At 37.5% G+C, this 115,343-nt stretch carries 99 protein-coding genes and 2 tRNA genes (2 of these 101 only partly in view); 47 read left to right on the forward strand and 54 right to left on the reverse strand.

The window, feature by feature from the left end; genetic code table 11:
• The 4 genes from ACOXY8_RS00575 to ACOXY8_RS00590 form a co-directional block, all read left to right on the forward strand.
• A protein-coding gene (locus tag ACOXY8_RS00575) for an OmpH family outer membrane protein (RefSeq protein WP_458329607.1) crosses the window boundary here: on the forward strand, window positions 1–330 show its 3' portion. It extends 273 nt beyond the left edge of the window; only the last 330 of its 603 coding nucleotides appear in the window; its start codon lies off the left edge, out of view; the stop codon is at window positions 328–330.
• A 91-nt stretch (window positions 331–421) separates the two neighbouring features.
• The gene (locus ACOXY8_RS00580) at window positions 422–1,393 is read left to right on the forward strand and encodes a deoxyhypusine synthase family protein (RefSeq protein WP_458329608.1); all 972 of its coding nucleotides are present in this window, start codon (window positions 422–424) and stop codon (window positions 1,391–1,393) included.
• Window positions 1,394–1,570: 177 nt separating this feature from the next.
• Window positions 1,571–4,048, forward strand: a complete 2,478-nt coding sequence (locus ACOXY8_RS00585; RefSeq protein ID WP_458329609.1) for an OmpA family protein — start codon at window positions 1,571–1,573, stop codon at window positions 4,046–4,048.
• Window positions 4,049–4,080: 32 nt separating this feature from the next.
• On the forward strand, window positions 4,081–4,986 hold the full coding sequence (locus tag ACOXY8_RS00590; RefSeq protein WP_458329610.1) for a glycosyltransferase family 2 protein: 906 nt from the start codon (window positions 4,081–4,083) through the stop codon (window positions 4,984–4,986).
• A 2-nt stretch (window positions 4,987–4,988) separates the two neighbouring features.
• On the opposite strand, the gene ACOXY8_RS00595 is transcribed toward ACOXY8_RS00590, so the two are convergent.
• Window positions 4,989–5,951: a YheT family hydrolase gene (locus ACOXY8_RS00595; protein ID WP_458329611.1), complete on the reverse strand. Its 963-nt coding sequence runs from the start codon at window positions 5,949–5,951 to the stop codon at window positions 4,989–4,991.
• 126 nt (window positions 5,952–6,077) lie between these two features.
• Between ACOXY8_RS00595 and ACOXY8_RS00600 the strand changes: the two genes are divergently transcribed.
• The 4 genes from ACOXY8_RS00600 to ACOXY8_RS00615 all read left to right on the forward strand — a co-directional run bounded on the left by ACOXY8_RS00600 (window position 6,078) and on the right by ACOXY8_RS00615 (window position 9,258).
• Window positions 6,078–7,769, forward strand: coding sequence for a pyruvate dehydrogenase complex dihydrolipoamide acetyltransferase (locus tag ACOXY8_RS00600; RefSeq protein WP_458329612.1), 1,692 nt, complete (start codon window positions 6,078–6,080; stop codon window positions 7,767–7,769).
• A gap of 93 nt (window positions 7,770–7,862) precedes the next feature.
• On the forward strand, window positions 7,863–8,399 hold the full coding sequence (gene hslV, locus ACOXY8_RS00605) for an ATP-dependent protease subunit HslV (protein ID WP_458329613.1): 537 nt from the start codon (window positions 7,863–7,865) through the stop codon (window positions 8,397–8,399).
• Window positions 8,400–8,410: 11 nt separating this feature from the next.
• The gene (arsC, locus tag ACOXY8_RS00610; protein ID WP_458329614.1) at window positions 8,411–8,758 is read left to right on the forward strand and encodes an arsenate reductase (glutaredoxin); all 348 of its coding nucleotides are present in this window, start codon (window positions 8,411–8,413) and stop codon (window positions 8,756–8,758) included.
• Window positions 8,758–9,258, forward strand: coding sequence for a hypothetical protein (locus tag ACOXY8_RS00615; RefSeq protein WP_458329615.1), 501 nt, complete (start codon window positions 8,758–8,760; stop codon window positions 9,256–9,258). The genes arsC and ACOXY8_RS00615 overlap by 1 nt, the downstream gene beginning before the upstream one ends.
• A gap of 83 nt (window positions 9,259–9,341) precedes the next feature.
• Here the strand turns inward: ACOXY8_RS00615 and ACOXY8_RS00620 are convergent, their stop codons facing one another.
• Window positions 9,342–10,529 carry an aspartate aminotransferase family protein gene (locus ACOXY8_RS00620; RefSeq protein WP_458329616.1) on the reverse strand — a complete coding sequence of 396 codons (1,188 nt, stop codon included), beginning with the start codon at window positions 10,527–10,529 and terminating at the stop codon, window positions 9,342–9,344.
• A gap of 60 nt (window positions 10,530–10,589) precedes the next feature.
• Between ACOXY8_RS00620 and ACOXY8_RS00625 the strand changes: the two genes are divergently transcribed.
• On the forward strand, window positions 10,590–12,158 hold the full coding sequence (locus ACOXY8_RS00625; RefSeq protein ID WP_458329617.1) for an ArnT family glycosyltransferase: 1,569 nt from the start codon (window positions 10,590–10,592) through the stop codon (window positions 12,156–12,158).
• Here ACOXY8_RS00625 and ACOXY8_RS00630 read toward each other — a convergent pair whose 3' ends face one another.
• The 9 genes from ACOXY8_RS00630 to ACOXY8_RS00670 all read right to left on the reverse strand — a co-directional run bounded on the left by ACOXY8_RS00630 (window position 12,159) and on the right by ACOXY8_RS00670 (window position 29,518).
• Window positions 12,159–14,519 carry an OmpA family protein gene (locus ACOXY8_RS00630; protein WP_458329618.1) on the reverse strand — a complete coding sequence of 787 codons (2,361 nt, stop codon included), beginning with the start codon at window positions 14,517–14,519 and terminating at the stop codon, window positions 12,159–12,161.
• 245 nt (window positions 14,520–14,764) lie between these two features.
• Window positions 14,765–18,121 (reverse strand): OmpA family protein, encoded by a 3,357-nt coding sequence (locus ACOXY8_RS00635; RefSeq protein WP_458329619.1) that lies wholly within the window; start codon window positions 18,119–18,121, stop codon window positions 14,765–14,767.
• A gap of 214 nt (window positions 18,122–18,335) precedes the next feature.
• The gene (locus tag ACOXY8_RS00640) at window positions 18,336–21,158 is read right to left on the reverse strand and encodes an OmpA family protein (protein WP_458329620.1); all 2,823 of its coding nucleotides are present in this window, start codon (window positions 21,156–21,158) and stop codon (window positions 18,336–18,338) included.
• Between the two features lie 219 nt (window positions 21,159–21,377).
• Window positions 21,378–24,659, reverse strand: a complete 3,282-nt coding sequence (locus tag ACOXY8_RS00645) for an OmpA family protein (RefSeq protein WP_458329621.1) — start codon at window positions 24,657–24,659, stop codon at window positions 21,378–21,380.
• Between the two features lie 4 nt (window positions 24,660–24,663).
• On the reverse strand, window positions 24,664–25,620 hold the full coding sequence (locus ACOXY8_RS00650; protein WP_458329622.1) for a transketolase family protein: 957 nt from the start codon (window positions 25,618–25,620) through the stop codon (window positions 24,664–24,666).
• A 40-nt stretch (window positions 25,621–25,660) separates the two neighbouring features.
• Window positions 25,661–26,512 carry a transketolase gene (locus ACOXY8_RS00655; protein ID WP_458329623.1) on the reverse strand — a complete coding sequence of 284 codons (852 nt, stop codon included), beginning with the start codon at window positions 26,510–26,512 and terminating at the stop codon, window positions 25,661–25,663.
• 88 nt (window positions 26,513–26,600) lie between these two features.
• A complete protein-coding gene (gene bcp / locus ACOXY8_RS00660; protein WP_458329624.1) occupies window positions 26,601–27,050 on the reverse strand; it encodes a thioredoxin-dependent thiol peroxidase in 450 nt (149 codons plus the stop codon).
• Between the two features lie 4 nt (window positions 27,051–27,054).
• Window positions 27,055–28,920: a M23 family metallopeptidase gene (locus ACOXY8_RS00665; RefSeq protein ID WP_458329625.1), complete on the reverse strand. Its 1,866-nt coding sequence runs from the start codon at window positions 28,918–28,920 to the stop codon at window positions 27,055–27,057.
• Window positions 28,907–29,518 carry a fumarylacetoacetate hydrolase family protein gene (locus ACOXY8_RS00670; RefSeq protein WP_458329626.1) on the reverse strand — a complete coding sequence of 204 codons (612 nt, stop codon included), beginning with the start codon at window positions 29,516–29,518 and terminating at the stop codon, window positions 28,907–28,909. Before ACOXY8_RS00670 ends, ACOXY8_RS00665 begins: the two co-directional genes overlap by 14 nt.
• Before the next feature lie 208 nt (window positions 29,519–29,726).
• Between ACOXY8_RS00670 and ACOXY8_RS00675 the strand changes: the two genes are divergently transcribed.
• Entirely contained in the window at window positions 29,727–30,530 is an 804-nt protein-coding gene (locus ACOXY8_RS00675) for a M48 family metallopeptidase (RefSeq protein WP_458329627.1), read from the forward strand.
• Between the two features lie 162 nt (window positions 30,531–30,692).
• On the forward strand, window positions 30,693–31,178 hold the full coding sequence (locus ACOXY8_RS00680) for a hypothetical protein (RefSeq protein WP_458329628.1): 486 nt from the start codon (window positions 30,693–30,695) through the stop codon (window positions 31,176–31,178).
• Window positions 31,179–31,267: 89 nt separating this feature from the next.
• Here the strand turns inward: ACOXY8_RS00680 and ACOXY8_RS00685 are convergent, their stop codons facing one another.
• Window positions 31,268–32,071, reverse strand: coding sequence for an exonuclease domain-containing protein (locus tag ACOXY8_RS00685; protein ID WP_458329629.1), 804 nt, complete (start codon window positions 32,069–32,071; stop codon window positions 31,268–31,270).
• Window positions 32,072–32,080: 9 nt separating this feature from the next.
• On the reverse strand, window positions 32,081–33,451 hold the full coding sequence (locus tag ACOXY8_RS00690) for a UDP-N-acetylmuramate--L-alanine ligase (RefSeq protein WP_458329630.1): 1,371 nt from the start codon (window positions 33,449–33,451) through the stop codon (window positions 32,081–32,083).
• A 351-nt stretch (window positions 33,452–33,802) separates the two neighbouring features.
• Here ACOXY8_RS00690 and dnaB point away from each other — a divergent pair, with 351 nt between their 5' ends.
• Window positions 33,803–35,329, forward strand: a complete 1,527-nt coding sequence (gene dnaB, locus ACOXY8_RS00695; RefSeq protein ID WP_458329631.1) for a replicative DNA helicase — start codon at window positions 33,803–33,805, stop codon at window positions 35,327–35,329.
• Window positions 35,330–35,787: 458 nt separating this feature from the next.
• Here the strand turns inward: dnaB and ACOXY8_RS00700 are convergent, their stop codons facing one another.
• From ACOXY8_RS00700 to ACOXY8_RS00715, 4 genes are all read right to left on the reverse strand, one after another.
• Window positions 35,788–36,477: a potassium channel family protein gene (locus ACOXY8_RS00700; RefSeq protein WP_458329632.1), complete on the reverse strand. Its 690-nt coding sequence runs from the start codon at window positions 36,475–36,477 to the stop codon at window positions 35,788–35,790.
• A gap of 8 nt (window positions 36,478–36,485) precedes the next feature.
• On the reverse strand, window positions 36,486–38,234 hold the full coding sequence (locus ACOXY8_RS00705; protein WP_458329633.1) for a TrkH family potassium uptake protein: 1,749 nt from the start codon (window positions 38,232–38,234) through the stop codon (window positions 36,486–36,488).
• A gap of 265 nt (window positions 38,235–38,499) precedes the next feature.
• Window positions 38,500–39,198, reverse strand: coding sequence for an SOS response-associated peptidase (locus tag ACOXY8_RS00710; RefSeq protein WP_458330091.1), 699 nt, complete (start codon window positions 39,196–39,198; stop codon window positions 38,500–38,502).
• Window positions 39,199–39,441: 243 nt separating this feature from the next.
• Window positions 39,442–40,329, reverse strand: a complete 888-nt coding sequence (locus ACOXY8_RS00715; protein ID WP_458329634.1) for a DUF3078 domain-containing protein — start codon at window positions 40,327–40,329, stop codon at window positions 39,442–39,444.
• Between the two features lie 123 nt (window positions 40,330–40,452).
• Here ACOXY8_RS00715 and ACOXY8_RS00720 point away from each other — a divergent pair, with 123 nt between their 5' ends.
• The gene (locus ACOXY8_RS00720) at window positions 40,453–40,869 is read left to right on the forward strand and encodes an META domain-containing protein (RefSeq protein ID WP_458329635.1); all 417 of its coding nucleotides are present in this window, start codon (window positions 40,453–40,455) and stop codon (window positions 40,867–40,869) included.
• A gap of 50 nt (window positions 40,870–40,919) precedes the next feature.
• On the opposite strand, the gene ACOXY8_RS00725 is transcribed toward ACOXY8_RS00720, so the two are convergent.
• Window positions 40,920–42,152: a nucleoside recognition domain-containing protein gene (locus ACOXY8_RS00725; protein WP_458329636.1), complete on the reverse strand. Its 1,233-nt coding sequence runs from the start codon at window positions 42,150–42,152 to the stop codon at window positions 40,920–40,922.
• A 78-nt stretch (window positions 42,153–42,230) separates the two neighbouring features.
• On the opposite strand from ACOXY8_RS00725, the gene ACOXY8_RS00730 reads away from it, so the two are divergent.
• A complete protein-coding gene (locus ACOXY8_RS00730; RefSeq protein ID WP_458329637.1) occupies window positions 42,231–42,716 on the forward strand; it encodes a lipocalin family protein in 486 nt (161 codons plus the stop codon).
• Here ACOXY8_RS00730 and ACOXY8_RS00735 read toward each other — a convergent pair whose 3' ends face one another.
• Together ACOXY8_RS00735 and ACOXY8_RS00740 are read right to left on the reverse strand one after the other, a co-directional pair.
• Window positions 42,717–43,421: an RsmE family RNA methyltransferase gene (locus tag ACOXY8_RS00735; protein ID WP_458329638.1), complete on the reverse strand. Its 705-nt coding sequence runs from the start codon at window positions 43,419–43,421 to the stop codon at window positions 42,717–42,719. It abuts the gene before it with no gap.
• Between the two features lie 2 nt (window positions 43,422–43,423).
• Complete coding sequence (locus tag ACOXY8_RS00740; RefSeq protein ID WP_458329639.1) at window positions 43,424–43,687, reverse strand: acyl-CoA-binding protein; 264 nt, start codon at window positions 43,685–43,687, stop codon at window positions 43,424–43,426.
• 92 nt (window positions 43,688–43,779) lie between these two features.
• Between ACOXY8_RS00740 and ACOXY8_RS00745 the strand changes: the two genes are divergently transcribed.
• Window positions 43,780–45,096, forward strand: a complete 1,317-nt coding sequence (locus ACOXY8_RS00745) for a flavin-containing monooxygenase (RefSeq protein WP_458329640.1) — start codon at window positions 43,780–43,782, stop codon at window positions 45,094–45,096.
• The gene (locus ACOXY8_RS00750; protein ID WP_458329641.1) at window positions 45,093–45,896 is read left to right on the forward strand and encodes an SDR family NAD(P)-dependent oxidoreductase; all 804 of its coding nucleotides are present in this window, start codon (window positions 45,093–45,095) and stop codon (window positions 45,894–45,896) included. Before ACOXY8_RS00745 ends, ACOXY8_RS00750 begins: the two co-directional genes overlap by 4 nt.
• Before the next feature lie 63 nt (window positions 45,897–45,959).
• On the opposite strand, the gene ACOXY8_RS00755 is transcribed toward ACOXY8_RS00750, so the two are convergent.
• Window positions 45,960–47,171 carry an acyl-CoA dehydrogenase family protein gene (locus ACOXY8_RS00755; RefSeq protein ID WP_458329642.1) on the reverse strand — a complete coding sequence of 404 codons (1,212 nt, stop codon included), beginning with the start codon at window positions 47,169–47,171 and terminating at the stop codon, window positions 45,960–45,962.
• 61 nt (window positions 47,172–47,232) lie between these two features.
• On the opposite strand from ACOXY8_RS00755, the gene ACOXY8_RS00760 reads away from it, so the two are divergent.
• Both ACOXY8_RS00760 and ACOXY8_RS00765 read left to right on the forward strand, forming a co-directional pair.
• Window positions 47,233–48,204: a tryptophan 2,3-dioxygenase family protein gene (locus ACOXY8_RS00760; protein ID WP_458329643.1), complete on the forward strand. Its 972-nt coding sequence runs from the start codon at window positions 47,233–47,235 to the stop codon at window positions 48,202–48,204.
• An 81-nt stretch (window positions 48,205–48,285) separates the two neighbouring features.
• Complete coding sequence (locus ACOXY8_RS00765; RefSeq protein WP_458329644.1) at window positions 48,286–49,869, forward strand: NAD(P)/FAD-dependent oxidoreductase; 1,584 nt, start codon at window positions 48,286–48,288, stop codon at window positions 49,867–49,869.
• On the opposite strand, the gene ACOXY8_RS00770 is transcribed toward ACOXY8_RS00765, so the two are convergent.
• The 5 genes from ACOXY8_RS00770 to ACOXY8_RS00790 all read right to left on the reverse strand — a co-directional run bounded on the left by ACOXY8_RS00770 (window position 49,866) and on the right by ACOXY8_RS00790 (window position 54,868).
• Window positions 49,866–51,152 (reverse strand): metal ABC transporter permease, encoded by a 1,287-nt coding sequence (locus tag ACOXY8_RS00770; RefSeq protein ID WP_458329645.1) that lies wholly within the window; start codon window positions 51,150–51,152, stop codon window positions 49,866–49,868. The genes ACOXY8_RS00765 and ACOXY8_RS00770 overlap by 4 nt on opposite strands.
• Window positions 51,152–51,934, reverse strand: coding sequence for a metal ABC transporter ATP-binding protein (locus ACOXY8_RS00775; RefSeq protein WP_458329647.1), 783 nt, complete (start codon window positions 51,932–51,934; stop codon window positions 51,152–51,154). Before ACOXY8_RS00775 ends, ACOXY8_RS00770 begins: the two co-directional genes overlap by 1 nt.
• Entirely contained in the window at window positions 51,924–52,865 is a 942-nt protein-coding gene (locus ACOXY8_RS00780) for a metal ABC transporter solute-binding protein, Zn/Mn family (RefSeq protein WP_458329648.1), read from the reverse strand. Before ACOXY8_RS00780 ends, ACOXY8_RS00775 begins: the two co-directional genes overlap by 11 nt.
• Entirely contained in the window at window positions 52,862–53,530 is a 669-nt protein-coding gene (locus tag ACOXY8_RS00785; protein WP_458329649.1) for a metal-dependent transcriptional regulator, read from the reverse strand. Before ACOXY8_RS00785 ends, ACOXY8_RS00780 begins: the two co-directional genes overlap by 4 nt.
• 231 nt (window positions 53,531–53,761) lie before the next feature.
• Window positions 53,762–54,868: a hypothetical protein gene (locus ACOXY8_RS00790; protein WP_458329650.1), complete on the reverse strand. Its 1,107-nt coding sequence runs from the start codon at window positions 54,866–54,868 to the stop codon at window positions 53,762–53,764.
• 52 nt (window positions 54,869–54,920) lie between these two features.
• Here ACOXY8_RS00790 and ACOXY8_RS00795 point away from each other — a divergent pair, with 52 nt between their 5' ends.
• The 3 genes from ACOXY8_RS00795 to ACOXY8_RS00805 all read left to right on the forward strand — a co-directional run bounded on the left by ACOXY8_RS00795 (window position 54,921) and on the right by ACOXY8_RS00805 (window position 57,765).
• Window positions 54,921–55,751 carry a 2,3,4,5-tetrahydropyridine-2,6-dicarboxylate N-succinyltransferase gene (locus ACOXY8_RS00795; RefSeq protein ID WP_458329651.1) on the forward strand — a complete coding sequence of 277 codons (831 nt, stop codon included), beginning with the start codon at window positions 54,921–54,923 and terminating at the stop codon, window positions 55,749–55,751.
• 128 nt (window positions 55,752–55,879) lie between these two features.
• Window positions 55,880–56,473, forward strand: coding sequence for a tetratricopeptide repeat protein (locus tag ACOXY8_RS00800; RefSeq protein WP_458329652.1), 594 nt, complete (start codon window positions 55,880–55,882; stop codon window positions 56,471–56,473).
• 44 nt (window positions 56,474–56,517) lie between these two features.
• Window positions 56,518–57,765: an NAD(P)/FAD-dependent oxidoreductase gene (locus ACOXY8_RS00805; RefSeq protein WP_458329653.1), complete on the forward strand. Its 1,248-nt coding sequence runs from the start codon at window positions 56,518–56,520 to the stop codon at window positions 57,763–57,765.
• Between the two features lie 45 nt (window positions 57,766–57,810).
• Here the strand turns inward: ACOXY8_RS00805 and ACOXY8_RS00810 are convergent, their stop codons facing one another.
• From ACOXY8_RS00810 to ACOXY8_RS00820, 3 genes are all read right to left on the reverse strand, one after another.
• Window positions 57,811–58,704 (reverse strand): 3-hydroxyacyl-CoA dehydrogenase family protein, encoded by an 894-nt coding sequence (locus ACOXY8_RS00810; protein WP_458329654.1) that lies wholly within the window; start codon window positions 58,702–58,704, stop codon window positions 57,811–57,813.
• A gap of 183 nt (window positions 58,705–58,887) precedes the next feature.
• On the reverse strand, window positions 58,888–59,247 hold the full coding sequence (locus tag ACOXY8_RS00815) for an arsenate reductase family protein (RefSeq protein ID WP_458329655.1): 360 nt from the start codon (window positions 59,245–59,247) through the stop codon (window positions 58,888–58,890).
• A gap of 123 nt (window positions 59,248–59,370) precedes the next feature.
• On the reverse strand, window positions 59,371–59,742 hold the full coding sequence (locus ACOXY8_RS00820; RefSeq protein WP_458329656.1) for a hypothetical protein: 372 nt from the start codon (window positions 59,740–59,742) through the stop codon (window positions 59,371–59,373).
• 185 nt (window positions 59,743–59,927) lie between these two features.
• On the opposite strand from ACOXY8_RS00820, the gene ACOXY8_RS00825 reads away from it, so the two are divergent.
• The 9 genes from ACOXY8_RS00825 (at window position 59,928) to rplT (ending at window position 69,702) form a co-directional block, all read left to right on the forward strand.
• Complete coding sequence (locus ACOXY8_RS00825) at window positions 59,928–60,392, forward strand: hypothetical protein (protein WP_458329657.1); 465 nt, start codon at window positions 59,928–59,930, stop codon at window positions 60,390–60,392.
• Between the two features lie 97 nt (window positions 60,393–60,489).
• Complete coding sequence (locus ACOXY8_RS00830; RefSeq protein WP_458329658.1) at window positions 60,490–62,382, forward strand: DNA topoisomerase IV subunit B; 1,893 nt, start codon at window positions 60,490–60,492, stop codon at window positions 62,380–62,382.
• The gene (locus tag ACOXY8_RS00835) at window positions 62,379–65,003 is read left to right on the forward strand and encodes a DNA gyrase/topoisomerase IV subunit A (protein ID WP_458329659.1); all 2,625 of its coding nucleotides are present in this window, start codon (window positions 62,379–62,381) and stop codon (window positions 65,001–65,003) included. The genes ACOXY8_RS00830 and ACOXY8_RS00835 overlap by 4 nt, the downstream gene beginning before the upstream one ends.
• Before the next feature lie 2 nt (window positions 65,004–65,005).
• A complete protein-coding gene (locus tag ACOXY8_RS00840) occupies window positions 65,006–65,731 on the forward strand; it encodes a TrmH family RNA methyltransferase (protein ID WP_458329660.1) in 726 nt (241 codons plus the stop codon).
• Between the two features lie 31 nt (window positions 65,732–65,762).
• Window positions 65,763–66,350 carry a SanA/YdcF family protein gene (locus tag ACOXY8_RS00845; RefSeq protein ID WP_458329661.1) on the forward strand — a complete coding sequence of 196 codons (588 nt, stop codon included), beginning with the start codon at window positions 65,763–65,765 and terminating at the stop codon, window positions 66,348–66,350.
• A 111-nt stretch (window positions 66,351–66,461) separates the two neighbouring features.
• Window positions 66,462–68,411, forward strand: a complete 1,950-nt coding sequence (gene thrS / locus ACOXY8_RS00850) for a threonine--tRNA ligase (RefSeq protein ID WP_458329662.1) — start codon at window positions 66,462–66,464, stop codon at window positions 68,409–68,411.
• A gap of 81 nt (window positions 68,412–68,492) precedes the next feature.
• Window positions 68,493–69,047 carry a translation initiation factor IF-3 gene (gene infC, locus ACOXY8_RS00855; protein WP_458330092.1) on the forward strand — a complete coding sequence of 185 codons (555 nt, stop codon included), beginning with the start codon at window positions 68,493–68,495 and terminating at the stop codon, window positions 69,045–69,047.
• A 34-nt stretch (window positions 69,048–69,081) separates the two neighbouring features.
• On the forward strand, window positions 69,082–69,270 hold the full coding sequence (gene rpmI / locus ACOXY8_RS00860; RefSeq protein ID WP_458329663.1) for a 50S ribosomal protein L35: 189 nt from the start codon (window positions 69,082–69,084) through the stop codon (window positions 69,268–69,270).
• Window positions 69,271–69,357: 87 nt separating this feature from the next.
• Entirely contained in the window at window positions 69,358–69,702 is a 345-nt protein-coding gene (gene rplT, locus ACOXY8_RS00865; protein ID WP_458329664.1) for a 50S ribosomal protein L20, read from the forward strand.
• 155 nt (window positions 69,703–69,857) lie between these two features.
• Here the strand turns inward: rplT and ACOXY8_RS00870 are convergent.
• Window positions 69,858–69,931, reverse strand: a tRNA-Met gene (locus ACOXY8_RS00870).
• Between the two features lie 151 nt (window positions 69,932–70,082).
• On the opposite strand from ACOXY8_RS00870, the gene ACOXY8_RS00875 reads away from it, so the two are divergent.
• The 8 genes from ACOXY8_RS00875 (at window position 70,083) to bshB1 (ending at window position 78,770) form a co-directional block, all read left to right on the forward strand.
• Complete coding sequence (locus tag ACOXY8_RS00875) at window positions 70,083–70,481, forward strand: START-like domain-containing protein (RefSeq protein ID WP_458329665.1); 399 nt, start codon at window positions 70,083–70,085, stop codon at window positions 70,479–70,481.
• A gap of 57 nt (window positions 70,482–70,538) precedes the next feature.
• Window positions 70,539–72,350, forward strand: a complete 1,812-nt coding sequence (locus tag ACOXY8_RS00880; protein ID WP_458329666.1) for an LptF/LptG family permease — start codon at window positions 70,539–70,541, stop codon at window positions 72,348–72,350.
• Window positions 72,351–72,475: 125 nt separating this feature from the next.
• Window positions 72,476–72,751, forward strand: a complete 276-nt coding sequence (gene rpsO / locus ACOXY8_RS00885) for a 30S ribosomal protein S15 (protein ID WP_458329667.1) — start codon at window positions 72,476–72,478, stop codon at window positions 72,749–72,751.
• Between the two features lie 98 nt (window positions 72,752–72,849).
• Window positions 72,850–74,979: a polyribonucleotide nucleotidyltransferase gene (pnp, locus tag ACOXY8_RS00890; protein ID WP_458329668.1), complete on the forward strand. Its 2,130-nt coding sequence runs from the start codon at window positions 72,850–72,852 to the stop codon at window positions 74,977–74,979.
• Between the two features lie 74 nt (window positions 74,980–75,053).
• Window positions 75,054–75,917 (forward strand): sigma-70 family RNA polymerase sigma factor, encoded by an 864-nt coding sequence (locus tag ACOXY8_RS00895; RefSeq protein WP_458329669.1) that lies wholly within the window; start codon window positions 75,054–75,056, stop codon window positions 75,915–75,917.
• Between the two features lie 107 nt (window positions 75,918–76,024).
• A complete protein-coding gene (gene trxB / locus ACOXY8_RS00900) occupies window positions 76,025–76,963 on the forward strand; it encodes a thioredoxin-disulfide reductase (RefSeq protein ID WP_458329670.1) in 939 nt (312 codons plus the stop codon).
• 8 nt (window positions 76,964–76,971) lie between these two features.
• Window positions 76,972–78,018 (forward strand): peptidoglycan DD-metalloendopeptidase family protein, encoded by a 1,047-nt coding sequence (locus ACOXY8_RS00905; protein ID WP_458329671.1) that lies wholly within the window; start codon window positions 76,972–76,974, stop codon window positions 78,016–78,018.
• A gap of 35 nt (window positions 78,019–78,053) precedes the next feature.
• Complete coding sequence (gene bshB1, locus ACOXY8_RS00910) at window positions 78,054–78,770, forward strand: bacillithiol biosynthesis deacetylase BshB1 (RefSeq protein ID WP_458329672.1); 717 nt, start codon at window positions 78,054–78,056, stop codon at window positions 78,768–78,770.
• Here the strand turns inward: bshB1 and pdxH are convergent.
• A complete protein-coding gene (gene pdxH / locus ACOXY8_RS00915; RefSeq protein WP_458329673.1) occupies window positions 78,767–79,414 on the reverse strand; it encodes a pyridoxamine 5'-phosphate oxidase in 648 nt (215 codons plus the stop codon). The two genes, bshB1 and pdxH, sit on opposite strands and share 4 nt — an antisense overlap.
• 189 nt (window positions 79,415–79,603) lie before the next feature.
• Between pdxH and ACOXY8_RS00920 the strand changes: the two genes are divergently transcribed.
• The 3 genes from ACOXY8_RS00920 (at window position 79,604) to ACOXY8_RS00930 (ending at window position 82,490) form a co-directional block, all read left to right on the forward strand.
• Complete coding sequence (locus ACOXY8_RS00920; protein ID WP_458329674.1) at window positions 79,604–80,179, forward strand: YqgE/AlgH family protein; 576 nt, start codon at window positions 79,604–79,606, stop codon at window positions 80,177–80,179.
• 50 nt (window positions 80,180–80,229) lie between these two features.
• Complete coding sequence (locus ACOXY8_RS00925; RefSeq protein WP_458329675.1) at window positions 80,230–82,308, forward strand: DUF349 domain-containing protein; 2,079 nt, start codon at window positions 80,230–80,232, stop codon at window positions 82,306–82,308.
• Window positions 82,309–82,417: 109 nt separating this feature from the next.
• Window positions 82,418–82,490: transfer RNA gene (locus ACOXY8_RS00930), tRNA-Thr, on the forward strand.
• A 240-nt stretch (window positions 82,491–82,730) separates the two neighbouring features.
• Here the strand turns inward: ACOXY8_RS00930 and ACOXY8_RS00935 are convergent.
• On the reverse strand, window positions 82,731–83,621 hold the full coding sequence (locus tag ACOXY8_RS00935; RefSeq protein WP_458329676.1) for a dienelactone hydrolase family protein: 891 nt from the start codon (window positions 83,619–83,621) through the stop codon (window positions 82,731–82,733).
• A 545-nt stretch (window positions 83,622–84,166) separates the two neighbouring features.
• Window positions 84,167–84,382, reverse strand: coding sequence for a hypothetical protein (locus tag ACOXY8_RS00940; RefSeq protein ID WP_458329677.1), 216 nt, complete (start codon window positions 84,380–84,382; stop codon window positions 84,167–84,169).
• Between the two features lie 172 nt (window positions 84,383–84,554).
• On the opposite strand from ACOXY8_RS00940, the gene tnpA reads away from it, so the two are divergent.
• The gene (gene tnpA / locus ACOXY8_RS00945) at window positions 84,555–85,016 is read left to right on the forward strand and encodes an IS200/IS605 family transposase (protein WP_458329678.1); all 462 of its coding nucleotides are present in this window, start codon (window positions 84,555–84,557) and stop codon (window positions 85,014–85,016) included.
• Between the two features lie 415 nt (window positions 85,017–85,431).
• Here the strand turns inward: tnpA and groL are convergent, their stop codons facing one another.
• From groL to ACOXY8_RS00990, 9 genes are all read right to left on the reverse strand, one after another.
• Complete coding sequence (gene groL, locus ACOXY8_RS00950) at window positions 85,432–87,063, reverse strand: chaperonin GroEL (RefSeq protein ID WP_458329679.1); 1,632 nt, start codon at window positions 87,061–87,063, stop codon at window positions 85,432–85,434.
• Window positions 87,064–87,099: 36 nt separating this feature from the next.
• Window positions 87,100–87,378, reverse strand: coding sequence for a co-chaperone GroES (locus ACOXY8_RS00955; RefSeq protein ID WP_458329680.1), 279 nt, complete (start codon window positions 87,376–87,378; stop codon window positions 87,100–87,102).
• 249 nt (window positions 87,379–87,627) lie between these two features.
• Window positions 87,628–88,008, reverse strand: a complete 381-nt coding sequence (gene secG / locus ACOXY8_RS00960; protein WP_458329681.1) for a preprotein translocase subunit SecG — start codon at window positions 88,006–88,008, stop codon at window positions 87,628–87,630.
• Window positions 88,009–88,013: 5 nt separating this feature from the next.
• On the reverse strand, window positions 88,014–88,697 hold the full coding sequence (locus tag ACOXY8_RS00965; protein ID WP_458329682.1) for a tetratricopeptide repeat protein: 684 nt from the start codon (window positions 88,695–88,697) through the stop codon (window positions 88,014–88,016).
• A gap of 40 nt (window positions 88,698–88,737) precedes the next feature.
• Window positions 88,738–89,301 (reverse strand): LptE family protein, encoded by a 564-nt coding sequence (locus ACOXY8_RS00970; protein WP_458329683.1) that lies wholly within the window; start codon window positions 89,299–89,301, stop codon window positions 88,738–88,740.
• On the reverse strand, window positions 89,288–90,532 hold the full coding sequence (locus tag ACOXY8_RS00975) for a sigma-54 interaction domain-containing protein (protein ID WP_458329684.1): 1,245 nt from the start codon (window positions 90,530–90,532) through the stop codon (window positions 89,288–89,290). The genes ACOXY8_RS00970 and ACOXY8_RS00975 overlap by 14 nt, the downstream gene beginning before the upstream one ends.
• A gap of 18 nt (window positions 90,533–90,550) precedes the next feature.
• Window positions 90,551–92,020, reverse strand: a complete 1,470-nt coding sequence (miaB, locus tag ACOXY8_RS00980; protein WP_458329685.1) for a tRNA (N6-isopentenyl adenosine(37)-C2)-methylthiotransferase MiaB — start codon at window positions 92,018–92,020, stop codon at window positions 90,551–90,553.
• A 68-nt stretch (window positions 92,021–92,088) separates the two neighbouring features.
• Window positions 92,089–93,225: an anthranilate synthase component I family protein gene (locus tag ACOXY8_RS00985; RefSeq protein ID WP_458329686.1), complete on the reverse strand. Its 1,137-nt coding sequence runs from the start codon at window positions 93,223–93,225 to the stop codon at window positions 92,089–92,091.
• A 216-nt stretch (window positions 93,226–93,441) separates the two neighbouring features.
• On the reverse strand, window positions 93,442–94,170 hold the full coding sequence (locus ACOXY8_RS00990; RefSeq protein WP_458329687.1) for a YceI family protein: 729 nt from the start codon (window positions 94,168–94,170) through the stop codon (window positions 93,442–93,444).
• A gap of 109 nt (window positions 94,171–94,279) precedes the next feature.
• Here ACOXY8_RS00990 and ACOXY8_RS00995 point away from each other — a divergent pair, with 109 nt between their 5' ends.
• Entirely contained in the window at window positions 94,280–94,804 is a 525-nt protein-coding gene (locus tag ACOXY8_RS00995; protein WP_458329688.1) for a gamma carbonic anhydrase family protein, read from the forward strand.
• Here the strand turns inward: ACOXY8_RS00995 and tamL are convergent.
• Window positions 94,792–97,143 carry a translocation and assembly module lipoprotein TamL gene (gene tamL, locus ACOXY8_RS01000; protein ID WP_458329689.1) on the reverse strand — a complete coding sequence of 784 codons (2,352 nt, stop codon included), beginning with the start codon at window positions 97,141–97,143 and terminating at the stop codon, window positions 94,792–94,794. The two genes, ACOXY8_RS00995 and tamL, sit on opposite strands and share 13 nt — an antisense overlap.
• A gap of 67 nt (window positions 97,144–97,210) precedes the next feature.
• Here tamL and ACOXY8_RS01005 point away from each other — a divergent pair, with 67 nt between their 5' ends.
• Window positions 97,211–97,957, forward strand: a complete 747-nt coding sequence (locus tag ACOXY8_RS01005) for a TrmH family RNA methyltransferase (protein ID WP_458329690.1) — start codon at window positions 97,211–97,213, stop codon at window positions 97,955–97,957.
• A gap of 60 nt (window positions 97,958–98,017) precedes the next feature.
• On the opposite strand, the gene ACOXY8_RS01010 is transcribed toward ACOXY8_RS01005, so the two are convergent.
• The 3 genes from ACOXY8_RS01010 to ACOXY8_RS01020 all read right to left on the reverse strand — a co-directional run bounded on the left by ACOXY8_RS01010 (window position 98,018) and on the right by ACOXY8_RS01020 (window position 101,898).
• Window positions 98,018–100,195, reverse strand: coding sequence for an acylase (locus tag ACOXY8_RS01010; RefSeq protein WP_458329691.1), 2,178 nt, complete (start codon window positions 100,193–100,195; stop codon window positions 98,018–98,020).
• A 106-nt stretch (window positions 100,196–100,301) separates the two neighbouring features.
• Window positions 100,302–101,390 (reverse strand): PAS domain-containing sensor histidine kinase, encoded by a 1,089-nt coding sequence (locus ACOXY8_RS01015; protein ID WP_458329692.1) that lies wholly within the window; start codon window positions 101,388–101,390, stop codon window positions 100,302–100,304.
• Window positions 101,391–101,460: 70 nt separating this feature from the next.
• Complete coding sequence (locus ACOXY8_RS01020) at window positions 101,461–101,898, reverse strand: PH domain-containing protein (protein WP_458329693.1); 438 nt, start codon at window positions 101,896–101,898, stop codon at window positions 101,461–101,463.
• 177 nt (window positions 101,899–102,075) lie between these two features.
• On the opposite strand from ACOXY8_RS01020, the gene ACOXY8_RS01025 reads away from it, so the two are divergent.
• On the forward strand, window positions 102,076–102,570 hold the full coding sequence (locus ACOXY8_RS01025; RefSeq protein WP_458329694.1) for a hypothetical protein: 495 nt from the start codon (window positions 102,076–102,078) through the stop codon (window positions 102,568–102,570).
• An 89-nt stretch (window positions 102,571–102,659) separates the two neighbouring features.
• Here ACOXY8_RS01025 and ACOXY8_RS01030 read toward each other — a convergent pair whose 3' ends face one another.
• The 4 genes from ACOXY8_RS01030 to ACOXY8_RS01045 all read right to left on the reverse strand — a co-directional run bounded on the left by ACOXY8_RS01030 (window position 102,660) and on the right by ACOXY8_RS01045 (window position 107,508).
• The gene (locus tag ACOXY8_RS01030) at window positions 102,660–104,894 is read right to left on the reverse strand and encodes a sodium-translocating pyrophosphatase (RefSeq protein WP_458329695.1); all 2,235 of its coding nucleotides are present in this window, start codon (window positions 104,892–104,894) and stop codon (window positions 102,660–102,662) included.
• A 126-nt stretch (window positions 104,895–105,020) separates the two neighbouring features.
• A complete protein-coding gene (locus tag ACOXY8_RS01035) occupies window positions 105,021–105,320 on the reverse strand; it encodes a hypothetical protein (protein WP_458329696.1) in 300 nt (99 codons plus the stop codon).
• A 7-nt stretch (window positions 105,321–105,327) separates the two neighbouring features.
• Window positions 105,328–106,041 (reverse strand): ligase-associated DNA damage response exonuclease, encoded by a 714-nt coding sequence (locus tag ACOXY8_RS01040; RefSeq protein WP_458329697.1) that lies wholly within the window; start codon window positions 106,039–106,041, stop codon window positions 105,328–105,330.
• 33 nt (window positions 106,042–106,074) lie between these two features.
• Window positions 106,075–107,508 carry an SDR family oxidoreductase gene (locus tag ACOXY8_RS01045; protein WP_458329698.1) on the reverse strand — a complete coding sequence of 478 codons (1,434 nt, stop codon included), beginning with the start codon at window positions 107,506–107,508 and terminating at the stop codon, window positions 106,075–106,077.
• Window positions 107,509–107,665: 157 nt separating this feature from the next.
• Between ACOXY8_RS01045 and ACOXY8_RS01050 the strand changes: the two genes are divergently transcribed.
• Window positions 107,666–108,853 carry a hypothetical protein gene (locus tag ACOXY8_RS01050; protein ID WP_458329699.1) on the forward strand — a complete coding sequence of 396 codons (1,188 nt, stop codon included), beginning with the start codon at window positions 107,666–107,668 and terminating at the stop codon, window positions 108,851–108,853.
• Here ACOXY8_RS01050 and ACOXY8_RS01055 read toward each other — a convergent pair.
• Window positions 108,850–109,707, reverse strand: coding sequence for a hypothetical protein (locus ACOXY8_RS01055; RefSeq protein WP_458329700.1), 858 nt, complete (start codon window positions 109,705–109,707; stop codon window positions 108,850–108,852). The genes ACOXY8_RS01050 and ACOXY8_RS01055 overlap by 4 nt on opposite strands.
• 130 nt (window positions 109,708–109,837) lie before the next feature.
• Between ACOXY8_RS01055 and ACOXY8_RS01060 the strand changes: the two genes are divergently transcribed.
• Window positions 109,838–111,523, forward strand: coding sequence for an AMP-binding protein (locus ACOXY8_RS01060; RefSeq protein WP_458329701.1), 1,686 nt, complete (start codon window positions 109,838–109,840; stop codon window positions 111,521–111,523).
• A gap of 67 nt (window positions 111,524–111,590) precedes the next feature.
• Here ACOXY8_RS01060 and ACOXY8_RS01065 read toward each other — a convergent pair whose 3' ends face one another.
• The 3 genes from ACOXY8_RS01065 to ACOXY8_RS01075 all read right to left on the reverse strand — a co-directional run.
• Complete coding sequence (locus tag ACOXY8_RS01065; RefSeq protein ID WP_458329702.1) at window positions 111,591–113,048, reverse strand: TrkH family potassium uptake protein; 1,458 nt, start codon at window positions 113,046–113,048, stop codon at window positions 111,591–111,593.
• A gap of 1 nt (window position 113,049) precedes the next feature.
• Entirely contained in the window at window positions 113,050–114,390 is a 1,341-nt protein-coding gene (gene trkA, locus ACOXY8_RS01070) for a Trk system potassium transporter TrkA (protein WP_458329703.1), read from the reverse strand.
• A 77-nt stretch (window positions 114,391–114,467) separates the two neighbouring features.
• Window positions 114,468–115,343, reverse strand: the 3' portion of a protein-coding gene (locus tag ACOXY8_RS01075; protein WP_458329704.1) for a mechanosensitive ion channel family protein. 21 nt of this gene lie beyond the right edge of the window; only the last 876 of its 897 coding nucleotides appear in the window; its start codon lies beyond the right edge, outside the window; its stop codon occupies window positions 114,468–114,470.

Below are 115,343 nucleotides of genomic sequence, written 5' to 3' on the forward strand. Positions count from 1 at the left end.
CAGGAAATTGAGACTTTCCAGCGTACAGCTCAAGGAATGACTATGGCACAAGCTAGAGCAAAAGAAGAAGAGTTAGTTCAAAAGCAGCAAACGCTACAAGTGTATGAGCAAAACTTGAGTCAAGAATTGATGAATGAAGAAGCCAAATTAACTAACGCTCTTTACGATACCATTGCTGATTATTTAGCTACTTATGGTAAGTCTAAAAACTTGAATATAATCCTTACATATACAAAAGGAAGTGGTGTATTATATGCAAATGAAGGTCTAGATATTACAAATGAGGCAATCAAAGGCTTGAATGAAAGATATACTACAAATAAAAATTAAGTTTTTGTAGACAAAATCCGTTATTTTAAAGCCTGACTTTTTTGGTCGGGCTTTTACTTTTTAATTCATACGATTTTAGCAATATTTGATCATGGGTAACATTACTGAATTTTTAAAACATCATTACAGACATTTCAATGCGGCAGCATTAATTGATGCAGCAGAAGGATACAAAAAACACATTACGGGTGGTGATAAAATGATGATAACCTTAGCAGGTGCAATGTCCACTGCTGAGCTAGGTTTATCTTTAGCGGAGATGATTCGCCAAGATAAAGTTCATATAATCACTTGTACAGGAGCCAATCTCGAAGAAGATATTTTCAACTTGGTGGCACATGATTTCTACGAGCGCATTCCAAACTATCGTGACCTTACCCCAGAGCAAGAGCAAGATCTGCTTAATAGGCACATGAATAGAGTTACAGATACATGCATTCCCGAAATGGAAGCAATGCGCAGATTAGAAGGTGCAGTACTCAAGCAATGGGAAAAAGCAGACCAAGCAGGTGAATCGTATTTTCCACATGAGTTCTTCTACAAAGTTCTTTTGAGTGGCGATTTGGAAGAATACTATCAGATAGATCCGAAAAATTCTTGGTTGTTAGAAGCAGCAAAGAAAAACTTACCTATTATCGTTCCAGGTTGGGAAGATTCTACACTTGGAAACATGTATGCCGGCCACGTGATTGCTGGTGATATCAAAGATGTACACACCATGAAAGGTGGTATTCAGTATATGATGTATTTGGCAGACTGGTACACTAAGACAACTGAAGATTCAAGTGTTGGCTTCTTCCAAATTGGCGGTGGTATTGCCGGTGATTTCCCTATTTGTGTTGTGCCGATGTTGCATCAGGATTTGCAAAGAGATAGTGTGCCTTTATGGGGTTATTTCTGTCAAATAAGCGATTCCACTACAAGTTATGGTTCTTATTCTGGAGCAGTTCCGAACGAGAAAATTACTTGGGGTAAATTGGGTATTGATACTCCGAAGTATATTATCGAATCTGATGCTACTATTGTAGCTCCTTTAGTATTTGCAATTATATTAGATTTATAGAATTATCCATTGAAAATTGAAATCCTGCTTTTGGGCAGGATTTTTTCATTCTAACTATTTGTATCTTTAGAGTCCTTAATTAATTAAGGGCCATTTATTTACTATTTGGCTTGAATAGAACATTAAATTCAGATTTTGTTTCAAATCATATTTAATATCCTTGGGCGTTATAAAAACATGCCATCAGTTGCGATGTTCTTATCTTTATGTTTTTGCCTAATTGTTATATCACAAGCATTTGCTCAAGGAAACAAGTATATCCAACAAGAACCTATTTCTGAGAAAGTAAATAGTCAGTACGATGAGCTACATCCAGTTATTAGTCCAGATGGGCAATTACTCTTTTTTACCATTCGTTTTCAGCCCAAAAATATTGGTGGCGAGTTAGATCCAGGAGATATTTGGATAAGTGAATTGAAAGGAAATGACGAATGGTCAAAACCTGAGAATGCTGGAGAGCTTTGGAATAATAAAGGCTATAATATCCTGTATAAGTTTTTTGATAAAGGCCAAAAGGCACTTCTTTTAAATCAGAATGAAGCCAACAAATCAACTATTGCGGTAAGCAGCTTGCAAGAAGGAGAATGGTCGAAGCCTATTTCCCTAACGATAAAATCTTACTACAATCGCTCTGGTCACTTAAGCGCAAGCATTTCTGATAATGGAGAAGTTTTAATCTTATCAATGGAATCCTTTGGTTCAGTAGGTTATGAGGATCTGTATGTAAGTTTCCGCGAAAATGATAGTGTCTACAGCCAACCTGTAAATATAGGTGAGGGCATAAATACTAGTTTTCAAGAAATGACTCCACATTTATCGGATGATGGTCTTACTTTATATTTTGCTAGCAACGGTCATGGTGGCTTTGGAGGACGTGATATATTTGCCAGCAAACGATTAGATGAAACTTGGCTTAATTGGTCCGAACCAGTAAATCTTGGGCCAGGAGTGAATTCACAAGGTATTGAGCTTTCATTTTACGAAAGTGATAGATACCCACTGGCCTTTGTAAGTTCCACACAAAATAGTCGTGGTATGGGCGATATCTTTAAAATGACGATTACTGATTCTCCTTTTCAATTGGTAGCTAATAATACTAATGAATCAAAAATTGTACGCCCAATACAAACTGAGAAGAAGGAAGAAACTGTGGAATTGGTGAAAGCTGAAATCGAAACTAAAGAAATAAAAGTTGAGGTAAAAACTGGAGAAGTTGCCAAAACCGAGCAGGTGAAAGTCGAAGAAAAGCGGGAGGTATTTACTGGACAATCATTGTCTAATACCAAAGCCATAAAAGCGGACCGAGCCACCACTGTCCCAAGTATGGTCAATCGAAATTTAGCTGCTGTAACAATAAAGGAATCTACGGTCAGAATTGCAGGTAAAGTATTAAATATCAGTGAAAAAGAGCCACTAAAAGCAATAATCCAGTTTGATAATGAGGAAAAAATTACCACAGATGCTGAAGGGAATTTTGAATTATTGATTGCTGATAATGAGCTTCGCAAAGCTTGGGTTTTAGCTGAAGGAATGAAACCGCTTGCAATAGAATTAAACTCTAATGAAACTTTCCCTGAATTCTATCTCACCCAAGAAGGGAGTTTAAGTCGAGTTTCTAATATTACAAGCTTAGCAACAATCCCAATTGATGAAACTGGTATTTCTAGTTCTGCTCCAATAATGAAAATAAGAAGCATTCCTAAACTCAAATGGACTGTAAAAGATGCGGAAAGTAAGGAGGAAATTGAAGTTTCATGGCAATTGGTAGAGAATAACCAAACAGGAGAAAGCGGAAGAACTGAAGCTGATGGTGTCATCATTTTAGCAGGAGAGAATCTAACATCCTCCCGCCTCAATTTGGAAGCGCCAGGATATACAAGTCAAAATATAACTATTGAGAATGCACTACTCAATGAGCAGGATTTTTATCTTTCAAAAGGAATTTCTGGCAGTTCAATTCTTCAAAAGAAAGGTTTTATTGCAAAGATTTTTCAACCCAATTTTCAAGAAATTAAGGATGTAGATTTAGTCAGTATTGATTTACCAAAACAGCCTTTTACTATCAGTATTGCGGATGAAATTGGAGGTAGTATTTCTACTTTCAAAGTTAGCTTAACTGGAAACTGGAATGAAGTGCCCACTATAGATATTGAAAAGGGAATTGCTTCATTTGTGCTATCTGATTCACGAACCCCTAGAAAACTGAAAGTAATTTCATCCGGTTATTTTCCTCGAAATGTGGAAGACACTGAATGGCAAAATGGAAATCATATTGATATAAGTTTGGAGAAAATTGAAATAGGAGCGGAGTTCATTCTTTCGACTTTGGAGTTTGAGCAATCGACAATTAGCTTCACTGATTCTACAGTAATTGACGAGCTAGATCGACTTGCAGATATGCTTTTGAATACTGAAGGTCTTGAAATTCAATTGACTGGATATACAGATAATCAAGGTCTTGCTCGTGAAAATATGGAGCTAAGTACGGAACGGGCTACAGCAGTTAAAGAATATTTGGTAGCTAAAGGTGTTGATGCTTCTAGAATAGAAGCAAGAGGATTGGGAAGTGCTAATCCAATTGCGAGTAACCAAAGCCCGGAAACCCGCAAACTTAACCGTAGAGTAGAAGTAGCCATTGTAAAGGTGGGCGAATGATTGTTTTGTAATATTGTAGGCCAATTTATGATATGCCCAAAATCTCGCTAATTATCTGCTCCTACAATCGTGCTCGCTTTATCGAGCCTGCTTTAGAAAGTATTATTGCGCAGGAATATGAGGACTTTGAGGTAATTTTTGTCGAGAATAATAGTCCAGATAACACATTGGAGATATGTCACAATTTCCAAAAAGCGCATCCGAATTTCCCTTTAAAAATATTTACAGAGTATAACCAAGGCCATTCCTTTGCAAGGAATAGAGGTATCAAAGAAGCTAGTGGCAAAATCATTTCATTTATTGATGACGACATTATTCTAAAAGCAAATTTCTTAAAGAATCTCGCCGATTTTTTTGATCATCATCCCAATTTACAAGCTGCGGGCGGGAAGATAATTCCTCATTTTGAAGCTGGAAGGCCTATTTGGTTGAGCTCGTATTTAGAGCCACTTTATGCTTGTGTAGATCTTGGTAATGTGCCAAAGCAATTCAAAGGCAGGAAATATCCTTTTGGTGCTAATATGGCTTTTAAAGCTAAGATTTTCGATAAAATTGGCTTATTCAATACCGATCTGGGAAGAAAAGGAAGCAGTCTTATGGGAGCAGATGAAAAGGATATTTTCCAAAGGATTAAAGGAATTGATGAGGAAATATGGTACATTCCCAATGTTTCTCTTCTTCACATAATGCCAGCAGATAGAGGAGAAGTAGCCTATATCAAAAGGCAAGCGATTGCAGTGGGTCAGTCGGAGCGGGTTAGAGTAGGTGGGAGTTATGATGCCATACTAGGCAAGATTGGATCTGAGATTATAAAATGGGCCGGAAGTGTTGTACTTGGTCTTGGTTTTTTAATTCAAATGCAATCTCCAAAAGCCATAATGTTACTTAGATTCCGTTATTGGGTTTTATTAGGCTTGTTAGGTATTAGGAAAGCCTAAGCTCAAACATTGAAGTAATATTGAGCCAACCTTTCAGTCCAGTTTATCTCATTCAATTTCGAAGAAGAAAATCCCACATGACCTCCTTTTTCTGGGTAGAGCAAGTTTACATTTGGGTTGTTGATTTCTGTTTCTGTTGGAAAAGCCAATTCTGAAAGGAAAGGATCATTTTTGGCATTTACTACCAAAGTTGGAATGGCGATATTACTCAAGAAAAACAATGAGCTACATTGAGTATAGTAGTCGTTAGCATCTATAAACCCATGTAATGGAGCCGTTACATAATCATCGAAAGAAGTTAAGTCATTGATATATTTCAAATTTTTCGAATCAACCCTGTCTGGCATTAACTCAGCTTTTGAGCGCACTTTTTCTTTGAGGGTAACTAAGAATCGATGAGAATACATTTTATGCTGTGGTTTTGAAATTACCTCACAGCAAGACTTTAAATGCAGTGGAACAGATATAGCAATTGCTTTATCAAAAATGCCAATAGCTTTGCGTCCTTGTTCGCCGAGGTATTTCAGAATCAAATTTCCACCAAGACTAAACCCTATCAATGAAATAGAATCATAGTTTTTGGAATTTCTAGCATAGTCAATTACTCTTTGTAAATCGCTTGTTTCACCACTATGGTAAAATCTTGGTAATCTGTTGAGCTCACCACTACAGCCTCGAAAATTCCATGCAAGTACATCCATAGTTGGCGCAAGGGCTTTGGCCATGCCCATCATATAAGCTCGGTCAGTGCTACCTTCCATTCCATGGCAGATAATCACCAATCGTTTATGATCATCCTCCCGCTTCCAATCCAAATCGATAAAATCTCCATCGTCCAATTCCCATCTTTCACGCTCATATTGTAAGCCATCAATCCTTCGCCATAATGCCGGTACTACGGTTTCTATATGTCTACTAGGCATCCATAATGGCCTTTTATAACTTTCGAAATCTGTCAATTTCATTCTCTCTATATTAAGCCTTTCAAATTTATCAAATTTAAAGAAGCTCAATTTACTATTTGCTTTTTGAATAAGGCCATTTATAAGCTATTTTTGAATCTTTATATTTGAATACGAAAAACTAATAATATGGCTGAAGTAATACGCATGCCCAAAATGAGTGATACCATGGAAGAAGGTGTTATAGCGGCATGGTTGAAAAAAGAGGGAGATAAAGTTAGTGCAGGTGATATTCTTGCCGAAGTAGAAACGGATAAAGCTACTATGGAATTGGAGGCTTTTGAAGACGGCGTACTCTTGCATATTGGTATAAAAGATGGTGAATCTGTACCAGTGGATGGTGTAATTGCGATAATTGGTAAGAAAGGTGAGAATATAGATGATTTACTGAAAGACCTTGAAAATGGAAGTGATACCAAGGTTTCAGCTGAAGATAAGAAAGAAGATAAGTCTGAAAAGGAAGATAAGAAAAGTGAGGATAATGGAAGTGAAGAAGAAATTGATGTTTCAGCTATAAATGCAACTGTAATCACCATGCCTAAAATGAGCGATACTATGCAAGAGGGAACGATTGCAGCTTGGCTCAAGAAAAAAGGCGATAAAATAAGCTCAGGTGATGTAATTGCCGAAGTGGAAACAGACAAGGCAACCATGGAATTGGAAGCTTTTGAAGATGGTGAACTACTGTATATTGGTGTAGAAGAAGGTGATTCAGTTCCTGTGGATGCTGTAATTGCAATAGTAGGTGAAAAAGGAGCAGATGTTGAAACACTATTGAAAGCTCACAAGAATAAGAAAAGTGAATCAAGTGATTCTAAGGAGAAGGGAGAGAAATCTGAGAAATCAGAAGCAAAATCTAGCACACCAAAAGCGGAAGCTGTATCCGTAAGTAAAGAAGAAAAAGCGGGAGGAAGCGACGGAGAAAGAATATTTGTAAGTCCACTCGCTAGAAAAATGGCTGAAGAAAAAGGCTATGATCTTAACAAGATAAAAGGTAGCGGTGAAAATGGTCGAATTGTAAAGAAAGATATCGAAGAATACACTCCGCAAGCTGAAGCAAAAGCAAGTGAATCCAAAGCAGCTTCCAAAAAAGAAGAAAGTGCTCCAACTTGGGTGGCTAGTCCTATTGCACCGGGTGAAGAGAAGTACGAAGAAGTGAATGTATCGCAAATGCGTAAAGCAATTGCGAAGCGTTTGGCAGAAAGCAAGTACACTGCTCCACATTTCTACCTCACTATGGAGATAGATATGGACAAAGCTATAGCGGCTCGTCAGAGTATCAATGAGCTTTCGCCTGTCAAGGTGTCATTCAATGATATGGTGATAAAGGCAGCAGCAGCGGCATTACGTCAGCATCCAAAAGTAAATGCAAGCTGGAGAGGGGATAAAATTCGATTCAATCAGCATATCCATATTGGTGTGGCAGTAGCCGTGGAAGAAGGTTTACTAGTACCAGTAGTTCGTTTTGCAGATCAGAAATCCTTATCCTCAATAGCCTCAGAAGTGAAAGAGTTGGGTGGAAAAGCTAAAAATAAACAACTTCAACCAGCAGATTGGGAAGGTAACACTTTCACTATTTCAAATTTAGGAATGTTTGGTATTGAGGAGTTTACAGCGATTATCAATCCTCCAGATGCGTGTATTATGGCTGTAGGTGCTATCAAAAAAGTGCCGGTAGTTCGCAATGATGAATTGACAATTGGTAACGTGATGAAAGTAACACTTTCATGCGATCACCGTGCAGTGGATGGTGCAGTTGGCTCGGCGTTTTTACAAACGTTCAAGTATTTATTAGAAGACCCAGTTAGGATTTTGATTTAACAATCTTCAATATAGAATACAAAGTCCCGTTACATTGGCGGGACTTTTGTTTTTAGCTGGAAATTATAAACAAAGTATTTTAATTCGATTAATATGAAAATAAGATCAACAACCGTAGTGGCAGTGAGGCATAATGGCAAAGTAGCCATTGGTGCAGATGGACAAGCTACTATGGGCAATACAGTAGCAAAGAGCAATGTGCGAAAAATAAGAAAATTGGCGGGTGGAAAAATCCTAGCTGGTTTTGCAGGAAGTACTGCAGATGCCTTTACACTTTTGGAGCGATTTGATGAGAAGTTAAACGCTCATGGCGGCAATATGAAAAGAGCTGCTATTGAGCTTGCAAAAGACTGGAGAATGGATCGTTTTCTCCGCAGATTAGAAGCGATGATTATTGTGGCCAATGTGGATGAAATTCTTGTTATTTCTGGAACAGGCGATGTGCTTGAACCTGATAATGCAATTGCAGCAATTGGGTCGGGAAGTATGTACGCTCAGTCCGCAGCCACTGCATTGAAAAAACATGCAACAAATTTAAGTGCAAGGGAAATGGTAGAAGAAAGCTTAAATATTGCTGCTGATATCTGTATTTATACCAATCATAATTTAGTGATAGAAACCATAGATTAAAACTTCAGATTTTGAACAAAATTACCATCTATCATCACGCAAGATGTGGCAAAAGCAGGCAAACGCTTGCTCTTTTGAGAGAAAATGGAATTGAACCGGAGATCATTGAATATGTGAAAAATCCTCCCAGTTTCGATGAAATTGTGAACGTTTTAAAGCGATTAGATATACCAGCCGAAAAGTTGGTGCGAAAAAACGAAGCAATTTTCAAAGAGAACTATAGCGGGAAGGAGCTTAGCGAAAAGCAGTATATTCAAGCAATGGTTGATGATCCAATTTTGATCGAAAGACCCATCGTAATTAAAGACAACAAAGCGGTGATCGGAAGACCACCCGAAAACATTAATCTTTTATTGTGATGAAAAAAATTGGAAGCCTTTTATCTGTAGGTGTATTCTTGATCCTTTCGGCATTTTATATTGCTGATGATGCTAAGCCAATGCTTTTGCTTAATGGTACTTTTCATTTAGGTAATGGCGAAAACCTTCCCAATAGCGCAATAGCTTTTAATGAAGAGGAAATGCTTTTTATGGCTGATGCCACCACTGCAAAAATTGAAATAGAACGCTTCCAATTACTTTCAATTCCTCAAATGCACATCTATGCTATCGAGTTGATAGATGCTTCCGATTCTAAGATATTTTCTGAGGAATTTCCTAATCTTATTTCCCTGTATTCCTCAAGAGATTCTGTAGCCACTGCTAAGGTTTTTCATAAGCAATTGACGGCGTCTTATTTTGAAGAGAAGCGCAGTCCAAGTTTTATTGTGATCAATAAGGAATGGAACAATTCTTTGCCATTTAAGCTCCTCTATGTTTTTATAGACGGGAAAATGGTAAAAGGCCCGGCCAAGAAATAATTTCCTCCCGCTTTTCTGAAAATGTGATACGTTAACTTGCTTGGAGGTTTTGATAAATCCTCAATTTCTTGCTGACCATAAGGCTATTTGGTTAACTCAATAGCATTCAAAATTATTTCACAAGCTTCACGAATTTCAGCATCACTTATGGTAAGCGGTGGGGCTATTCGCATACTATTGTCACAGAATAGGAACCAATCTGTAATGACTCCCATTTCTATAGCTTTATCAATTATCTGTTTCAACCGATCGAAATCTTTGAACTCAATCGCCATCATGAACCCGGCTTCACGGATCGCTTTAATTTCAGGGTGAATCAAAAGGCTTTTGAATAATTCAACCTTAGTTGGGATTTGCTCATAAAGCTTCTCATCACGAATAATTTCTAAAGCTGCCAATGAGGCGGCGGCTGATACAGGATGCCCTCCAAAAGTGGTGATATGCCCTAATATTGGGTTTTCACTTAAGCTAGTCATTATTTGCTTGCTACTAATAAAAGCACCAATTGGCATGCCTCCACCCATTCCTTTGGCAGTTACCAATATATCAGGTTGGATGTCGTATTGCTCAAACGCCCAAAAGCTACCTGTACGCCCAAATCCCGCTTGTATTTCATCAAGTATAAGCAATGTGCCTGTTTCATTACAACGTCTTCTGAGCGCCTTCCAATAGCTTTTACTGGCCGTTCTTACTCCTGCTTCTCCTTGCACAGTTTCTATTATTACTGCAGCCGTATTTGTATTTATTTTTTCTAATTCAGCCTCCATGCCAAAATGGATTAAAGAGATGCCTGGTAATAGTGGCCTATAAGCTTGCTTAAAGCTTTCTTCCCCACCGACAGACAAGGCACCATGCGAGGAGCCATGATAGGCTTTTCGGCAAGAAACAATATTCGCTCTGCTAGTGTATCTTTTTGCCAGTTTCAATGCTCCTTCAACAGCCTCACTTCCAGAGTTAACTAAATACACTGAATCCAAATTGCTTGGCAAAGTAGCCGCCAAAGCATTTGCTAATTTTACTTGTGGGCTTTGAACATATTCGCCATATACCATTAGATGCATATATTTATCTAATTGATCTTTGGCTGCCTGAACTACTTTCGGATGCCTATGGCCTACATTACTTACACTAATTCCTGATATTAGATCAAGGTATTTTTTGCCATCTGGGGCATATAAATAAGAACCTTCGGCACGTTCAATCTCAATCATCAGTGGAGTGGATGATGTCTGTGCTAAATTTTGAAGAAATAATTGACGATTTGTGAGCATTTGGCAAAATTACAAAATTGCATGGAGCTATAAATTTGTAATTTCGGGCACTAATTAATTATGATCAAATTAAAAGAACATAATATTCAAGTTGGTTTAGTGTTTTTGCTTTCGGCGATTGTACTTACCATCAACTTGGGGCAATCTCCTTTCTTTTTGGAAGAACCCAGACGTGCTCTTGTGGCAATAGAAATGCTATTTTCTGGCAATTATTGGGTGCCAACTATTCATGGAGAAATATATTTAAATAAACCTCCCGCTTTCAATTGGCTACTAGCGATTGGCTTCCAAATTTTTGGTGTGCATGAATGGGTTCCAAGAGGAATCACAGTTATTTCCTTTATGATAATGGCTTTTGTTATGCATCGCATAGGCCGTCAATATCTAGATGAAAGAACTGTATTTCTAGCAACTGGTCTATTTTTGGTTTCCTCTGATATTTTATTCTACTTTTCATTTTTAGGTGAAATTGATCTATTCTTTTCGCTCATTTCGTTTTTGAGCATTATTCTCATTTTCCATTATGGTGAACAGAAAAAGTTTTGGCTACTTTTTCTTTCTGTCTATTTTTTATCTGCCATTGGATTTCTTACCAAAGGTCTTCCATCCTTGCTCTTTCCATTTTTCAGTTTACTTGGTTATTTTATTTGGAAAAAGGATTTTAAGAGACTTTTGTCAATTCAGCATATAGCTGGAATTTTGGTTTTGATTATCATAGTAGGAGGATACTTTTATCAATATAATCAATATGCTGATGCATCTGTTTTCATAAAGAACTTGTGGTCTGAGTCGAGCAATCGAACCAAAGAGGTGGGAGGTATTGGGGATTTTCTTCAGCATTTTATAACCTTCCCTTTCAGTTTTGTACTTACAATGTTGCCAGCAGGTTTTATGCTTCTTTTTTTGCGTAAGGATTCATTTTCCAAAATCAAGGCTCAGCCATTTTTGCTTTTTTGCTTACTTATGCTATTAGTGAATTTGCCAGTTTATTGGATTTCTACAGGTACAAGATCTCGCTATTTGTATATGTTTTACCCTTTTGCTACGCTAGTACTTACAAGTCTTTATTATCAATTTCCTCCCACACATTCTCGAATCATTTGGTTCAAAAAGGTGATTTATGGATTGTCATGGCTTATTCTGTTTTTATTCTTGCTCGCATTATTACCATTTGTTTCCATTCCAAAAGTCTTCAACCTTAATGGTGTTTTAGGTTTTTCAATAATAATAGGCCTTGTTTTTATTGTAGCTCAATCAAAAAGAAGGTGGTCTAAAATATACCTTTTGATTCTGATGCTTCTTGTAGTACGTGGAGTTTACGGTTGGGTGTTGACAGAAAGCAGAGTTGTAGATAGTAATGCAGCTACAGATAAAGCAATAGCCATTGAAATGGCAAAGCAAGTGGGAGAGGAGAAACTTTCAATATTAGCCCCTAGCAAAATATCATTTACAGTTTCATACTATTTGGAGCAGCATTTGGAAGAGATTGTTCCTTACTCTGATGAAATAATTGTCAATCAGTATATGATTGCAGAGAGTAGTTTGCTGAATGAAGAAGTGATAGAAAAAATAAATAGCTTTGAATATCAGGGAAAAACATTCCTGCTATTCAAAGCTATTGAAGATTAATTAATACTCGTTGATGCTAAATTCCACCCGCCTGTTCAAGCGTCGGGTGCGTTCGGTGGCATTGCTGGCTATTGGGTCACTACCTCCATAAGCTTTTGTTTTTATTCTTTTCGGGTCAACTCCTCTTTCGACCAGCATATTCTTAACAGTTATCACTCGCTTCTCTGAAAGCTCCTTATTAAGTTTTTCGCTACCGATGTTATCAGTATGGCCATGAAGGGTAATGCTTATATTCTCATTCATTTCAAGTAAGTCGAATAGTTCGTCTATTGAGCCATTTGAGGTTTCAATAATCACATCAGAACTTTGAACGAATAGTAAGTTTGATAAAACTATATTTTTGCCGATTTCAATTTTACTCAATTCAGCTATATATTCACCATCCTCGATTTTAAGCTCTGATAGTTGACCTCTCCAGCTTAAATAGCCATCTGCTTTTACTATTACAAATTGTCTACCTGAAGTAGGAATGCTAGTTTCAAATACTCCGATTTCGCTACTCTGTCTTAGATTTCGACCTGCTATTTGAGGTTCACTTTCTATAAGATTTTTTGTGTTTGCGTCAATAACTTTCAATTGAATATTGCGCATTGGTACCCTTACTTTATTTTCTAATTCCGTTCTGAAAGTAGCCATACTAGGCGAATTGCTAACTGTAAGACTTGGATCAATACTAGTTTGTTTTAAGTAGATATTTTTAACTACGGTACCTTTGATTACATGACTCAAGTCTAGCTCTTCGTGAGAATATTCGTAACCTAATGCAGTTGTTGTGATTTCGTATTTAGCTCCTAGCTCTAATAATGCCTCATACAAACCCAAATCTTTATCTGAGGTTACACTACTTTTGAATAAATCATTATCCGAAAATCTCAATTCACCTGAAATAGGTTCTCTTGTGTCGGCGTCTAAAACTTGGCCAATTACACGGAAGGTATTTTCTGGTAAAAACTCATCTTCTAATTCCACTCTATATATATCTCTAGAGCCACCAATTGACCCTTGGTCGGAAACCATATAAGCTATACTTCCTTCATTTGGAATCGTGAAATAGGCATCAAAGCCACTCGTATTTATTTCTGATCCTAAATTGGTAGGAGCCGACCAATTGCTCCAAGAATCGTCTAACCTTCTACTAATAAAGATATCTGAATCGCCTAGACCATTGTGACCATAAGACGAAAAGTAAAGTGTTTTGCCATCTGCTGCGATGAAAGGGGAAAACTCATCAGATTTGGAATTAACTTGCTTGCCTAAACTGCTTGGAGCCGACCAAGTATTGTCGCCCTCATAGAAACTTACGTAAAGATCCATTCCGCCTTGGCCGCCAAGTCTACTCATGGCCATAACCATCACTTGGCCATTTGGAGAAATCGAGTAATCCACGAAATTTGCAAAATTGTAAAGGCTCTTTATTCTGATTGGTTCGGGTGTTTGCCAAACTCCATTTTCTTTTCTACTAAGACTCAATCCTTTTTTATAGCTTTTATCTGACTGATAGTCATTTATGAGATAAAGGGTATTGCCATCTGACGATATAGAAACTACTCCATTTGGATGACGGTCGTTGAGGTTGTTTCCAATATTAACTGTATTGGACCAAAGACCATTTTGCATTTCTGCGTAAAAAATATCTTGCTCGTCTTTAGTACTACCAAAATTATCTGGGTGATTTTGACGGCTGAAATAAATTGTATGTCCAAATGGAGAAATTACTGGCTTTACCTCATCATATCTACTATTAACATTTGATCCAAGGTTTACTTTTTTGATTCCATTGGACAACATGCTTGTGTTGACAATTTGCTTTTGAGAGAGACCAATACTTTCGAAGTAAAGACTTCCTAAATTTGGATCTGCACTCGAAGTAACACCTATAGCATCAATTTCGGCATGACCTTCTTCATAATAAGCCAGAATACTTAATTCTATTTTCTTTATTTCAATATTTTGTTCTTTTAGAGGAATTCTCAATACTCTATAGTCAGCATCTATTTTATACCCACCATCATACACGAGGTGTTTTGATCCAGCTTTATCATATGCGATTACTTTATTGATTCTGCCCGGAAGGTAGTTTTCAATAATTATTATCTGCTTGCTGTTTACTGCCTCATCAAAACTAACAATCAATCTCCCGAATCCATTTTTTACTGCAAGGCGATATGCATTTGAACTTGGTTCTCCATAAGGATGAGCCGAAGGTTCGCCAAGCACATTTTGCGCGCTACCAGCGTCTTCGCTATATTGATTGTATTGATATTCTACTTGAGTTGCCCAATGGATTTTATCTTGTGCTAGCGATTGACTAGCGATTCCTAAGATTAATGAGCAGACGAACAAAAATTTTGCACTTTTCATAATACGATGTCGATTTTTGAGAATTACAAAAATTTAACTATTCCAATTTTCTACAGAATTGAGAATTCTAATTCTTATACAAGTTTAGATCATAAATCTGTTTAAAAATGGAGTGAATAGAGATTTTAAACTTTTTCTGATGAATTTTTGAAAATCAACAAATTGTATTATATTAATTTCATGCTTTTCATTTTGTCAGCTGTGCGGTGTCTATTGTTGCTGAAGAGTGAAATAATGCTGGATAGCTAATTTTTGATAATGGTGAGTTCAACTCGTCTATTTAGCATCCTTGTTTCCTCCCGCCCGCTCGATGCTATGGGTTTGGATCCACCGAATGCTTCTACTCTAATCCGCTGCGCACTTATTCCTTTTCCTATCAAGTATTCTTTTACAGCAGCAGCTCTCATTTGTGATAATTCCATGTTTAAGAGCTTATCACCGATTACATCTGTGTGGCCACTTAGTAATATTTCTAAATTAGGGTTTTGATTTAGAACAGTGGAAATACTATCTAAAACAGGGAAGGAGGGAGCTAGAATCTCAGCTTCTTGCTGAGCAAAAAGTAAATTTGGGATACTTACCGCTCTTCCCATTTCAATTGGGCTTAAATAAATTATGGTTTCAATTTCCTTCGTATCCTCATTGCTAAGGTTTATTTGACCTTCTTTTGCTAAAAAGCCCTTTGCAGTGACTTTAAAATTCAATCCTTCTCTTTCGAGTAAGTCGAGCTTGAAACTTGCATTTTGATCTGTGCTCTTGGTATACTCTGAACCAGACTCCAATCCAATCAATTCTGCAATAGCTTCAACATCCAAAAGTTCCATTGTGCTTTCATTATACACAGTTCCAATCACAGTAAGCATCACAGGAAAAGGATCAATATCTGCCAGCTGCTCTTTTTGAGCAGAGTTCGGAATTGAGGGGTTTAACGATGGCATTTGGGCTATATGCTTTTCTCGATTTAGTGGGCTTGGCAGTGGCATAATACCGAATTCAAATACCAAATTTGTGCTAGATGATAAAGCGAGGCTGTCAACAACAAAGGAACCTTGCATATAGCCTGATTTCAGAGTATTCACACGTAATTGATTTGCATTTTCAAATACCTGAAATGGATATGTTCCATTAGAAATGGTCAGTATTTCATTGCTCACTGAGTCTATTCCATATTGGATAGAGATGACATTTTGATCTACTTCAATAGTCGCTTGGCTTATCAAATCTTTGATGATAATACTTGCTGAACTTGAGACAGGAGCCTTTGGTTGAAGAAATAAATCAACCATTATCGTACTATCTTCGACAAGCAATTCAGGTTCTGCAAGGAATTGTGCAGGTTCGTAATTATCAGCGGCTGCTACTATTTCAATATTTAGTACATTGGTGATTTCATTTTCAAACTTTCCATCATTTCCAGTTTCAAAACTTAAGGAATCAATTTGATTTGTTTTTAAGGTTATTTGAGCAGAAATGGGTTCTTTGGTTTCTAAATTATAAGTAGTTCCAAGAACGATATATTTGCCTGGATATGGATTCCATTCTGGAAAATCAAGAATTGGCGCAGGTCTGAACTTGGGTTGTGCCAGACCCGGCAATCTTACTCTTTTTACGGTTGGTTCAAATGCGGGAGGTAAAGGTTTTAGTGCAACATTTACTTTCAAATCAATATCCTCCTCCAAATCAAATCCAGTAAGCTCCACAACTTGAGGAAAATATCCTTCCCTAGTAATCTCAATTGTAGCCGATTTGTGTGTATTCAATATATTAAATGGAAGAGGACCTGTTAATGTACTTGGATCCAACTGTATAACAGAAGTTGAATCATTTTCATCTATTATAGTGAGTGTAGCTTTAGCTCCAGAAATAGGCTGGTTTGTGACTTGGTCAATTATAGAAAGTGTGCCTGGAAGTTCTACGGGCAAAGAAGATTTTATAGGAATCAATTTAAAATCCTGTCGAAGTATAGTATCTACTTCAGATTGGTAAGGCCCTAATGGAAGCTTGAATGGACGATAACCTTCAGCTACGATGTCAAGACTATAATCAGCGTTCTGTACCAGGATTGCTTGGAAACCACCTCTATCTGGGCTTGATACTAACGCATTTCTTATGCTTTTTTCATTTGGTGATTGAATATTAATTTCAGCACTTATTGGTAAGCCTGTTTCTATATCAGTAACGATACCTTCCAAAGTTACAATTGGGTCTGGAAGGAATTCAGGCTTAATTTGGACTTCATAAATATCTCTAAGACCACCAATGGATCCTTCCATGGAAACTACAAACCCTTTATTACTATTGGCAGGAATAGTAAAATAAGCATCAAAATCGGCTGTGTTAAGCTCAGGGCCTAGGTTTTGAGGTTCAGACCAAACTTCCCATGTATCATCCAGCCTTTTGGTGTAGAATATATCGCTTTTCCCAAATCCTTCATGACCTTCTGAAGCAAAATACAGTGTACGTCCATCTGGGGCTAGGTAGGGGGAAAATTCTGCTGCAGTAGAATTAACCAAGTTTCCCAAATTTTTTGGTTCCGTCCAGACGTCATTTCCCTGATAAAAGCTGACATATAAATCTTGATCTCCTACTGTATTGGCAGTTTCAATTGCTAGTATGATCACATCACCATTTACACTTAAAGCAAAATCGAGGAATTGATTCCTATTTCTGTAATTGTCTATTTTAATATTCTTAGGCTGTTGCCAAGCTCCATTAATTCTGTCAGAGTAAGAGAACCCATCATTAAAAGTACCATTTGGATAGTATTCATTTATTAAAAATAATCGGTTTCCATCTGCTGTTACTGAAGTAGCACCATTTGGATTTGAGTTATTAATAGGTCCTCCAATATTTACTGGAATACCCCATTCTCCATTTACTTTTTTAGAAATATAAATATCTTGTATATCGTTTGTCCCACCTCTGTTTCCAGGATAAAATCTTCTGCCAAAATAGAGTGTATTACCATCTGGCGAAATGATAGGCTTTGTTTCATCGAATCGGGTATTAATCCAGTAGCCAAGGTTTCTTTTTATTTGTCTGGATAGAAGTCTTTCAAATCTAGGCATCATTCCAGCACTTTCAATTACTTGATTAGCAATAGATGGGTCAGTGCTTTCTGAAATACCTACTGCATCAATTTGTGCCCAACCTGAATTAGCGGAAGCATCAAGTCTTATTTCAACTTTATTAAATTTTTTATCGGTACTTGGGACTGGAATAGATATTACATTAAAATCTTTAGTGTCTTGAAATGAGCCATCTAAAATAACATAGGGTACATTTTGTTCATCGAATATGGTAACTCTTGAGATTCTACCAGGGTTGAAACTTTCGACTATAATTACTTGTCGGATATTCTGAGCTATGGAATAGGATAAGGTAAATTGAGCGACACCATTCTCGTTTTTAATTCTAAATGCTCTAGGACTTAATTCACCAAATGGGATGGCATTTGGAGGCCCTAGAACCATTCTAGCGGACCAATCATTTTCTTCAAATGCTCCATTGGAATTGACGACTGATTCAGCCCATTGAATTTGCTGAGCTGAGGCACCAAAATGGATTAGTATAGCAAATAATATGGTAAGGCTAAATTTCAACAGAATGTAATATCAAACAGAATTTGGAAGTTAAACCACTATATAAACTATATAATTGCAAATATCTTGCATTTTATTTTTTCACAAAGAAGTAAGATAATATAGATCATTCCTAAAATAACTGTTTTAAAAGAATTTGCGGTGCCACTATTATTTGAGCATAAAAAAAACCCATATTAATGGGCTTTTTTTATGCAAAATCAATTAACCAAACCTAGTACTTCAAAATTGTAACTTCCACCCGCCGGTTTAGTCGGCGAGTTTCTTCTCTTGCGTTTGAAGCTATTGGCTTTCTACCTCCAAATGCTTCAGTTTCTATTCTTTTTGGGTCGATGCCTAAATCAACCAAATATTGTTTCACTGTAGCAACTCTATCCTCAGATAATTGCTGATTTAGTTTCATATCACCAATTCCATCAGTATGTCCACTAAGTAGGATTTCAAGAGTTGGATTTTCTAACATTACATTCCCGACACTATCAAGTGCTGGAAAAGAGACTTCTAATAGCTCTGGCTTACTTTGCACAAAGAGCATATTCGGTAATGCTAATGTAATTCCTGTTTCAATTGGAGTGAGTAAAACTGTCACTTCAACCAATCCATTTTTCTCCAATTCTTCAACTTTAATAGATCCCTTTTTCGAATAGTATCCATCCAAAAGAGCTTCAAAGTTATAGATATCATACTCTGGATTTTCTATTTCAAATTTACCACTTTCGCTCGTGGTAAGGTTCTTACTGTTTTTACCGGTTTCTGAATTCACCATTACATTTACAACCAATGGCTCCATTGTTTTTTCGTCATACACATGACCAATTACTTGTAATAATGGAGGTAAATCAGCAGTTGTTTTTGTGTTAACCAATTCTACTTCGTCAGGCTTCCTAATAGACTTTGTAGGCAATATGTCAATAGTGTTGTATGTACTGATGGTGGTTGCAACAGGTGTCATAAGTATTACGAAAGGTTCTGTACCTCCATTTACCCACTCATTACTTGGAATCAGATCCACAGTATTATAATAACCACTAGCTTCGGCAAACAAATGCAAATCTGCATTCTGTGCATACATTTGGTGCGGGTAAGAAGCATCAGCTATTGCTTCAAGGGTATTTAAATTTTCAGTCGTATTAACTCCCATCGCTAGTGAACCGTGGGCGATAACATTACCTGTAAATCTATCTTTTTTGATGAAAGCCAAATTCAGCGGTAAATCTAAATTATCGAGATCAATATCGATAGTTACTGTAATGGGCTCCTCTCTTTCTTCAATAATAACGATTGGTACCTGGGCAATCGTAGCTGATAGAGCAGGAGCTGTGCTAGCTTGAGCTATTATCGTCTTCTGAGGTGCAATTTCACTTACTTTGGTTAAGTAGAAATCATGATAAAAAATGGAATCGCCATCTGCTGGGAATTGACCTAAACCTTCGATCAATTGATTATACGTTTCAGCTCTTACTGCAGCATCATAGTTCACATCAGGAATCACATTCACACTATAGTTACCTTCAATATCAGATTTTAATGCAGATTTTCTATCCGTATCACTTGATGCCAATAGAGTTAATTCAGCTGCTAAAGGAAGCTTAGTGTTGGCATCAAAAACTTTTCCTTTTAAAGTAATCGTACGTTCAGGTATAAGGAGGGGTGGCACTCTTACTTGATATATATCTCTTGAGCCTGCTCTTGCACCTTGCTGAGAAACAACATAAGCAATATTGCTATTTGCTGCGATTGTAAAATAACCATCCCATTCTGATGTATTCACTGTTGGGCCTAAGTTTACAGGAGTACTCCAGTTTTCCCAAGTGTCATCCAATCTCTTTGTATAGAAGATATCACTTTTACCAAGTCCACCATGGCCTTCTGAAGCAAAATACATCGTAAGCCCGTCAGGAGCTATGAATGGTGAGAATTCAGCTTTAGAAGTGTTTAATGTGGCTCCAATATTTTTTGGCTTAGTCCATTGTTCATTGCCTTTGTAAAAACTTATATATAAATCTTGATCTCCAAGAGACTCTTTGGTTTCAATGGCCATTACCATTACATCACCATTTGGACTCAAGGTGAAATCAACAAAGTCATTGAGATTTACAAAAGCTTCAATATTTACTTTACGGGGTGCATCCCATCCAGTAGAATTCCGCTGAGTTATTGAAAGACCATTTCCTACACCACCATTTGCAGTGTACTCATTAATAAGAAGTAATTGATTTCCATCTGCCGTAATAGCAGTTACACCATTTGGATTTCTATTGTTGAGTGGAGAACCGATGTTTTTAGCTTCAGTCCATGCACCATTTACATTTTCAGAATAATAAATATCCGCTAAATCTTGAGCACCACCTACATTTGTTGGGGAATATTGCCTTGTAAAATAAAGTCTAGATCCATCGGAGGTTATAATCGGTTTCACTTCATTGTAAACAGAGTTAACACCCAAACCAAGGTTTCTATGATGAACATTTTGAGAAAGAATCTCAAGTCTGTCCGCCTCACCCATTTCGTTTAGTATATTTTTGCCAATAGAAGGATCAGTACTTTGAGTAATACCAACTGCATCAATTTGCGCCCAACCATTTTTTAAGGCTGCATTTAGACGAACTTCGACTTTTACAATTTTTGCATCAATACCAGAAACTGGAATTGTCAATACACCAAATTGTTCGTTGTTTGCATATCCTTCTTCAAAAATTGGATATCGGTTTTTATTCTCATCATAAATGAAAACTCTTTCAATTCTTCCCGGATTGAAACTTTCAAAAATGATTACTTGACGAACATTTTGAGGATTATCGAAAGTAACAGTAAATCCTCCATTCGTTTTTTCATTTTTTAATCTGAAAGCATTTGGATTTAATTCGCCATAAGGCATTGCATTGGGTGCTCCTAAGACTCCATTAGCAGACCACTGATCTTTGTCAAAATTGTTACTCTGCGCATCTACTCCTGTTGCCCATTGGATATTTTGTCCAATAGCATCAAAGCTGCTAAGTGCGATAGCTGTAATCAATATGATAAGATTGCGAAACATTAGATGGTATTGAGATTGGTGTTTTTTAAAAACCCTCAATTTGTACTTTTCCTATTTTTCAACTATAAAGGTGGAAAATAAATTCCTTATTATTATAGTATTTATCGTAAAATCTGATAAAAAGTTGTATGTAAAAATTGCTTATAAACTATAAAAATGCAGTTTTTATGTTGATTATGCATCTTTTTATGCAGGAGAGTATTAGAATATGGTGATTTATTAATTTTTCAATATAGTGAGTTCTACACGTCTATTTAGTCGTCTTGTTCTCTCACTTGCGTTACTTGCAATAGGCTTTGTCCCACCGAAGGCTTCAATTGAAATTCTTTTCTCTAAAACACCCTCACTTACTAAATATGCTTTTACCGCTTTTACTCTATCCTCAGAAAGCTTCATATTCAATGCTGCATCACCAATGCCATCAGTATGCCCACTAAGAAGTATTTCTACACTTGGGTGCTTTACAAGGAAATTTGCAATACTATCTAATTCAGGGTATGATCCATCTAAAAGAATATCAGCACCTTGCATAAATAGGATGTTAGGTAATGTTTCTGTTATACCCGTTTCTATTGGCGAATGCACCAAATCTAAAGTCAAACTACGGTCTGAATTTGACTCGGAATAATCGATTTTGCCTTCAATGTTAAAGTATCCAGAGGCATTACTTCTATAAGTAAAATTAATTCCATAAGGAAGTTGTAATTCAAATTGACCATCATTATCTGTAAGGACACTAACAACTGTAGAACTATCATTAACAGCCATAAACATGATATTACTATTAAGAGAACTGCCATCAATAGAACTAACGGTTCCATTTACACGCAATAATATTTCTTCCCCAAGAGCTCCCTCTTTTACGGCTACGTTATTTACTTTTCTATCATTTATTTGACCTTGATTCTCGTTTGCTACAATTGTTTTTTGGTTCAATATTTCATCTATAGGTTTCAAGTAGAATGTCTTTTCTACTATTCCAGTTTCAGTATGGTTGAGCAAATCAATTACCTCATTTACTGGGCCATAGCCTGGCGCAAGGCTTCTTATTTGATATTGATCTTTAGAAGGAAGTATAAATTCAAATTCGCCATTCTCTGCATTGGTTTCTACCCCAGCAGTTTCATATCCGTCTAGTATAGATTCTACCACTAATTTAGCTTGAATAGGCTCCAGCGTGTTAGCATCCAAAACTCTTCCCATTACCGTAAGAACAGGATCGGGCATAAAGTCGGATGGAATAGCTACTACATAAATATCTCGCGAGTTTTCAATACCACCTTGGTCTGTAACCAAATAGGCATAGTCGCCAGCAGCTGGAATTGTAAAGTATGCTTCAAAGCCTGCTGAGTTTATTGTGTTGCCTAGATTCTTTGGAGGGCTCCAATTCGTCCATGATTTATCAAGTCTTTTGGACATGTATATATCTGGTCCACCTTTGCTACTGTGACCATACGATGCGAAATACAGTGTCCGATTATCAGGCGCTAGAAAGGGCGAAAAATCAGCTTCAGCAGAATTTATAGCTGCCCCCATATGGATCGGTTCCGACCATTGATTGTTACCTTTATCAAAACTCACATATAAATCTTGATCGCCTTTGGTATCTCTTCTTTGTACTGCGAGCAACATTATTTTGCCATTGGCAGACAAGAAGTAATCGCCGAAATCACTTCTATTATAATTGTTTTCAATTTCTAACGGTTCAGGAAAACTCCATGTGTTTCCACTTCGCCTTGTAATAGATAAACCTGACTCTGCTCTACCTCTTCTGTCATATTTATTGATAAGTAATAGCGTATTACCATCTCCAGCCACTGCAATTACTCCATTTGGAAATTTATTGTTAAGTGGTTCTCCTATATTTTGCGCCATTCCCCATTCACCATCTTCTAATCGCGCTACATAAATATCTTGATCGTCTTCTTCTCCACCCAAATTTTCCGGATATTGTTGTCTGCTAAAGTATAGCGTTTGTCCATCCGCAGTGATAATTGGTTTCACCTCGGCGTATGGTGTATTTATTCCATCACCAACACTTTGCCTTCTGAAATCTTCAGTGATATCCGGTTTTACTGATAAATCTTTGATTGCAGCTGTTTGGATAAAACTAGCAGATGTATTTCTAGATACTTCCAAAGCCTTTAAATCGAGTTCTCTTCTTCTGGTAATCAGCTCCAATTTAGTTGCCGTAATATTCTCATCTATTACTTCCTCTTTACGATTAGGAAGAGCTGCCAACTCATTTGGAATAGGCGGGAGGGTAGTTTCGGTTCGCTTGATTTGATTATTTTGACTAATAGCACTTGGTGGTGAAGCCATTTTAATAGCTTCGGCAGCTTTCTTAGCTTCTTCCTCAGCTTTTCGTAATTCGGCTAATCTAGCCTCTTGAATTTTCCTTTCTTCAATTTCTTTTAAACGTTGAGCTTCTTCAAGAGCTTTTTGCTGTGCAAGTCGCTCTGCTTCTTCATTAGCTTTCCTCTCAGCTTCTTCTGCTTTTCTTTTCTCCTCTTCTTGCCTTTTTTTCTCCTCTTCCAGTTGAGCTCTTTCTTCTTCTTTACGTTTAAGTTCAGCTTGTCTCAAAGCTTCTGCTCGCTCTTCTGCTTGCAGTTGCTCTATACGCTTTCTCTCTTCCTCTTCCCGTTTTTTCCTTTCTGCTTCTTCCTGCCTTTTTCTCTCTAACTCCTCTTTTTTCCTCTTTTCTTCTTCTTCAAGTTTTTTCTTTTCTTCTTCCTTCTTTCTTTCTTCCTCTAGTCTTTTTTCCTCCTCTCTTCTTTGTTCCTCTTCCTTTCTTAAGCGCTCTTCTTCTTCAATTCTTTTTTCCTCAGCTATCCTCAACTCCTCCGCTGCTTTTGCTTCTGCAATCGCTTTCTGCTCCTCTACAGTTATTTCTAGATTATTATTAGCGATAGGTTTAATTGGTCCTGCAATGGCCTGATTTGTCGCTTGAGCATCAAGCTTTTGTAACTCTTGCTGAACAACTGTCGCTGTTGCATCAGATACTCCGATAGCATCAATTTGACTCCAACCTGGAGCTTGTATTGAAATCATATTGATCTCAATTTTCATGATGTTATAATCCGTTTTTTTACCTAAATCAACAATGAAATTACGCCATGGCTCTGCTAATTCCTGCGGTTTACCATCATAAGCCGCATATTTATCGTTGTTTTCATCGAAGAGGATTACTTTGGTAATGCGCCCAGGTAAATAGCTTTCTACAATCCAAATTTGGCTAGCTGGCATGGGTTTATCAAAAGAAACCACGAGCCTTCCGTAAGATTTTTCGGTCTTAAGTCGGAAAGCTCGTGGGCTTAATTCTCCATAGGGAAATGCATCTGGAGCTCCTAATGCAACTTCACCTGTCCATTCCAATCCGTTGGATTCGTACGGATTATATTCAAATTCGACTTTATTAGCCCAAGTAATTGCTTGGCTAATCCCTAAGTAGGGAAGGGTAAGCATAAATGCGGTTAGAAGTATGATTACCCTATTTTTCATCTTATTAGTTTTTTCTTGCGATTGCTTTTTCTGCTGCTGCCACAATGCTTTCAGCTGTTAGGCCATATTTAGTCATTAGCTCAGCGGGTTTTCCACTTTCACCAAATTTATCTTTCACGCCAACCATTTCCAAAGGACTTGGAAAATTGTGTACAAGAACTGAAGCTATGCTCTCGCCTAAACCTCCCGCTATTTGATGTTCTTCGGCACTTACAGCACATTTTGTTTTGCGTACAGAGTCAATAATAGCTTGGCTATCAATTGGTTTTATCGTGTGAATATTGATTATCTCAGCACTTATCCCTTTTTGAGCTAAAATTTCTTCTGCCAATACAGCTTCCCAAACTAAATGCCCAGTAGCAAAAATACTTACATCTGCCCCTTCAATCATTTTCCAAGCTTTACCAATCTCAAATTTCTGATTTTCAGGTGTGAAAATAGGTACTGCAGGGCGACCAAACCTTAAATATACAGGGCCTTCGAAATCCGCAATGGCCAATGTAGCTGCCTTAGTTTGGTTATAATCGCAAGGATTAATTACTGTCATGTGTGGCAGCATTTTCATCATGCCTAGATCTTCGAGGATTTGGTGAGTTGCACCATCTTCTCCTAATGTAACACCAGCGTGAGAAGCGCATATTTTTACATTTTTTCCCGAATAGGCAATTGATTGTCTGATTTGATCATAAACTCGACCAGTTGAGAAATTAGCAAAAGTTCCTGTGAAAGGAATCAAATCTGAAGTGGCAAAACCAGCGGCTAAACCCATCATATTTGCTTCTGCAATACCCACTTGGAAAAAACGTTCTGGAAATTCCTTTTTGAAAGCTCCCATTTTCAATGAACCTGTAAGGTCCGCGCATAGACCTACTACTTTAGGGTTCGTGCGTCCCAACTCCAATAATCCGTCTCCAAAACCTGAGCGTGTATCCTTCTTATTTGTGAATGTATATTTTGGCATTTTTTCGATTCTTTATGATTTACAAAAATTTGAAATGGGATTAATAGTCTCCTAAGGTTTCTTCCAACTGCCCAAGTGCATTAGCCAGTTGCTCATCATTTGGAGCTATACCGTGCCATTCGTGACTTCCCATCATAAAGTCTACTCCATAGCCCATATCAGTACTCATCAAGTTTAGAATTGGTTTTCCTTTATCTGTGAGGCTTTTTGCGTAATTTAATTTATGAATTAAATCTTCAATATCATTACCATTAGACTCTATAACCTCCCATCCAAATGCTTCCCATTTTGCCTTCAAATCACCAAGCGACATCACATCTTTAGTAGAACCATCAATTTGTTGTCCATTGAAATCAATCGTGGCAATTACATTGTCTACTCCATGGTGCGCTGCATACATTGCTGCTTCCCATACTTGGCCTTCTTGCTGCTCACCATCGCCCATCAAAACGAATACAAGGTTTTTATCACCTTTGAGTTTTTTAGCTTGCGCCATTCCTAATGCTACCGACAAGCCTTGGCCTAATGAACCAGAAGCTACTCTAATGCCTGGCAGATTTTCTTCTGTTGCTGGGTGGCCTTGTAACCTAGAATTGATCTTACGAAATGTAGCCAACTCTGAAACTTCGAAATAACCGCTACGGGCAAGTACACTATACCAAACTGGCGAAATGTGGCCATTAGAAAGGAAAAATACATCCTCCCCTTCGCCGTCCATTTGGAAAGGAACTTTCTTGTTGAGAATTGAAAAATAAAGAGCTACGAAATAATCGGCGCAGCCTAAGGAGCCACCAGGGTGACCAGACTGAACAGCATGCACCATTCTTACGATGTCTCTTCTTACTTGGGAAGCAATTCGCTTCAATTCCGAAATGTCGGGAGCCTTGTTCATTTTGTATTTGGTTTGTGAAAATCAGATTTACTGGTTTTTCGAAGGTTAGGTGATATAGCCATTCTTTTTGAGAAGGGCTTGATTAAATTTATTTCAAAATTTGCGCGGTGTGATCCTTGGTTTTTACTTTCTCAATAATTTCTGAGATCACACCTTTTTCGTCGATCACAAAGGTAGTACGAGCTGTACCCATATACTTGCGACCATACATTGATTTTTCTACCCAAGTACCGAACTGCTCATGAATACTTTTGTCTACGTCTGCAATTAAGCGGAAAGGTAAATTTTGCTTTTCGATAAATTTTTGGTGTGACTTTTCATTATCCGAGCTGATTCCGACCACTTCGTACCCCGCATTTTTCAGTGCATCATAGTTATCTCTAAGATTACAAGCCTGCGCTGTGCAGCCAGGTGTATTATCTTTTGGATAGAAATACATTACCAATTTTTTGCCTTTAAAATCTTCTAATGCAATTGCATTTCCTGCCTCATCTACACCTCTAAAATTTGGTGCTTTGTCTCCAACTTGTAGTGCCATTTGTTTAGATTTTATGTTTAAAAGTTTGAATATTCCCTACGTTATCTGTCACCACCAATTCCAATTCACCTGAAAAAGGCAAATTTGGATCAGGGTTATCCGTCCAAATCAGATTCTTTTTGGATTCATATTTCATCAAAATCCATTTGCCGTTTAGTGTTGCTTTGAAACTGCGAATGCCTGACATATCGTCCGTAATACGGAAGCTTATTAGATCTTTTGTAAGACTTAATTGTTGAATTTGCGGCGCTGTCAAATCCTCCCGTAATGTATATTTCCCTAATGTCCTCGAACTAAATGAGATGTTGTTTCCGCTCCAGTTTCCGCCAACATAAGAGTACCGGTTATTTGATCTCAACTCATAAATAGAGGTTTTAGCCTTGTTATTTACTTCATTTCTTGGAGTATAATTCACAGTAAAACTATTTAGAAAAGGAATAATATCTTCGCCTAAATCTATTACGCCCTCTTTTTCGCTAGCATTCAAATAAAAATCCTCGAAAGCGGCATTTGCAGGAAACTGAATTGTAAATCCACGTCCTCTATATGTATAAGATTTACTAGCGGGCACCATTGCAGAAATTTGCGGGAGGATGGTTTTACCACCAATACGGATTGAATCAGGAATACCAAAACGCAAATCCCACAGATAATTAGCTTTGGTAGAATTGCTGTAAGAAGGCTTAATGTGGTAAGGAGTTCCTTTAACAAATAAGTTGGCATCTTGTTGGTCATTATCAATTATTGACAGGATCCCACTTGTTAAACTGACTGTTTTGTCTGCACCAATTAAGTTGCCATTAATGTTTTCATTAGGCTCTTTACCAATCAATTGAAATGAAAGCGTGCTGCTATTTTCGTAGCTATCGGTCAATATTATTTCAATATTTTTTGTTTCTCCATTTGAAATAGAAAGAATTCCATTTTCTACAACATTTGAATAGAAGTTAAGCTTATTGCCTGCGTCAACATATAATTTATTGAACCGCTGACCTTTTTGCTGTGCTGTGGCATAGTCCGCCAAAACCAAAATCTGCCTTTGTAAATCGAAATTTATATTATCTATTTTTTGCTTGAAATGTGTTTTTCCATCAACCTTCATTTCAATTTGATGTACTCCATTTTTATTGGCGGCACCGTTCAGTTTGTCATGAGCTAAAACCTCAATGCCAATAAGCCCATTTACTTCTATGGGGCTAGCAAATGTGTAATCACTTCCGGATCGCTGGGCAGGAAAATCCATTCTCGCAAATTGATCATTCACCCTGGACTGGATGTCCATCGGTCTTAGTGCAAATCGCTCTACAATGGGAGCAATATCATCACTGATTTCTTGAAACTTGTACGAAAGTGGATCTAATACAATTTGGTTGGCGTTTCGAATTTCGAAGTGTAGGTGAGGGCCGCCTGATGAGCCAGTGTTGCCAGATAGAGCTATTACTTGGCCCTTGGTAATAGGCAACTCTCCGGCTTTTGGGTACAACTCAACTTCGAAACTTTCGCGGCTATATTGAGCTGCTCTAACGTAACTCGCCATTGGTTCTTTAAACTCCATCAAATGGGCATAAACAGTGGTGTAGCCATTCGGGTGTTGGATATAAATGGCATTTCCGTAGCCCGAAGTAGAAGTTCTGATTCTACTAATGTAACCTTCGGCTGAAGCATACACATTTAAACCCTCCCGCCCATTTGTCTTGATGTCTAAGCCAGCATGAAAATGTGAAGCTCTAAGTTCTCCCATACTACCCGATAGATAATTGACTTGGCCGGGCTGTATAGGAAATTGAAAATAAGCATCGGGCACAGACTGTTGTCCCAAAGTGAGGAATGGGATAAGTAGTGCGAGAATTAATAGTTTACTTAATTTCAAACTCAAACATTTTTTGATTTTCTAGATATCCAGTAAGGGTATTTCCGATCGAAACTGGTCCAACACCTTCGGGTGTTCCGGTAAATATAATATCGCCTTTCTTTAAGGTAAAATACCTTGAGACATAAGCGATAATTTCATCGATTGGATGCAGCATCAATGAAGTATTTCCTTTTTGGCGGGTTTCTCCGTCTACATCCAAGTGGAAATTTAGATTTTGGATATCCGCAAATTCAGATTTATTGATAAACTCCGAGATGGGAGCGGAGCCATTAAAGGCTTTAGCTTTTTCCCAAGGCAAGCCTTTTTCCTTACATTTTTGCTGAATATCTCTTGCAGTGAAATCAATGCCTAAACCTATCTCATCATAATATTTATGAGCGAATTTTTCATCTATGAATTTGCCTTCTTTGCTTATTTTAACCAATACTTCGACTTCATGGTGAATATCTTTGCTAAACTCAGGATAAAAAAATGGATCGTTATTTCTTAAAATGGCCGTATCTGGTTTGAGGAATACGACAGGCTCTGTAGGCTTCTCGTTTTTGAGTTCTGCTATATGTGCGGCGTAATTTCTACCTATTGCAATTATTTTCATTTCAATACTTAAGCCAATTGGTTTATAAAAAACTTAACCTACCCATTCTTCTTAACGATTGTTTTTTGAGAAATGACGGTTAATTATTTCTGATAAGCAAAATTAACAATTCTGCTTATAATTGAAGATGATTCTACAATAAACCATCTTCCTTTTTATTAGTGGTATGTTAATTGATAAACATCCTATGGAGAAATTTTTTGAACTAATGAAAAGAGTAATATTTTTCGCAATCCTTTTCGCGGCCATGGGCTGTTCTACAGTGCCAATTACCGGTCGTAAACAATTAAATGTTGTACCAAACTCAGAAATAATCCCGCTATCAAGTCAAAGCTATCGGGAAGTTCTAAGTGAGAGTAAGTTATCTACCAATAGTGGCCAAACTGCTCAAGTAAAAAGAGTGGGTGACAGAATTAGGAGAGCTGCTGAGCAATACTTTATTGACAATGGACAGCCAAATTACCTAAGTGATTTTCAATGGGAGTTTAATTTGATCGAAAGTGACGACATAAATGCTTGGTGTATGCCGGGAGGGAAAGTAGCCTTTTATACTGGAATTTTGCCGATTTGTGCTAATGAAGCTGGTATTGCTGCCGTAATGGGTCACGAAGTAGCTCATGCAATTGCAAATCATGGAGGTGAGAGAATGAGTAAGGGACTGATTCAGAATTTTGGGATGTCTATGTTGGGTTCGGCTTTGAGTCAAAATCCTACGCTTACAAAAGAAATTCTATATCAAAGTGTTGGAGGCTTATCTCAGATAGGTATGTTGGCCTTTTCAAGAGATCAAGAAACAGAAGCCGATAAAATCGGACTAGTATTCATGGCAATGGCAGGTTATGATCCGCAAGAGGCTGTTGCATTTTGGGGACGCATGCAAAATGCGGGAGGTCAATCACCTCCAGAGTTTCTATCGACCCACCCTTCAGGAACTCGCCGATTAAGAGATCTGAATGCTTGGATGCCTGAAGCCCAAGAATATTATAGAAAATCTAATTTGGGAACTCGATAAATTGTCCACAGATTTTTTTTTGAGATTCGTGAAAATTTAAGCCTAATGATATATCAATAATTGACTTTCTGATATCAGAATTATAAATAAAATATTTTTTACCTGTTTCTTATAATTATTAAAAACAGGTTGTTAATTTTTTACCTAAAAACCATTTTTATTATGAAGTTGAAATCAATTTTAATTAGTGCAGGTTTATTACTTGCAATTACAATGTCAGCTCAAGCCCAAGATTATAACACGGGTATTGGTCTAAGAGGTGGATTCTCTCAAGGGCTTACAGTGAAGCATTTTGTTAGTGACAAAGCAGCGTTGGAGGGTATTTTGCATACTCGCTGGAGTGGACTAATGGTGACTGGACTTTACGAAATTCACAATGATATTGCAAATGCTCCAGGTCTACGTTGGTATTACGGTGGTGGTGCTCACATTGGCTTTTGGGATGGCAAAGAAAATAATAACAGACCTTGGGGTAATGGAAATGAAGATGTTACTGTACTTGGTTTGGATTTGATTCTTGGTATTGAATATACCATTCCAAACAGCCCGATCAATATTGGCTTGGATTACAAACCCGAATTTAATATTGCTGGCTACAAGGGAGTTTGGGGTGAAGGTGCCGCACTTTCTTTGAGGTTTGTTTGGTAGATAATCTTTACAAAACGTATTAAATAAAAATGCCTGATAGATTTAATTATATCAGGCATTTTTCATTGAAAATCAGTTAATTGTAAATTCTAAGATTGAATTGACTTTAATCTAATTTCAGTGAGCTTTCTTTTGGTATCCATTGGAAATTCACCTCTCATCATCCATTCATAATAGGAGCTTTCTTTTTGGAGTACTTCTGAAACAAGCTTGTCCTTGTGCTTTCCGAAATTAAATACTACTTCATCATTTTCATTGTAAACGAAGCGTCCAGCCAAATCTACAAATTTGCCTGTACTTAGGTTGTGTAGATCTTCTACATTGCCAGTAATCTTTCCAAGGTCATTTCCTAAATTATCCACTGCTGTTTGATCTTGGTATTTCTCAACTTGTGCAAGCAATACATCAACCGTTGCCAATGTGTCAACTTCAGCGCTATGTGCTCCATCTAGTGGTTTGCCACAGTAAAACTGATATGCTGCCCCCAAAGTACGTTTTTCCATAATGTGAAAAATGCGCTGTGCATCAACAATCTTCTTTTGGCTGATGTCAAAATCAATCCCTGCTCTTAAGAATTCTTCTACCAAAACAGGAATATCAAATTTCATCACATTAAATCCTCCCAAGTCGGCTCCTTGCAAATATTGATGTAAGCTCTTTGCAACCATTTTGAAGCTTGGTGCATCTTTTACATCTTCGTCGTAAATCCCATGAATAAGGGATGATTCGATTGGAATAGGAATCAGCGGATTGATTTTATGTGTTTTAACCTCCCGCATTCCATTTGGAAATAATTTCACAATGGAAATTTCAACGATTCTGTCTGTGACCGTATTCGTTCCCGTAGTTTCTAAATCGAATATTGCGAGTGGATTCTTTAATTTTAAAGCCATTTGAAATGTTTAAGCAAGTATTGCTTGTGAAAGTTTAGTTAAATCTATGTTGTCGAAATTACCCGAGCTCATCAGTAAAAGGTTCTTGTTTTCCCAATTTTGACTAAGTAGAAAACTCCTCAGCTCATCTGAATTGGTGAAGACTTTAATATCCTCCCTTTGGAAAGCATTTTTTAAGTCCTTCTCCGACAGTGGTTCTAATTTTTTGTGCTCAACCGTTTTGGGATTAAAATAAATTATTGCCTCATCGGCAGCATTCAGTGAGCTTTGATATTGATTGATGAAATCTTTATTGAGGCTGCTGTAAGTGTGAAGTTCCAAAACAGCCAACAGTTTCCTATTCGGATATTGTTCTTTTAGAGCTTCTGTACTTGCTTTTACTTTCGAAGGCGCATGAGCAAAATCTTTATAGATGTAGGTTTGATCATTTTTGGCAAGAAACTCAAGCCTTCTGGCAGCACCTTTAAAGCTTTTGATTGCCTGGTAAAACATGGATTCTGTAATACCTAATCGCTGCACCAAGGCTTTTGCACCACTTAGATTTTGCATATTATGCTTGCCGAATATCGAAACAGGAATTTTTCCATTTGGCGTAATCAAATAGGTCTGATTATTCTCAATTTCATATTTATGAGTAGAATAAGGAATAGAAGTAACATCCTCTCTTTCCTTTTTGCAAATAATGTCTACCATTGAATCCTCTTCAAGGCAAATCAAGGTGCCAGCTTTTGGAGTAGCATCTGCTAGTATTTCAAACTGCTTAACGTAGGTATCTAAGTCTTTATACACATTGAAATGATCCCAAGCAATTCCAGAAATCAAAGCAATATGATGTTGGTATTTCAAGAACTTTGGAGTCGAATCGTCAGGAGAAGAAGGATACTCATCGCCCTCGATTATAATTACAGGCGCATCACTCAATTTAACCATAGTTTGAAAACCTTCGAGTTGTGCACCAACTAAATAGTCGAACTCACGATTATGGAAATTCAGTACATGCATCACCATAGATGTGATGGAGGTTTTGCCATGGCTGCCAGCAATTACCACCCGCTGCTTATCTTCCGATTGACTCAATATAAATTCAGGAAAAGAGTAAATAGGAATTTGGAGTTCTTTTGCTTTCTGTAATTCTGGATTATCTGCTTTTGCATGCATTCCTACAATCACAGCCGAAAGGTCTTTTGTTATTTTTGATGCATCCCAGCCTTCTTGTTCAGGAAGGATACCTTTATTTAATAACCTAGTTTTACTTGGCTCAAATATTTCGTCATCCGAACCACTTACTATTAAGCCTTTGTTGGCCAAAGTGATAGCTAAGTTGTGCATTACACTTCCACCTATCGCCACGAAATGTACTTTATCTCCTTTTGTCAGCATTGGAATTTATTATTTAACCAAAATTAGTACAATTACTGAATGGTTCAAATTACAAGATCAGATTAAAGAATATAGTTTAGGTTTGATTATTTCAATTTCACCAAATGTTTGATGTTAGAATCAAACATCTAATAAGGTTTCATTCAGGTTATTCCCTAATAATTAGGAACGGATTTTAAAAAAAAAATTAGGTAAAATGAGCTAAGATTTTATTTATTAATTACTCACCAATAACTGTGCATAAGTATGTGGATAATTCGTTTAAGCTGTGGGAGAACATGGTAAAACCTGTGGAAAAGATACTTAAAACTTGTGGGGAACTTTGAGATTAAGTCTGATAGATTTGTAAATATGGAAAAAGAGAATTATGCTTCGAGCAATAGAATTGGCCAAAGAAAAAAGGGTAGGTTAGGTTTAGATCCTGGCTTAGGATTAGGAAAATTACCACCTCAAGCCTTGGATTTGGAAGAAGCTGTGCTTGGAGCATTAATGCTTGAGAAAGATGCTGTATCTCAAGTAATTGAGATACTAAAACCAGAAAGTTTTTACAAAGAATCGCACCAAGCTGTTTATTCTGCAATCCTTGAGTTATTCAATAACAGTGAGCCGGTTGACCTACTTACGGTAACAAATCAGCTGCGAAAGGATGGCAAGTTGGAATTGGCGGGAGGAGCATATTACATTACAGAACTTACCTCCAAAGTACAGTCTGCTGCCAATATTGAATACCACGCTCGTATTATCACAGAGCAATCTATTAAGCGCGAACTTATCCACATTTCTAGTGAGATTCAACGGGATGCTTATGAAGACACCACTGATGTTTTCACTTTGCTTGATAAAATGGAGCAATCTCTTTTCCAGATTTCAGAATCAAATATCCGTAAGAACTATGCGGATATGAGTGTGCTATTCAAGCAAGCTTTAAATGAACTCGAAACCAAACGAGAGCAAAAGGATGGTCTTACTGGTGTGCCTACAGGATTTACTATGTTGGATAGAGTAACTTCTGGCTGGCAACGCTCCGACTTGGTGATTATAGCTGCTAGGCCAGGTATGGGTAAAACAGCTTTTGTGCTTTCTGTACTTCGAAATGCAGCTGTAGAATTCAAAAGACCTGTTGCCATATTTTCATTGGAAATGGCAAGCGTACAGTTGGTCAATAGGTTGATCTCTGCTGAAGCTGAACTGCCAAGTGAAAAACTCAAAAAAGGAAATTTCGCTGATCATGAATGGGAGCAGTTAGTGTATAAAAGCAACCGACTTGCCACTGCGCCATTGTTTATTGATGATACTCCAGCTTTATCAATACTGGAGTTAAGAGCGAAATGTCGTCGATTGAAAGCCCAGCATAATATTGAATTAATTGTAATTGATTATTTGCAGCTGATGAGCGCAGAAACTGGCCGAGGTGGTGGTGGTAACCGTGAACAAGAAATTGCCATGATTAGCCGCTCGCTGAAGAGCTTGGCCAAGGAATTGGATGTGCCTGTCATAGCCCTATCTCAGTTAAGTAGAAATGTAGAAAATCGTGGTGGTGAAAAACGTCCACAACTATCCGATTTGAGAGAATCAGGCTCTATAGAGCAAGATGCAGATATGGTAATGTTTCTCTACAGACCTGAATACTACAAACTTACGCAAACAGAAAGTGGTGAAACTACAGATGGTCTAGCTGAGGTAATTATTGCTAAGCATAGAAATGGTTCGCTTGATACCGTGAACCTCCGCTTTATCGATAAATATACCAAGTTTACAGATTGGGAAACTTCCTATGCGGCGCCTTTAAAACCTCTTGGCTCAGTTACCTTATCAAGCAGAGCGAATCTACCTGACGGCTTTGATGATATGGACAATCCTGGTGAGTCGCCGTTTTGATGATTGAGTTAGGTCGAATTAAAAATCTTACCTTGAATTGCACAAGAAATAATCGCGAAGTTGTTATTTTGGAAGATACGGGAGTTAAGAATATAATAATTTAATGTGTAAAAGAGTAAATATTACTAGGATTGATGTTCGACCATTCCAAATATTATACTGGTTAATGACTAGTCTTTTGATGGGATTTATGACAACATATTTAATCATTAAATTTTCAGTTTCTATTTTCTTCGTTTGGGTATTTTTTTGGTATTCAACCTATGTTTTATACTTAACTAATAGTAGGAGATATAATTTCAATATTGAACCTTCAAAGATTTTTAAGTTGTTAATCAAGAGTGATCATCAGTTTTATGCGAACGAATTAACTGCTGAATTAAATTCTCTAAAATCAAAGAATCAATCCTAGCCTGCATAAATAATTGACCTAAATTCATAGAATTAAGTCCAACCTATTACAATTTTTGTTTTAAGAATTTTTGTAAATCTTTATTGGAGCCATACAGTACCAAAATATCGTCTGGTTCAAGTTTATTATCAGCTCCGGCAACACCTTGAATTTGGGTTTCAGTTTTAGTTTTACCCAATACACTCTTAACTTCTACTTTTTTGATAATGGTTAAAACCAATAAATTAAATTCCCTCCTAAAACTAACTTCTCGTATTGTTTTACCAACATAATCCACAGGTACTTTTGCTTCAATAATGCTGTAATCATCATTTAGTTCAAATGAATCAACAACATTGTTAAGACATAATTTTTTTGCCCATCTTTCAGCTGTTTCTTCCTCAGGATGTACAATTTCATCAACTCCTATTGCTCGCAATACTTTTTCATGTAATGGATTAATAGCTCTGCTAATAAGTCTTTTAACTTCAAAATTTTTCAGAAGCGCCGTAGTCATTAAATTTGACCCTTGGTCTTCGCCAATAGCGACTAGTACGATATCAGTATCCTTAAGAGGAAGGCCAGATACCGTAAACTCATCAGTAGCATCCATACAAATGGTATGAGAAATCTTTTCTTTATAAGCATCTACTTTAGTCATACTAGTATCAATGCCTATAACTTCATTTCCTTGTTCAGTTAGTTTCTGAGCAAGTGAGCCACCGAAATTACCAAGACCTATTATTATGAATTTCATCTTAATTTTTAGTTTATAACAATTTCTTCTTTTGGATAACTGTAGTTACGTTGTTTAATCTTTTTAAATACAGCTATCACAAATGAAAGCATACTAATTCGCCCAACAAACATTACCACAATAATTACAAATTTACTAGAGCTGCTCAAATCAGCCGTAATGCCCAAACTTAACCCCACGGTACTGTAGGCAGAAAAACATTCAAATGCAATATCGACTAATGCTAATTCGGGATCAAAAAATGAAATTAAGATTATTGCAAAACCCAGCACAGTTAAAGACAGGGATATAATTGCAAAAGCTCTTCTTACCGAAATTTCAGCAATTTCTCTTCTGAAAACTTCTATTCTAGGCTTTCCTTTGGCCAAGCTTAGAATATTGAGTATTGCAATAGCAAAAGTACTAGTCTTAATACCACCACCAGTTGATTGTGGAGAAGCACCAATCCACATGAGAATGAAGACCATTATAAGTGTTGGATAAGCCATCGCTGCAGTGTCAATGGAATTGAATCCGGCAGTTCTCGGTGTAGTAGCTCCAAATAATGCAGTAATAAGTTTTCCGAATGGACTATGTTCTGCTAAGGTATTGTTGTATTCTAAAAAGTAAAATGCAATAAATGCGACGAGTGAAATTGACAAAGTTGTAATTAGCGTAATTCTACTGTTCAGGTTTAGAACCCAAGGTCTGTGTTTGGTTTTCTTTGCTGAGAATAAAAGAAGGTTTGAAATTTTATACTTTAAAAATGTCAAGACGTTCGCAACAATTGGAAAGCCCAAACCCCCCAAGACGAAGGTCAAAATTATAATCATTTGGAGGTAATAGTTAAATCGATAACCTTCCTCGTACAAACTATTACTCAATGTGGAAAAACCTGCATTACAGAAAGCCGAAATGGCATGAAAAGCAGTAAAGAAAAGTTGATCTGTTTGAGATGCGAAATTGCTAGAATCTATGCTAGAGTAAATAAAAACAGCTGAAAATAGCTCTATCCCAAATGTGATAAGAATGATGTATTTTAATACTGAAAATACTTCGCCCAATGTTTTGGAGCTGGTCATATCACTTAAAGCCAATTGATTTTCGTAAGTGGTTCCCCCTTTGAAGAAATAGCTGAAATAGCTGGCAAAAGTCAAAATACCCAAGCCTCCAACTTGGATCAAAATCATTATGATAGTTTGGCCAAACATTGTAAAATGACTACCAGTGTCTACGACTATTAATCCAGTAACACAAACTGCGCTAGTAGAAGTGAAAAGTGCATCTAAATATGAAATGCCATCATAAGTTGCATTGGGTAAAATAAGTAAAAGTGAGCCAATGAGAATGATGAATAAAAAGCTGAGGATAAATAGTTGGGCAGGATTTAAAACTGTCCTATTAAAATTTATTTTGAGTTCTGAGAACTCTCGAATAAACGTAAGGAATACAGCTATTTTGACCCAAATGGGATTCTCCAGCAGTAAATCGGTTTCGAATGGAACACCTACAAATAAGAACAAATAGAATATCCAAAATGTAAAAAGGATGGATAAGAGATCAAAAATGAAAACCTTCCTTTTTAGTAATGCAGAATTTTTGATGTAGCGAGTAAAAGTAGAGAATAAGCCAACACCCAATACAAAGAAATAAAACCAATCTAAAATGTTTTGAGTGAGGTCTGTTTGAGGAAATCCAAAATCGGATACAATAGCAACTAGACCTATTAGGCTGGTAAAAAAGGCAATTCTATAAAGTAGTTTAAAATTAAAATTCATACTTCATATTTATTGCTGCTATTATTCGAGCAATGTTGTTTCAGCCTAGTCATAACTTTTATATAAAAAGTAAAGCTGCATATTTAACCCAAATTTGAGGAAAATCCTAAACTGTTTTCTTTAAAACCTTTTTCAATGTTGCAATTGAATTCCTATTAAGAAATAGTTAAGACTGCGCAAGTAAAGATTTAAAGACCGATGAGGCAGAATGAAATCGATTCTCATTTATAAAGCCAGCTTTATTTATTTTAAGATTTGAAATCCCTCACCCAAACAAAGTATAATTCCCAAACTGATCGGCGGGAGGAGTGTGTTTTATAATTTCTGGGTCGTCGTTGGCTGCGTTGTTTACTCTTGAGGAAACGGTGTAGGCTTCCATTTTATCTTCATCATAGGGTTTCAGTATAGCTATCAGGTCATTGATATTCGCTGATTTGTTCATCCATATTTTCTCTGTTTCTGGAGTGAGAATTACAGGCATTCTATCATGGATTGGCATGACCAAATCATTGGCCTGAGTGGTAATAATAGTGAAGGTATGCTGCATTTCCCCATTTTCAGTTTCAAATTCCTCCCAAATACCTGCAAATGCAAAAGGCTCCAAATTATCGATTACAAATCGATAGGGTACTTTTGTTTTCTTGCCAAGCGCCTTCCATTCGTAGAATCCATCTGCTGGTATTAGACAGCGTCTTCTCTGAAAGGCTAATTTGAATGAGGCTTTTTCTGCAACGGTTTCAGCACGAGCATTTATTAGTTTGGTGCTCACTGCTTTGTTGTTAGACCAAGCGGGTAACATTCCCCAATGAAAAAATGAAAATCCCTCTGGGCTATCAGCTGTAATTACTGGAAGTAACTGGGTAGGAGCCGCATTGAATTTGGGCTTGTAATGTTCGGTAACATCTACATCAAATCTTTTCTTTAGCTTTTCAGCTCTCGCTATAAGGGAATATCTACCACACATAGTATTATCATTGAATGATTGGAAGTTACGGAAGCCAATATTCACGAGCAAATTATATTTTTCCAAATGGTGAAAAGGCCTTCCAATTTATTCTCAACAATTAGCAACTTCCCAAATAGGTGTTTTACCTCCCGCTTTCTTTGCCTTGATAAAAGGTTTTGGATTCAGACTTTCTGGATTCGGATTAAATAAAAAGAGCTACTAAATCAGATTTAATAGCTCTTTAAATTCATTTAAGATGGTCTAGTTTTTCAGCAAAAATCCAATACCTAATACTTGACTAAACTGCACTTTATCTGCTTGATCTTCATCGTATAGCATTATCGCACTTAGATTTACATTTAAGAATTTATTTACTTTTGCCGTTAAGATAAAATCAACTCTATGATCGAGCTTGCCCGTTTCGTAATTGCCAAACATAAAGTATCTCGTTTTGATGTTCAGATTTTCCATTACATCCTTATCAAAGTCTGACCATAACTGGAACCCACCCCATTCATTTCTGACCGTTTCACCAATTGGGACACCATAATTTTTGGGTACGTTATTATATAGAGTTGTATCAGTTACAAAAGTATGTCTGGGTGAAATAGGAGAGATCCTAACTTTGAGGTAAGAGGTTGGTACATATTCCAAACCTAAGCCATAAGTTAAGTATCCTGGATTCATAAATTTGGAAATAGTTGTTCGCACTTCTTCGTCTTGTACAGTTTCGAAATTGTAACCTGGTGCAAATTGAGTTAGAAAATTGGCGCTAAAAAAGAGATTTAGCTTTTCGCCGATATCATAACCAACTTTAGAATCGAGCAATATTCTATCCGCAGATTTTCTTGCACTTTGCCCTTTGTTACGGATGGCACCGTAAATGAAATCGAATTCATTGTTCCATGAAATTTTGCCTTTGCGATAAGAAGGTTTCAGGTTAAAGGCAGTTCCAATCGCAATAGAGCTAACTCCACCACCTGTCCAATTATCTGAAAATGCTGATTGGTTTAGGTTGACACCAAAGGAATATTTTGTTGTCCAATAAGTGGTATCCTTTTCTGTTTCTTCTTGAGCTTGAGCACCAAATGAAATGAAGAGGGCAATTAAAATTGAAAATAATGCGGGAGGTAAATTTCTCAAGTACATGATTATCAGTATTTTGTTTTAATAAATGTATCTAAAATTTTCGGAGGGCAAATATCCGAATAACCTTATAGAAATTTTAATGTTTAAACAATTATATACAAATCATATTTCAATTATTCCATTATGAAAAGAATCATTTTTTCAATTGCAGTTTTATTTATTGCCACAACATCTTGCTCAATTTTAAATTCTGGAGGAGCTTCAGTGAAAAAGCTTATAGCCAATGAATGGGAAGTAAAGAGTATTTTAGGTACAGATATTAATCCGATGAATTTTACGAGAGGAATTCCGAGCATTTCATTCAAAGAGGATGGAAATGTTACAGGCTTTGGGGGCTGTAATACTTTCTTCTCTACCTACAACCTTACAGAAACAGGTCTGGATATCAGAGATATTGCCGCAACAAGAATGGCTTGTGAAGGTGTAAGTGAAGCTCAATTTTTAAACGTACTCGAACGAGCCAACAATGTGAAATTCGATGGTAGCGAAATGATACTACTTCAAGGAGCAGAAACTCTTATGACATTTGTAAAAAAGTAATAATAATACTTAGAGGTGGCTTTTGGCCACCTTTATTTTTACCTCCCGTCTTATCCAAAGAACATATAGCCAATAAATACAGCGGCTATCAATCCCGCCAAATCGGCAATAAGTCCAGCAGTAATTGCGTAGCGCGTTTTCCGAATATTTACAGCACCAAAATACACTGCAACCACATATAATGTAGTCTCAGTACTTCCTTGCATGATAGAAGCTAATCTGCCTTGGAATGAATCTGCACCATAAGTTTGCATAGTTTCTAGCATCATTCCTCTTGCACCGCTTCCACTTAGTGGTTTCATAATGGCCGTTGGCAAAGCTCCCACGAAATCGGTGTTCAAACCAGTAAGTCCAACCAAATAAGCTGTGCCATCTACCAAATAATCCATTGCACCACTAGCACGGAACACACCAATTGCTACCAGCATGGCAATTAAATATGGAATAATCATTACAGCCATTTTGAAGCCTTCTTTGGCCCCATCAATAAATGCCTCGTAAACATTGATCTTCGCTCTCATTCCCATTAGTAGGAAAGCAATGATAATACTGAATAATATGAAGTTACTTATGATACCAGATAGTCTACTCAGTTGATCTTGAGGCATACCTGCAAACCAATAGATAACGAATGCAACAAATAAGGTAAAGCCCCCTAAATACAATAGAATAATAGGGTTGAGTAAATTTATTTTTTGAAATAGGGCTACTGTAATTAAGCCCACAAGGGTAGAAATATAGGTAGCCAATAATATTGGAATGAAAATATCTGCCGGATCGGCTGCTCCCAATTGAGCTCGGTAAACCATAATACTAATGGGAATTGCCGTAAGTCCAGAAGTATTTAAGACCAAGAACATGATTTGAGAATTGCTTGCAGTATCTTTTTGAGGATTAAGTTCTTGCATTCCCTCCATAGCTTTTAAGCCAAGAGGAGTTGCTGCATTATCCAGCCCAAGAAAATTCATCGAGAAGTTCATCAACATTGGCCCGAATACCGGGTGATTGCGGGGGATTTCAGGGAAAATTCGAGCAAATAGTGGAGAAACGGCTTTGCTCAATACAGCAATGATTCCACCTTTTTCGCCTACTCTCATTATTCCCAACCAAAGAGAAATAATGCCCGTTAAGAATAAAGAAATCTCAAAACCCGTTTTGGCCATATCGAATGTGGCACCGACGATATTTGGAAAGACTTCTGCATCTCCAAAAAAGATTAGTTTGACAAGAGCTACTACGAAGGCGATCAGAAAAAAGCCTATCCAGATATAATTTAAGGTCATGTATCAAATCAATTTGCTAAAATTAAGGAATTTTAAGACATCTATGAGGTTATTAGTAAATCATCTTAATTTTGCGGTATGCTTAGAGTTTTTATAGCCATTGCCTTGGTGAGTTTATTTGCAGTTACAGCTTGTTTGCAAGATCATGAGCCAGCCTTTTTTCCAGAAGAAATTGAGAATATCATCACCGGACTGGACTCAGCCGCATGGCAATTGGATATACTTATAGAAAATGGAAATAGAGTTACTCTAAGTGAATGTGAACAAGCGAGTTTACTTGCTTTCTACAGAACTAATAATGTTTTTCAAAACATTGATATTGCACCATTTTGTACAGCCGATGGCGGCGTAATTAATTCAGGCACATGGGAAGTGATGGTGAATGAAGAAACCAATGATCGTAGGCTAATTCTTAATTTCAGTGAAATAATTTCGCACACTTATCAAATAGAAAATATTTCTCCTTTTTCTCTGAGGTTAGTAAGAACTGTACAAAATGGTGAATCCACTTCGCAAGAAATAAGGGAATATGTGCGGGTGGAATTTGAGGAAGAGGAAAAATAATTAGGAGTAGGCTTTAAGCTGAAAAGATGTGATAGCATACAATGCAGCTGTTTCAGTTCTAAGTCTATTTTCACCTAAAGTCACCCCTTTGAAGCCAGAATCGAAAGCTTGTTTAATTTCATTTTCTGTAAAATCTCCCTCCGGACCAATTAATACAAGGGTATCATTCTGGCGATTGATGTGATGGTGAATATGCCCAATCGTTTCCATTCCCAAGTAGGCGATGAATTTATCCTCCCATTGATTAGTCTCTTTCAAAAATTCTTTAAATGGCTTAGGATCATTTATTTTACAAAGCCAAGCTTGTTGTGATTGTTTAAGAGCTGCGAGAGCAATTTTTTCCAATCTTGGCATCTTTAATCGAGGTCTTTCTGTACGATCAGTTATAGGAAAAGAGATTTCATCCAAGCCAATTTCAATTGCCTTTTCTAATAGCCATTCAATTCGATCTTGATTTTTAGTGGGCGATACGGCCAAATGAATGCGAGAGGTTTTGGGTGGGACAAGCTCAACATTCGTGATATCTACTTCACAAGTTTTGATATCTAATTTCTTTATTATTCCTCCCGCTATTTTTCCCTTACCGTCTCGAATTTCGATTTTATCACCTACTTTTTTGCGTAATACTTTTACACAGTGGCGAGCCTCTTCTTCATCTAAAAAGAGACTATTTTCATCAATATTTGGACTAAAAAAGATTGCCAAGGTTAATCGTATTTTTCAAGCAGAGTATCTACAGTGGAAATATAATCTTCCATTGCCTTTTCTTTGCTTGTACCTTTCAATCTTTCCCAAGCATTGAATTTAGCAATTGCCGCAAAGTCGAAACCTCCAGGTCTTTCTCCTTGAACGTCTCCCTCAGTAGCTTGCTTAAATAGGCTGTATAATTTCAGCAAATCTTGATTGTCCGGCTTTTCGGTCAATTGTTTGATTCTTACTTGAGCACTTTCGAAGCTTTCTTTTAATTCCATTTTTTTAAGTTTATGAAGCGTAAATTTAATAGACTGTGTATCTTAAGAAAATTTTATCGAGTTATATATTAAATAAAAATCGAGGGGGTCAATTGGAGACAAAGATTTGTATAATAGGAGCAGGGCCAAGTGGGATTACAGCAGCAAAAAACTTATTGCAAGCTGGATTTAGCAACATTGTGATTTTCGAAAGAAATACTAAAGTTGGTGGTAATTGGGTGTACAGCGAAAACTCTGGTCATTCTAGTGTTTTTGAATCTACACATATAATAAGCTCGAAGGAATTATCTCAGTACGAGGATTATCCCATGCCAGTAGATTATCCAGATTATCCATCGCATGCTCAATTACAAGCCTATTTTGAGAATTATGCTAGGCATTTTGGTGTGTATGAACTTATCCGGTTTGGTGTAAGTGTGGAAACAGCTGAACTTACCGATAGCAGCAAATGGCATATTGAGACTGATGAAACGCTGGGCGAATATGTATTTGATTATTTGTTCGTGTGCAATGGTCATCATTGGAATCCACGAATGCCTAGCTATCCTGGCGAATTCAATGGCACTTTTATGCATTCTCATGATTTCAAAAATAATCGAGGATACGAAGGCAAGAGAGTTTTGGTGATTGGTGGTGGAAATTCTGCTTGTGATATTGCTGTGGAGACAGGCAGAGTTTCTGAACAAACTGCCATAAGCTTACGACGCGGCTACTATTTTATTCCTAAGTTTTTAATGGGTAAACCGTCCGATATGCTCGGCAGTGGATTGGATTGGGTGCCGCTCAAACTTCGTGGGATTTTCACCAAATTATTATTGAAATTCTCTGTTGGCGATTTGTCTAAATATGGCTTGCAGAAACCTGAACATGGCGTTTTTGAAGCGCATCCTGTAGTGAATTCTGAATTACTTTATTTTATCCGCCACGGCAAAATTCATCCAAGAGTTGATATTGAGAGGTTTGATGGTGACTACATAATCTTCAAAGACGGAAAGCGGGAGAAATTTGATACGGTAATTGCGGCAACAGGCTACAAAATCACTTTCCCATTTTTCTCTAAAGATTTTATCGATTATACAGAAGGTCCCGTCCCGCTTTACAAGCATATTTTCCATCCTGAAATCAACAATCTCTTTTTTATAGGATTGGTGCAGCCATTTGGTTGTATTTGGCCGCTTTCTGATCTGCAATCGAAATTGGCTGCGAATTTTCTGAAAGGGAATTACCAATTGCCGAATAATGTGCAAGCTGAAATTGATAAGCGAATTCAAGAAAATACTAGGCAATTTATGAATACTCCACGCCATTCTGTGCAGGTATTCTATCATAAATACAGAAAGGAATTGCTTAAAGAAATCCCTGCAAATGCGCCAAAATGGAAGTTCCAAAAAGATGCTAAAAGTGTATGAAAAGGGTATTAATAACTGGTGCAGCTAAAGGAATTGGAAAGGCTATGGCCGTTCATTTTAGTGAGAAAGGCTTTGAAGTAATTGCCACAGATTTGGATGAGGATGGCTTGCAAACACTTAAGAAAGAGCATGAAAATATAAGTACATATTCACAAGATGTCCGTAATTATGAAGCCTGGCTCCATTTGGCAAGTGAACTAGAAGAAAGCGGAAGGTTGCCGGATATTTTGATAAATAATGCCGGTGTAATAAGATCTGGTTTAAGTTATGAGCAAAGTGCTGAAGATATTGATTTGCAGCTAGATGTAAATACCAAAGGGCTTATCTATGGCACCAATGTGATTGGAGCCAAAATGGTAGAAAGAGGAAGCGGTCATATTATCAATATTGCTTCATTAGCAGGAATTGCTCCTGTCTATGGATTGAGTATGTATTGCGCTTCTAAATTTGCAGCTCGTGGTTTTACATTAGCAGCAGCACAGGAGTTTGCAGACAAAGGCATATTCGTAACTTGTATTTGCCCCGATGGCACCAATACGCCAATGTTTGAAAGTATGGCTGCTGAACCAAGTTTGGCAATGGCATTTTCAGCAAAACGAATCCTCGAAACTAAAGATATTATTGTAGCTGTGGAAAAGGCTTTGAAAAATAAATCCCTAGAAATTACACTCCCGCTTTCCCGTGGCATTATCTCAAAGCTCGCCAGTCTCAATATCAGAATGGGAATTCTGCTGAAAAACAAACTCCTCAAAAAGGGCAGAAGTAATCAGCAAGTTTATGCTAAAAAGATGGAAAAGTAAATTCCATAAAAAAGCCCAAATTCTATTGAAGAATATGGGCTTAAATATTTGATTAAAAGATATTTATGCAAATGCTGGAATGCCTGTAATATCATGTCCTAATATCAATAAATGGATATCATGAGTTCCTTCATAAGTTATTACAGATTCCAAATTCATCATGTGGCGCATGATTGGATAGTCGCCAGTAATGCCCATTCCACCATGTATTTGACGCGCCTCACGAGCAATATTTAAGGCTACTTCCACATTGTTTCTTTTTGCTAAGGATATTTGAGCAGTTGTCGCTTTCCCTTCGTTCATCAATTGTCCTAAGCGTTGATTTAGTAGTTGTGCTTTGGTAATTTCTGTTAGCATTTCAGCTAATTTTTTCTGTACCAATTGGAAGCTCGCGATTGGCTTATCAAACTGAATTCGCTCCATTGCATATCTTCTGGCACTATCATAGCAATCCATCGCAGCACCTATGGCACCCCAAGCTATGCCGTATCTTGCAGAGTCCAAGCACATCATCGGCGCTCCTAATCCATCTTTGCCAGGCAGGATATTTTCTTTCGGGATTTTTACATTATCAAAAACCAATTCACCGGTACAGCTTGCTCTCAACGACCATTTCCCATGAATTTCCGGTGTTGTAAAGCCTTCCATTCCGCGCTCTACAATGACGCCCTTTATTCTTCCCGCTTCATTTTTGGCCCATACAACTGCAATATCAGCGTGAGGACTATTGCTAATCCACATTTTGGAGCCATTCAATAGATAATGGTCGCCCATATCCTTTATGTTAGTGACCATTCCTCCCGGGTTTGATCCAAAATCTGGCTCAGTCAAACCAAAGCAGCCAAGCATTTCTCCTTTGGCAAGTTTTGGAAGATACTTTTGACGCTGTTCTTCTGATCCGAATCTGTAAATTGGATACATCACTAATGAACCTTGCACCGAAGCTGTAGAGCGCATTCCGCTATCCCCACGTTCTACCTCTTGCATGATCAGTCCGTAAGAAATATAGTCTAGTCCCGGACAGCCATATTCTTCTGGTAATTGTGGCCCAAATACACCCATATCTCCAAATTTCTTCACAATCTCATTTGGAAAATGGCAGTCTTGAGACCATTTCTCAATATTTGGAGAGATTTCCTGCTTTACAAAATCCCGAATAGTTTGCCTTATAAGTCGATGTTCTTCGCTCAGCAAATCATCAATATTGTAAAAATCTGGCGACTCAAATAGGTCATTTTTGTCTTTAGCTTTTTTATTTTCTACCGAAGAGCTCATAGTCATTTTTTTGTTTCGAATTAATCTTTCAATTTTATAACCCACCATAATGACTTGGGTTATGCCACAAAAGCAAATTTCTGCCAATATACTTGATCGGATAGAAAAATTAGAAGAAAAGTTCGAAGCAATGGGCCAAGACTTGGCTTCTTATCTCGATGGTCTATTATATGCCGATTATCTTAAATATTGGGAATACATACATTTGGATACACTATTAAGTCTTCAACATCCAAAAACTGCCTTTCCAGACGAAAGTATATTCATTATCTATCATCAAATTACGGAGCTTTACTTCAAGCTAATTATAAAAGAGATAGATCAGGCTTTAGAAATGTTTCCTGCAAATAATGCTGAAATGCTTATGCGTTTGAAACGGATAAATAATTACATCGGCCATTTATCAAATTCATTTTCGATAATGGAGCTTGGTATGGAACGAGAGCAATTTTTGAAATTTCGGATGGCGCTATTACCGGCGAGTGGATTTCAGTCTGCCCAATATCGGATTATCGAATTGAAATGTACAGATTTGGTAAACTTGCTTAAGGAAGAGGACAGAGCTCAATTAAAAGGTGATGAAACCCAAGAAGAATTGCTTGATGTAATTTATTGGAAAAGCGGAGCCACAGAGCTTTCGACTGGTAAAAAGACGTTGACGCTGAAGCACTTTGAAGAGAGATACAGCGAAACATTTCTTCAATTAACTGAAAAGCACAAATCGAATAATTTGCTGCGTGTATGGCAAAATCACTATGAAAATAGCGCTGAGGCTGATAAGATTAAAAATGAATTGCGGAAATTAGATTCCTTACTAAATATTCATTGGCGATTGGCTCATTACAAATCGGCAGTGAAATACTTGCAAAAAGATCCTGTTGATATAGCCGCTACAGGTGGAACAAATTGGCAAAAATACCTCCCGCCAATGTTCCAACGAATTATCTTTTTCCCTGAACTTTGGAATGATAAAGAGCGGGAGGAATGGGGCAAAGCTTGGGTTTTGGAGCAATTAGGAATTCCTAAACCATAAGGCAATTTTCGAAAGAAGCATTTTCCAGAAATAATTGACCAAATTTGCAAATCATTTGGAGATAAGACTCCACAAAACATTATGCAAAAAACACTTGACATTGCAGTAAGTCCGCAAGAGGCGGCAACACCTGAATTACTCAAGCTCATCTTACAGCAAGAAGCCGGAATCCCATTAGATTTAGGTTTCAATTATCAAATTCAAAAGCGTTCCATTGATGCGCGAGGGCGCAAAGTCAAAATTCGACTTCGAGTAGATATATTTGAGAATGAGCCTGTAAAGCCACTTTTTTCTGGTAAATTTCCTTATCCCAATGTATCAAATTCTCAGCCTGTAATTATTGTAGGTGCAGGTCCGGCAGGCTTATTTGCAGCTCTTAGGTTGATAGAGCTTGGATTGAAACCCATCATTCTCGAACGTGGCAAAGATGTAAGAAGTCGCCGAAGGGATATTGCGGACATCAATAAAAAGCATATCGTAAATTCCGATTCCAATTATTGTTTTGGAGAAGGCGGTGCAGGTACTTATTCCGATGGTAAGCTCTACACACGATCTAAAAAGCGTGGAGATCTTAAGCGGATTTTAGAAATTTTTGTAGCACATGGAGCTACTGATCAGATTTTGGTTGATGCGCATCCGCATATTGGTACGAATAAATTACCAAATGTAGTTGCCTCAATTAGAGAAAGTATAGTTGAAGCGGGAGGTGAAATCCATTTTGATAGTAGAGTGGAGGATTTTATTATCAGCAATTCTCAAATTACCGGAGTAAAAATCGCTGGAGGCGTTAGCTTCAATACCAAGGCAGTTTTGCTTGCAACTGGCCATTCAGCTCGTGATATTTTCAGATTACTGCAAAGAAAAGGCGTGCATATCGAAGCAAAACCTTTTGCACTCGGGGTTCGAATCGAGCATCCACAAAGTGTAATTGACAGTATCCAATATCATTGCGATAGTCGAGGTGAATATTTGCCTGCAGCAAGTTATTCTTTGGTAGATCAAGTTAAGCTTAAGAAATCACAACATGGCGTTTTCTCGTTTTGCATGTGTCCTGGAGGGTTTATTGTACCTTCCGCAACTTCTCCTGGCGAGGTGGTTGTCAATGGAATGAGCCCATCGCGTCGTGATTCCAAATTTGCTAATTCGGGAATTGTGGTGTCAGTAGAATTGGAGCATTTGAAGGAATTCCAACAATACAAGGAATTGGCCGCAATGGAGTTTCAAGCTGCTGTTGAGCAGAAAGCTTGGGCAATGGGAGGGAAAACACAAACAGCTCCGGCACAGCGAATGGTAGATTTTGTGGAAGGGAAATTCTCCAGTACGTTACCAGAAACAAGCTATCAACCTGGTTTGGAATCAGTCCAAATGCGGGAGGTATTACCAGATTTTATTGCCGAAAGTTTGCGACAAGGATTTCGATCGTTTGGTAAGAAAATGCGTGGTTATTTAAGTAATGATGCAGTGATTGTAGGAGTGGAAAGTCGTACTTCTTCACCAGTAAGAATTCCTAGAGATCCGATTACATTGGAGCATCAGCAAATCGCTGGTTTATTTCCATGTGGCGAAGGTGCAGGATATGCGGGAGGAATAGTTTCCGCAGCTATGGATGGCGAAAGAGTTGCTGAGCAGATTGCTGTGAAAATGGGTAAAACTATTTCTTTCTAATATGGAATATCCTCATCATGAGGATCTTTGTTAGGGAAATTCAATCTCTCCTCAAGCTGCTTTTCTAGTTCAGGGGTGATCAAATGCTCAATGGTTTCGGCTTCATCATGCACTTGATCTGGCGTTTTGTTTAGGAATTCAGATAGGTATAGTTCCCAAAGCCTGTGGAGTTTCACAACACGTTTTGCGAGGATTAGTCCATTATCACTTAAATCAAGCGAGCGATTATCAAGCTTAATCAATCCTTTCTTAGCAAGCCTTCTAATGCTTTTATGAAAGCGATCTTCTTGCATTGGTCGCTTTTCTAATAATTCGCTGAAAGTAAAAGTTTGCTTTAAATGCTTTTCATCCTCCCGCAAATGGTACAAACCTTTTAGAATATTCTCATCGGTGATTTTCTGCTGATTTCGCTTTTGTAATCTAGCCAATGGAATAATTCCTTTTTCTGGTGCAAAGAAGAAAGAGAAAAAAGCAATGAAACTGACCACCACCACAATCCAAGGTCCAGTAGGCATTGCAGGCGCTAAATAGGAAATATAGGCTCCAGCTAAACCAGAAAATCCACCAAAGATGGCTGCAAGAACAAGCATTTTCTTTAGACTATTCGTCCAATAGCGAGCGGCCGCTGGAGGAGTAATGAGCATGGCAGCCATCAACACCACTCCAACAGCTTGTATACCGGCCACCACTGCCAAAACCGTCATAGAAGTGGATATAAACTCGATGAATTTCACAGGTAATCCCATGCTTTGCGCAAAATCCTTATTGAAAGCAAGTAATTGAAATTCTTTGAAGAATAGGACTACCAAAACAATAAGTGCAATAGCCACAAATGAAAATACGATAAGATCGTTTCCGACTAATGCAGCGGCTTTACCAAATAGGAATTGATCTAAACCAGATTGTGCTGCATTTCCGGATTTTTGAATCCATGTTAATAATAGTATTCCTAAACCGAAAAATGTAGAGAGAATGAATGCAATTGCCGAATCTTCCTTGATTCTACTTTTGGAAATAATCTTATCCATTAGCAAAAGAGAAAGCCAGCCAGTAATAAATGCCCCGATGATAATCCATAATGGATCTTTGACACCAGAGAGGATAAATCCCAAGCAAACACCGGGTAAAACAGAATGGGCTACAGCATCGCCAACAAGGGCTTTTTTGCGCAGAAAAGTAAAGCAACCAACAATTGCAGCCGAAGAGGTTACCAATATGGCACCGAAGGTTACGTACCGCACATTGGCATTGCTAAAGCTGAAAAAGTCCCAGAATGTTTCCATTATTTCTCTCGCTCAGGGAATCGCTTATTCTTCATCAAATCACCTACTTCAGTTAAAAGCGTCAATTTCCCACCATAAGTGTCTTGCAGATTTTTGTCTGTAAAGACTGTTTCAGTTGGGCCAGCTGCAATTAGCCGCAAATTGAGTAAAATAGAATAATCAAAATAGGAGGGAGCAGATTGCAAATCATGGTGCACTGCTATAATGGTTTTGCCCTCCTGCGACATATCTCTAAGCAAATCTATTATTGCCTTTTCGGTAGATGCATCTACACCCGCAAATGGTTCGTCAAGAAAATATAAATCCGCTTCTTGCGCTAAGGCTCGGGCTAAAAATACTCTTTGCTGTTGGCCGCCAGACAACTGACTAATTTGTCGGGAGGCAAAACTTTCCATCCCTACTTTTTCCAAAGCCTCCATGGCAATTCGCTTATCTTCTTTTCCAGCTCTTTTGAAAAGCCCTAATTTCCCATACCTTCCCATAAGTACCACATCATAAGCTGAAGCAGGAAAATCCCAATCTACACTTTCGCGCTGTGGTACATAGCTAATTCTGTTTCGAACCTCTGCCAATGGTTTTCCAAATATCTTCACGTCTCCTGCTGTAGCCGGAATCAAATCCATCATCGTTTTGATAAAGGTGGACTTTCCAGCTCCATTTGGACCAACAATACAAGCCAAAGCTCCCTGAGGAACTTCCAAATAAATGCTCCACAAAACAGGCTTCTTTTGATAGCCAGCAGTTAAATCTCTTACAACTAAAGCAGGTTCCTTATTGCTCATTTTGCCCTCCAAGTCCAGCTACGATTATGCTTACATTATGCTTTACCATTCCAATATAGGTTCCTTTTTCAGTTCCAGCTTCGCCCATGGCGTCGGAGAATAAGCTACCTCCAATTTTCACATCATGGCCTTCAGCTTTACAACCTTCTACCACGGCATTTATGGCTTTATCCGAAACTGAGCTTTCTACATAAATGGACGAAATTTGTCTTTCTACTAAGAATGAAACTAAGTCCGATACATCTCGCAAACCGAATTCTGAAAGAGTAGACAATCCTTGTAAACCATATACTTCGATATTGTACGCAAGTCCAAAATACTGGAATGCATCATGTGCAGTTACCAATACCCTTTTGTCGGAGGGTATTGTATTGATTTCAGTAGCTGTCCACTTATCAAGTTCTCTCAACTCTTGAATAAATCGATCTCCATTTTGCCTCAAGGCTTCAGCCTGGAATAAGTTAGTTCCTTCAAGCGCTGGAATTAGCAATTGAATCATATCCGCCCATAATGCTACATCGAACCAAATATGTGGATCGGTAACATTATCTACAGTATATCTGATTTTATCATCAGGGAGTAATTCGGCTGCAGCAATTATGGTTTTTTGTCGTGCAAGTTTTTGCATCACTTCGGCCATTTTGCCTTCTAGGTACAAGCCATTATAGATAATCAAATCTGCATCTTGAAGTTTTGCCAAATCTCCTTGAGTTGCTTTGTATAAGTGTGGATCTACCCCAGGTCCCATTAGCGATACAATTGTAGCCTGATCGCCAAGTAAATTTTGTAATGCATCTCCAAGCATTCCTGTAGTGCAAACGATTAATGGCTTTCCGTCTACTTTAGTAGTCTTATCGCTATTGCATGAGCTTACAATCACAAAAAAAGGAAGCAATAAAAACAAAATGGATACTTTGAAATTTAGCTTCATCGTTTAGTGATTAACAAATTTGTGGCAACTTCTTTAGAAATAAATAGTGTCTTTTTGTCTTCGAGAAGGATTTCAACGGAGCCATCAAATTCGACCTTTTCCAGCACTTTTACCTTGGCTCCAATGTAGGCACCAATTTTATCAAGGTGTCGAAGGAAAAGCGAATTTGTATCTCTTACACCAACTAAAAGTCCGCTCTGGTTCGGTTCCATTTCTGATAATGCCATTTGAGGCATCGATTGAAATTCTCCACTCTCATCGGGAATCGGATCACCATGTGGGTCGAACTTTGGATAGCCTAAAAACTCATCTAATCTTTTCACCAAAGTAGGAGAGTCGATGTGTTCTAATTGTTCGGCAATCTCATGTACTTCGTCCCAATTAAAGCTCAACTTCTCGACCAAAAAAACTTCCCAAAGTCGATGCTTTCGAATTATCTGAAGAGCGACTCTTTTGCCTTTTTCTGAGATGTTCACTCCTTGATATTTCTTGTATTCGATTAGCTCTTTCTTTGCAAGTTTTTTTAGCATATCACTCACGCTGGCTGCGGTCGTTTCTAATCGCTCCGCAAGCGCATTGGTGCTCACAGATTCCTCCTCCTCTGTAGATAGGTGATAGATAGCTTTTAAGTAATTCTCTTCGGAAAGGGTGAAAATTTCTGTCATTTTTACTGATTATTAGACAAATCTAAAAATAATTTTTAAACAAACCTAAAAACACTAAAAAAGTGCATTTAGGCTTAAAATTCGATGGTTTAGATAAGACTAAAAATAAGTTTAGATGAAATAATTTAAGCAAATTGAATTTATCACTTGGTTGATTTCAATCAACTTGGAATTGAATATTGGCCCAGCTTTATGGCTTAGTTGTATAGAAAACAGCGGGAGGTTGGCGGATTATTTATCCAATAACTTAGCTATAGAATCAAGCAATTTTGCTTCGTTTGATTCCCACAATAGTTCAGAGTAATCTGCTGATATTTGGTAGAATTTTCGACTCTTAAAAGCCTGAATTTGATTGGCAATACTTGGGTAAGTTCTACTAGAAATTCCACCCTCATATTGGTCTATAATTGCTTCCCAGCTTGCATTTGAATGAAGGAGAAATACCGGCAATTGAGTGGCTAAATACTCGTATAGTTTGCTTGGAAATTTGTCTTGATTTGCTCGGTTTGGAGGATAGGCTATTACCCCAAAGTCAGCTTTAGTGATGTTATTTAGAATGGAATTGTATGCGACTGGCTCTGTTTCAATTTGAAGTGAAATGAATTTTTTTCCTCCCGCTTTTTCTAAAAGGGCTTTATATGTGGCAAGAGACGGGCAATGGCCAACAATTGTTAATTGGATGCTTTGATCAATTTGATGCGCTTTTTCTGCCCATTGAATTACATCCCAAATCCCTTGAGCTTCACCAATAGTGCCTGAAAAGATAAAATTTAGCTTATTTGAATGTGTACTTTCTTTGAGTATTTGTAATGATTTGTTTTCCAGTATTTTATAGTTCCTGTTTTTAAGCTTGAATTCTGATTCATATGATTGCTCAGCTAATAGAAACGAATCTATAGAAGACCAAGTAATTTTCTGAAAATAGTTGATTATTAGTATTTTGAGCTTTTTGACTATCCATGATTCTTTACCCAAGTAGCGGATGTTATTGATATAATTTTCTTGAATATCATAAACCAGTTTTCCACCTTTTAAGAGTTTGAAAATTCCTGCAGCTGGAAGTAATTCCCAGCTACAAATTATTTGTAAATCTGGTTTTATCTGCCAAGTTTTGCGCAGGTATTTTAGAGGTGCGAGAATCCTAGTAAAATTGCTTACTCCAAGTCCAATAATAGGGTGAAATGTAATATTATTTGCCGGCTGAATATTTTTTGTGTCTCGGCCTATGATATTAAGATCATATTTACTTGTTTGGCCGAGCGAAAGAGCAATTTTATGAAAATGACGAGCGTCATTTAAGGGTTTAAGTGTAGCTCCAATTACTATGCAATGCTTCAATAGCAGATTTTTTGATCAAATAAATTTACGATTTTAAAGTAAACACAAATAGATGAACAAAGAAAATAGAGATTTAAGAGACATAATTGAAGCAGCTTGGGATGACCGTGATAAGCTTCATGATAAGGAAGTGCAAATTGCTGTGAAGACAATAATTGAAGAATTGGATTTAGGTAGATTGCGCGTGGCTGAACCTATAGAGAATAATGAGTGGAAGGTGAATGAATGGGTGAAAAAGGCTGTGATCCTTTATTTTCCTTTACAGAAAATGCAAATCATCGAATGTGGACCTTTCGAATATCATGACAAAATTCGCCTTAAATCTGGTTATGATAAGTTAGGCGTTAGAGTGGTTCCAAATGCAGTGGCTAGATATGGCGCATTTCTGAATTCTGGCGTGGTAATGATGCCTTCTTATGTGAATATCGGTGCTTATGTGGACTCTGGTACGATGGTAGATACCTGGGCAACTGTGGGATCATGCGCACAAATTGGCAAGAATGTCCACTTAAGTGGTGGAGTAGGTATTGGAGGCGTTTTAGAGCCCGTACAAGCCGCTCCAGTGATTATTGAGGACAATGCGTTCATTGGCTCGAGATGTATCGTTGTAGAAGGCGTAAGGATTGGAAAAGAAGCCGTACTTGGCGCAAATGTGGTATTAACTGGAAGCTCAAGGATTATTGATGTTTCAGGCTCTGAGCCAAAGGAATATAAAGGATATGTCCCAGATAGGTCTGTGGTAATTCCAGGTTCAATTCCAAAACAATTTGCAGCAGGTACTTACAATGTGCCCTGTGCATTGATAATAGGTAAACGTAAGGAAAGTACAGATAAGAAAACCTCCTTGAATGAAGCATTAAGAGAAAACAATGTTTCAGTTTAATTAAAAGGGCATAATACTTGTTAATTTTGGCTTAGGTTGATTTCTCTGGAGTGGATTGAATTTCATTCAAATACTCTATTTGGTTCAACCTAAGCCATTTTTTGCTTTTGATACACAATATTTATTTCATGAGATTACTTTCTTTAGCATTTTTATTTTCAATACTATTGGTTTCTTGTCAGGACGAACGATCTAATGATGGAGACCAACTATATGCACAAGGCGATTTTGAAGGAGCGCTAGCATCCTACGATGAATATTTGGCTTTAAAACCGAATAATATCAAGACCATTTACAATAGAGGGAGAACCTACGAGGCTTTAGAACAGTATGAAAAAGCGCTTGACGATTATGAAACAGTATTAAAGTTGGATCCTAAAAACTTGAATGCGCTATTGAGTGTTGGCCAATACTACAGCAGAAAAGACGATTGGAGTTCGGGTCAATACTATTTCGAACAGGTGGTTGAAATAAATCAAGACAATGCTCAAGGTCACTTTTTTTTAGGTCAAGCATTGCATCGTCGAGGGAAAATAAAGGATGCAATTGAATCGTATACTTCGGCAATTGCCATCAATAAAAATTTAGCTGAAGCCTATTTATATAGAGGAACTGCACGCATTGTACTTAAGCAAACTCGAAATGCCTGTCAGGATTTTAGAACTGCTGATAATTTGGGTGAAGAAGAGGCAAAGGAGCTTATTTCGAGATACTGTAATTAATTTAAAGTATTTATAATTAGTTATTTAAATAGATTAGGCAAAATTTGGCTTCAAATTCAGAATCATTTGATGTAATAGTAATTGGAGGAGGAGCTGCGGGCTTTTTCTCAGCTATTCGAATTAAAGAATTACAGCCAAAGCTTAATGTTCTCTTATTAGAAAAAAGCAGTAAGCTCCTGAGCAAAGTAACTGTTTCCGGAGGCGGGAGGTGTAATGTTACACACAATCCAGCCTTAGGTATTTCAGCCTTTTCCTCCCGCTATCCTCGTGGTGCCAAATTGATGAAAAAATTGCTACCGCATTTCTCAGCAGAAGACACTTGGAATTGGTTCGAGAAAAATGGAGTAGCACTAAAAGTTGAAGACGATGGTAGAGTTTTTCCAATTTCTAATAGTTCGAGCTCTATTGTAAATTGCCTAATGGATCGTGTTGATAGTCTTGGAATCAAAGTTTGGTTGCAATGCCCAGTAAAGCAATTAAAGCCAATTGAAAGCGGATTTATTCTTGATCTTGATGAATCCCAATTAACTGCAAAATATGTAGTTGTAGCTACCGGAGGTAGCCCCAAGTTAGAGGGTTTCAATTGGCTAAAGGATCTAGGCCATACTATTTCTCCACCCATTCCATCCCTTTTCACATTCAATATCCCAAAGAGTATTTTCAAGCCACTGAGTGGAGTTGCTTTGCTCAATGCTAAAGTGAAAGTAGAAGGTGTAAAGCTAGAAGAATCAGGGCCTTTGTTGATTACACATTGGGGCTTAAGTGGTCCTGCAGTCCTGCGATTATCGGCTTGGGGAGCGAGGCAATTGGGTGAAATGAATTATCAATTTACCATTTTGGTTCAATGGAATGCCAGCTATACCGAGGAAACTACAAGAGATCATTTGGCTCAATACAAACTCAAAAACCCAAAACGAAAAGTTGGTAATTATCCATTATTCGATATTCCATCTAGACTTTGGGAAGTGCTTGTTGGTGAGATAGGCATTGCAGAGAAGGCTTATAATGACTTAAGTAAGCGTGATTTTAATTTACTGATTGAGAGCTTGATAAGGTTTAGACTTTCAGTTAATGGTAAAACCACTTTCAAAGAAGAATTTGTGACTTGTGGTGGAATTAGTCTAGATAGTATTGATACCGATCGACTAGAAAGTAAAAGCAAACCAGGGCTGTTTTTCGCTGGTGAAGTATTGGATGTTGATGGCATTACAGGAGGATTCAATTTCCAAAATGCTTGGACGGGTGCTGATACTGTAGCTCGCGCAATTGCCAGTAATCAGAAAAACAAATAGCCGAACAAATTGTCCGGCTATCTCCTTAATCTATTTCTAATTTTCTTAAGCTTTTCTAAATCTAGGAGCCACGATCAAATCCTTGGTGCCATGATCCCACGAATAGAATCCACTGCCTGATTTTACTCCTTTATGGCCAGCCTCAACCATATTTACAAGTAGCGGACATGGTGCATATTTTGGATTGCCCAAACCTTCGTGCAATACTCTCAAAATGCTAAGACAAACATCTAGGCCAATGAAGTCAGCTAATTGTAATGGTCCCATTGGGTGAGCCATTCCAAGTTTCATTACAGTATCAATTTCTTCGACGCCAGCTACACCTTCGAAAAGCGAAATGATCGCTTCATTGATCATGGGCATTAAAATTCTATTAGCTACGAAACCAGGATAATCATTTACCTCGGTTGGGATTTTTCCTAAGCCTTTAGAAATTTCCATGATTTCCTTGGTCACGGCAGGATCAGTAGAATAGCCATTGATAATTTCTACCAATTTCATAATAGGCACCGGGTTCATAAAGTGCATCCCAATAACCTTGGATGGGCGGGAGGTAACCGCAGCAATTTTGGTGATAGAGATGGATGAAGTATTCGAAGCCAAAATCGTTTTTTCAGGACACAATTTATCCAACTCCTTGAAGATGTTCAGCTTAATTTCAACTTGTTCAGTTGCAGCTTCAACTACCAAATCTGCATCTTGAACACCATCTTTCAGACTTGTGAAAGTGGTAATATTGGCTAGCGTGTTTGTTTTTACTTCTTCTGCAATACTGCCTTTACTTACTTGTCTGTCTAAGTTCTTCTCAATGGTTTTTATGGCCTTGCCTAATGCATCTGCCGATATATCAACTAATGCCACTTTATGTCCATTTTGCGCAAATACGTGAGCAATTCCATTACCCATTGTGCCAGAACCAATTACAACGATATTCTTCATTATACTTATTTTGAGTGTTACAATTTGATTTTACAAGATACAATACAAAAGTAAACCCTTTAGTTTGGCTGACAAGTGAATGGGTTTGAATGGTGATAAATAGATGTAAGAAATTGAGCATTTGAAAAGCACAAAAAAAGCCACCCAATTTGGATGGCTTTTGTGAGCTTTATAAAAATTGATTTAGCCTATTTTCAAAATATCGTTTGGCTTAATACATAAAATCGCCTTTTTGGTAGTTATAGCAATTGGCGCTTTTATGAGATATGGATGTTGCATTATTACATTCAACCATCCTTCATCATCAAGGTTTTTTCCCTTAATTTTTGATTGATAATCTGGATGAGCTCTATTTAATAAATCTTTCGGCCTTAGCGCGAGCTTGTCCAAAAGCGAGCGCCAAATTGTAGTTGTAAATCGCACTTTATCGTAATGAAACTCATTTACATTTGAGGAAAGAGTTTGTGCCATAGCTCTTGTTTGCTTTCCAGTTGGAGTTTCTGCATGATACAAAAGCACCAATTCATTAGGATGAATTTTCATAATAGATTTATTTTGATAAATATTTGAAATACAGAATAATTTATGCATTATTTTTAGTAATTCAAAATATTTATCTTCAAAAGATTATTCTACCAAATTGAAATATGGTAAAGGCAGGAGGGCTTACTTTCTGAAAGTAACTTCAGTCACGTCGCCTTGAGCAGAGAAGCGTAAAATCATCCTTGGGACTTCATCTCTTGATATGCTTGCATTGCATGCTGGTCCCGGATTGAAATAGTAGTAATAGAACCATTGGCCACGTTCATACAAATCTCTTTCATCGGGTTTGCCAAAAAGCTCAATAACCGAGTCATAATCAAGCGAAAGGAGTATATCTTTTTGAGAGGAGAGAAGCTCATAATATTCCTCCCGCTGATTTTCACATCCATTAGGGTCATTTTTCCATTTTTCAGAATCAAAGCCATCGATACTTGGAGTAGAAGAGCAAGCAGTGATAATCAAAGTGATGAAAATGAAGGCGAATATTTTTTGCATATCAATTAACTATCCTCAAAAGTACAAACAATCATTTACAAAGGAATTTCTAAAAATAAATTGCTCGAGTTTTTCTTACTTACAATCAATTTCAAACTCATAAATTATGGATTTGTTAGATGAGAAATGACGAGTTTTGAACTTCAATTTTCTAAATTGCCACATTATTAATTTTAATCAATAGAATGCTTCGATTTGCAAATTCCTTTCGCATTATTACTCTTGTTATTTTTCTTGCCTCACTTATTTACTCTTATGCCGCTATTCCAGGCGATATTGTTTGGGGTGAAGGGGCATTTTTCGGTTTAGTGCCAGCTGTAATGTCCAAAAGCACATTCTTTTTCACAGCTTTAATTACATGTATTTTGATCAACCTGATATTTATTGTACTAATAAAAAACTACGATAATAAGCTACGGTTAACTTCTGGCTCGCCCATTAACTTACGAATTATTCCAGCTTGGCTTCATGGATTGGCAGGTTGGCTGAATACCTTTTTCGTTCTTATCGTTTTTTATGTGGGTTTTACAAATAGCGCCGAGGAAATGAAGTCTGATAATTATGATGTAATGATTTTTGTCGGACCAATCCTTATTCTATTGTGGTTCTTTTATTTACCTGTTTTGTTAATGAGTAAAAAGACCAATTGATTTTTTAGCTGCTTTCAAAAGGTTAATATTAGGCTAAAATCTACTTAGGCCTAATTCAATTTTACTTACTATTTTAGCTTTTTGAGGATTTTTAGATATGGCAACAAATAAAGAAACTGCGGTAACTTACGATGAAGATAGTATCCGGTCATTAGACTGGAAAGAGCATATAAGACTGCGTCCCGGGATGTATATAGGTAAGCTTGGCGATGGCTCTGCTTACGATGATGGGATATATGTATTAGTGAAAGAAATTATCGATAACTCGATAGATGAGCATGTGATGGGTCATGGTAAAACCATCGAAATCAAAGTTACAGATCATCGAGTAGAGGTAAGGGATTTCGGACGTGGGATACCTTTGGGAAAAGTGATTGACTGTGTATCCAAAATCAATACTGGGGGTAAATACGACTCTAAAGCATTTCAAAAATCTGTTGGTCTAAATGGTGTAGGTACCAAGGCTGTGAATGCGCTGAGTTCATATTTCAAAGTGCAATCCTACAGAGAAGGAAAAACGAAGCTTGCAGAATTTAATAAGGGGGAGCTTGCTCAAGATTTTCCTGAAACTGAAAGTAAAGAAAAAAATGGTACGCTGATAGCTTTTGAGCCGGATGCTAGCATTTTCAAAAATTATAAATACATACCGGAATTCCTTGAAAACCAGCTTTGGAATTACGCTTACTTAAATGCGGGCTTAACAATCATTTTCAATGGTAAAAAGTATCATTCTGAAAATGGCCTCTTGGATTTACTTTCAAGAAAAACAGATGAAGAGAATCTCCGCTATCCAATTATCCACCTGAAAGGAGAGGATATTGAACTTGCTATGACGCATAGTAACCAATACGGAGAAGAGTACTACTCATTTGTAAATGGACAGTTTACTACTCAGGGAGGAACGCACCTTGCGGCATTTAGAGAAAGTGTAGTTAGAGTAATTCGCGACTTTTACAAAAAGGATTTTGATGCATCAGATATTCGAGGTTCAATTGTAGCTTCTATATCTGTACGAGTTCAAGATCCCGTTTTTGAATCCCAAACTAAAACAAAGCTTGGTTCCCAAAATATGGGTCCAGATAGTCCAACTGTTAGGACCTTCATCAATGACTTTATCAAAAAGGAGTTGGATGATTACCTGCATAAACACCAAGATGTTGCAGAGGCACTATTAAAGCGAATTCTTCAATCGGAACGTGAGCGTAAAGAAATAGCTGGAATTAAAAAGCTGGCTAATGAAAGAGCCAAAAAGGCAAACTTGCATAACAAGAAATTGAGAGATTGTAGAGTTCATTTTGGTGATCCAAAAGATGAAGCAGAGAACACAATGCTTTTCATTACCGAGGGTGATTCTGCATCTGGTTCCATCACTAAATCAAGAGATGTGCAAACTCAGGCAGTTTTTAGTTTGCGCGGAAAGCCGCTAAACTGTTATGGCCTCACTAAGAAGATTGTGTATGAAAATGAGGAATTCAATTTACTCCAACATGCGCTAAATATCGAAGATGGTCTTGAAGGATTGAGATATAGAAAGATAGTAGTAGCCACCGATGCGGATGTTGATGGAATGCACATTCGACTTTTGTTGATGACCTTTTTCTTGCAATTCTTTCCTGACTTAGTGAGAAATGGCCATTTATATATTCTTGATACACCACTGTTTAGAGTTCGAAACAAAAAGGAAACAATCTATTGCTACACAGATGAAGAGCGTCAGCGAGCTATTCAGAAGTTGGGAGTGAAGCCAGAAATTACTCGATTCAAAGGTTTGGGCGAAATCTCACCTGAAGAGTTTGGGACTTTTATTGGTGAAGATATCCGATTGGAGCCAGTGATAATCAAGAAGGAAACCAAAATTCAGCATATATTGGATTTCTACATGGGTAAAAATTCACCTACTAGACAGGAGTTTATCATTGATAATCTGCGAATTGAGAAGGATTTGGTTGAAGGTAAAATTGAAGAAGAAAAAGAAGAAGCTGTAGCATGAGCGAAATAGAAAATACAGATAATCTTAGCGGAGGAGCTCATAAGGAAGAGGATGGCATCAAAAATCCGATTGCCATTAGTGGAATGTACGAAAACTGGTTTTTGGATTACGCTTCTTATGTGATTCTTGAGCGAGCTGTTCCGGCAATTGAAGATGGACTGAAACCTGTGCAGCGTAGAATCCTTCACGCAATGAAGGAAATGGATGATGGCAGATTCAATAAGGTTGCCAATATCATTGGTCAAACGATGCAATATCACCCTCACGGTGATGCGTCCATTGGCGACGCTATGGTGAATATTGGTCAAAAGGATTTGCTATTGGATACGCAAGGTAACTGGGGTGATATAAGAACTGGAGATCGAGCTGCTGCACCAAGATATATTGAGTCTAGGCTTTCCAAATTTGCTCTGGAGGTGGTATTCAATCAGCAAACTACCAATTGGCAGCTTTCATATGATGGTAGAAAAAGAGAGCCAGTTACGTTACCCGTAAAGTTCCCTTTATTGCTGGCATTAGGTGTAGAAGGCATAGCAGTTGGTTTATCCACCCGCCTTTTACCACATAACTTTATAGAGCTTTGCCAGGCTTCTATTGATATTCTGAAAAATAAGAAAATTAATATCTTCCCAGATTTCCAAACCGGCGGATTAGCCGACTTTTCTGATTATAACGAAGGCCGAAGAGGCGGGAGGGTAAGAGTTCGAGCTAAGATTGAAGAATATGATAAAAAAACCCTTATTGTTAAGGATATACCTTTTGGAACGACGACAACTGGACTGATTGAATCTATCATTAAAGCGAATGATAAAGGCAAAATTAAAATCAAGAAAGTAGTCGATAATACTGCAAAGGATGTCGAAATTTTGGTGTCATTAGCACCAGGTGTTTCTCCGGATATTACTATAGATGCATTGTATGCTTTTACCGATTGTGAAGTGAGTATTTCACCAAATGCTTGCGTAATCGTGGATGACAAGCCAATGTTTATGAGTGTAAACGAGATTCTAAGAATCAACACTTATCAGACGGTTGATTTGCTAAAGCGCGAGCTAGAAATCCGCAAAGCCGAATTGCTTGAGAAGCTACTTTTCTCATCTCTCGAAAAAATCTTTATCGAAAATAGAATCTACCGCGATATAGAAGAGTGCGAAACATGGGATGCAGTCATTAAAACCATTGATGCAGGCTTAGAGCCTTACAAAGCTGATTTCTATAGAGAAATTGTTACTGAAGACATTGTAAGACTGACGGAGATTAAAATTAAGCGTATTTCGAAATTCGATGCTTTCAAAGCGGATGAATTGATGCGCAAATTGGAAGAAGAGCTGAAAGAGGTTGAGCATAATCTTAATAACCTTATTGATTATTCTATTGCTTACTACCAAAACATATTGACCAAATATGGCAAAGGCAAAGAGCGCAAAACTGAAATTCGCGAATTTGATACGATTGCTGCCAATATAGTAGCCGCCAACAACGCCAAATTATATATTAATAGAGTCGAAGGTTTTATCGGCTATGGATTGAAAAAGGATGAGTTTATCTGCGACTGTTCCGATATGGATGACATCATTGTATTCCGCAGAGATGGTAAATTCCAAGTTTCACGGATCCAAGAGAAAGTATTCGTAGGTAAGGATATCATTTGGGCGGGCGTCTTTAATAAGAGTGACGACCGGATGGTTTACAATATGGCCTATCTGGATGGAGCGAGTGGCCGCACAATGGTAAAGAGATTCCAAGTGCTTGGCATCACTCGTGACAAGGAGTATGATTTGACCAAAGGAACCAAAAACTCGAAAACCACTTATTTCACGGCAAATGCAAATGGCGAAGCAGAAGTGATTACAGTAAATCTTACAGCTGGTGCTAAAGCCAGAGTCAAAGTATTTGAATTTGACTTTGCAAGCCTCGAAATTAAAGGAAGAGGAGCGGGAGGAAATATCCTTACCAGATATCCAGTCCGTAAAATCACATTGAAATATGAAGGCGCATCTACATTAGGTGGCTTAGATATTTGGTATGACGACGTCACTGGACGATTAAATAAAGATAATCGTGGGAAGCATATTGGTAATTACCAAGGGGATGATCTGATCTTAGTAGTTGACAAAAAAGGAAATTACGAATTGACCAATTATGAATTGACCAATAGATACGAAGCTGAAGAGGTTATATTTATTAACAAATTCGACCCTAAATCAACAATAGGAGCTGTTTACTTTGATGGAGCTTCTAAATCCTACTTTGTGAAGCGTTTCCAAATAGAAACAAGTACTACAGATAAGAAATTTAACTTTATCAGCGATCATCGAGCTTCTTATTTGTCATTAGCTACCATCGAACCAGATGCACAAATTGAAATCACCTATACTGAAAATGGTAAGAACGAAGTCAAAATAATTGATTTGGATTTGCTCATCGATATGAAAGGATGGAAGGCAATAGGCAATAGACTTCAATACGATAAAATCAAAAAGATAAAACTACTATCATCCAAAAAGGAAAATGACCAAGAAGATGGAGGCAAAAAGGATGAAAAATCTCAAGATAAGTTTGATGTAGGTTCTCAAATTACGTTGTCATCAGATAAAGATGATCAACTTGGATTGTTTTAAAAATGGAAGAGTTCGCTCAGCTTTTTGGAGAATTAGAAATTGAAAAGCAAAGACAGATTATCAATCACTTTGGAGAATTTGTAACGGATAAGAGACGTGTACTAATTGATAAAGTACTGGGCAATAGAACCAAGCACATCACTGTAGTAGTAGAGGATATCAAAAAGTATCACAATGCAAATGCCGTTGTTCGCAGCTGCGAGTGTTTTGGCATTCAAGATGTTCATGTAATCGAGCGTGGAGGTTTGTTTGATGTTCGAAGGGGCATTGCAAAGGGATCTTATAAATGGGTAAATGTAAATCGCTACAATGATAAAGAAGCGCAAAATACCCAAGCCTGCCTCACTCAACTAAAGCAAAAAGGATATCAGCTATTGATGACATCGCCAGAAGAGGGCTCAACCCTAATCAGCGATGTGGATATTAGCAAACCGATTGCGTTGATGTTTGGAACAGAAAAGGATGGCATAAGCGAAATGGCTAAAGAGCAAGCAGATGCATTAGTCAAAGTTCCGATGTACGGATTTACTGAAAGTCTCAATATTTCTGTAAGTGTGGCAATTTGTTTACACAATTTGGTTAGCCGATTGCACGAATCTGAAATAGATTGGCGTTTGAAAGAAACAGAGGAATTGGCAATAAAATTAGATTGGTATTGGAAAGTCATAAATAAGCCTGAAATTCACTTCGCATATATGCTAAAGCAACTCAATCAGCTTGAAATTTAAACAACTTATAGGATTCGTATTTTGGTCAATAATGTTCGTCGCAATTGCGGTGGTCTTTATTAATATATATGTAGTTGTAAGCGAATACGATGAGATTGAGTCGGAAATTAGCCAGCTAGAACCGGTAGAATATGGAATCATATTAGGTACGAGTAGCAAAGTAATAGGTGGTGATCCTAATCCATTTTTTTATGAGCGAATCAATGCTGCCTCCCGCCTTTACCAAGCCGGCAAAGTAAAAAAACTGATACTATCCGGAGACAATCGCGAAAAGTATTATAATGAGCCTGGCGATATGAAAAAGGCTTTGAATGATCTAGCAATTCCTGATTCGGTTCTTATTCTTGATCCCGAAGGCCTCAGTACTATTTTATCTTTAGAAAGAGCGTATATTCAAACAAATCAGCCTCAATTCATTGTAATTACCCAACGTTTTCATGCCTACCGAACTTCTTATGTAGCACGTCAATTGGGATTAAATGTGAAACTATTCGAAGCAAAATCGCCACCTTTTAATAGAAGTATGAAGGTGCATGCGCGGGAGGTTTTAGCAAGAGTTAAAGCATTTTACAATGTAATTAGATTCAAATTGGGCTATCCGGTTTTGGAAATTGAATAGATCCATTTCCTAAATTCGAATGAATTTAAATCTCAGATTTGAAGCTTTATTATTCTCCATTTTCAGCCTATTATTGCATATTTGCATTTTAAATAAGATTTCTGACGAAATATGAGTGAGCAAGTAAATATAAAACTGCCTGATGGTAGTGTAAAAGTATTCGATAGCGGCGTAACCGGAGGCGACATAGCCAAGGGGATTAGCGAGGGTTTATACAGAAATTCATTAGCCGTATTGGTAAATGGAAATACCTTTGAACTCACGCGTCCAATCGAAGAAGATGCAGAAGTAAAAATACTCACTTGGAAAGATCAAGAAGGGAAATCTGCATTTTGGCACTCATCGGCTCACTTGTTAGCTGAAGCATTAGAAGCGTTATACCCAGGCATCAAGCTTGGTATTGGCCCATCTATCGAAACAGGTTTTTATTACGATATTGATTTTGGTGATAAAGAGATTTCAGCTGAGGATCTTCCTAAAATCGAGGAGAAAATGATTGAGTTGGCAAGACAGAAAAATGAATTTGTCTTGAGAAAAATATCTAAAAAGGATGCATTAGCTTATTACCAAGAAAAAGGTGATCCATATAAATTAGAATTGATAGATGGTTTAGAAGATGGAAAAATCACTTTCTGCACACAAGGTAATTTTACTGATTTGTGTAGAGGTGGGCATATTCCAAATACTGGCCTAATTAAAGCTGTGAAGCTTACCAATATTGCAGGAGCATATTGGAGAGGGGATGAGAAAAACAAAATGCTCACTCGTATATATGGTGTTACTTTTCCTAAGCAACAAGAGCTTGCAGATTATTTAAAGCATATAGAAGAAGCCAAAAAACGTGATCATCGTAAGCTTGGTAAAGAACTTGAGCTATTCACTTTCTCTGAAAAAGTAGGGCAGGGCTTACCACTTTGGTTGCCAAAAGGAGCACTATTGAGGGAGCGCTTGGAGAACTTTATGCGCAAGGCACAAATGAAAGCTGGATACCAGCCGGTAGTTACTCCGCATATTGGAAGTAAGGAATTGTATATCACTAGTGGACATTATGAGAAATATGGTGCGGATTCATTTCAGTCTATAAAAACTCCCAATGAAGGCGAGGAATTTATGCTGAAGCCGATGAACTGCCCACATCACTGTGAAATATATAAATACAAGCCGAGATCTTACAAGGAATTGCCGGTTCGCTTAGCTGAGTTTGGCACTGTGTATCGCTACGAGCAAAGTGGTGAGTTGCATGGTTTGACGAGAGTAAGAGGATTTACGCAAGATGATGCGCATATTTTCTGTCGCCCAGATCAGGTGAAAACGGAGTTTATCAAAGTAATTGATCTTGTATTGTACGTTTTCAAAGCTTTAGGTTTTGAAAACTATACAGCTCAAATCTCGCTGAGAGACCCTGAAAATAAAACAAAATATATTGGTGGAGATGAAGCATGGGAAAAAGCTGAAACTGCCATAATAGAAGCAGCTGCAGAAAAAGGCTTAGAAACCAAAACAGAACTTGGTGAGGCGGCATTTTATGGCCCTAAGTTAGATTTTATGGTTCGCGATGCTTTGGGTAGAAGCTGGCAACTGGGTACAATACAGGTAGATTATCAATTACCTGAGCGTTTTCAGTTGGAATATATTGGGGCTGATAATCAGAAACATAGACCGGTAATGATCCACAGAGCGCCATTTGGTTCGCTTGAGAGGTTTGTAGCAGTATTGCTTGAACATTGCGCTGGAAACCTCCCGCTTTGGCTTTCGCCTGAGCAGGTGGCTATTCTTCCTATTTCTGAAAAATTCCTTCCTTATGCAGAGCAAATTGAAAAGGAATTGCAAATGGGAGACGTAAGAGGCTATCTTGATAATAGAGATGAGAAGATTGGAAGAAAAATCAGAGATGCCGAAGTTGCAAAGATCCCATTTATGGTAATAGTAGGAGAGAAGGAAATGAATGAAGGAAAAATCTCTGTAAGACGCCATGGAGAGGGAGATTTGGGCAGTATGGCAGTAGCTGAATTCCTGGAAATCTTCTCAAATGAGACAAAAATTGCAGCTGAATATTTATAATTTGTGGCTAACATCTTCGAAATGTTTTTTTTAGGAAAAATATTTCGGATATTTGCAGCCTTAATCAAAATTTGAATCACTATTAAAGGAAGAAAAAAGTACACTCCGAGAGTAAGGGCTGAAGAACCTTACAGAGTCAACGAAAAAATTACGGCAAGAGAAGTCCGTGTAGTTGGTGAAAATGTAGAGGTTGGAGTTTATCCAATCCGCGAAGCATTGAAAATGGCTCAAGAGCAAAATCTTGATCTGGTAGAAATTTCAGGTAAAGCTGTTCCGCCAGTTTGTAAAATCACCGATTATTCGAAATTCAAGTACGAACAAAAGAAAAAGCAAAAAGAGATCAAAGCCAACGCGGCTAAGACTGTACTGAAAGAAGTACGTTTTGGGCCGAATACGGATGATCACGATTTTGATTTCAAAGTGAAGTACGCCATCAATTTCCTTAAAAGTGGGGCAAAAGTGAAAGCATATGTTCACTTTGTGGGTAGATCAATTGTTTTCAAGGATAGAGGTGAACACTTATTATTAAGGTTTGCTCAAGCACTTGAAGATTACGCGAAAGTGGAACAGTTACCAAAAATGGAAGGCAAAAGAATGTTTTTATTCTTAGCACCAAAACCGGCAACTAAAAAGTAGAATTAATTTTTATTCATTTATAAACCAACGACAAATGCCAAAGATGAAAACCAAGTCTGGAGCTAAAAAAAGGTTTAAGCTATCAGGTACTGGTAAAATCAGAAGGAAGCATGCTTACAAAAGTCACATCTTAACCAAGAAGTCGACTAAGAGAAAGCGTAATCTTACAAAGATGACGAATGTGCATTCTACTGACGACGCTCGTATCAGAGAAATGCTTTAAAAATCAATTATTTAGGTTCAATCGTTTCACCAGATCCCTGGTTCAATAAGTGCAATTAATGCCACCAGTGTTCAAAAAGACAAAAAAATGCCAAGATCAGTAAACCACGTCGCATCGCGAGCTCGTAGAAAACGAGTATTAAAGGCCGCAAAAGGATTTTTCGGCCGTGGCAAAAACGTACTAACCGTTGCCAAAAACAAAGTTCAAAAAGGTTTAGCTTACGCATACCGCGATAGAAAAGCCAAAAAGCGTGACTTTAGAGCGCTTTGGATTCAGCGTATTAATGCTGGAGCCAGACAACATGGAATGTCATATTCTCAATTTATCGGTAGCTTGAAAAAAGCTAATATCGATTTGAATCGTAAAGTATTGGCTGATTTAGCAATGAATCATCCAGAAGCTTTCAAAGCGATTGTAGATAAATTGAAGTAGATACAATTTATTAGATAGGGAGGAGCCTTGAGTTTTAAATAATTCAAGGCTTTTTCTTTTTTTTGAAATGGCCAGTTCTAATAACTAGGAAGAGAAAAATAAATGATTGCGAAAAGGTGAAAAAAAAGCCCTACAGATTGTAGAGCTTTTTGATGTAGCGAGAGGGAGATTTGAACTCCCGACCTCAGGGTTATGAATCCTGCGCTCTAACCAACTGAGCTACCTCGCCATATTTAGAAAGAAAATTTTCAAATGATTTCCTTCCGTTTTTAAGAGCTGCAAAGGTAGAAAAGCACTTTTATTTTTCCCAATGTAAATTGAAGTAAATTTATGTTGTGCATGTCGAAGTAAAAGTCTAAATTGTTCCACAACGTTTTTATATGAGTAAGTTTAAATTTATAGCAGAATTTCCGGTTAACGCCTCCAAAAAGATGCTCTATCCATACATAAGCACTGCGGGAGGACTTTCTCAATGGTTTGCCGACGACGTCAATATAGATGAGGATAAAGTTTTCAATTTCATTTGGGATAATGAAGACCATTTTGCTAAGCAAGTTTCCGCACGATCTAACCATCATGTGAAATTTGAATTCCTGCCAAATGGAAATCCAGAAGACGAAGAAGATCCAAGTTACTTCGAATTGAAATTAGAATTAAGTGAGCTCACAGAATCTGTTTACTTGAAAATTACCGATTATACGGATATTGACGACGAAGAAGAATTATTAGATGTTTGGGAGGGCTTGGTACACTCTTTGAAAGAGATTGTGGGAGGCTAAAAAGCAAAACAAAAGAACTACTTTTGTTGTCTCCCTTAGATTAAGCCCGGCTGGATTATGAAGAAAATAGATAAATTGGTTCTTGGCGCATTCGCCGGACCATTTTTTCTCACCCTTTTTATTGTCGTTTTCATACTACTTACTCCCATACTTATTAGGTATGGAGCAGAATTGGTCGGCAAGGATTTAGGCATTGCTATCATCCTTGAGCTGTTTGGTTATTTCAGTATCAAATCCACTCAGGAAGCCATTCCTCTTGCAATATTAATTGCCTCTCTTATCGCCTTTGGAAATTTGGGTGAGCATTCAGAAATCACCGCAATTAAAGGTGCAGGGATTTCCCTTGTTAGAATTCTCAGACCTGTTTTCTTCGTCATCCTCATTATTACGGCTTTTGCTTTTTACAATAACGATCAAGTTGTACCAAAAGCTAATTTAAAGGCATTCAGCTTATTATGGGATTTGAAACAAAAGAAGCCTTCATTAAATTTAAAGGAGGGAGCATTCTATTATGACATTCCCAACTTTAGTATAAAGGCTGAGAAAAAATATCCTGATGGATATATGAGCAAGATTTTGATTTATGACCATACAGGAAATAATGGGAATACAGACATAATAGTTGCTGATTCAGGTAGAATGTACACTTTCCATTATGATCAATATCTGATGTTGGATTTGTACGATGGTTATAGTTATTCGGAAGATCCTACAGCTGGCCCAAGGCAAAGTACTTATATAAATCGGCAGGATATCGGTGAGCTTTTCAGATCTCAATTCGATTCCTCCCGCTTGGTTTTTAGTTTGGAATCCTTTGAGCTTTCAAGGACCCGGGAGGAGCTGTTTTACGGCAGTCGTTTAATGAAGAATGTGAAGGAATTGCAAATAGCAGTTGATTCGGTTAATGTTGAAAAGTATTATGAACAGGTAAGGCTTTTTAGTATGGTTAATAATTCTTATAACTATTACCTTAATGGTAAATTTCAACTTGAAGAACCTGGATACATTGCTCAGCAAAAACTTTTGGCTCAAGAGCGACAAGCAGCAATTAGCTTATTGCCACAAGATACACTCAGTGCAGACTCTCTTATCAATGATTCTTTATTACCTGGAATTACAGATACTGTAATTCCAACGAAGGAAAATGATAATCAAGTTTTGATTGCCACAGCCAGAGCAAGGAGGGAGCGGGAGGAAAGGGATAGACTTACAAGTATAGCTGCAACAGAAACCCAACCTGAAATATTTTTTGGTTCCTTTGTCAATATTAAAAAACCTCTGAGTCTAGACACTCTACCTGATTTTAGAGAAGAAGATATGCTTTTCTTCCGTGAGGAGCTTAAGTCTGAATATGCTCAAGCGCGCTCATTAGGACAAGCATTGACTCAAGCTAGATTAGTGAAAACTCAAGTAGAAAGTATGGCCGAATCTATTAAGAATATAGAGCGTGAGGCCAATAAATACGATTTGGAGAAACATGGCAAATGGGCAAGAGCTTTTACGTGTATTGTGATGTTTCTTATTGGAGCACCGCTTGGTGCAATTATAAAGCGAGGTGGTTTAGGAATGCCCATTTTGGTATCTATTGGATTCTTTATTTTTTACTACACAGTATCAATTGTTGCTGAGAAATATGGGAAAGAAGGGATCCTTACTCCATTTGTTGCAGTTTGGCTCTCTAATTTTATTTTGCTTCCAGTGGGCTTATTTTTCTTACGTCAGGCAAGAATTGATGCTCGATTATTTGAAAGTGATTTCTACGCAATTTTGCTAGATAAATTCAAAAATGGATTCAGAAAAAAGTCCAAAGAACAAGCCCCTGAAATTGAATCATTGGACGATTTAGAAAACCTTATGGAGAGAAGATAATGGATAAATTCATGAGAAAAAATCCTCGTGCGAATCAATTATTGTCAGCCTTAATTGTTTGAAACTGACATATAAATAAGTACCTTTGCAGTTGTTTTTATTTTATCATAAATTTTAGACTAGTCATGTATTTAACGAAAGAGAAGAAACAAGATCTGTTCGCAAATCATGGTCGGTTAAAATCTAAGACGGATACTGGTTCTCCAGAGTCTCAGATTGCCCTGTTTACCTTCAGGATAAACCACCTCACCGAGCATCTTAAGAAAAACAAAAAGGATCACTCAACTCGTTTGGGCCTTTTGAAAATGGTAGGTAAAAGAAGAAGCTTTTTAAATTTCTTGTATAAGAATGATATCGAAAGATACAGGGCAGTACTAGAAGATCAAAAACTTCGTAAATAACACAAAGCAGGGATTCCTTAATTGGAGTCCCTCTTTTTGTTTTTCCACCATTACCTTAATTAAGGTATTAAATCATTAAATCGAATTAAAATCAAAATATGTTAAACGTTATCACGAAATCCCTAAGACTTGAAGATGGCAGGGAGATTACAATTGAAACAGGAAAATTAGCAAAACAAGCAGATGGGTCAGTAGTGTTAAGGATGGGCAATACTATGCTTTTAGCAACTGTAGTAGCCAAAAAAGAAGCAATGGAAGGTGTAGATTTTCTTCCACTTGCCGTTGATTATCAAGAGAAATTTGCCTCAGCTGGTAAGATTCCAGGAGGATTTTTGAAAAGAGAAGGAAGATTATCAGATCATGAAGTATTGATCTGCCGTATAGTAGATAGAGCAATAAGACCTTTATTTCCAGATGATTATCATGCTGATACTCAATTAGGAATTCAATTAATTTCTGCCGATAAAGATGTGTTGCCAGACGCATTGGCAGGCTTAGCAGCATCAGCTGCACTTATGGTTTCGGATATTCCATTTAATGGCCCTACAGCTGAAGTTAGAGTTGTATACCATAAAGGTGAATTTAAGATTAACCCTAATCAAGAAGTTATAGATGAGTCTGAATTGAATTTCATAGTAGCTGGTACGGCCAAAGATATTGGTATGGTAGAAGGCGAAGCTAATGAAATTACAGAAGAATTGATGGTAGAAGCTTTGGCTAAAGCTCATACCGTTATAAAGCAAATGTGTGCTTTTCAAGAAGAACTTCGTACAGCTGTTGGTAAAACAATCAGAGAATATTCTCATGAGACTCATGATGAAGAATTGAAAGCAAAAATTCACGCTGATTGTTATGATGCAGTGTATGCAGTAGCGGCCGCTGGAAATCCAAATAAGCATGAGCGTAGTGCAGGTTTCAAAGAAGTGAAAAATGCATTTATAGAATCACTTCCAGAAGATCATGAATACAACCCAGGTTTAATTTCAAGATATTTCCACGATGTGGAAAAAGAAGCTTGTCGTAACTTAGTTTTGAATGAGAAAAAGAGACTTGATGGAAGAAAGCCGAATGAAGTAAGACCAATCTGGTCTGAAATCGATTACTTACCATCTGCTCATGGCTCAGCGGTATTTACAAGAGGTGAAACTCAGTCATTGACAACAGTAACGTTAGGTACTAAGCTGGACGATCAAATGGTAGATCAGGCTATGTCATCTGGCTACAATAAATTTATGCTTCATTATAACTTCCCAGGTTTTTCTACTGGTGAAGTGAAGATGAATAGAGGTGTTGGTAGAAGAGAAGTTGGGCATGGTAACTTAGCCCTTAGAGCTCTGAAAAAAGTCCTCCCACCAACTTCAGAAAATCCATATACAATAAGAATTGTATCTGATATTTTAGAATCGAATGGTTCTTCATCTATGGCTACTGTTTGTGCAGGTTCTATGGCAATGATGGATGCTGGCATTCCAATTAGAGCTGCTGTATCAGGCATTGCAATGGGTATGATTTCCGATAGCAAAACTGGAAAATATACAGTTCTATCTGATATACTTGGAGATGAAGATCACTTAGGTGATATGGATTTTAAAGTAACAGGTACAAGCAAAGGTATTACGGCTTGCCAGATGGACATGAAGATTGAAGGTTTGTCCTTTGATGTTTTGAAAGAAGCTCTTTACCAAGCAAAAGAAGGTAGAGCTCATATCCTAAATGAAATGAATAAAACCATTTCTGCACCTAAAACTGACTATAAAGAAACTGCTCCAAGATTTGCAGTATTGAATATAGAAAGAGAGATGATTGGAGCTGTAATTGGGCCAGGAGGTAAAGTTGTTCAAGAAATTCAAAAAGAAACTGGTGCTACTGTATTAATCGAAGAGGTTGATAAAGGTGGTGTAGTAAGTATATTCTCTGTGAGCAAAGAAGCAATGGAAAATGCTCTTAGAAGAGTAAAAGCTATTGTTGCTGTTCCAGAGGTTGGCGAAGTATATGATGGAAAAGTGAAATCTATCCAACCTTACGGCGCATTTGTGGAAATTATGCCAGGCAAAGATGGCTTATTGCATATTTCTGAAGTGAAATGGGAAAGATTAGACTCATTAGAAGGCGTGCTTGAAGTAGGTGAAAATATCAAAGTGAAACTCTTAGATATTGACAAGAAAACTGGAAAATTCAAGTTATCTCGTAAGGTATTGTTACCTAAGCCAGAAAAAAGTCAGTCTTAATTTTAACAATTAATGACAATAGGAACTATAATTACTCAAGTCAACGTTGTTCGATACGAAAAACCCCCTAGTGAATGAGACAATTAAAAATTAGTAAACAGATTACGAATAGGGAAAGTCAGTCCCTAGATAAGTACTTACAAGAAATAGGTAAAGTTGACCTTTTAACACCAGATGAAGAGGTAGATTTAGCAAAAAGAATACGTGCCGGCGATCAACTTGCTCTTGAAAAACTTACTAAGGCAAACCTTAGATTCGTCGTTTCTGTTGCAAAACAATACCAAAACCAAGGCTTATCGCTAGGTGATTTGATCAATGAAGGAAACTTAGGCTTGATCAAAGCAGCACAGAGATTTGATGAAACTAGAGGGTTTAAGTTTATCTCTTACGCTGTGTGGTGGATTAGACAATCCATTTTGCAAGCTTTAGCTGAACAATCTCGTATTGTAAGATTACCTCTCAATAGAGTAGGTTCTCTTAATAAAATTTCGAAAACATTCTCAGAATTAGAGCAACGTTTCGAAAGAGAGCCAAGTCCTGAAGAGCTTGCTGAAGTATTAGAAGTGACAACTTCTGAGGTAGTAGATACCATGAAAATTTCTGGACGTCACGTATCAATGGATGCTCCGTTTGTTCAAGGTGAAGAAAATTCATTATTAGATGTATTGGAGAATGACATGGAAGTCACTCCAGACTCTGAATTAATGAATGATTCGCTACGTAAGGAAGTACAAAGAGCCTTGTCAACACTTACTCAGCGAGAAGCGGATGTAATCACATTATACTTCGGATTGAATGGTGAGCATAGTATGACTCTTGAAGAAATTGGAGAAAAATTCAATTTGACAAGAGAGCGTGTTAGGCAGATTAAAGAGAAGGCAATCAGAAGATTAAGACACACCAGCAGAAGTAAGGCTTTAAAACCTTATTTAGGTTAATGGTTCATTAATTTATAAAATATAAAGGTCTCCATTAATGGTGACCTTTTTCTTTTTAACAGAGAATATTGAAAATTTATCTTATTGTTTTTAAAACCCAACAATAAATGAGTGCAGAAAAAGTTACAGTATTGATCATAGGTTCAGGTCCTGCAGGATACACAGCAGCTATATATGCAGCAAGAGCTGGACTAAAGCCAGTAATGTATATGGGAAGTCAACCAGGCGGGCAACTTACCATTACTACTGATGTTGAAAATTACCCTGGATATCCAAATGGAATCCAAGGACCTGAAATGATGATGGAATTTCAGAAGCAAGCTGAAAGGTTTGGAACTGATGTACGTTATGGCATGGTTACAAAAGTTGATTTTTCAAGTTATCCGCACAAAGTAATCGTAGATGACGAAAAAGAAATTGAAGCTGAAGCAGTAATTATCGCTACAGGAGCATCTGCAAAATGGCTAGGATTACCTTCTGAAGAAAGACTCAATGGTAAAGGTGTTTCTGCTTGTGCAGTATGTGATGGTTTCTTCTTCAGAGGAAATGATGTGGTGGTAGTTGGCGCAGGTGATACAGCCTGTGAGGAAGCTAGTTACTTATCTAATATCTGTAGTAAAGTATATATGCTTGTTCGTAGAGATGAGATGAGAGCTTCGCAAATTATGCAAAAAAGAGTATTGACCAAATCAAATATAGAAGTGCTTTGGAATACTGAAGCAGAGGAAATATTGGGTGAAGATGAAGTGGAAGCCGTGAGAGTAGTAAATAACCAAACAGGTGAAAAAACTGAAATCAAAGCAAAAGGCTTTTTCATAGCAATTGGTCATGAGCCAAACACGGGTATATTCAAAGGAATTTTGGATATGGATGACCAAGGTTATTTAATCACCAAGCCGGGAAGTACCCGTACCAATATTGAAGGAGTATTTGCAAGTGGAGACGCACAAGATAAAATTTATCGCCAAGCAGTAACTGCAGCTGGCACAGGTTGCATGGCAGCCCTAGATGCAGAAAGATTTCTGGCAGAAAAACACATGGAATAATTAGCTAAATGAAACAAAATTTAATGAGAAGATGGACACCTTTTATTGTGATTTGTCTTCTCATTCTTATTGGTTCAAACCCTACTTTTGCCCAAAAAAAGCAAAGAAAAAAGACAACAAGCGATGTAATTCGCTTAAATGCCGAGCCTATTCCGGTAGCTGAAGATCCTTTTTATTATGAATTGGATCAAGTAGATATCGATTCAAAACTTAGAGAGAGTTTAATTGAATTTGAAAACTTTTTAAAGAAGGAGCGAAGTTTACTAGCTGAAGATTCAACCAATTGGATTGATAATACTCCAAAGTATGTTTCAATCACTGAAGAGTTGAAAATTGATTGCGTTTGGGTTAGCTCTTATGAATACTTTTCTGTCTGGGATTCATTTAAGCTTAATCCCTACGATGTAGATGTTACAAAATTGACTGATACGCTTACTTTGGCATTGTTCGATACCCTTGCTGGAAGGAAATGGGCAATGCCAATTAAAGTTAATAGAATTAGCTCTGACTTTGGGTTCCGTAGACTTCGGTGGCATTATGGACAAGACTTATCTTTAAATGTAGGAGATAGCATAGTGGCAGCTTTCGATGGGATTGTTAGAGTTCGACAATACGAAAGAAATGGATATGGCAACTACTTGGTTCTAAGGCATGCCAATGGATTGGAATCATTATATGGACACTTATCAAAATTTCTAGTAAGTGTTGGAGATGAAGTAAAAGCCGGCGATCTAATTGGACTAGGAGGGAATACAGGTCGAAGTACCGGGCCACATCTTCATTTTGAACTCAGATATCTAGGTAATGCCATCAATCCAAAATCAATCTATGATTTTGAAAAAGGAAACTTATTAGTCAAAGATTTACAAATCCATTCTGGCCTTTTTGATTATATAAAGGAAGCACGCAAAATCGTCTGGCATAGAGTGAAAAGTGGCGACACTTTAAGTCATATTAGTAGGAGATACGGTGTTTCCATAAATAAAATTGCCTCATTAAATGGTATATCCAGAAATAGTACCCTAAGAATTGGCCAAAGTTTAAGAGTTAATTAAAAACTCAAAACCTATCTTAGCTTAAATTTTAAACAATGAAATTAGACATACTAGCATTTGCAAGTCATCCTGACGATATAGAATTATCTTGTAGTGGAACAATCATCTCTCATATAAAGCAAGGTTATAAAGTTGGGATTGTTGATTTAACAAGAGGTGAATTAGGAACAAGAGGTACACCGGAAATTCGCTTAAAAGAATCAGAAGCTGCTTCAAAAATAATGGGAATTCATGCTCGTGAAAATCTAGGATTCAAAGACGGCTTTTTTGTGAATGATAAGGAGCATCAGCTTGAAATTGTAAAAATGATCCGCAAATATCAGCCTGAAATTGTGTTTGCCAACGCCATTTCAGACAGACATCCAGATCATGGAAAAGGAGCAGACGTAGTACGCGATGCAATATTTATTTCAGGACTTAGAATGGTTGCAACTGAGCTTGATGGCGAATTGCAAGAGCCATGGAGACCAAAAGTGGTTTACCATTACATCCAAAATAATTATATAAATCCAGATGTGATCGTGGATATATCTGAACATTGGGAAGGAAAGTTAGCCTCTATTAAAGCTTTCAAATCACAATTCTTCGATCCCAATAGTAAAGAGCCTCAGTCGTTTATATCAAGTCCTGAATTTATGAACTTCCTTGAAGCTAGAGCCAAGGAATTTGGCCATGCTATCAATAGCAAGTATGGCGAGGGTTTTACCGTTGCTCGGAAAATAGGCGTAAAAAATCTATTTGACTTAACTTAAGGCGCAAGACGGCCTATGGTCCAATCTTTAGAATTTTCATTTTGCTCATACACTATTCTATCATGAAGTCTGCTTGAGCGGCCTTGCCAAAATTCGAAATAATCAGGCTTTAGAATAAATCCACCCCAATTCTCAGGTCTGACTATTTCACGATCTTTGAAAGAATCAATCACTTTCGAGAATTCAGCTTCAAGCGTATCTCTCGATTTTATTTTCTTGCTTTGAGGTGAAGCAATTGCGCCCAATCTGCTAGAAACGGGTCTGGAATTAAAATATTCATCTGACATTTCAGGAGATACCTTTTCTACAACACCTTCGATTCGAATTTGTCTTTCTAGCTCCGGCCAAAAGAAAGTAATGCAAGCTTGAGGGTGTTTTATCAGTTCCTTTCCTTTACGACTATCATAGTTTGTATAAAACACCAAACCATTATTTTCGACACCTTTCAATAGTACGATTCTGCCAGAAGGTCTTCCTTTATCATCAACAGTTGCTATATGCATTGCTGTAGGTTCATGGAGTAAAGAATCCAGTGCTTCAGTCAACCAATTGTTAAACTGCTCAATAGGATCCTTACTAACCTCCCGCTCGTCCAAGCTCTTCAAGGTGTATTCTTGTCTAATTGCTGCGATGTCTTTATTCATATCTCCAATATGTATTCTATATAACTCGTACAAAAGTAAAAAAGAGGTATTTATAATATCACTTATTAATCAATTTGTTTCAAAGCTTTCATTTTCATTTACCTCCAAGAAAGCGGGAGGAATTTTACTTTTTGATTTTCAAGTGGAATATCCTATGTTTCGGCGAGAGAGACTTAAATATTTTTAATTATGCTCATGAAACCAAGTAATATTCATAAACCGAAAAGAGGAGATTTCTTAATTTCCGAACCATTTATGAACGATCCAAATTTTGGACGGACAGTGGTATATTTATGTGAGCATAATGAAGAAGGGTCTTTTGGATTTATAATTAATCGGCCAACTGAAGTGAAAGTCTGTGATATTCTCGATATTGCAGAGTTTTGTGAAGAAAAAGTATTTGTTGGCGGTCCTGTAGAACAAAATACATTACATTTCATCTTAAGAGGGGATAAAGGGATTGAAGGTTCGGTAGAAATTGCTGATAATATATATTGGGGAGGCAATTTTGATCAATTACTTTCTAAGATGGAAAATAAAGTGATTGCTGGCCAGGACATCCGCTTTTTTGTAGGATATTCGGGCTGGTCTGATGGACAACTGGATACAGAAATGGGAGAAGGGTCTTGGATAGTGCAAAAAAAACCAGACCCAAGTTTACTTTTCGATCTAGAATCGGAGCAACAATGGCGGGAGGTTTTAAGGAGTATGGGAGGGGAATTTAAAGTAATTGCAAATTACCCAACCGATCCACGACTAAATTAAATGCTTTTTATAATTTTGATGCTTAATTTGTCAAGGAATTTGGAATAGACATGACGACGGAAAAAGAAAATAACGAAGAATTGGATAAGAACGGAACGGTAGACCAACCGGAAAACACATCAGCTGAAAAGGCTATGGATGGTAATCAAGAAGAGCAGAAAAGTGTAGAAAACACTGAAAGTAACTCTGAAGTTAAAGATGAGCAAAAATCTGAAAATGAGGAGACTAAAAGTGAAGATTCTGATGATAAATCAGAAACACCTACTGAACCTGTAGCAGAAGCTGAGTCGGAAGCGAAAGTAGAAACTCCAGCAGAACCTGCTGTAGAAGCTAATTCAGAACCGAAAGCTGAGGCAGAGCAAAATCAGGAAGAAGATGATTCTTCTGACGATGATTCTAATAGTCAAGATGATGACACTGAAGTAGACTATCATGATATGTCTAATGCTCAGATTGCAGAATTGCTTGAGGGATTGTTATCAAGTAGTGATTTCAAAAAGGTAAATGAAATTAGTAAAGCCGTTCAACCAATTTTTTACGAGCAGAAGGACAAATTGCAAAAGGAAGCTCTTGACAAATTTGTTGCTGAAGGTGGAGTAGAAGATGACTTCGAAATGCATTGGGATGAAGAAATCCAGCGAATTGAAGTCAGTCTTAAGTCATTGCGAGAAAAGAAAAGCCAGCATTTTCATCAAATAGAAAAAGAACGTACTGATAATTTAAAAGCCAAAAATACCGTTCTTGAGAAATTGAGAGAGCTAGTAGATGGTGAAGAAACAGTAACAAGTATTAAGGCGATCAAAGAAATTCAGAATGAGTGGAAAAAAATTGGCCAAATACCTGCGGCTCAATTAAAACCACTTTGGGCGAGTTATAATGCATTAATGGATCGTTTCTATGATCAGCGCACAATATACTTCGAGCTTAAGGAGCTTGACAGAAAGAAAAATCTAGAAGCAAAAGCTGAAATCTGTGAGAAAGCAGAAAAGCTAGATGATGAAAAAGATATTCGTGTTGCTATTCGTGAATTAAACGATCTGCACGAAGAATTTAAGCATATTGGCCCTGTACCACAAGAAGAGCAGCAAGCCCTTTGGGATCGCTTTAAAAATGCTTCAGATAAGATATATGCCAAACGCAAGCAATTTAACGAAGTAGTTAAAAAGGAGCTTTTCGCAAATCTTGACAAAAAGGTAGAATTAGTAAAAGAAGTTGAAGCATTTTTAAGTTTTGATTCAGAAAGAATCAATGAATGGAATGCGAAAACGAAAGAATTGCTAGAGCTACAAAAGAAGTGGGAAGCAGTTGGCGGAATGCCGAAAGAGAAAGCTAAGGAAGTAAATAAGCAGTTTTGGTCTTCATTTAAAGGTTTCTTCCAAAATAAGAACCAATTTTTCAAAAACTTAGAGGCGAAAAGAGAAGAGAACCTAGCATTGAAAAATGCATTGGTTGAAAAGGCAGTTGAGCTTTCTCAAAGCGATGAGTTTGATAAAACGGCTCAAGCACTTAAAAAGCTTCAAGCAGAATGGAGAGAAATAGGTCCAGTACCCGAAAAGGTGAAGGACAGTATTTATAAGAAGTTCAAAAAAGCTTGTGATACTTTCTTCTCTAAGCGTAGAGAGCAAGCCAAAATAGGTGAGCAGGAGTATGTAGAGAATTTGAAGCAAAAAGAAGCCCTCTGCGAGGAGTTAGAAACTGCAGCCAAAGCAGGCAAGGCAGATTCGGACTTAATAGAAACATATCTACATAGATGGTCTACCATTGGCTTTGTGCCAAAAGAAAATATCCGTAAGATTCAGAATAGATTCAATAGTGCCATCGAAGCTTATGCCGGCTCATTGAAAGGTTTGGATCAAGAAGATGTTGATCAGCTTAAAGTAAAAGTGAAACTTTATAAGCTCAAAACTGAGCCTGATGCTAATCGCAAGATTAATCAGAAGGAGGGAGGCATTAGAAAAAGAATTCAAGCCATTGAGAACGATATTTCCTTATGGAAAAACAATCTTGAGTTCTTTGCCAATTCATTGCAAGCAGACAAGCTTAAAAAGGATTTTGAAGTAAGAATTGAGAAAGCTCAAGAAGAAGCTGACGAGTTGAGACGTCAACTTGAGGTTTTGAAAGAACTTTGAAAAAAAAGTTAAAAAATCCTTTGCAACAAAAAACAGCTTTCCTACATTTGCACTCGCTAAACGGGAAACACGGCAGTCAAAAAGCTAAAATTTCCTGATTCAGTAGAAGGCCTCCTTAGCTCAGCTGGTAGAGCAACTGACTTGTAATCAGTAGGTCGTTGGTTCGATCCCGACAGGAGGCTCTTGATAATAAGGCAGTTACGTTAAATCGTAACTGCCTTTTTTTGTTTATGTATTTCACGATTGATTGACCCAATTGCATGTGTCAATAAAAATCCAATTTTCTTATTGATCCTAATCAAATACCATTAGTAAAGACATTTGCTGATTTTCAATAAAAAAAGCCCAGACAGGTTTCACTATCAGGGCTTTAAAAATAAATCACTATTCATTTCGAAACTGCTCGTAGCAACTAGGTTTTTTCAACCCAAATTCTTTCTAAAAAAAGCGACAGTTCGCGACCAAGCTAATTTCGCACCTTCCTCATCGTATCGCGGTGTGCTATGATTATGGAAACCATGATTCAGTCCTTCATAAAAATGGACTTCATAGGATTTGCCATTTGCATCTAAGGCTTTTTTATAGTCTTCCCAACCGGCATTTACTCTTGTGTCTAGAGATGCATAATGAAGTTGCAATGGAGCCTGAATGGAAGGAACATCCTCTGCAGATGCTTGGCTGCCATAATAGGGAACAGCTGCTTTCAAACCTGGAACGCGTACTGCCATCATATTTGAAATCCAGCCACCAAAGCAAAAACCTACGACACCTACATTGCCATTACATTCAGGGTGGTTTTTTAAAGCTTCATATCCTGCAATGAAATCTTCTAACATCTCATCTCTATTACGTTTGGATTGCATGGTGCGTCCTTCATCATCAGTACCAGGATAACCACCAAAAGGAGTAAGGGCATCTGGAGCTAAAGCAATAAAACCATCTATAGCACATTGATGCGCCACATCTTCAATGTAAGGGTTTAGCCCTCTATTTTCATGTACTACCAATATACCAGGTAATTTTCCACTGGCTTCAGACGGCCTCGTAAATAATGCTTTCATTTCTCCAGCACCTTTGGGTGAGGAATAAGTGATATATTCTGCACGTAAGCGCTCATCCTTGTTATCAAAACGCTTTGTTTTTACATAATCAGGCAGCATAAAACTCATTAAGGACGCAGCTGTAATACCTCCCGCTGTATATAGAGAAAGCTTCTCCATAAATTCCCTTCTATTAATTTTATTATGAGCATAGGCATCATATAGATCAAATACTTCCTGTTTTACATCTTCCTTTTTTAGTGGCTTTTTCATAATATTTTATTTTACAAGGCTTTGATATCTAAATATAAGCTAATTGATGAAATATTGTTAATATGAGCAAGAGGATTTGTTAAATATGTAATTGGCAAAGCTGCAAACAGGTCGCTCCGACGGAGCTCAATAAAATAAAATTAGAATGAATTTGGTTTTCTACAAACAGGACGCTCCTAGGGAGCTAATCATAATTTAGGTTGTTTGCTGAGCTATAAACTGTTCGATGAAGCTATTGGATAAAATTTGATATTTAACATACAGGCCGCTCCTACGGAGCTAATTCCGTTAGGGTTGGATTTAGTTTTTACCAACAGCACTCTTACGGAGCTACAAGGATATTTTGTCCAATAGGAGTGACCAACCAGAATTTTCCTACGGAGCTAGTATTACTAATTATATCTGTTTTCAGAGCAGAAATTGTGACGAACCTACAAGGATATTTCATCCATATTATTTCTACCAGCTCCATCGAAGCGAACTAATTTTGTAGCATTAAAGACATTTCCCACTGCCACAGCTCTGTAGAAGCATGCTGTCTGTAGCTACAAGGAAATTTCCAAAGCCACAGCTCCATAGGAGCGATCTGCTTGTAGCAAGATTATCCCATCAATAGCTCCGTAGGAGCGACCCGTTTGTAGCAATAAAGATATTCCCATTCCCACAGCTCCATAGGAGCGTCCTGTTTGTAGCAATAAGGATCTTCCCACCAACCCAGCTCCATAGGAGCGACCTGTATGTTCGGGAATTAGAACAGGCATTTTTAATGAAAATTTAATTGAAAATTGACACCAAATAATTAAATTAACATTCAGCTCGAATTTAGCGCATTGCTATTGTGGCTGAATAATAGCTTAATGAAAAACAACATGTTCGTATAAGCTTTGTGAAAAAGCAATCACCGAATCCAAAAAGGTGGCAAACCATAATGTTATGGCTAATACCTATTCACAAATCTACATTCAAATTGTATTTGCGGTAAAAGGTCGTCAAAGCCTCATTCCAAAAAAACACCGTGAAGAATTACAAAAATACATTTCAGGAATTATTACCCTTCGAGGTCAAAAACTTCTGTCCATTTTTGCCATGCCAGATCATGTCCATTTATTGGTAGGCTTAAACCCGAATATTAGAGTTTCAGAATTAGTAAGAGATATCAAGGCAGGTTCATCAAAATTCATGTCGGATAATCGTTGGATGACTGGAAAATTTAGTTGGCAAGAAGGCTATGGCGCATTTTCGTATTCAAAAAGTCAAATTGATGCGGTGATAAAATATATTTCAAATCAAGAAGAACATCATAAAAAGAAAACATTTCGGGAAGAGTATTTAGACTTTTTGAAAAAATTTGAAATTGATTATGATGAAAAATATTTATTCGATTGGTTGAATTAGGGTAATAAACAGCTATAGACAGGTCACTCCTACGGAGCTAGAAAGATATTTTACACTATAGTACTACAAACAGAATGCTCCTATGGAGCTAAACATCATAATTTAGGGTTGTTTGCTGAGCCACAAACAGTCCGATGGAGCTACGAAGATATTTCGCCTATAGAGAAGAGCTACAAATAAATCGCTCTTATGGAGCAAAAAAAACAGATCTCGGTGCTTCTATGGAATTGTACATTTATTCTTCCATGTAACTAGCTAGCTCCGTAGGAGCGACCCGTTTGTAGCAATAAAGATATTCCCATTCCCACAGCTCCATCGGAGCGATCTGTTTGTGGCATCAGGAAACCAAAAATCACAAAAAAGCCCTGATAGATTTCTCTACCAGGGCTATATATGTATATGGTTGGGTTGATTATTACATCATTCCACCCATGCCACCGCCACCCATTGGAGGCATAGCATTTTCTTTTTCTTCTGGATCATCCGCAACTACACATTCTGTAGTAAGTAGGAGAGAAGAGATAGAAGCGGCATTCTCAAGAGCCATACGTGTAACCATTGTTGGGTCAATTACACCAGCAGCAATTAGGTTTTCGTAAATGTCTTCACGAGCGTTGTAGCCGTAATCACCTTTACCTTCTCTTACTTTATTAATAACTACCGAGCCTTCTGCACCTGCATTTTGAACGATAGTGCGTAGTGGAGATTCAAGAGCTAAACGGATAATATTTACACCGATTGCTTCATCTTCATTATGCGTTTTTACTTTGTCTAGAGAGTCGATAGCGCGAAGTAGCGCAATACCACCACCCGCAACTACACCTTCGCGTACAGCGGCACGAGTTGCGTGCAATGCATCATCTACTCTATCTTTCTTCTCTTTCATTTCTACTTCAGTAGCAGCACCAATGTAAAGGATAGCTACACCACCAGAAAGCTTAGCAAGTCTTTCTTGTAGTTTTTCTTTGTCGTAGTCAGAAGTAGTTTTCTCAATCTGAGCTTTGATTTCGTTAACTCTAGCTTTGATATGGTCAGCTTTACCAGCACCATTTACAATTGTAGTGTTATCCTTATCAATATTTACTTTATCAGCAGTACCTAGGTAGTCAAGTGTAGCGTTTTCTAGTTTGTAACCTCTTTCTTCAGAAATTACTGTACCACCAGTAAGGATAGCAATATCCTCAAGCATTGCTTTACGACGGTCGCCGAAGCCTGGAGCTTTCACTGCAGCAACTTTCAGTGCGCCACGGATTTTGTTTACAACCAAAGTAGCCAAAGCTTCACCTTCTACATCTTCAGAGATAATCAAAAGAGGTTTGCCAGTTTGCGCTACAGGCTCAAGAATTGGAAGAAGCTCCTTCATTGAGGAAATCTTCTTGTCATAAATAAGGATATATGGATTCTCCAATTCAGCTTCCATCTTTTCAGAGTTGGTCACGAAGTATGGAGATAAGTAACCACGATCGAACTGCATACCTTCTACAGTTTTCACTTCAGTTTCGGTACCTTTTGCTTCTTCTACAGTAATTACGCCGTCTTTACCTACTTTGTCCATCGCATCTGCAATCATTTTACCGATAGCTGAATCGTTGTTGGCAGATATAGTAGCAACTTGTTCTATTTCTTTAGAAGTATCAATTGTTTTTGATTGCTTCTTCAGGTTTTCAACAACAGCAATTACTGCTTTGTCGATACCTCTTTTCAGATCCATTGGATTAGCGCCTGCAGTCACGTTTTTGATACCGTGAGTGAAGATAGACTGCGCAAGTACTGTTGCAGTAGTAGTACCATCACCAGCGTTGTCAGCTGTTTTAGAAGCTACTTCTTTCACCAATTGAGCACCCATGTTTTCCACAGGGTCTTTCAATTCAATTTCCTTTGCTACTGTTACACCATCTTTTGTAACTGCTGGTGCACCAAATTTCTTATCGATTATCACATTGCGACCTTTTGGTCCCAAAGTTACTTTCACTGCATTAGCAAGAGTATCAACTCCTTTTTTTAGAGATTCTCTAGCTTTCTGATCGAAATAAATCAATTTTGACATAGTTGATTCTAATTTAAAATTTTAAGTTTTGTTTGATTAAACGATAGCGAAGATATCAGACTCACGCATGATAAGAAGATCTTTCCCATCAATAGTGATCTCAGTGCCAGCATATTTGCCATAAAGCACAGTATCGCCAGCTTTCACAGTGAGTGGCTCATCTTTTTTACCATCGCCTACTGCCAGTATGGTTCCTCTTTGAGGTTTTTCTTTGGCAGAGTCTGGAATAATTAATCCTGAAGCTGTTTTTTCTTCCGCCTGTGCAGGCTCTACGATAACGCGATCTGCTAAAGGTTTAATGTTAATTTTAGACATAATGGTTAGATATTTTGATTGTTAATTATTGTATTAGAATACGGCTCCCTCATTGCACTTTTTATGCCATTGCCTTTGCTGTCAGTCTTTCTACACAAATTGTCAGTTTTTGTATGTCAGGCTATATTTTAGGGAAGATTTTAGCGTCAATTCATCATTGAGATTTTAAAAATTCGCTCAAATGTGGACAATAAAAAAGAGCAGCTTTTTGGGCTGCTCTCATGTATTTTTAAAAAGGCGGGAGGGAAATTATTCTCCGCCTGTAGTATCACCCTCAGTAACTTCTTCAATAAGCTCTTCCAAATTTTCAGTAGGAGGAGTTTGCTCTTGATTTTCAAATGTTGGAAGTGTTCCTTGTTCTGTCGCTCTTTGGATATTTGGACTTGTAATGCCTGCATCTTTTAAGCTATCTGTAATCATGAATTTGGTTGATACAGTTAGTAACATTAATGAGATCGCTAGACCCCAAGTAAGTTTCTCAAGGAAATCACTTGTTTTCTTCACACCCATAACTTGACTTGCGCTTCCACCAAATTGGCTACCAACACCACCTTTGGAGTTTTGAGCTAATACTACCAAGATGAGTAGTAGAGAAACAATTACAATTAAAACGATAATAAACGTAAACATATTCTTTAATTTCTTTTCAGTTCTTCAATTCGACCCGCAAAGTAAGTTCTTTTTTCAGGATATTTCAAAATTAATTTCTCGTAAATCCGAATCGCCTTCCCTTTTTTTCCTTGCTTTTCGAATACTATAGCCAAATTTTCACTCGCAATATTATCTGACAGCTTTACACTTTCTGACGACAAATCCTTTTGAACTTCTGTTTCGGAATCAATCGTCCTATTAGGTTTGATTCCGCCAATATTGGATTTAATGAAATTGTCGATGATTTGCTTTTGCTCTTCGAATTTGGAAGGAGCTAATGTGGGTTCTATTTCGTTAGTTTCTTTATCCTCCCGCTGTTCTTTTCTATGGATTTCTGCAATCATATCGATATTGCCAGTCTCTTCCATTATAATGGTTTCAACTTCATCAATTATATCTTCTTTTTCTGTAAAGCTTAATTGCTGTGCTTGTTCTGGCGTAAATTCCATTAATGATTTAAGCACTAGCCTATCAGGGGAAGCAATAGCCGCAGAATGAAGTCTATTAGTTTGATCTGGCAGATTTAGCTCCAAAGCAGCTTTAGCCATTATCATTTTCAATGTAGAAAAGTAAGGATGCTTAGCTACAATCTTGTCCATTTTCTCAAACTCTTTAAAGCTAATCTGATAAGGATGAGTCAATAAATGTAGTAATTCCTTCTTCTTCACTGTTTAAGATTTTTTTGCGAGCCTCAAATTAGTGAAAAGCTTACCAAGTAGCCACAGATTGATTAAAAATATCGAATACAATTTGTTCGAATATCAAATCGATAAGTCGAGGTTCTTCTGCTGGAAGGGTGGTTTGGCGAGGATCATAGTCGCCAAAAAAGCTAAATTCCTTGTCAAAATTCACCGTTTCGTCTACAGTATTCTGATAATTTACTCTCACAGAAATGGTCAATCTCATCAAACCGGCTTCATCACCTTGGCCAGCTCTATCAGCCGAAGTAATCGCTTGCGGATTATTTCTGTACGATTTGATTTCACCTTCCAAATGTAAATCTCCATTTGATGGCACCAATTGCAGTTGGGTATTTCGCTGAAAATAATCTCTTAGCTTTTCTGAAAAAATTTGACTCATATTAGACGGACCACCAACAGATTGTGGGTCACTAGCCGACTCGTCAGGAAAATTGCTGATTGAGATAGTTTGAATTTGAGTATAATCGATGGAAATCCCTGTAAATGAATAAACACCGCAACCTGTGATAAAAATACTTGATACCACAAGAACTACAATTACACGAAAAACAACATGCTTAATTGATTTCATATTGCTTTATCTTTCTGTAAAGTGTTCGTTCTGAAATACCTAAATCGGCAGCGGCGTATTTACGCTTATTGTTATTTCTATTCAAGGCTTTTATAATCATTTCCTTTTCCTTTTTCTCTAACGAAAGAGATTCATCTTCTTCACTATGCTGGATATCTTCTACCTTTGCTAACTCGTAGTCATCCTCATCTTCATCTTTTCTATTACCGATCAGAATTTGAGAATTGCTAGAATCAGTTTGGTTACTAGTAGGTTTGAAATCAAATAACTCAGGGTGATCTCCAATCATTTCTCTACCATAGCTATCTTCTTTTAGCAAATTATGTACTAGCTTTTTCAGATCAATTACATCCTTTTTTAAATCAAATAATACCTTGTAGAGAATATCTCTTTCACTGAAATTTTCCTGACTACTATTGCTGCCTTTGAAAAGGGCAGGCGTACTTGGTGCATTTTCCGGTAAATACTTTAGTAAGCAGGCTTCATCTATGTCTCGCTCCATTTCAAGTACAGACATCTGCTCTACTAAGTTTTTCAACTGGCGAATATTACCTGGAAAGCGATATTGCTTAAGTCTGTTTTCAGCAGCTTCATTAAGTTTAAGCGGTTTCACTCTGTATTTTTCAGAAAAATCTGCTGCAAACTTTTTGAAGAGAAGTATTGAATCATCACCTCTTTCTCGTAAGCTTGGGACATATATCGGGATGGTGCTTAATCTGTAATAGAGATCCTCTCTGAATTTGCCACTTTCTACAGCACCAATCAAATTGATATTGGTAGCGGCAATTACACGCACATCAGTTTTGAGGACTTTGGAAGAACCTACTTTTATAAACTCACCATTTTCTAAGACTCTTAGCAATCTTGCTTGAGTACCCAAAGGCATTTCGCCGATTTCATCGAGGAAGATAGTACCGCCATTGGTAACTTCAAAATAGCCTTTGCGCGACTCATGAGCACCTGTAAATGAGCCTTTTTCGTGCCCAAAAAGTTCAGAATCAATTGTTCCTTCAGGAATAGCTCCACAGTTGACAGCAATAAATTGCCCATGCTTGCGATGGCTAAGCTGATGGATGATTTTGGAAAATGATTCTTTACCGCTACCACTTTCGCCTGTAATGAGTACTGTCATATCTGTAGCAGCTACTTGTGCAGCTACTTCTATCGCATGATTAAGCTTTGGGGAATGGCCGATAATTCCAAACCGTTGCTTGATACTTTGTATATCCAAGTTGATGGAAATTAATGATTAATCTTCTATTACAGTTCCAAATAAAGTTGCTGCAGAACATTCATTCACCAGCACATTTACATATTCTCCTTTTTTGTGATTGCCTTTTGAGAAAATCACTACTTTGTTGGAGGAAGTTCTTCCTTGCAGTTGATCTTCGGAACGGCGGGAGGGACCTTCTATTAGGATCTTATGAACCTTGCCTACTTCCAACTGATTTCTGTAATGACCGTGTTCTCTCTGTTTTGCGATGATTTCAGCAAGTCTTCTCTTTTTTACTTCCTCTGGAATATCATCTTCTAGTTTTTTTGCAGCCAAAGTTCCAGGGCGTTCCGAATAGAAGAACATATATGAGAAATCGTATTTCACGTAGTCCATCAAAGTCAATGTATCTTGATGTTCTTCTTCTGTTTCTGTACAGAAGCCTGCAATCATATCTGATGAAATGCCACAATCTTCGCCAATAATTCTGCGGATAGCATCTACTCTATTGATATACCATTCGCGCGTGTAGGTACGGTTCATCAAATCTAGCACACGACTATTGCCACTTTGGGCTGGTAGATGAATGTAATTGCAGATGTTTTCGTATTTGGCAATCGTTTCTAACACTTGATCCGTAATGTCTTTTGGATGCGAAGTGGAAAACCTCACCCTCAAATCTGGCGACACCAATGCAACCATTTCAAGTAGGTTTGCGAAGTTTACAATCTCTACTTCCTCCCGCTTTTCTATTTTCTCAAGTTTAGCTTTATTGTTTTGCTCTGGAGACCATTTGTATGAATCTACATTTTGTCCCAAAAGAGTAACTTCTCTGAATCCTTTTTCAAATAAATCTTTTGCTTCAGATACAATCGAATGTGGATCTCTACTTCTTTCTCTTCCTCTTGTAAAAGGTACCACGCAGAATGAACACATATTATCACAGCCACGCATTATGGAAATGAAAGCAGTAATCCCGTTACTATTCAGTCTTACGGGACTAATATCAGCATAAGTTTCGTCACGAGACAAAAATACATTTACAGCCTTTTGGCCATCATCAGCACTTTGGATAAGTGTAGGCAAATCGCGATAAGCATCCGGACCGGCAACTATGTCAACAATTTTTTCTTCTTCGAGCAATTGCTCCTTTAGACGCTCAGCCATACAGCCCAATACACCAATTACAAGCTCGGGCTTTCTTCTTTTAAGGCTATTGAATTGATGAAGACGAGTTCTTACGGTTTGCTCAGCCTTTTCCCTGATACTACAAGTATTTAGAAATATAAGATCTGCTGAATCTGGATCCGATGTAGTATCAAATCCTTCCTTATGCATAATAGAACTCACTATTTCGCTGTCGGAGAAGTTCATCTGGCAGCCATAGCTTTCTATATATAATTTGCGGTTTTTTCCTGTGTTGGAGTTTTCGGTTGTTTTGATTGTTTCGCAGGCTTCTTGGTTGTTTTCCTGCAATACATCCAATGTATTTATAATCTGTGTCATGCGTATACTGTGTCCAATTTTCCAATTGCAAAGATAAGGATAATTGATAAGAATGACAGAATGACAGATTAATCTTCCTTAATTTTTACGTCTAATATTTTTTGAATTGAACGAGTTTTTAGCAAACATTCCTCATATTCTTGTTCAGCTACAGAATCCCAAGTTATGGCACTGCCAGCTTGCCATGAGATTTTTTGTGATTCGCTAGAATAATAGATACTTCTGATAATCACATTGAAATCGAAATTGCCATTGGGCAGAAAGAATCCAGCGGCACCTGAAAAGATACTTCGTTTAGCATTTTCATAGTGTTCAATCATTTTCATAGCCATGATTTTTGGAGCGCCAGTCATGCTTCCCATAGGGAATGCCAATTCGATTGCCTCTAAAGGACTTCTATCTGGAGAAAGGCGGGAGGTAATGGTCGAAATCATTTGATGGACTTGATCGAAGCTATAGATTTTGAATAATTCTTCAGCCTCGATACTGCCTAAAATGGAGGAACGCGTGAGATCATTGCGAACTAAATCTACAATCATCATATTCTCGGCAATTTCCTTTTCACTCTCTTGCAATTGCTTTTTGAGAGTCTCATCTTCAGTATTATCATTGCCACGTCTGATTGTGCCTTTTATGGGTTGAGAAATAAGTTTTCCATTCTCATATTTTAGAAATCTTTCTGGTGATGCACATACCAAATAATCTAATTCCATTTTCAGTAAGCAGGAAAATGGCATTGGAGATTCCTTGCTCAATTGCCAATATGCTTGAATAGGATCAAAAGCTTGTGCTATGGAGCTGAATTCGATACAGAAATTCAATTCATAAAAATCACCTTCTAAAATATGCTGTCTGATTTTCTCTACTTTTTCTAGATATTCAGTTCTACTCATATTCATCGAAACCTCTGCAATTTTACTTTGAGTAAATGGAATAGATTGCGCCAAAATCGATTCAAAAACCTCATCTGGATGAGAGGAAGTAATTTCTACAAAATCAGATTTTACGGAAACTATAACTTCAGCTTCGAAGAAAAATAACTTTGGAAAGGAATGATAACTTGGGTTTTCACTTTCTAAATCCTCCAATTCATTTTTCAAATCATACCCGAAAAAGCCCGCTAGGTGAATTCCTTTGTCTATAAATTTTTGTAATTGTGGAAAGGAGGGAAGATCGGGATTGATATTGCATGCTTTCCCAGCCATCAAGACTTTGGGGAAACTTTTGTGGGGATATTCAATTCCATGACCATTGTAAAAGCCAAAGCATGGATGATTGTGATTTGCCCAATAGCAAGCTTTCTTCCAAAAGTTAGAATCAGATGTTGAGTAGCTTTTTGTCAATGGGCTCAAATTTTCTGTAAAAATAGAAAAGGCCGGATAAATCCGACCTTTTCAAGTATTTCTTTATGAAACTAAAACTTATCTAGCTACTAATTCGAAGCCTACATTCACAGTATTGTAAATGAAACCGTCTTTTAGTTTATCAGCTACGTTAGCTTCATTATTGTATTGTAAACCCCAATCAGTACGATTGATGTTGAATTTAGCAGCAGCTGCTACTTGTCCATCAATTACTTGCACTCGAGCTGGAAAAGTTATGTTTTTAGTAGTTCCTCTCATTGTAAGGTTACCAGAAACCATGTGAGTCGGATTGTCAATGATGTGTTCGTCAGCTTCCAGAGGTGTATTTTCTGTTTCGAACTCATCATTCACAACTAATTGTGTTTGATCATAAGGGCTTAATGAAGTGATAGTGAATTCAGCAGTCGGGAATTCTTCAGCACTGAAAAAATCATCTGACATTAAGTGACCTCTTAATTTACCGTGACTTTCAGAACCTTCTGGCATATCTAATACAGTAAGCGAAGTAATGTCTATCGTAAAGTTGCCGCCTGTGATTTCAGTCCCTTGTAATGCAACATTACCGTCCGTTACACTGATTGTTCCATTGTGTTTACCGGTTGGCTTGCTACCGATCCAAGTGATTTCGCTGCTCATAGGATCAACGCTTAGCATTGTTGCTTCTGCAGCTACTTCTTGTACTTCCTGTGCTTCGGTAGTTTCGGCTGTGTTTCCTTGGTTATCGCCACATGAGGTAAATGCAAACATTCCACCTACTGCAATAATCGCTAAAATTTGTTTTGTCATGGTTCTTTTTTTGTTTTGTATGATTTGTATTAGATGTTTATACATCAATTGTACGTAAAACGAATGACTCTTATAATTTGTTCAACTATTTGGTAAAATAATTTTTGGTATGGCATTAATAAAAAAGGTTGAAGGAATAAGCCCTGAGTTTGGTGAGAATTGCTATTTGGCTGAAAATGCTACAATAGTAGGAAAAGTGAAAATGGGCAAGGATTGCAGTATTTGGTTTAACGCAGTGGTACGGGGGGATGTAAATGATATTACCATTGGTGATGCAACTAATATTCAAGATGGTGCAGTGATCCATGCTACTTACCAAAAGGCAGCGACATATATTGGTAATAATGTATCCATTGGTCATAACGCTATAGTGCATGGTTGCACTATTCATGACAAAGTATTGATTGGAATGGGGGCAATTGTAATGGATAATGCTGTAGTGGGTGAAGGAGCTGTAATTGCTGCTGGTGCGGTAGTTACACAAGGAACTATTGTGGAGCCTAATTCCATTTATGCTGGAATGCCCGCCAAGAAGATAAAAGATGTCAGTTCCGAAATGGCGGCTTCATTTCTCCAAACCTCCCGCAATTATATCATGTATGCAGACTGGTTTAGGGACAATCAGAATGGATAGCCAATGGCAATATTCCAGACTGTTTGATTTTTTACTCCGAAAGGTCTTTTCCAAGATAGATTTCTGATTACCCATCTTTCGCCAGGATTTTGTGCTGGGTCATAGGTTTTAATCCCAGCATCAAACCTTAAAACCAAAAAATCGAAATCTAAACGCAAACCTAGTCCAGTACCAATGGCAATTTCGCTGAGAAAATCATCCGCATTGAATCTACCTCCTTCTACAGGTTCTGTTTTTACATACCATACATTGCCTGCATCTACAAATAAAGCACCTTGTACGAAGCTAAATAAATGCTGTCGGATCTCCGCACTAGCTTCAAGTAACATTTCACCTGGCTGCTCAAATCTGTAATCTGGCTTGCCATCTTCGCCACGGAATACAAAAGAGCCCGGACCTAATCGGCGTGGTGCCCATGCTCTAATACTATTACTACCACCCGCAAAAAAGTATTTTTCGTATGGAAGAACTTCACTGCCACCATAAGTCAATGCCAAACCAGAATTCACCCGCCAAGCAAATTGAGTTCCCCTGTTTATTGGAATATGGTTTCTATATTCTACTTGACCTTTTAGAAATTGAAATGGAAAAAGACCTAAATCATTTTCGATCACATTTCTATATAGATTTAAAAATGTACCTGTGCTTTCGAAATAGGCTCTAATCATTGAAGACTTCGTTTCCTTATTTCCGTAATTATTGAAATTGAAGATCGCCTGCGCATTCATATTACTAGAGAAGGAAGTCCTGAACGAGAAAATTAGGTTATTTCCTGCAGCCGCTAATTCATCCAATCTATCGGAAAAGTCGCCAGATTTAATTTGTGATTCAATTATACTTACATCTAACAAATTAACTGTGAAGCTATGGTTTTTAGAAGTAAGCCACTGATAGCCAAAAGAAGCGTTGATATTATTACGGTTATACTCAGGTCTATTGATATAATTAAATCCGGTAGAAAGTCTAGTTCGAGGATTTGTATTTCCAAAATATCTTGTGAGTCGTCGACCAAAGGGAATGGCAAAGCCAGGTAATGTTAGACTAAGATTTGCTCCATATTCTAAGCTTTTGTACACGCTTTCTTGAGTTGCCGCACCAGCTACACCTTCTACAGCAAACCTTCCGCTAAACTCTAATATACCAAGCGTTTTCAGCACGTTTCGATCTCTTACAGTGAAATTGACCATCGGACCTGGAAGTCCTTGTGTTACGTTGACGCCTGTTTCAGTCGAAATCTGCCATTTGGGTAATGGACTTGTATAAATAGTTGCAAGCATATTATTGCCTGTAGTATCATAAACTATATTGGCAAACTTGAATAGATCGAGATTAAAAAGCTGACGCTGAGTATTGAAAGTCTTCAATCTGCTATAGGGTTCATCGGGTCTTATTAGAACTCTGTTGTCCAATATTCGCTCGTTGTACTTGCGCTTATAGTATTGGTAGGTAATATCATTAAGCGTGTATGTTTCTCTTTCTCCAGTTAATCCAACATCTGCATCGGTAATAAATACTACGCTATCGACTTCAAAGTATTTATGATTCTTGCGGCCTTGTGGATTACTAATTTTTATTTCGGTAGCAATACCATTTTGCGTCCACGTTGAGTCAATATTGTATTCGATGTATTGTTTACTAAAATCAAAATAACCATTGTTACGAAGTAAATCTTCTAAGCGATCGCGTTCATTATTAAAAAGCTCTTGCTGATATCTTTGGCCTACTTTTAAAATTCGATTGTCATTATTTTCGAATACTAAGGTTCTTACCGCCGAGTCAGGAATAGTATAAAAAATACTATCAAGAGTGTATGGCTCTGTCTCATTAATGTTGAATGTTAAATAGAGCCGTTTTCCCTTTGTGGTTGTGTCATATTCAACAGTAGCATTGAAAAATCCTTCAGAAAAATAATGTAATCTGAGTTGTTCTTTACTGTCTTCTGTGAGTAGGCTGTCATAAATGGCGGGAGGTTCGCCTCTTCTCATTAGAAAATTACCCTCTTCCAATTTTCTTTCAAGTCGCTGAAGTTTGTTGTCACGTTTTCTTTCCAATTTCACTTCTTTTCGCGTATTGTCCCCTGCTTCTTCAATTTTGGCGTCATACTTAGCTTTTACATCTTCAATCTTTTGCTCAACCTTAGCTGTGTCGAAGCTACTTAAACCTACTTGATAAGACCATACTGGAATAGAAATGGGCAAAAGAGGAACTCTACCGTTGGGTTGTTGTAGTAATAAATCATCCAAATCCTCCGTGTCGAATGATTCATTGCCATTTATTTCCTGACTGTAAAGTAAATATTCGTTTTCTTTGAGTTGTTTTGTGCCGAGGCAGGAGCTCAATAGGATAGGTAATGAAAAAAGCAAAAGCCCATTTCGGAATAATGTAGTCTTGAAAAATTTATTTGCGATGATATCTAAGAATTTATTGAAATTAGCCAACTCTCTGCAATTAAAGAAATACAGAACCCAAGAGCAATCCTTCCTCATAGAAGGTGGAAAAAGTGTTCAAGAATTACTCAATTCTCATTTTAAAATTACACACCTATTTGTAACGGATGTATTTGCTCAACAGTTTGAAAAACAAATATCCGAAAATCCAGCTGAGCTTCATCTATGCAATGAGAAAGATTTAGAAAAAATCGGCACTTTCAAAACAAATAATGCTGCAGTTGCCATTGCAAAGATTCCCGCAAATGAAAAGTTTGAGATCAAGAACGAATGGGTTTTAGCCTTAGACGATATTCGTGATCCAGGTAATTTAGGTACGATAATACGAATTGCCGATTGGTATGGAATCACCAAAATCCTATGCTCAAGCAATACAGTGGATGTTTATAATCCCAAAGTGATCAATAGCTCGATGGGTTCGTTTTTGAGAGTAAAGCTTTTCTATACCGATTTAGCTGTGTATCTAAACCAATTAAATATACCGATTTTGGGTGCATTCTTGGACGGAGAAAATGCTCATAAAATCAATTATCCTAATGCCGGAGTATTAGTAATTGGCAATGAATCGGAGGGGATAAGCAGAGAAGTTGCCAAATTTATTTCTCAAAAAGTAAATATCCCTCGTTTTGGTGGAGCAGAATCATTGAATGCTGGAATTGCAACAGCCGTTTTGCTCGATAATATTGTAAAGTCCAACACTCAATAAAATGAAAATAGCTCTCCTAAATTGATTCAGAAGAGCTATTAATTCTTGCTTTTGATTTTACTATCTTTTTCCTGGCTTGTATGTTTCTTTAGCTCTGGCTTCTACATCTTCTTTGTAAAATGCTACATCCTTAAATTTCCCATTTCTATACAAATCAACCTGATCATCGAAATGAGGAGAATTAGGATCGCCGCTTTGTCCTCCCGCCAATAGGCTCTTAGCTTTCACTTTATCACCAAATTCAACTACAGCCACAAAGCTATTGCCATGCTGTCCGTAAATTTTCTTGGTATTTGATATTCCTCTACTGCCAAATGATGCTAATGCGCCCCAATTTGCAGATGCCATTCCGATTGGTGTGCTTGGTGCATCATCATCGAAATGAGGAATTGGCGAGCCGTCCAATCTTTGGTATCGGTTTATATCGCTCCATTGAGTATCCCATTTGCCAAAGTCTGTTTCAATTTTTTCTACAGCCTCAGCAAATATGCCTAATCTCTCAGCATAGTCTGTACTTGTACCAAAATAATTGAATCTCTCCATAGGGCTCAAGCCTTCAGGTCTTGGGCCTTTTTGCCCATAAATGGTTCCATAGTAATGTGCAAGTGACATCGCTACAGATTCCTCCGAAGTAGTCATGTCCCAATTGCGCAATACCTCAATCGGCTCTTTTAGATTCTCTGGTTTGTTTGCAGAGTTATCGTAAGCCTCAATCAAACCTGGAATCAAATACTCGAACCCCGGCAAATAAGGATCGTAGGCCGTTTCTATCAATTTATCCAAAGTATATCCACTACTACCGGTCAATACTTTGATGGCATGAACTCCTCTGAAATTCTCCGGCTCTGTGGCCATGTAATATGGATAATCTTCTGGCTTAGGACTGTATTCCAATGCAGCGGTAAATGGCGTGGAATTGCAATTTTGAATCCATCCATTGGCTGGATTTAACAATTGTATAGCTTCTGGCACTGGGTGAAGTCCTTTCCAATCAGTAGCCGGATTGCTGCCATCAACTGGTTGGGCATAGTCGAATTGCACGTTGCGAATTGGAATGAAGTTTCCTTGGAAATAAGCAATATTGCCATCGGCATCGGCATACACAGTATTGTTAGAAGAATTTGTGCGAATATCCATCATTTCCAAAAACTCCTCGTAGTTATCAGTTTTGGTTCGGATATAAGATTGCGATAATGCTTTGATAGGCTCCCACATCATCGCTGTAGCTACCCATTTGTCATCCATCTGATGTGTAATTGGTCCGTGATGAGTTCTATAAATAGGGAAAGTTTTCTCCTTTACGCTATCACCTTCTTTGTATTTTAGTGTTACTTCTTGTTCTTCAACCTCCCGCAATTCTTCGCCATATTGGTACATTTTCTTTCCATCTTGTTCTACAATGGTTTCTACAAATTCATCTTTCACATCTGTGTAAGAAGAAGTATGCATCCAGCCATTTTTTTCATTAAATCCTTGGTAAATAAAGAATTGCCCCCAAGTAACTGCTCCATAAGCATTAAGACCTTCTTCACTTACCATATGCACTTCTCCACGGAAAAAGAAAGAAGTATGTGGATTGATTAAAAGCATTGCATTTCCAGATTCAGTTAATTCTCCGGAAATAGCAAATCCATTTGAGCCTTGAGGTTCTTTAAGCCATTGCGCTGCTTCTAGCTCAGGTTCATTTATAGCGAGGGATTCATTGTCTTCATAGAAAGCTTGAATGCGACGTGTGGAAATTGATTCAATATCTCCGCCAATAGAACCTTCGGTAAAGTACATGGGCATCCATGGCTCAAAACGAGTAATTAAAGCTGGCTTCACTTCAGGGTGTGTATGCAAGTAGTAATTGATTCCTTCTGCATAAGCAATGCAAAGATCTTTGAGCCATTGAGGACTGTTTTCATAGTTTTCCTTAGCTTCTACTTCAGTCATAAACAGATTAGCACGCACGTCGCTATATAATGCATCAATTCCCTCAACTTCAGCCAAACGACCTGTGGCAACAATGTAATTGCGCTCAACTCTTGCAAAATCATCTTCGCATTGAGCATAGAGTAAACCAAAAACAGCATCTGCATCAGTTTTGCCATAAATATGCGGAACCCCAAAATCGTCGCGAATGATGTCAATCGTTTCCGCACGATTTTCCCATTGTGTAAGTTCAGGATCAGTTTGTGGGCTATTGCAAGCAAAAATTGTGATTAGCAATAGCAAGAGTAAAAGAAATCTTTTCATGTTTTAGGTTGGGTTTTTTAAGATTGATAAATATACCATCCATATTAACCCAAGCAAAACAGAATTTGATGAAGGAAATCTATAGAATTTGAGGCAAGGAAATTATTTAATCTACAAAGGACAACGTAAAGGTTGAACCTTTATTTACTTGGCTCTCAACAGATATTTTTCCATGTAGATTTATCAAATAATTATAAATTAAGTATAGCCCAATTCCTTTACTATCCTCGTGAGAATGGAATTTTTGATGAAGACCAAAAATCTTGTTTTTTGTCTTTTCTACATCAAAACCAAGACCCTTATCGCTAAATATTAATTCTGTATATCCATCAAATTTCCTCGTTCTAATTTTAATTTCTGGTGCTTGAAAAGCTTTGGAGTATTTTATAGAATTGGATATCAAGTTTAGGAAGATACTCTCCAAATAATACTTATTGAATCGTATAGTTGGTGCTAAGTCAAAATTGAAATCAATAGTGCATTGTGTATCCTTAATTAGTGATTTCAATGACTTTACCACTACATTAAATGCATCCTTGAACTGCAATTCCTCAACTGAAATTTGGCTTTCGGTCTTTTCAGTTAACACATCAGTATAGTGATTTAGACTCTTTTTAAGACCTTCTACAGAGATTTTAATCAATTCTAAAAATTCTAATGTTTCAATATCCTCAATTTTGGAATGATCAATTAATGAAAAAGCAGAAAGAAGATTATTAACTGGCGACCTCAAATCATGCGATGTCCTATAACCTAATTGCTTGATTTCTTTATTGATATGGGTAAGATGAGATAAAATGATGTTTCTATCTTGCTCTAATTTCTTCTTGTGAGTTACATTTTTCGCTATTGCATAAACCAGTTCGCTTCTCTCGTAGGGCATTGATGTCCAAGCCAACCAAACAACTTCGCCGGACTTTGTTATGTATCTATTCTCAAAATTTATTAAAGGAACCCCTTTCTTGATTTCATTTCGAAATTGGGATGTAAGTATTCTATCTTCAGGGTGTATATATTCATTAATAGGCCGAGCTTTCAATTCAGCCCAAGTATAGCCTATCATGTTGATGAAAGAAGAATTCACCTTTTTGAAGTATCCATCGAAACCTGCGATGCACATCAAATCAGGCGACAATTCGAAGAATAGATCTAAGTCTATTTGTGGATCAGAAATTTTCTTTTCTGAAGAGCTCATTTTCTCATATTAGTGATATCTTTTACGAAAAAGTCAAATAAGAATTTTAATTAGATTCTTCTAGGTAGAACTACTTTTTCAGTGTAATGCCTTTGTTAATCTTCTTTAATTCCTTTACAAATTCATCTGCAAGGAGAGGAGAGATATAAATTTCATTCCATTTACTATAGGTTATAATTAGCCCATTTCTTGCTAAAGCAGGTTTAGTGCCCGAGTACATGGTTTGATTTTGAGTAATTTTAATAATGCTTTTAATTGGAATAAAGCCTTTCATCGGACCTGATCTATAATAGATAAAACCATCCTTTATTTCATAATAAGTATGGAACCATATCCAGATAATAAAGCCAATTACGGCTAAACAAAATACATAAGTTGGAATAACTACACCAAGAGAGACATTATCACCGCCTTCCCAGTACAAAGAAGCCATGCTAAAGAGAATCAATAAGATCAAAATTATAAATATGATTCCATACAATGGGTCTCTTTTTGACTCGTATCTCATTTCTGTTTTTGTATTTTCAAGCATCGAAATTAGCTAAATTCCTCAACTCATTCAATCTATATTTTAGAAAAGTGAAATGAGCTGAAAGTATATATCATGAAAAAACAACTAATTAACTTGCGGGACAACTATGAATTGCGTTAATTTGGATTAATTAATAAGTTAATTTATCAAACAATGAAACACATTATCAGAGTTTGCCTTCTTGTTCTAATTAGTGGCAATTTGGCTCTAGCTCAAAAAGAAGCATTAACTTTTCAAGCGGCAGAAGCAAAGGGAATAAAAATAAGTGATTTGGATAAAGAGTATAAGAGTGCCTTACATTCCGATCCAACCTTGGCAGTATTCTCAAGTGATGAGGATCAAGTGAAGATGATGGATAGTTATAAAAAATTACTGTATGATTTAGGTAGCTATCTGAAAGAAAATAATTTTGATTGGGAAATACCGACGAAGTGCTTCAATAGAATTTACTTCAATCCTGAAGGAAAGATTGATTACTTCTTATTCAATTTCTTAGGTGCGGGAGGTGAAAAACCAAATGCATTAATGGAAGCTAGATTTCAAGAACTCTTGAATGGCTTTATTCAAGATTATCAATTTCCACTAAAGCCCGATATTAAATTTGCTCAATGCAGTCCAGTTACTTATATGCCGGCAGAGGGCAAATAATAAGTTACCAATAAATACCTAACCCTAAAAAGCAACAAAGCCGATCCCTCTGAATCGGCTTTGTCATTTATAGCATATAATAAATTTTCTTACTGGAAGTCAACTACTTCTAAAGAAGCATCTGCTTTTACATTATCCGTTTTTACAACTTCAATGCTTGCTGGCTCTAATGGAAGATTCGATTCAGTTGCTTCTGGAGTTACACTAATGTGTGGAGCAATTACCAATGCAACAATAGATGTCAATTTGATTAGAATGTTCATAGATGGGCCAGAAGTATCTTTGAATGGATCACCTACAGTATCGCCAGTAACAGAAGCTTTGTGTGCTTCAGAACCTTTGTATTCCATCTTACCATTAATCATAACACCTTTTTCAAATGACTTTTTAGCGTTGTCCCAAGCACCTCCCGCATTGTTTTGGAATATCCCCATCAATACGCCAGATACAGTAATACCAGCTAGCATGCCACCAAGTATTTCAGCACTAGAAGTCTCTGGAAATACACCTTTGAAACCAAAACCTACAACAACTGGCATTAGCAATGCAATAGCTCCAGGAGCAATCATTTCTCTGATGGATGCCTTTGTAGAAATCTCAACACATTTTTGATATTCTGGCTTAGCAGTACCTTCCATAATACCCGGAATTTCTTTGAACTGACGACGAACCTCCGTCACCATGTCCATTGCTGCTCTACCTACAGCGGCAATTGCCAAAGAAGAGAATATAAAAGGAATCATACCACCAAGGAATAAAGCAGCCAAAACTGGCGCTTTGTAGATATCAATAGAATCGATACCGGCAACACCAACGAAAGCAGCAAAAAGTGCAAGGGCTGTAAGAGCCGCAGAGGCAATTGCAAAGCCTTTACCTGTTGCAGCAGTTGTATTTCCAACGGCATCGAGAATATCAGTTCTTTCACGAACTTCAGGTGGCATTCCACTCATTTCTGCAATACCTCCTGCGTTATCTGCAATAGGACCAAATGCATCAATTGCCAATTGCATAGCTGTTGTGGCCATCATACCAGCAGCAGCAATAGCCACACCATATAATCCTGCAAAAGCATAGGATACAATAATACCACCACCCAATACGATGATTGGAGCTACTGTAGATTCCATACCTACAGCAAGGCCGGCAATAATATTAGTAGCATGACCCGTAGAAGATTGTTGGATAATTGAGTTTACAGGACGCTTACCCATTGCTGTATAGTATTCTGTAATTGCGCTCATCAAAGCACCTACAATCAAACCTGTAAATATTGCCCAGAATACATCCATTTGAGTAAACTCAAAACCACGGATGCTCATGTTTTCTGGCAAGATCGCCGTAACCACAAAATATGAAGCAGCAACTGTCAATACGATTGATGACCAGTTACCCATATTTAAGGCTCTTTGTACATTGCCTTGGTCAGATTTGATGCGAACGAAGAAAGTACCAACGATAGAGAATATAAGACCTAAACCAGCAATAATCATTGGTAAAATAATAGGAGATAGGCCTCCATAATTATCGGCTGAAGCATTTATCTCTTGCCCCAAAACCATTGAAGCAAGAATTGTAGCTACATAAGAACCGAACAAATCGGCACCCATACCTGCTACGTCACCTACATTGTCACCTACGTTATCTGCAATAGTTGCAGGGTTTCTAGCATCATCTTCTGGAATGCCTGCTTCTACTTTACCTACCAGATCAGCTCCTACATCGGCAGCTTTGGTATAAATACCACCACCTACACGAGCAAAAAGTGCGATTGATTCAGCACCCAATGAAAAACCGGCTAGTACTTCGATAGCGGTTTTCATTTCCACACCATTTAATGCGGCACCTTCAGGTACGAACATTTGATAAAATACAATGAATAGAGAACCCATTCCTAATACTGCAAGACCCGCAACGCCAAGTCCCATGACAGTACCGCCATTGAAAGAAACACGAAGAGCTTTAGATAATGAAGTACGAGCAGCTTGTGTCGTTCTTACGTTCGCTTTTGTAGCGATATTCATTCCTATATATCCAGCAAAGGCTGATAAGATCGCGCCGATTAAGAATGCGCCAGCTATAATTGGGTGAGAGTCTTCAACTAAAGTGCCGGAGTAGGCTAATAATAATCCTGTGATAACAACGAAGTAGCTAAGTACTTTCCATTCGGCTTTCAAAAATGCTAAAGCTCCATCGGCAATATAGCCTGCGAGTTCTTGCATGTTTTTTTCACCAGCTTCTTGCTTATTTACCCAAATGGCCTTTGCTATCATCACAGCAATACCTACCAAGCCCAGAGCAGGAGCAATGTAAACGATACTATTCATAATGGTTGATTAGTTAGATAAAACTATTTCGATTGGTTTGATTGTCATTTTAACCGAATTAAGCACTCGATTTTTTACAATCCGCAATATTAAAGTACTAAGAGCGATTTGCCAAATTCAAATTAATTATTCAGCCAAATTTGGGTCTTCAACATCAAGTTTATCTAGCGTTTCACCCAGAAATTGGGTTTTCAATTCTGATGAATTAATTCCTTTTTCATTTAGCCATTTACTAAATACAGCGGTATATCCATGGGTGGTTAATACTTGCTCAGCACCAGTCGCTTCAACCGCTTTGTTTAATCCATCCCAATCGGCATGGTCGGATAATATAAATCCACGATCAATAGCTTTTCTCCTTCTAGGGCCACGTAAATTCATCCAACCTGATGCAATGGCTGATCTGTAAGGTGTGAATTTTTTCATCCAAGAACTATTCCATTGCTCCAGGAGGTGCGATGATGATAGAACCTGCATAAGACTTTTTTGACATCTCAGGATCAACCTGTGGGTATGTTCTTAGGTTAACTCCTGATTGTACTAAGGCTACATTAGTATTGGCAATTGCGCCATGAACGTAAATATTGCCTTGTTCAATATTTAGGTTTTCGAGGATTCTTTGCGCCTTACCTAGGGAATAAGCAAAAATGACCGAGCACAGACCTTCATTTTGATTACTTAGCCACCATTCATTTATTTCGTTAAAGATAGAGTTCTGATCTTTCCATTGAAAAACGGGTAAACCAAAAGTACATTCTGTAATAAACGTATCGCATTTTACAGCTTCGAATGGAGTGCAAATTCTATCGTCTTCTAATTTGTAATCTCCTGATACTACCCAAACTTGTCCTTTATATTCAAGCCTTACTTGTGAACTGCCTGGAATATGCCCTGCAGGATGCAAGGAAATTTCTACTCCATTAATAGTTAATTTCTGATGGTAATCTAAACCCTGAAATGAAATACCATGACCAAGTCGATACTTCATTACGCCTTCAGAATATGGATGCGCCAAATAGTACTTGTTTCCTGCTCTGGAATGATCTGCATGTGCATGGGTGATAATTGCACGATCTACAGGTAACCAAGGGTCGATAAAAATCTTGGCTTTTTCGCAATACAAACCATTTTCGTGTAGTTCTAGCACTGTAGGAAATGTAAATACTTAAAATATTGAAAGTCAATCATTAACTTTTGGTTTTGCTAAAGAGCGTATCATACCGGAAAATACAATTCCATGAAAGGGCAATACAGCATACCAATATAATCTGCCAAATAGCCCTTTTGGTCTGAAAGTGGCTGTTTGCCATAAAATATTATCTTGATCTACTTTGAATTCCAACCAAGCTTCTCCTGGCAACTTCATCTCAGCAAATAGCAATAACCTTCCTTCATTTCTATCAGCAAGTAATACTCTCCAAAAGTCCAAACTATCGCCAGGATGCAATGTGGTGGGGCTGGTTCTTCCTCTTCGCAAACCTACACCGCCAACCACTTTATCCAAATATCCTCTAATTTTCCAAAGCGATTTAGCGTACCATCCGTTTTCTCCACCAAGAGACCAAATGTTGTTTAGAACTTCCTCCTTATTTTCAATCTTTACTTTTCGCTGATCTACAAAACAACCAAACTTTGGTACTTGGATATATGTAGATAGCTTTTCATTAAATATACCGCTGATCATTGAATCCTTCCAACTTGAGATTATTTGATTTTGCTCAATTCGTTGAAAAGCGTTTTCAATTGCCTCCTCGTATGTCATAGGAGTGATATCTAGCAATTGATTGATATTACTAGGTTTGGCAATTACTTCTACTTTCATGCTGTCCACCAAATTTTGAGCTAGGGTAAAAGAAGTAGAAGTCACGAAATATAACCAGTAGGAGGAAAGCTTTGGTGTCATCACAGGTACTGTTCCAATCCACCGCTTTAGTCCACGAATCTTAGCGAATCGTAATAACATCTCTCTGTAATTGAGCACATCTGGACCTGCAATGTCAAAGGATTGATTATATAGATCTTCCCGCAATTTTGCTTTGGTGAGGAATTGCAATACATCTCGAATGGCAATAGGATGACTTTTGGTGAGCAGCCATTTAGGCGCAATCATCACGGGAAGCTTCTCAACCAAATCTCTAATAATTTCGAATGAAGCACTTCCGGAGCCAACAATTATTCCAGCTCGAAAAGTGGTGAATTCGTAATTACCTCCCGCCAAAATATCCTCCACATTTTTTCTCGAACCTAGATGTTTGGAAAGCTCATCAGCATTTACAATTCCACTCAAAAATATTACCTGCTTCAGCTTTATTGTAGATGTGGCATCTACAAAATTTTGAGCTGTAATCGCTTCCATTTCGTGGAAATCTCCTTGCCCAGCAGAAAGAGAATGAATAAGATAATAGGCTACATCCAAATCCTCAGGAATATCCTTTAAAGTATCTGAATCTAAAAAGTCAAGCTCTAGAACCTTTACATTTTCTGGGTTCAATTCTGGTAAAGTAAATCTATTCTTATCTCGAACGGCGCAATAAACAGTATGACCTTCTTTTAGCAAAATTGGTAACAATCTTTTCCCTATATAGCCTGTTGCTCCAGTGAGTAATATTTTCATGTATTGTCTTTAGCTTATCAAACCTGTGTTTATATGCAATCCTTTTAAGGTACGAATGTTTAATTTATGTTATCTGTTATATTTTTATTTCATTATTTAGGGTCAATGATATAAATTGTAAAATCTAAATTTACAGCACTAATATTTTATAAGGCTCATGAAACAATTTATCCTAATCTCTTTTTTATCGGTGTTTGTATTGGCATGTGGAGAAACTACTGAGGAAATTGAAACTACAATAGAATCAAGTAATTATACTGGGATTGAGATTGTAGATTCTATTATGTATGATTATTTGGGTGAAGCAGAATTGTGGGATGTATCTCCTGATGGTAACAAATTATTATTGAGAGATTGGCAAAGAAAGGAATTTTTGATTATCAACACTGAAGGCGAGTTGATTAACTCCTTTATTAAAGATGGAGATGTAATGGACAATCCAGGATTCTTATTAATGGCAGCTTCATTTCACGATAATGAAACAATTTTGGCTGGAAGTGTAAAGGGAATCTTCTTTTTTAGTCTTCCTGGAGAACTGATACGAAAAGTTAATTTCACTGATATTCCTGAAGTAAATATATTTTATACGAGCGCTGGTTTCCATTTTCAGAATGTAGAGCTAAACGGGAATGAGTATCTATTGGGGCCGGCAATCACTCCAAATGAATTCACCAAAATGGAGCAGGATTATTATAAAACCAGAAAATCCATAAGCATGATAGACTTAGATTCGGGAAAGATTGAAGGCATCATCAATTTAGAGCCTGACAGTCGCTTTTTCGATGGCAAAGTTTATGAAATGTCTCATGTCTATACGTATTTCAAAATGGTTGATGATAAGCTTTGGGTGGTTCATGCTGGCGATCCAAGGTTACTTGTGTATGAAATGAAAGAGCCCTTCGCTAAGGTGATGGATATTCCTTTGAATCTGATTGGGCTAAATTATCCTGAGGGCGTGCCGCCACAAGCTGCCGAGCCAAGGTCAATTTCAATGGATAGTAGTATCGGAGGTGTAAAAGGAATTCAAATTGTAGGTGATAAAGTTGCCCTCTTGTATTATCAAGGAATGAAGCAAGAGGTTAAGGATGAGATCGAACCACTATGGTCCACCGATCAAGAAAAGGCAAGTGAATTATGGCAAATTGCGGCTGAGAAGGTAGAATATAGAGTTCAGGTTTTTGATAAAGAAGGCAATTTTGAGGGAGATTTTGTATTGCCAAAGACTTTCAGACCTTATGTATTTATTGGTACAGAAGATGGTTCACTTTGGCTAAGTAAAGCGGCAAATGAGGAAGAGGAAGAAGATTTTGTAACTTTTTATAAAGCCAAATTGGTAAAGGATTAAGCAGTTAGGAAGCTCGCATAATTCAACTCATTTTGTAATGGCGGGAGAATAGCATAAAAGGAGGGAAGCTCCCTCCATTTACAAGCCATATTGGAAATTACGGTCTTCAATACCTGCTGACCAAAAGTGTGAGGTTTGTTTCCTAGGTCATTGAACAAAGGCCACTGATTTGCAGATGCAACAGGCCCTATTACCAATATAGGTTTGTGATTAAAACTGAATTCAAAAGGCCCGCCACGATTGAGAAATTCCTCCCAAAAGAAAACTTCATCAAAAGGCTTATTTGGGACTTTTGTATTACCGTAAGATTGCCTTAACTCTTGTAGAAATTTTACCTGCGCAATGGAAACGTCAAATTCAAAAAACTGATTTCTTCTCTCAAAGCTATCTGCATTTTTCAGGAAGGTGAATATAAAGCCTGCATGCTTGGATTTGGCTAATTTGCAATGATCCCTCTGCGCCCAAAAATCATATTTGTGCTTATTTGGAATTAGAGCTGGCAATTCTAGATAATCCTTGGCGCTAAGCAATTGATTGGGATGATATAGATAATTATTAATCAGATCAAATTCAATATTTTCAAAAATGAAATCTCGCTTTTTGGGTTTGTGGTAGCCAGTTTCGCAAGCATCAAAGTCGATTGAGAATTTATTAGCTTCACAAAAATATTTGAACAAAGCTTCAGCGAATTTGCCTTTAATCAGTTTTTCTATTTTGATCTTGATCTGTTGTAGCTCCACTTGCTGATATGTGAATGGAAATGATAGGAGGGAAGTACTAATTACCTCCCGCATTATTCTTTCATATTGCAATGTGTCTAACTTATCCAATATTAAAATCTCAGAACTATTCATCGGATCGCTTTTAATTTTTGTTTCTTATTTACCACATCTAAAAAATTATCCTTTCTAAATTGAAATGAATTTGCTTATTTGTTTGGCAGAAAAAAATATATACCCATTCGGACGAATTAAATTTAAAAATATGCAAAATTTTCCTTGGTTTAAATTTTACCCGGAAGGTGTTCCGCAGGAAATTAATCCAGATCGCTACAATTCATTGGTTGATGTATTGGAAGAATCCTTCAAAGAGTTTGGCGATTTGCCGGCCTACTCTAGTATGGATAAGGTGATTAGCTACAATGAGTTAGATCAGCTTTCAATGGAATTTGCCAGTTATTTGCAGAGTATTGGAATGAAAAAGGGTGACCGAATTGCTCTTCAAATGCCAAATGTGATGCAGTATCCTATTGCCATGTTTGGCGCATTAAGAGCTGGTATGGTGGTAGTAAATACCAATCCGCTCTACACAGGGAGGGAAATGGAACATCAATTCAAAGATTCTGGAGCAACTACCATTGTTATATTATCAAACTTCGCTTTCAACTTAGAGAAGATCCTAGCAAATACGGACATCAAAAACGTGATTGTGTCCAACATTGGCGATCAGCTTGGTGGTTTGAAAAAAATGATTGTGAATTTTGTGGTGAAGAAGGTAAAAAAGATGGTTCCTGCATATAGTTTACCCAATGCAGTTAGCTGGAGTAATGCCTTGAAAAAAGGCAGAAATCACACTTTCAAAAAGCCTGAAATGAAGCCGGAGGATTTGGCTTATTTACAATATACGGGCGGTACCACAGGTGTGTCAAAAGGAGCAATGCTTACACACCGAAATATCATCGCCAATATGGAGCAGATTTCCGGCTGGATGAAACCGAAGCTAAAACCGCGGGAGGAAATAGTAATTACCGCTTTGCCGCTATATCACATATTTGCACTTACTGTAAATTGCTTAGCAATGTTGAAAATTGGTGCCAAGAACATACTAATTGCTAATCCTCGTGATATGCCGGCATTTGTAAAGGATATTAGCAAGCATCCATTCACTGTAATCACAGGTGTGAATACACTATTCAATGGAATGCTCAATAATGAAGACTTTAGAAGACTAGATTTTGGTAAACTCAAAATCGCTGTTGGTGGTGGAATGGCTGTGCAAAAATCAGTTGCGGAAGAATGGGAAAAAGTAACTGGCGTGCCGTTGGCTGAAGGTTATGGCCTAACAGAAACTTCACCTGTGCTTTCATGCAACGCAATTGACGGAACGGAGAGAATTGGTACAATTGGAATTCCATTACCATCAACAGAAATGATTATAGTAGATGATGATGGTAAGGAAGTAGAACTAGGCAAACCTGGTGAAATATGTGCCAAAGGGCCACAGGTAATGCCTGGATATTGGAATCGCCCAGACGAAACTGAGAAAGTGATGTTTAATAAGGACTGGTTCAAAACTGGCGATATTGGAATTGTAGACGAAGATGGTTTTTTTAGAATTGTTGACCGCAAGAAGGAGATGATCTTAGTTTCGGGATTCAATGTATATCCAAATGATGTGGAAAATACGGTTGCATCGCATCCTAAGGTGTTGGAAGTAGGAGCTATTGGCGTGCCTGATGTTAAGTCTACCGAAGTGGTGAAGATTTTCGTTGTGAAAAAAGATCAAAGCTTAACTGAGGAAGAGTTGCTAGCTTTTTGCAAGGAAAACATGACCAATTATAAAGTCCCTCGCTATATAGAATTCACCAAAGAGCTACCTAAATCGAACGTAGGTAAAATACTGCGAAGAATACTAAAAGAGGAAGATGCTAAGGTGAATAAGTACCTGTAGCATTAAATTTATAAATCAAACCATCTAATATTAGCTTTGAAATAAGCTGAAATTAGATGGTTTTTTATTAGCTCCTTTTCCAGAAGAATGGCGTGAAGATTATAAGAACAGTAATAAGTTCCAATCGACCAATAAGCATACAAAAGCTAAGAACCCATTTGGAGAAGGGTAATAAGTTGGAGAAATTACCTGCTGGACCTAATTCATCTACACCCGGACCAACGTTACCTAGTGATGTAGCAATTGCTGAAATAGCAGTTCCAATTTCTATATCATCAAATGAAAGTAAAATTGTCCCTAAGCCTAAAGCTGAAAAGTATATGATGATAAATGCCAAAATATTCTGAATCACTTCTCGAGGTACAGATTTTCCATTAAGTCTTACTGGGATAATTGCAGAAGGGTGAAGCTGTCTTTTGAATTCTAATATTGTGTTCTTACCAAGAAGTAAATGTCTTACAATTTTGATTCCTCCTGCAGTAGAGCCCGCTGAACCACCTACAAAAAGCAAAAAGAAGAAAATCATTGTAAGGAAATGGGACCACAATGTATAATCTGCTGTAGCAAATCCTGTGGTTGTGATGATAGAAACTACCTGAAAAAGAGCAACTCTAAACCCTTGTTCAAAACCGAAGCCTTCTTGTATGATCAAAAAAGCAGTAACGATTAAAGCGGCAATAATTGTGAAAAATAGATAGACTCTAAATTCCTCGTTAGCCCAGAATCGAGAGAAATTACCTTTCAAGCCAAAGTAGATCATAGTAAAATTGACGCCAGCTAGAAACATAAAAAATGCTACTACATATTCAATATAGGCGGAATTATAGTGCCCAATACTTGCGTTCTTTGGCGAAAACCCACCAGAAGAAACAGTACTCAATGCATTACAGGTAGCATCATAAAAAGGCATTCCACCAAGCACAAGAAGTAAAATTAACGAAACCGTAAGTCCAAAGTAGATATACCACAACCTTCTGGCAGTTTCACGAATTCTAGGTTGTAATTTTTCTGGTGTAAGGCCGGGTGCTTCAGCAACAAAAAGTTGCATACCACCAATTCCCAAAAACGGAAGTATAGCCACCACTAAAACTATAATACCCATTCCACCAATCCATTGGGTTAGATTTCGCCAAAATAAGATTCCTTTTGGCAATGATTCAATATCCGTGAGTATGGTTGCACCTGTGGTAGTGTAGCCAGACATCGTCTCAAAGAAGATATTGGAAAAATCGCTTATCGTTCCTGAAAATACATAAGGCAGTGAACCAAAAAGTGTGAGCGTAATCCATCCTAGCGTCACGATTATAAAGCCATCCTTCCTTTTCAGATCCTTTGAACTTTGCTTTCGCGTTAAAAGAATAAGTAGTCCACCAACAAATAAATTTATGAGACTAGAATAAATAAATGAGCTATAATCACCTTCGTCGAAATGAAATGAAAATGGTAACGGCAATAATAGGAAGGCACCATTTATGGTCAATAGGATACCAAGCGTTTTGCCAATTACAGGTAAGTTTACTCTCATACTATTTGAAAAAGGACTCAACCTTGTAAATGCATTCTGGCCTCGTAAGTACAACAACTCTGTCGCCGGCCATAAATTCAAAATCACCTAAGGTGGTATAGCCTCGTCCCTCCCGCATTACTCCACCAACTTTGGCTGATGGTGGAAAATCCAAATCACGTAATTTTCTTTTGGTAATCAATGAATTAGGTTTCACTTCAAACTCCAATACCTCGGCATCAACACCATGTATACTTGTAAGGGAGACAATTTCTCCTCGTCTCACATACCTAAAAATAAAACTTGCCGCAATAAGCTTTTTATTAATCAAGGTGTCAACGCCTATACTTTGAGAAATATGTATGTATTCAATATTTTCTACTAGTGCAATCGTTTTTTTAACTCCTTTTTTCTTTGCTAGCAAGCAAGCAATTATGTTTGTTTCGGAGTTGCCTGTTACGCCAATGAAGGCATCCATATTCTCCAAACCTTCCTCCATAATAAGATCCACATTACGAGCATCACCATTGATAATCATCACATCAGGAAGCATGTCAGCTAGCTCTTCGCATTTAACTGGATCTATTTCAATTAGCTTTACATTATAGGTATGGCTTAACGATTTGGCGGCATTAATTCCCACTTTACTACCACCCATTATCATGATATCACGGATTGCTATTCGCTCTTTTCCCGCTAAATTTAAAATGGTATTTACGCCATTTGCTTGGGTCACAAAGTATGCATGATCTCCGGCCATAAATCTAGTTTTACCACCAGGGATTATGGTTTCATTGTTTCGAAGTAAGCCCACCGTGACGAAATTCTGATCAGGATTCAAATCAGGCAAATCCATCATTGGTCTATTATGTAGAATACTGTGATTCTCGATGGTGACACCGATCATATTCAAAACGCCTTTATCGAATTCAAATGCATCCGTAACGGCAGTTTCTTTCAATAGACGTTTTATCTCCTTTGCGGCAAGTGATTCAGGCGAAATAATTTCGTCTATCCCAAGTTTCCTAAGGTCGAATCTATCACGTTTCCAGAGGTATTCAGTATTGCTAATTCGGGCTACAACTTTCGAGGCACCCATATTTTTTGCCAGAATGGAAGTGAAGATGTTGATTTCTTCAGATGAAGTAACAGCAATAAGTAAGTCAGCTTTTGCCACACCTGCATCGTCCAATACTGAAAAGGAAGTGGAACTACCCTTGATTGTTGCAACATCCAAATAATTGGATGCATGTCTTAGCTTTTCGGCACTTGTATCAATTATCGTAATGGCGTGGTCTTCAAAACTTAGCATTTTGGCCAAGTGAAAACCTACATTACCTACTCCAGCAATTACTATCCTCATAAATCTTGATGCCTAGTTTGCGGCGCAATTTAGTGAAATATCCAATCCTACTTTGACCATTAATAGATAAATCTCGGCTAACTGATTTTGCTTGTTTGACTTATCTGCTCAAATCCACTTTTTAAATGCAAATCTCTTTGTGGGAATGGAATTTCAATTCCATGTTCTTTGAACTTGGCAAAAATAGCGTAATACAATTCACTCTTTAAAATTATAGGCTTGTTGATATAATCTCTCGTCCAAACAGCCAAACTGAAATTCAAAGAGGAATCGCCAAATTCATCGAATAAAACATCTGCCGGAGGGTCTTTTAGGATGCCCTTATTTTCATTGGCTACTTCCAAAAGCAGCCTTTTGATCTTTTCAGGATCTTCGCTATACGAAACTCCCACAGAAAATCTAAACCTTACTATTGAGTTATGATAGCTCCAATTGATTACTTGATTATCCGTAAATTGTGAATTAGGTACGATCACCGAAATATTATCATTGGTATTAATGATGGTTGCTCTTGCGGAAATAGCCTCAACATTACCCACTAAATCTCCAACTTCTATTCTATCACCTACCTTTATAGGTCTTTCGAAAAGGATAATTAAACCACTAATAAAGTTATTCGCGATATTCTGTAGACCAAAACCAATACCTACACCAATTGCACCAGCCAACACATTAAGTGAAGATAAATTAATGCCAGCGGATTGGAACACGATCATCAAACCAATAACAACCATTACGTATCGTGTAAGGGTGGCTACAGTTGAGTTAAAATTGGTCTCTTGCGAATACCTAGGTAAAATCCGTTTTTCTAATAATTTACGAATCTTGCCTGAAATGAAGAACACCAAAAAGATAGAAAACACGACACCCAGTAAGGATAACACCGTATATTCCGTACCCGAAAAGGTAAATATCGGATCGGTAAAAAAGGTGAGAACATCACTAACTAAGTC

It is taken from the genome of Peijinzhouia sedimentorum (assembly GCF_049340005.1).
Lineage (GTDB): Bacteria > Bacteroidota > Bacteroidia > Cytophagales > Cyclobacteriaceae > CAXBDP01.

Excerpts from the sequence above, each read along its gene's own strand:
- ACOXY8_RS00580 (WP_458329608.1), top strand. The coding sequence starts at position 422 with ATGGGTAACATTACTGAATTTTTAAAACATCATTACAGACATTTCAAT.
- ACOXY8_RS00585 (WP_458329609.1), top strand. The coding sequence starts at position 1,571 with ATGCCATCAGTTGCGATGTTCTTATCTTTATGTTTTTGCCTAATTGTT.
- ACOXY8_RS00590 (WP_458329610.1), top strand. The coding sequence starts at position 4,081 with ATGCCCAAAATCTCGCTAATTATCTGCTCCTACAATCGTGCTCGCTTT.
- ACOXY8_RS00595 (WP_458329611.1), bottom strand. The coding sequence starts at position 5,951 with ATGAAATTGACAGATTTCGAAAGTTATAAAAGGCCATTATGGATGCCT.
- ACOXY8_RS00600 (WP_458329612.1), top strand. The coding sequence starts at position 6,078 with ATGGCTGAAGTAATACGCATGCCCAAAATGAGTGATACCATGGAAGAA.
- hslV (WP_458329613.1), top strand. The coding sequence starts at position 7,863 with ATGAAAATAAGATCAACAACCGTAGTGGCAGTGAGGCATAATGGCAAA.
- ACOXY8_RS00615 (WP_458329615.1), top strand. The coding sequence starts at position 8,758 with ATGAAAAAAATTGGAAGCCTTTTATCTGTAGGTGTATTCTTGATCCTT.
- ACOXY8_RS00620 (WP_458329616.1), bottom strand. The coding sequence starts at position 10,529 with ATGCTCACAAATCGTCAATTATTTCTTCAAAATTTAGCACAGACATCA.
- ACOXY8_RS00625 (WP_458329617.1), top strand. The coding sequence starts at position 10,590 with ATGATCAAATTAAAAGAACATAATATTCAAGTTGGTTTAGTGTTTTTG.
- ACOXY8_RS00630 (WP_458329618.1), bottom strand. The coding sequence starts at position 14,519 with ATGAAAAGTGCAAAATTTTTGTTCGTCTGCTCATTAATCTTAGGAATC.
- ACOXY8_RS00640 (WP_458329620.1), bottom strand. The coding sequence starts at position 21,158 with ATGTTTCGCAATCTTATCATATTGATTACAGCTATCGCACTTAGCAGC.
- ACOXY8_RS00645 (WP_458329621.1), bottom strand. The coding sequence starts at position 24,659 with ATGAAAAATAGGGTAATCATACTTCTAACCGCATTTATGCTTACCCTT.
- ACOXY8_RS00650 (WP_458329622.1), bottom strand. The coding sequence starts at position 25,620 with ATGCCAAAATATACATTCACAAATAAGAAGGATACACGCTCAGGTTTT.
- ACOXY8_RS00655 (WP_458329623.1), bottom strand. The coding sequence starts at position 26,512 with ATGAACAAGGCTCCCGACATTTCGGAATTGAAGCGAATTGCTTCCCAA.
- bcp (WP_458329624.1), bottom strand. The coding sequence starts at position 27,050 with ATGGCACTACAAGTTGGAGACAAAGCACCAAATTTTAGAGGTGTAGAT.
- ACOXY8_RS00670 (WP_458329626.1), bottom strand. The coding sequence starts at position 29,518 with ATGAAAATAATTGCAATAGGTAGAAATTACGCCGCACATATAGCAGAA.
- ACOXY8_RS00675 (WP_458329627.1), top strand. The coding sequence starts at position 29,727 with ATGAAAAGAGTAATATTTTTCGCAATCCTTTTCGCGGCCATGGGCTGT.
- ACOXY8_RS00680 (WP_458329628.1), top strand. The coding sequence starts at position 30,693 with ATGAAGTTGAAATCAATTTTAATTAGTGCAGGTTTATTACTTGCAATT.
- ACOXY8_RS00685 (WP_458329629.1), bottom strand. The coding sequence starts at position 32,071 with ATGGCTTTAAAATTAAAGAATCCACTCGCAATATTCGATTTAGAAACT.
- ACOXY8_RS00690 (WP_458329630.1), bottom strand. The coding sequence starts at position 33,451 with ATGCTGACAAAAGGAGATAAAGTACATTTCGTGGCGATAGGTGGAAGT.
- dnaB (WP_458329631.1), top strand. The coding sequence starts at position 33,803 with ATGGAAAAAGAGAATTATGCTTCGAGCAATAGAATTGGCCAAAGAAAA.
- ACOXY8_RS00700 (WP_458329632.1), bottom strand. The coding sequence starts at position 36,477 with ATGAAATTCATAATAATAGGTCTTGGTAATTTCGGTGGCTCACTTGCT.
- ACOXY8_RS00705 (WP_458329633.1), bottom strand. The coding sequence starts at position 38,234 with ATGAATTTTAATTTTAAACTACTTTATAGAATTGCCTTTTTTACCAGC.
- ACOXY8_RS00710 (WP_458330091.1), bottom strand. The coding sequence starts at position 39,198 with ATGTGTGGTAGATATTCCCTTATAGCGAGAGCTGAAAAGCTAAAGAAA.
- ACOXY8_RS00715 (WP_458329634.1), bottom strand. The coding sequence starts at position 40,329 with ATGTACTTGAGAAATTTACCTCCCGCATTATTTTCAATTTTAATTGCC.
- ACOXY8_RS00720 (WP_458329635.1), top strand. The coding sequence starts at position 40,453 with ATGAAAAGAATCATTTTTTCAATTGCAGTTTTATTTATTGCCACAACA.
- ACOXY8_RS00725 (WP_458329636.1), bottom strand. The coding sequence starts at position 42,152 with ATGACCTTAAATTATATCTGGATAGGCTTTTTTCTGATCGCCTTCGTA.
- ACOXY8_RS00730 (WP_458329637.1), top strand. The coding sequence starts at position 42,231 with ATGCTTAGAGTTTTTATAGCCATTGCCTTGGTGAGTTTATTTGCAGTT.
- ACOXY8_RS00740 (WP_458329639.1), bottom strand. The coding sequence starts at position 43,687 with ATGGAATTAAAAGAAAGCTTCGAAAGTGCTCAAGTAAGAATCAAACAA.
- ACOXY8_RS00750 (WP_458329641.1), top strand. The coding sequence starts at position 45,093 with ATGAAAAGGGTATTAATAACTGGTGCAGCTAAAGGAATTGGAAAGGCT.
- ACOXY8_RS00755 (WP_458329642.1), bottom strand. The coding sequence starts at position 47,171 with ATGAGCTCTTCGGTAGAAAATAAAAAAGCTAAAGACAAAAATGACCTA.
- ACOXY8_RS00760 (WP_458329643.1), top strand. The coding sequence starts at position 47,233 with ATGCCACAAAAGCAAATTTCTGCCAATATACTTGATCGGATAGAAAAA.
- ACOXY8_RS00765 (WP_458329644.1), top strand. The coding sequence starts at position 48,286 with ATGCAAAAAACACTTGACATTGCAGTAAGTCCGCAAGAGGCGGCAACA.
- ACOXY8_RS00770 (WP_458329645.1), bottom strand. The coding sequence starts at position 51,152 with ATGGAAACATTCTGGGACTTTTTCAGCTTTAGCAATGCCAATGTGCGG.
- ACOXY8_RS00775 (WP_458329647.1), bottom strand. The coding sequence starts at position 51,934 with ATGAGCAATAAGGAACCTGCTTTAGTTGTAAGAGATTTAACTGCTGGC.
- ACOXY8_RS00780 (WP_458329648.1), bottom strand. The coding sequence starts at position 52,865 with ATGAAGCTAAATTTCAAAGTATCCATTTTGTTTTTATTGCTTCCTTTT.
- ACOXY8_RS00785 (WP_458329649.1), bottom strand. The coding sequence starts at position 53,530 with ATGACAGAAATTTTCACCCTTTCCGAAGAGAATTACTTAAAAGCTATC.
- ACOXY8_RS00795 (WP_458329651.1), top strand. The coding sequence starts at position 54,921 with ATGAACAAAGAAAATAGAGATTTAAGAGACATAATTGAAGCAGCTTGG.
- ACOXY8_RS00800 (WP_458329652.1), top strand. The coding sequence starts at position 55,880 with ATGAGATTACTTTCTTTAGCATTTTTATTTTCAATACTATTGGTTTCT.
- ACOXY8_RS00810 (WP_458329654.1), bottom strand. The coding sequence starts at position 58,704 with ATGAAGAATATCGTTGTAATTGGTTCTGGCACAATGGGTAATGGAATT.
- ACOXY8_RS00815 (WP_458329655.1), bottom strand. The coding sequence starts at position 59,247 with ATGAAAATTCATCCTAATGAATTGGTGCTTTTGTATCATGCAGAAACT.
- ACOXY8_RS00820 (WP_458329656.1), bottom strand. The coding sequence starts at position 59,742 with ATGCAAAAAATATTCGCCTTCATTTTCATCACTTTGATTATCACTGCT.
- ACOXY8_RS00825 (WP_458329657.1), top strand. The coding sequence starts at position 59,928 with ATGCTTCGATTTGCAAATTCCTTTCGCATTATTACTCTTGTTATTTTT.
- ACOXY8_RS00830 (WP_458329658.1), top strand. The coding sequence starts at position 60,490 with ATGGCAACAAATAAAGAAACTGCGGTAACTTACGATGAAGATAGTATC.
- ACOXY8_RS00835 (WP_458329659.1), top strand. The coding sequence starts at position 62,379 with ATGAGCGAAATAGAAAATACAGATAATCTTAGCGGAGGAGCTCATAAG.
- ACOXY8_RS00840 (WP_458329660.1), top strand. The coding sequence starts at position 65,006 with ATGGAAGAGTTCGCTCAGCTTTTTGGAGAATTAGAAATTGAAAAGCAA.
- ACOXY8_RS00845 (WP_458329661.1), top strand. The coding sequence starts at position 65,763 with ATGTTCGTCGCAATTGCGGTGGTCTTTATTAATATATATGTAGTTGTA.
- thrS (WP_458329662.1), top strand. The coding sequence starts at position 66,462 with ATGAGTGAGCAAGTAAATATAAAACTGCCTGATGGTAGTGTAAAAGTA.
- rpmI (WP_458329663.1), top strand. The coding sequence starts at position 69,082 with ATGCCAAAGATGAAAACCAAGTCTGGAGCTAAAAAAAGGTTTAAGCTA.
- rplT (WP_458329664.1), top strand. The coding sequence starts at position 69,358 with ATGCCAAGATCAGTAAACCACGTCGCATCGCGAGCTCGTAGAAAACGA.
- ACOXY8_RS00875 (WP_458329665.1), top strand. The coding sequence starts at position 70,083 with ATGAGTAAGTTTAAATTTATAGCAGAATTTCCGGTTAACGCCTCCAAA.
- ACOXY8_RS00880 (WP_458329666.1), top strand. The coding sequence starts at position 70,539 with ATGAAGAAAATAGATAAATTGGTTCTTGGCGCATTCGCCGGACCATTT.
- rpsO (WP_458329667.1), top strand. The coding sequence starts at position 72,476 with ATGTATTTAACGAAAGAGAAGAAACAAGATCTGTTCGCAAATCATGGT.
- pnp (WP_458329668.1), top strand. The coding sequence starts at position 72,850 with ATGTTAAACGTTATCACGAAATCCCTAAGACTTGAAGATGGCAGGGAG.
- ACOXY8_RS00895 (WP_458329669.1), top strand. The coding sequence starts at position 75,054 with ATGAGACAATTAAAAATTAGTAAACAGATTACGAATAGGGAAAGTCAG.
- trxB (WP_458329670.1), top strand. The coding sequence starts at position 76,025 with ATGAGTGCAGAAAAAGTTACAGTATTGATCATAGGTTCAGGTCCTGCA.
- ACOXY8_RS00905 (WP_458329671.1), top strand. The coding sequence starts at position 76,972 with ATGAAACAAAATTTAATGAGAAGATGGACACCTTTTATTGTGATTTGT.
- bshB1 (WP_458329672.1), top strand. The coding sequence starts at position 78,054 with ATGAAATTAGACATACTAGCATTTGCAAGTCATCCTGACGATATAGAA.
- pdxH (WP_458329673.1), bottom strand. The coding sequence starts at position 79,414 with ATGAATAAAGACATCGCAGCAATTAGACAAGAATACACCTTGAAGAGC.
- ACOXY8_RS00920 (WP_458329674.1), top strand. The coding sequence starts at position 79,604 with ATGCTCATGAAACCAAGTAATATTCATAAACCGAAAAGAGGAGATTTC.
- ACOXY8_RS00925 (WP_458329675.1), top strand. The coding sequence starts at position 80,230 with ATGACGACGGAAAAAGAAAATAACGAAGAATTGGATAAGAACGGAACG.
- ACOXY8_RS00935 (WP_458329676.1), bottom strand. The coding sequence starts at position 83,621 with ATGAAAAAGCCACTAAAAAAGGAAGATGTAAAACAGGAAGTATTTGAT.
- ACOXY8_RS00940 (WP_458329677.1), bottom strand. The coding sequence starts at position 84,382 with ATGCCTGTTCTAATTCCCGAACATACAGGTCGCTCCTATGGAGCTGGG.
- tnpA (WP_458329678.1), top strand. The coding sequence starts at position 84,555 with ATGGCTAATACCTATTCACAAATCTACATTCAAATTGTATTTGCGGTA.
- groL (WP_458329679.1), bottom strand. The coding sequence starts at position 87,063 with ATGTCAAAATTGATTTATTTCGATCAGAAAGCTAGAGAATCTCTAAAA.
- ACOXY8_RS00955 (WP_458329680.1), bottom strand. The coding sequence starts at position 87,378 with ATGTCTAAAATTAACATTAAACCTTTAGCAGATCGCGTTATCGTAGAG.
- secG (WP_458329681.1), bottom strand. The coding sequence starts at position 88,008 with ATGTTTACGTTTATTATCGTTTTAATTGTAATTGTTTCTCTACTACTC.
- ACOXY8_RS00970 (WP_458329683.1), bottom strand. The coding sequence starts at position 89,301 with ATGAAATCAATTAAGCATGTTGTTTTTCGTGTAATTGTAGTTCTTGTG.
- miaB (WP_458329685.1), bottom strand. The coding sequence starts at position 92,020 with ATGACACAGATTATAAATACATTGGATGTATTGCAGGAAAACAACCAA.
- ACOXY8_RS00985 (WP_458329686.1), bottom strand. The coding sequence starts at position 93,225 with ATGGCTGGGAAAGCATGCAATATCAATCCCGATCTTCCCTCCTTTCCA.
- ACOXY8_RS00990 (WP_458329687.1), bottom strand. The coding sequence starts at position 94,170 with ATGACAAAACAAATTTTAGCGATTATTGCAGTAGGTGGAATGTTTGCA.
- ACOXY8_RS00995 (WP_458329688.1), top strand. The coding sequence starts at position 94,280 with ATGGCATTAATAAAAAAGGTTGAAGGAATAAGCCCTGAGTTTGGTGAG.
- ACOXY8_RS01005 (WP_458329690.1), top strand. The coding sequence starts at position 97,211 with ATGATATCTAAGAATTTATTGAAATTAGCCAACTCTCTGCAATTAAAG.
- ACOXY8_RS01010 (WP_458329691.1), bottom strand. The coding sequence starts at position 100,195 with ATGAAAAGATTTCTTTTACTCTTGCTATTGCTAATCACAATTTTTGCT.
- ACOXY8_RS01015 (WP_458329692.1), bottom strand. The coding sequence starts at position 101,390 with ATGAGCTCTTCAGAAAAGAAAATTTCTGATCCACAAATAGACTTAGAT.
- ACOXY8_RS01020 (WP_458329693.1), bottom strand. The coding sequence starts at position 101,898 with ATGAGATACGAGTCAAAAAGAGACCCATTGTATGGAATCATATTTATA.
- ACOXY8_RS01025 (WP_458329694.1), top strand. The coding sequence starts at position 102,076 with ATGAAACACATTATCAGAGTTTGCCTTCTTGTTCTAATTAGTGGCAAT.
- ACOXY8_RS01030 (WP_458329695.1), bottom strand. The coding sequence starts at position 104,894 with ATGAATAGTATCGTTTACATTGCTCCTGCTCTGGGCTTGGTAGGTATT.
- ACOXY8_RS01035 (WP_458329696.1), bottom strand. The coding sequence starts at position 105,320 with ATGAAAAAATTCACACCTTACAGATCAGCCATTGCATCAGGTTGGATG.
- ACOXY8_RS01045 (WP_458329698.1), bottom strand. The coding sequence starts at position 107,508 with ATGAAAATATTACTCACTGGAGCAACAGGCTATATAGGGAAAAGATTG.
- ACOXY8_RS01050 (WP_458329699.1), top strand. The coding sequence starts at position 107,666 with ATGAAACAATTTATCCTAATCTCTTTTTTATCGGTGTTTGTATTGGCA.
- ACOXY8_RS01055 (WP_458329700.1), bottom strand. The coding sequence starts at position 109,707 with ATGAATAGTTCTGAGATTTTAATATTGGATAAGTTAGACACATTGCAA.
- ACOXY8_RS01060 (WP_458329701.1), top strand. The coding sequence starts at position 109,838 with ATGCAAAATTTTCCTTGGTTTAAATTTTACCCGGAAGGTGTTCCGCAG.
- ACOXY8_RS01065 (WP_458329702.1), bottom strand. The coding sequence starts at position 113,048 with ATGAGAGTAAACTTACCTGTAATTGGCAAAACGCTTGGTATCCTATTG.
- trkA (WP_458329703.1), bottom strand. The coding sequence starts at position 114,390 with ATGAGGATAGTAATTGCTGGAGTAGGTAATGTAGGTTTTCACTTGGCC.